We start from the raw sequence: 115,343 nt of genomic DNA, 5'->3' as shown, positions 1-115,343 counted from the left end.
TCTTAAAGAACCTGCGCAGGAATCCTGCATTTTCCACCTGGGCGGCCTCCTCAAGCTCCGTACTGATTTGGAGCATATTGGACGTTCCTGCCCTGGAGGCAAAGGGCATGTTCTTCACCACCGCAATCAGCACCAGCAGGGCAAAGGACCCGTACAAGGACGGCACCAGGGTGATGCGGTAGCCGAACATTTCTATTTTCTTGGCCGTTGCAAAGAGGGCCAGGTACATGGCGCCAAAGGCAATGGACGGAATCAGGTAAGGTATAAACACCAGCTGCTCCACCAGCTTTCCTGAGAACAGCTTGCGTCCCCTGGAATTGATATAGCCGATGAGCTGTCCGAACACGGTTGCGAACAGGGAGGTAAGCACCACCAGCTTAATGGTATTGACCACGTATTTCATAAACTGCGGATTCTTAAATATGCCCGGCTCACCCTGGTCGATGGTGGGAACCGAACCTCCGGTCCAGTAATGAAGGGTAAAATTGCTGAGGCTGTAGTTGCCCGGCTCCAGCATAAAGGACTGGTACAGCAGGATGACCACCGGGAACACCACGGCCACCGCAATAAAGGCAATGAGGATTCCAACAATGACCGGTCTCCACTTTCCCAGTCTGATGGGATTGCTCCTGCTTCCCTTGCCTCCGATGGTACTGAAGGATTTTCTGGAGCCAATGGCCTTCTGGTTCAGGAACACGCTGAAGGATGCAATGGCAATGAGAATCAGGGATATGGCAAACGCCACCCGGTTCTGGCCGTTCTGAATGGAGTTGTACATGGTGGTGGATACGGTGTAGTATCCAATCTTAAGGCCTAAAACCGATGGTACGCCGAAAGTACCCATGGCCTTTGAAAAGGTCATGATGACTGCCGACAGGATGGCCGGCATCACCAGGGGAAAGGTAATCTTTGTAAGTATCCTGGCCTTGCTGGCTCCCAGGATTTCCCCCATTTCCTCCAGTTCTGAGTTGATGGAGCTGAGGGCTGAGGACACCAGCAGGTAGGCGTAGGCGTAATAGTGGATGACCAGCACCACGATAATGGCAAATGGCCCGTAAGCCAGCCAGTCCGGCGTCTGGATTCCCAAAAATCCCAGAAGACCCTGGGCGCCGCCCACACGCTCATTCTTGAAAATGGTAAGCCATGCCATGGACTTGCACCAGGATGGTATCATATAGGGAATGATAAGGGCCAAAGAAAAGAATTTCTTATAGGGCAGGTCGCTGCGGACCATGAGCCATGCCAGCAGGGAGCCCAGGGTGATTCCAAAGGCAGCCGTGCACACGGATATCAATAAGGAATTCTTAAGGGGCGTCCACAGCATTTTCTGGGAAATGCTGCTGGTCAGGACCCGTTTCCAGTAATAGAGGGTAAACATCCCCTCCTGGCCCCCGTCCACTCTGGCTGCATCCGCGCCTGCCAGGGTAAGTGTCTGTATAATCATCTGTCCCAATGGAATCAGAATCAGATAAACCATGAATACCACGGAAATGACCACCATGATATTGTAAGGATTCTTTACAATGCTTCCTGCCTGGTTCATAAGCCGGCGTTTCCTGGAAAACTCCGGGACGCCGCCTTTTGTTCCGGCCTTTGTGTCTGTCTGCATACTGCCTGCTCCTTTCTGTTGCCTGCATACTCTTTCATATCAGCCCTTGGTTTAACCCTTGGTTCAGCCCTTGCAGGAACGCCGCTCCACCAGCCGCGGTTCCAGTTTTACGGAAGCCTTGCCCCCCACAGGCGCACCCTCCTCCACCATTCCCAGCAGCAGCTCCACGGCTGTTTCCATCTGTTCTTCGTGGGAAACCGCCACCGTGGTCAGCTCGATGTAGGGAAGCTCCTCTGTTATATTATCAAATCCAATGAGAGAAAAATCCTCAGGTATGCGGATTCCATTCTCCCGGCATGCCTTGACAATCCCGTTGGCCGTGGCATCGCTGGCAGCCACGATTCCGTCCGGCATGGCCAGTCCGCTCTGAAGGAAATGCTTGAAGTGGTTGTATCCCCTCTCAAAGCTGGTCCGAAAATCCAGATTGCACTCATATATCTGGGCGGGAATCCGCTTTGCCCTGGCTGTCTCCAGAAAACTGGTTGCCCTGTACCGGTGGGCCAGACGTTCCGGCTTAAATCCTACAAACAGCAGGTTACGGCATCCCCTGGATATGAGATACTCGGTAGCTATCCTGCCTGCCTGTTCCTCATCAGCGCAGACATAGGGAATCCCGCACTGGCCCGTAAGCTCATTGAGCGCCACCATGGGTACATTGTGTATGAATTCGGCCATGCTCTCCGTGCTCCTGGGACCAATGGGGAATATGAGGATTCCCTCCACCTGGTGTTCCGCCAGGAGCTTCAGATAATCCCGCTCCGCCTTCAGTTCCCGGAAGCTGTTGCACAGCAGCACCTGGTAGCCTCTCTTGTGGGCAGCGTCCGATGCCTTCACCATGAGTTCGGAATAAAAAGGGCTCATGATATCCGGCATGATAATGCCTATGGTCTGGGTCCTGCGCTTCACAAGACTCCGGGCCAGGCCGTTGGGCGTGTAGGAAAGCCGTTCGCATACCCGGAGTATCCGGTTCCGGTTTTCCTCACTGATACCGTCCATCCCGTTTAATGCCCTGGATACAGAGGCGATGGATACCCCTGCCTCCCTGGCAATATCTTTGATTGTTACTTGTTTCATAATAGGCCTTCTCCCCAATTCTCCTGTTAAAGAATGGTTTTCGTAAACGTTTACGTATGAAAATATTATACCATCAGCGGGATTTTCCCGCCATTTCCAGAACCAACAAAATGCACAGGTACCCCTATGCATTTTGCATAATAATTTAGACATTTTTTCGTAAATTTTACGGCCGTATACGTTTACGGCCAAAAGAAGAAAGTTTTTCTTTTGTATAAATTGCCCCCGCTCCCCTGATTCATGCATAAAACGGCATGGACAGGCATAAGATTGCTTTAGGACCCATATTTCCCGAAAGGGTGTCAGGAGGCGGTATATCATGAGATTCTTCCGAATGCTCCGGGAGCATTTACATATCAGTACAAAGACCGTGATTTACGGTGAAATGCTGGTGCTGAGCCTGCTGTGTCTCGGTATCTTCCTATTTAAGACAGACCCGGGCCAGGCAGTGATGAGCCAGGCCTCCAGGCTGGCCGGATACATGAATCCCCTGGAAAGCATGGACGGCCCAGGCCCGGACAAGGCAGGGGCAGATAAATACAAGGATAAAAGCAATACCCATAACGCAGACCAAAAGAAGGATTACATCAAATGGGTGGACTTCGGCGTCACTTCAGAAGCAATGAACCAGGCATTCCGCCTTGATGTGGACACCTGTCAGGCAGATATCCATCTGAACTGGGTGGATTTACTGGCCTATCTGGGAACCCGCTACGGCGGAGACTTTTCCAAATACAAAGCGGAACACATGACTGCGGTGGCTGAAAAGCTGAAAAACGGCGAAACCACCATGGAAGAACTGACAAAGGACATGAAATACTACTCCTACTACCGCCAGGCTTACGGGGCTGTATTGGACGGCATGGTAGGGCAGTTTGAGGCTGAAATTCCTGCGGGCGAGGCCCCGGCTGCCTATCTTCCCTCGGGCGTGGCCGGAGGCGCTCCCGGGGACCCTGCCACGGTGTGGGTGACAAAATACGGACTCAAGGCTTTTTCCCCCATTGCAAAAGGCTTTCCCTACAGTGATTTTGACGACTTCGGCGTGGCCCGCAGCTACGGCTTCAAGCGCCAGCACCTGGGCCATGACATGATGGGCCAGGTTGGAACACCGGTGGTTGCCGTGGAATCCGGCTATGTGGAAGCCCTGGGCTGGAACCAGTATGGCGGCTGGCGGCTGGGAATCCGGAGCTTTGACCACAAGCGCTACTATTATTACGCCCATCTGCGCAAAAATTACCCCTACCAGTCCGGGCTGGAGGTAGGCAGCGTGGTGCAGGCCGGGGACATTATCGGCTATCTGGGACGCACCGGATACAGCCATACGGAAAATACCAACAACATCGACGAACCCCATCTCCACTTTGGCCTGGAGCTGATTTTTGATGAATCCCAGAAGGACAGCAACAATGAAATCTGGGTCAGCTGCTATGAGCTGGTAAAATTCCTGAACCTGAACCGCTGCGAGGCAGTGAAGGTGGAGGGAACAAAGGAGTGGAAACGGGTATACGGCATCAGGGACCCGCTGGTTCCGGCGCAGCCGGCTACGCCGTCCCAGGCAGGGCCTTTGGCGGAATCAGCAGAAAAACCGCTTTAGCTCACTCCCGCCGGGCGGCGTCCCTTCCCATATCCTGTATTCCGCCAAAAAGGCGCATCCTCTTTTGCATGTCACATGCAAAAAAGCTGCGCCTTTTATTTACCTGCGGTGCCCATTACCCGCGGCCTGTCTCACACCCTGGTCCCATCGTCCCTTATACGGACCACCGTTTCATCCACGGCTTTCTTTCTCTCCCACCACAGCCACGCCGCCGTTCTTTAAAAACTCCGACGGCGTCACATTGGTGTATTTTTTAAACACGCTGCAGAAATGTTTATACTCGCTGAATCCCAGTTCGTCCGATATCTCATAAATCCGCATGGTGCCCTGGTTCAGCATGTTCAGGGCTTTTTTAATCCTGTACTGGTTTAACAGGTCCACAAATGTGGTGTTAAGCCCTGCCTTCAGCTTCCTGCTGAGATAGCTGGTGCTGACCCCCAGGCTTTCCGCCACCTGGTTGATGCTCACCTTTTCCTTATAATGCTGTTTGACGAACTCATAGGTCTTCTTTACGTAGGGGTCCATGCTGTTCTTTGCGCTGTCAAATATCTTCCACTCGTCATAAACAGTCAGAATCCTGTCCTGGGATATCTTCTCGATTTTCTCGTACTTGCTGGCATAGGCTATCTGCTGCCGGATTTTGTCCAGGGATTCCTTTAACTCATCCTCGTCCACAGGCTTTAGCAGATAGTCCGTAACCCCCATATGGATGGCCTGCCGTGCCAGTTCAAACTCCGAATAGCTGGTCAGCACCAGACTGTAAAAATGCTGTTCTTTTATGGCTGTCTCTATCATCTTAAGCCCGTTCATCTTAGGCATCTTGATGTCGGTCAGCACTATATCCGGCTGTTCCCTCCGAATGGTTTCCAGCCCCTCTGCCCCGTCCTTGGCCGTGCCCACAATGATGCAGCCCATATCCAGCCAGTTCAGGGCAAAAGTAAGCCCCTTTCTGATGATTTCCTCATCCTCCACAATCACTACTTTTAATAACATGACAGATTCCCCCATCTTTACGCCGGGAGTGTGCATCACTCCTCACATGGTACCCGGAGCGTCACCACTGTCCCCTCTTCCATTTTACTGTCAATCCCAACTCCATACCTGCTTCCATACACCAGGCGTATTCTCTTATGGACATTATAAATACCGATATGGTCTGTCTGGTTCTGCCCCTGTTCCAGATTGGCCCTCAGCTCCCCTAAGAGCTCAGGCCGTATTCCCACGCCGTTGTCCGCTATGATGACGGAAAGGACGCTGTTTTGTATTCTGGTCCGGATGCGAATCTCCAGACAGTCCCTGTCCTCTCCAAAACCGTACTTAATGGAATTCTCCACAATAGGCTGCAGGGTCATCCTTGGTATGGACGCACCCTTGCTGCCCTCCTCCAGGTCAATGCTGTATTTTAACCGGTCCCCGTACCGGTACAGCATAACCTGCAGATACCGGCTAATGAAATCCATCTCCTCCTTCACCGTCACCACATCCTTGCCGTTCTGGATGCTGTAGCGCAGCATCCTGGACAGGCTGACCAGCATTTTCTCCGCCTCCCCCGGCCCGAACTTTATCATATACCGGATGGATTCCAGGGTGTTGAAGAGAAAATGGGGGTTGAACTGGGACTCCAGAATCTGGACCGTTGCCAGCATATTTTCCTTTGCCAGCTCCTGATGCCTGGCCAGCAGATGGCGTATGCTTCCAATCATGGTGTTGAAGGAATGTCCGATGCGTTCAAACTCATCCCCGGAGGTGATTTCCAGGGACACATCCAAATCCCCCTTCTCCACCTGGTCCAGGGCGCCTATGAGGTCGTATATGATTTCCGTTTTCTTGTCCGCCACCTTGCCCGCGCTGCGGTAAATGGCCAGGGTCACTGCCAGTGCCAGGAACCCCACCAGCACCAGGGACATAAAGCACAGCTGTACAAAGGAAGTGCAGTCATATATGACCTGTACTGAGGCCTCCTTATCCAGCACGGACACGCTGTTGGTATAGTACCATCTGTTATCCAGGTGCACCAGGTTGCCGCCGTCCCGGAATTCCTCCACCAGCTTGCCCCGGTCATTCTGAAACCTGGACACTCCGTCTGTGAACAGCCGGTTGAACTTATTAATCAGCAGCACGGGCTGCTCCATGTTTCCCAGCCGTTCCTTAAAGGCATCGGCCTTCAGCACAAAACCGCTGTAGCCCTGAAGCCTGCCGTCCTTTACAACGGTCTGGAACATGAGCCACGCCGGAAGCGCCCTGCCGTCCACCACCGTGTTGTCGTAAATGAAGATACAGTCATTTTTACTGTCATTCCGGTCCGTTGTGTTCCAGGGCAGGTAATTGCCTATGTACTGTATGACGCTGGCCTGGCTGTTGGTGGAGAAAACCAGATTCCGTTCCTGGTCAAACAGGTAATAATCCCCCCTGTAGACCTGGCTGTTAAGGAACCGGTAAATGTCCGACACGGTCTCCGTCTTATAGGAGGGCTGTCCCTTAAAAAGCCCCACATCCAGGGTCCCGGCCACCTTCTTGTTCTCGTCCACATAGCTGTCAATAACGCCCTCAAACTCCCTGGAAAAATGGTCCAGCATGGTGCTGCTCTTGCGGATAATCTGCTGGGACCCCACTGCGGTAAACACCAGAAGAAGGACCACCAGCGATATAAAACAAGGTGCAAGCGCATGGAAAATCAAACTTTTCCGGATTTCGTCCCTGAAACATGTTTGTTTTCGCTTCTTCATACGCCTGCACCTTTTACCGTTAATTTTGTACAATACTGCACAGTTCAGTTTATCATATGACAGCTACATTGTCACGTCCTTATTGCCTGACACCTTGAAGAAGATGAGCAGGGATACCACGGTGGTAACTGTCAGTATGGTTGCCAGGGCAGCGGCGGTACCGTAGCTGGCCCGGATAACCTCATTGTAAATGGCCACTGACATTGTCCTTGTGTTGGCCGTATAGAGCATGACGGAAGAACTGAGTTCATTAATCAGCGTAATCCAGCTTAATATGGCGCCGGACGCAACGCCGGGAAGCATCATTTTCGCCGTCACCTTTACAAAGGACATGGAGGGCGAATCCCCCAGGCTGATGGCAGCCTCCTCCATGCTCGGGCTGATTTGATAGAGGATGGCGGAGCTGGAGCGCAGCGTATAGGCCTGTCTCCGGATGACCAGGGATATAACCATGATGATGGCAGAACCAGCCAGCATCATAGGAGGATGGTTAAATGCAATCAGCAGCGTGATACCAAGGACAGAACCCGGTACGATGTAAGGGAACATGGCGATGGTATCTATTGCGTTGGTGAGCCAGCTCTTGCGCCTCACTGCCAGGTAAGCAATGAGCATGCCCAGGACCACGATGATTACAATGGCTGCCAGGCAGTACAGATATGTATTCTTGATGGACTGGATGGCAGTGGAAAACACCTTGCGGTAGCTTTCCAGGGAAAAACCATCCACAAACACCTGCATCTTGGTAGCGCGGAAGGAGGTATACACAACCATGCACTGGGGTATGATGGAGGTGGCTGCCAGCAGATAGATAAACAGGTGGATGAAAAATCCCTTGATGCCATGGACTTCCTTGGGCTGGATGGGCCTCATGGAGCTCATGGTAAAGGACTTGGTGTTCACATACCATTTCTGCAGCAGGAACACTGTCGCAGTGACTACCACCATGATGGTTGCCATACATGCTGCAAAGTTGGCGGAGCCTCCTGTCTCTCCCACGAACTCGGAATATACCAGGGTAGGCATGACGCGGTATCCCTCGCCAATCAGGGCAGGCGTACCAAAGTCAGCCATACAGTTCATGAACACCAGCAGGGCTGCCGCTATCAGGGTCGGGGTTACCAGGGGCATGATGACGGTAAATACCTTTTTCAGTCCTCCGCATCCCAGGCTCTCCGCGGCTTCGGACAGGGCCACGTCTATCTTCTTAAGGGCCCCCGACACATACATATAGATAAACGGATACAGCTTAAGGGCAAACACCAGCAGCATTCCGCCAAAGCCGTAAATGGACGGCATATGGATACCCAGGCCCTTTAAGAACTGGGTCACGGTTCCGCTTCTACCCAGAAGCAGTATCCAGGAATAGGCGCCGATGAAGTTGGGGCTCATCATTGAAATGATGAACAGGATTTCCAGCACTCCTTTACCCTTAATCTTATAGAACGACATAAAGTAGGCCAGGGGTACCCCCAGTACAATGGCTACCACAGTCACGCTGAAGGTCAGCTTAAACGAGTTGAGCAGTGCGCTTTTATAGTATTTCTTTGAAAAGAACCTGGCATAGTTGTCAATGGTCCACACCCCTGTCTCCGTGTCCTTGAAACCGCTTAAGAAAAGGCTGATAAGCGGATAGAGAAGGAAGAGGGCAAACAGGGCAATGATGACCACTGTCACGATGGTCCAGAAGTCCCACCTGATTTTCTTATTCGTCATATCTCTTCACATCCTTTATCAGACTCTGTTCCATGTCCTCGGTGAACACGTTGATTTTATTGGGGTTCGGTCTAAGGCGTATCTTTTCTCCCACTCCGAAGATGCGGTCCACATGGCCCAAATCCTGGGAGTATTCAATGCTGGGCTGGTCATCCAGCACCATGCCGTCTTCAAAGCGCAGGAAGTAGTTGGTGTATTTGCCAAGGAAGGTCCTGCTGATGATTTCGCATTCCATGCCTTCCGGATTCAGGGAAAATTCCTCGGGACGGACAGACACCACCACCTTCTGCCCCTCTGCCACTGTATCCACCAGGTTGGGCATTTCCACATGGTACCCGTTTGCAAACACAACCGAAGGCACGCTTCCCTGTTTTTTTATGGTTCCGAAAAAGAGATTGGAATGGCCGATAAAGGTGGATACAAACGCATTGTAGGGCCTTGCATAGATGTCCTGGGGACTTCCAATCTGCTGGATAATGCCCAGCTTCATAACTGCAATCCTGTCTGAAATGGCAAGGGCTTCCTCCTGGTCATGGGTCACGTAAACCGTGGTAATACCCACCTGCTTCTGCACATCACGGATGGCGCTGCGCATCTCAATACGCAGTTTGGCATCCAGATTGGACAGCGGCTCATCCATAAGAAGCACCTGGGGATGGATAACAATGGCCCTTGCCAGGGCAACTCTCTGCTGCTGGCCGCCGGACAGACGCTCCGGCAGACGGTCCTGGTATTCATCAATTTTTACCACCTTCAGGATTTCATCCACTCGCTCCTTCATGTGGTCCTTTGGCACCTTGCGGATTTTCAGGCCATACTCCACATTCTGACGGACCGTCAGATGGGGAAAGATGGCATAGCTCTGGAACACCATGCCGATGTTCCTTTTCTGGGCCGGTATATCATTGATGACCTTGTCGTCAAACTGAATGGTTCCCCCTTCTATGCTGTTAAATCCGGCAATCATGCGCAGCAGGGTGGTTTTGCCGCATCCGGATGGTCCCAGCAGGGTAAAGAATTCACCATTCTTTATATAGGCGGACAGGTCCGGTATAATGGTCAGGTCCCCATATTTTTTCACTACATTGTCAATTCCAATTGAAACACTCATACGTTTCCCCTCAATTCCTCTAAAATGAAGGGGGCTGACATATTAAGCCACGCCCCCGATGTATGTACTGTTATGCAACACCTGATGTCCGGATTTGTTTACTCTGTAAACAGCTCCTTAAACGCATCCAGCCACTCAGACTTGTGTGCCGCGGTGTCTGTCTCGTCGTCCTGGATTACCTTAATCTGGTCCATGGGAACCATGGCGTCTCCTGCCTCCACATCCTTGCGGATGGTTCTTCTGTACTGGGTATTATTCATGAATTCCTGTACGTCCTTGCTGGTGAGCCAGTCCACAAACTTCTGGGCATTGGATTCATTGGGGCAGCCCTTGATGATGTATACGCCGTCGCCGCGGAAGATAACGCCTTCGCTCATATAAACGGTCTTGACCGGCGCGCCGGCGCCCACATACTGGGCAGAACCCTGCTCAAAGGTAAGTCCCACGGTGTATTCTCCGTCTGCAACGCCCTTATACACTGCGGAAGAACCGCCTAACAGCTTGCCGTCCAGCTGTGCACAGAACTGTTTTACATAGTCCCATCCATTGTCAGGATTGCCGCCGCCCATTGCGTAGAGCATGTTTACCAGATGCTCAAAGGAAGAGGAGGAGGCCGCAGGGTCTGCAAATGCAATCTTGCCCTTTAATTCAGGATTCAGCAGGTCCTCATATCCCTCAATCTTGATATCGCCAATCAGGTCCGTATTCACCATGATAACAGACGGAATGGTGTCAAAACGTGTCAGATTGCCCTCTGTGTTCTTATACTCATCATAGAACGCATCCTCGTTGGTTGTGACGTAATCCGCAAAGTATTCGCTCTTATTCTTCACGGTTCCAATGGTCCCTGACCAAAGGATGTCTGCCTGGGGGTTATCGGCTTCTGTCTGGATTCTCTTAAGCGCGTCGCCGGTGCCCATGGCCAGGCACTCAGCGTCAATCCCCGTGTCCTCCTCGAACATGGCCAGCATGGAATCAATCATGGACTCTGTAAGAGGGCTGTAGATAATCAGCTTCTCGTCGGCTGAACCAGAGCCTCCCTCTTCCTTCTTTGCCTCAGCAGACTCATCCTTCCCTGCCTCTGCACCGGCCTCTGCCTTGGGCGCCTGGGTGTCAGCGCCTTTCTCTGTTGCAGAACCTGAACCGCCTGAACAGCCTGCCAGGCTGACAGCCACTGCTGCTGCGCATAAAACCGGAATTATTCTTCTTTTTTTCATTACCTTTATCCTCCTTTAAACTTTGTTAATATGGTTTATGTTTGATATAAGAAATCAATAGGTTCCCGCTTCCTGTCCGCTTAAAAGCCTGAGGGCGGAGCTGGTGCCTATACGGTCGCATCCTTCCTCCAGGAACATTTCCAAATCCGCCCTGGTCTTCACGCCTCCCGCAGCCTTAATCTTCACGCCCTCGCCAATGTATTGCTTAAATAACCTGACATCCTCAATCCTGGCACCTGCTGTCCCGAATCCCGTGGAGGTCTTTATATAGTCGGCCCCACCGTCCGTTACGCATTTGCACAGTTCTCTTTTCTCATCCTCTGTCAGATAGCAGGTTTCGATGATTACCTTTACCACATGGTTCCCCGCTGCCTTTTTGACCGCCTCGATTTCACGTGTGACCCTGGCAAACCCGCCGTTTTTCACATCACCGATGTTTACCACCATGTCCACTTCCCCGGCTCCGTCCGCCAGGGCCTTCTGGGTTTCGTAAACCTTTGTCTCCGTGGTGTTGTATCCCAGCGGAAACCCGATGACCGTGCACACATTCAGCTTGTCCCCATAGGCTTCCGCCACCCGCTTTACATAGCTGGGAGGTATACAGACGGAAGCCGTATGGTTTTCAATGGCTTCCTCACAGAGTGTCCGTATTTCATCCCATGTGGAGACTGCCTTTAACAGCGTATGGTCCACATGGACCAGAATCTCTTCCCTTGTCATACCCATCCCCCTGTCTTTTCCGTGTTTGTTTGTAATCTCATTATATCCTCTCACTGCCGCCTAAACCATCCGTAATCCTGGCAAATTGTCCAATATTCTGAACTCATCCTGTGTTTTTGTATATATTGTAGATAATTCATAGTCTTAATTATCCATTGGATATTTTCTGATGGAATTTATTGTGAAATATGATAAGATATATACAGAACCTGATTTTATTACAGGCGGACGGCCGCCGGCAGACAGCCCTGTCCCGGTCCTCCGATGACAGAATAGGAGGCATCCATGTTCGGTAAAAAGAAAAAAGCAGAAGTGTTTATGACCAACAATCTGGAATTGTACGCCACCGTACAGCAGGCCCTGAAAGCCGGACAGATTCCTTATGAAGTAAAGGTTGTCAATACAGGCGCCCGGAGCAGGCGGACCGGCATGCTCATGGGCAGGCTGGGCGAACGGCCTGAGCTGGAAATCCAGTACTATATTTATACCCCCAGCGAATATGCTGAGAAGGCTAAGTACGTGATTGACGAGTATAGGAAAAAACAAAAAGGCTGAAACGTAATCAATCCGCCGATTACTGTTCCAGCCTTTTTATTTTTCAGCTGTACCTCCGCCTGTAGGAATTCTGAATATAATAATGCAGGAGGACCGGCCTTAACTGAAATGTTTCCAGAACCCTGCTCCGGTGTGGAAACGCCCAAAACCAAAATCCACGGTAAAGGCCAGCCATTCCCGGACCATGTAATGAGGCAACAGGATACCGGAGAAGGGGGCTGCAATCCCCGTCACATGCTCCCCGCCTGCGGCCCGGGCTGTCACCACGGCCCGGAACACATGGAAGTTGCTGGTTACAATGCCCACCCGTTTGTCTGTTCCACCTATGAGTTCATAGCTGTTCTTTATATTTTCCGCCGTTGTGGTGGAGTGTTCCTCCTTCACAAGCCGGTATGGGGCGATTCCCTCCGCCTCCATAAGACGGGCCATGCACTCTGCCTCAGTTATGGCCTCCCCAGGTCCCTGACCTCCGGAAAGCACTGCTTTGGCACCCGGGTTTTCCTCAAGATACCGGATGGCTGTCTCTGTCCTGGAGCGCAGGGCCGGACTGGGCTCCTCCCCATACACACCGGCTCCCAGCACAATCAGATAGTCTAACCCCGCTGTCCCCTTTGACATGACACCGGAAAAAACCAGCGCCTCCACTGCGCAAAAATACAGAACCGCCGCCAGAAACAAAGCGCCTGCAGCACGCCTGCTCCATCTGTGTCTGAACCAGGTCCGTCCCTGTCTCTTCATCCGCCAATCCAGAAAACCGGCTGCTGTGAGCAGAATTCCCACTGCCATCCAAATCCAAAACGCGGACAGGCGGTAACTCCTAAGGATTCCGCCCAGAATATAATAAACCATACAGAGACTTCCGGCAGCCATAAGGCATATGGATTTTATGTTGCGCTGCGTTCTTCCTTCTCTCTTCATTCATTCCTCCCCTGTTCAATATCACCTCTTTCGTACCACAAACCAGCGCTAAATACAATAGCTTTACGGAAATTGTAAGTTTTAACCGCCGCTTTACCTGTTCCGTATTATCATAAACCATGCCCCCATGCCAGAAGCAGCTCCACGTCCTCTGCGATTCCCCTGCAATCATCCGCTGTCTCCATGCCATATTCCACTACCAGGTCAGCCTCAGGCGTATATTCCCTGGCCCATGTCAGAAAGCTGCGGACATCCAGGGTTCCGTCACTGATTCGCCTGTGGCTGTCGTGTATCCCGTCATTGTTATGAACATGGTATGCCAGAATCTGCCCCCGGAGGCGCTCCATGACACGGCGCAGGTTCCAGCCATTGGCATGGGCGTGGCCGATGTCTATGAGTACCGGGTAATGTTCCCCCTGGCACAGGGAAACAAATTCCTCCTCGTCCAGCAGCATGTTGTTCCGGTCCATGACCCCTGCATTCTCCACGGCCACCGGTATTCCAAAGCTGAAAAACAGCTCATCCACCCTGCGGTAATTCATGCAGGAATCCCGAAGCATCCTCTCCTTATCCCCAACCGCACAGTTATTGTGATGGAATACCATATAGCGGCTGTTCAGTTTCCTGCAATAATAAAGGGTCTGTTTCACCAGTTCCATAGTATCCCCATACTCCGGGGTTCCCTGGGGAGCTGAATGCTCCGCCTTGTAATAGGGACCGTGAAAGCTGATGGGAACGCGGCTCAGAACACCCATGCTTTCCTCCAGAAGAGGAGCAAATGTCTCCCGGTGGAACATGGGAAATACCTCCACCCCCACCCTTCCCTTCCACGTTTCCACATAGGGCAGAATTCTCTTAAACTCCTCTGCCTTATACATATTGGTACTGATGAGCAAAGCCATTGGTGTTCTCTCCCTTCTTCCCTGCGCCTTTTTGGACAATATATGGCTCTTTGGCAGCCCTGAGCTGTTCAGGATAGCCCAAAGATACCTGGGTCGCCCTGTCAAAGAGATGAATTCTGTCAAAATCAGGCCGGATGAAGACCATCTCCCCCGGAGCCGGGATATCCCCCTCGCTCACAGCAATGAACTCCATATTATCCACCTGCACATATACGCCGTACCGGTTGCCGTAATCCTCCACGTACCTTACAATTCCCTCCAGGGTGTTGTCCTGGTGCCTGCGCATCAAAGCCATGTGCTCCGGCCGGATTCCAAGAAACAGGCGGCCGGACTCATTGCGGGAGGCCAGTCCTGACCACATGTCCGGCAGCCATACAACCTGTCTTCCAATCACCAGCGTTCCCTTTGTATAGGATGCCTCCACAATATTCATGGAAGGGGAACCAATAAACCTGGCGGTAAATACATTGGCGGGGCGGTTGTATACATTGGACGGGGTATCCAGCATCTGCATTTTCCCTTCATGCATCAGGGCAATACGCTGCCCCACGGTCATGGCCTCAATCTGGTCATGGGTTACATAAATCATGGTCTGACGGTACATCTCATGGATTTTCACCAGTTCCTTCCTGGCCCTCAGCCTCAGCTGGGCATCCAGATTGGAAAGGGGCTCATCCAGCAGGAAATAATCCGAACGCTTTACCACTGCCCTGGCCAGGGCAACCCTCTGGCGCTGGCCGCCGGAAAGGTCCTTTGGCCTGCGCTCCTCCAGTCCCTTCAAATCCAGCATATCCAGAACCTCCGAAAGCCTGGTCTTTATCTCCTGCGGATTCATCCTGTGGGCCTTTAAGCCGTAAATAATGTTATCCTTCACCGTCATGTGAGGAAACAGGGCGTAGTTCTGGAATACCATGGACACATTCCGCTCCCCGCAGGGCACATGGTTTACCAGGCGGCCGTCCATATACAGGTTTCCTCCGCTGAGCTTCTCCAGGCCCGCAATCATCCGCAGGGTGGTGGACTTGCCGCAGCCGGATGGTCCTAACAGTATCAGGCGCTCTCCTTCCCTGATTTCCATATTTAAATCCTTCACAATTACATTTTTATCATACGCCTTAACCACATGGTCGAATACTATGTTTTTCATTTCTTTCTCCTTATTTGATGCCCTTAACCTTTGATGCCCGACATGGCAAAGGTATTGATGATATACCGCTGGAACAGGATGTACAGACCCAGAGGTATAATCATGGTCATGACAGAAACAGCCATAGCTATGGTAAACTCCGTCCCTCCCTCTGCGCTTATATACATCTGCAGGGCCAGGGACAGGGTATAATTCTCCTTGCTTTTCAGTATGAGAACCGGCCACACATATTCATTCCAGGAATTGATGAAGAAAATAATTCCCGTGGAAATAATGGAAGGCCGTACCAATGGGATGATGATATCCCTCATGATTTTTAGATTCTTCACATTTTCCATCCTGGCCGCCTCAATAAGCGCCCTGGGGATTCCCCGCATGGACTGGCGCAAAAGGAAGATTCCCAGCACATCCGCCAGCTGGGGCAGGGCCACACCCCATATCTTATCACTGAGACCCATTCCGGAAATCATCAGATAGTTAGGAATCATGGTAACGGTAAAAGGAATAAACATGGTGGCCAGCATGATGAAGTACAGGATTCCCTTGCCCTTAAAATCAAAATACACAAAGGAATAGGCTGCAAACAGGCTGGTGACGGTCTTAAAAACAGTTACAGTGGCAGCAATCAAAAAGGTGTTCATTGTTATCCTTAAAAAAGGCAGCCTGCTGAATACATGGATGTAATTCTGCACCGTGGGCCTGGCCGGAATAATCTGGAACACTGTATTAAAGGCGTCCTGCATGGTCTTAAAGGAGTTGGACACGGCAAATACAATGGGCATCAGGAGAAGGAACACGGCGCACAGGAGAAGCAGGTGCCACCCTGGCTGCATTTCTTTAATTTTCATAATATACCCCCTTTTCCACAAACCGGAATTCCAGAAGCAGCAGTGCGATGAACAGCACCATGGTAATCACCGACACGGCTGACGAGGTGCCGGTGCGGTACAGGGTAAACGCCTCATGGTAGGACATGTATATCAGGTTGGAGCTGGCGTAGTTGGGACCGCCCTGGGTCACTACCTTGATGGGAGTGAACACATACTGAAGTCCCTGTACGATGGTGGTGATAAACACGTAGATTCCGGTGGCCGAGCTCATGGGAACCACCATGTCCCGGAATATTTTCCACAGAGGAATATTGTCCAGCCTGGCCGCCTCAATGACCTCTGAGGATACCCCCGACACACCGGCCAGGATGATAATAAAATTATAGCCGAATACCTTCCAGGAGGTGATTACGCTCAGCACCGCAATGACCCACCCCTCTGTCTTTGACCAGAAGGGAAGGGACAGGCCAACGTATTTGAGCACCAGGGCCGCCGGGCCTGAAATCGGATTCAGAATCCAGATATACAGAATGGACCCCACCACCAGAGATATGACGCTGGGCAGGAAAAACACTGCCTTATAAAAGCCCTGTCCCTTCCTAATCACCGCCGACAGGATAAAGGAAAGAATGTAGGGCAGAACAAAATTCAATACCAGCAGCACAAGGATATAGACAACCGTATTGCCTGCAATCTTCCAGGAATTCGGGTCCTTAAAAATAGCCGTATAGTTGGCCAGCCCCACAAACTTCTTCACCGGCTTCACCATATTCCACTCAAAAAAGCTGAGATAGATTGTATAAAACAATGGATAAAACATGAATACTGCAAACACTGCCAGGGATGGCACAAGGAAGAGGTATCCCAGTAATGTCTGCTTTTTTTCTTCCTGATTCAATCTGCTTTTACCTCCATAAAGAGACAGGTACCCCCATATGTATTCCGGGGATACCCGCTCCGATTTATTGTAAATGGCTGTATGCCGGCCCGTTACTGTACTGCCAGCAGCTGGTTGATGGCATCCTGTGCTGCCTTCATGCCCTGCTCTGCCGTCACCTGTCCGCCCAGAATCTGGTCCCTCATATCAAGGAGCATCTGCTCTGCCTGAAGGCCTGCATCTCCCGGAAACGCGGTCCAGGGTACCACTCCGTCCATCTGTTCAATGGCTGCGTTCATCATCTTGTTTTCAGCCAGAAATGTCTTAAGTCCGTTCTCAGCCTCAGCCACATCCTTTCTGGGCGGCACATAGCCGGTCCCCTCTGTCCAGGCTGCCATAGACTCCACGCTGTAGAGGAACTTTTCAAATTCCCACGCTGCCTTGACCTGGTCGTCGCCCTGGGCCGTGATGGCCAGGAAGCATCCGCCTGCCGGAACCATGCGCTCCCTGTCATTCCACAGAGGGGACTTTACGGTTGCAACGTCAAACTGCGCGCCCTTCTGCACGGAAGCCCTTCTGGCGATGGTGGTGTAGAGCATGGCGCAGTTGCCGTCAATAAAGCTCTGGCATCCCTCCTCCCAGGAGATATGTAAGGCTGTCTGGTCCTTCACCATGTCAGCCATCAGCTGCATGGCCGCAATTGCGTCCTCCGTGGCAAAGGCAGCCTCCTTTTTGCCCTCTGCATTGGCAATCAGCATCTTTGCGCCGCTGCTCTCAATCAGTCCCTGCTGCGCCCAGAAATCCGCAGGCTCCTGCATATAAAAGCCGTACTTTCCGGTCTTTTCCTTAATGGTCTTTGCAAACTCCCTGACCTCCTGCCAGGTAGCCGGGCCTTCTTCCGGAAGTCCTGCCTCCCTTAAAATATCCTTATTGATATAAAGCACCGGATTGCTTAAGGAATAAGGAATGCCCACCTGTGAGCCTTCGCTGTTTACGGCCAGCCCCAGTACATTGGGAAGGAATTTGTCCTTTAGGAAACCGGCATCCTCCTTATCGAACCTGTCGATGGCATCCTGAGGGGACACATAGGAAAAGTTATTGGAAAAGTAATCCAGAAACGCCCAGCCAATCTGCACCAGCGCCGGGGAACGGCCCGCGGCAGCCTCTGCCTGAAGGTTCTGCATCAGCCCCTTATACATGTCCGGATTGTACTTTGCCACTACCTGGATATGGTCGTTGCTTTCGTTAAACTGCTTAACCAGCTCGTCTACCACCAATCCTCCCTGGGTTTCTGCATTGCAGTGCCAGTATTCGATAACTGTCTTTCCATCGGATGAGCTGTTTCCATCCGCACCGGTTCCTGTTCCGTTCCCGGCCTGGTTTCCCGCCTCTGCTCCGGCCTGTGCCGGGGATGAGCCTGCGGCGTCCTGGGTGCTGCTTCCCGTTGCGGCCGCGCCGCAGCCGGATAATACAGCCATTGCAGCTGCCAGGACCAGTGCTGTCATTGATTTCACACTTCTTTTCATTTCTCCGTTTCCTCCTAATCATTCCGTGGTATGTCCTTAATCTTAAAGATTGAATGTAAATTCCGGAAGATGAATTCTGTAAAATCTTTGCAAGGATTTGGAAAACAGCTGGAAGCAACATAAATGCACAAATCAAAAGAGGGCTGCGTCACCACCCAAATCAGGTGCCGCAGCCCTCTTACTCTATTCATTGCATCAGTCCTCAGCCCAGCCTGTGTATAAACAGCCCGCTCCGAAGCTTTGGCTCAAACCAGGTGGACTTGGGAGGCATGAGAAGACCTGCGTCAGCCACTGATAACAGTTCTTCTATGGAAGTGGGATACATGGAAAAGGCCACTTCCATGTCCTCATGCACCCTGCGTTCCAATTCCTTAAGCCCTCTGATTCCTCCGATAAAATCAACCCGCTTATCAACCCTTGGGTCCCCGATTCCCAGAACCGGTCCCAGAAGCTGGTCCTGAAGGATGGACACATCCAGTCCCTTCACCGGGTCGCTGCTCTCAAACTCAGGCTTTATCCTGAGGCTGTACCATGTATCCCCAAGGAACATGCCGAACGTGCCTTTTTCACTTGGCCCGGACGCAGCCTCCCCGGATTCTTTGCATTCAGTAAGCTCAAAGCGCTCTGAGACAGCAGCCAGGAACGCATCCTGACCCAGACCGTTTAAATCCTTCACTACCCGGTTGTAGGGCAGAATCTTCAGCTCCTCGTCAGGAAACAATACGGACAGGAAGTAGTTGAAGGGTTCCCTTCCCGTATAATCCGGATTCTCTTCCCTCCGCTTAAGCCCCACCTTTACAGCCGACGCAGCCCTGTGGTGGCCGTCTGCAATGTAGGTGGCCGGTATAGCCGCAAATGCATCCTCCACAGCCTGCACCAGGTTCCTGGCGCCAATCATCCATACCCTGTGGCGGATTCCGTCCTCTGACACGAAGTCATACAGAGGCGCATCCTCCTTCACCCGGGCCACCAGGTCCTTCAGTTCCTGGTTCTGCCTGTAAGCCAGGAAAATGGGGCCTGTGTGGGCGTTGGTGGTATCCACATGGCGGATACGGTCCAGTTCCTTATCCTCCCTGGTATTCTCATGTTTCTTCACCACACCGCCCACATAATCATCAATGGAACAGCAGGCCACAATGCCGGTCTGGCTCCTGCCCTCCATGGTGAGTTCATAGAGATAGTAATTTTCCTCAGGATCCGTCACATAGACCCCTTCCTCAATCTGACAGTCCAGCAGTTCCCTGGCCTTGTCATAGACGCGGCTGTCATAGGTGTCCACATCATCCGCAAACTGAGTCTCGGCCCGGTCAATGTTCAGGAAGGAAAGGGGATTTCCCTTCACGGCCTCACAGGCCTCCTTCCGGTTATACACGTCATAAGGCAGGGCCGCTACCCTGGCAGCCTTATCCGCCGACGGCCTGATACAAATAAATGGTTTTACAACTGCCATCTTTTCTCTCCTGTCTGAAATCCGTTTGTCACAACCCATGCCCGTTCATATCCGGACCGCGGTTATTTCACCACACGCACCCTGAGTACGCCTTTGATGGTGTTCAGTTTCTGGATGGTGGAATCCTCTGCCTTGTGTTCCAAATCCAGAAGTGTGTACGCATACTTATCCCGGCTCTTATTGGTCATGTCGGAAATGTTCATGCCCTGTTCCGCCAGGATTGCCGTAATCTGTCCAATCATATTGGGAATATTCATATGAAGCACAGCCACCCGGCATTCTGCCTGGCACATGCCCATGTCACAGGAGGGAAAGTTGACGGAGTTCTTGATGTTGCCGTTTTCCAGGTAATCGGTCAGCTCCTTCACCGCCATAATGGCGCAGTTGTCCTCAGACTCCTTTGTGGAAGCGCCCAGATGGGGAAGCAGGATGACCCTTTCCATGTTGGCAACCTTTGGATTGGGGAAATCGCTGACATAATAGCGCACCTTACCTGCATCCAGGGCAGCCGCCATATCGTCGTCATTGACCAGGGTATCCCTGGAGAAGTTTAGGATTACAACCCCATCCTTCATGATAGCCAGTTTTTCCTTGTTAATCATTCCCCTGGTGGAATCCATAAGGGGCACATGGATAGTGATATAATCGCATTCCTGGAAAATGATGTCCGCATTGGTAATATGCTTTACATTTCTGGACAGTCTCCAGGCTGCATTAATCGAAATATACGGGTCATATCCGTATACCTCCATTCCCAGATGGGTGGCTGCATTGGCAACCTCTGCGCCGATGGCTCCCAGGCCGATGACGCCCAGCTTCTTGCCCTTAATCTCACAGCCCGCAAATGCCTTCTTGCTCTTCTCTGTATCCTTGGTGATGTTGTCATCCTCCGCATTGGCCTTGCACCACTCGATGCCGCCCACAATGTCACGGGATGCCATGAGCATACCTGCAATCACCAGCTCCTTTACGCCGTTGGCATTGGCTCCCGGTGTATTGAATACAACGATACCCTTCTGCGCGCAGGTATCCAGCGGAATATTGTTGACACCGGCGCCCGCGCGGCCCACTGCCAGCAGGTTTTCCGGAAGCTCCGTATCATGCATGGAAGCGCTGCGCACCAGAACAGCGTCAGCCTCCGCCATGTTGTCTGTCATCTCGTAGCTGGCCGGAAACAACTCCGTGCCGCACTTTGCAATCGGGTTCAAGCAATGAATTTTTTTCATAATCAACCAACTCTCCTCTATTTTCCCAAGACTTTTATTTCCTGTGCTTCTTCTCGAAGTCAGCCATGAATTCCACCAGCTTCTCCACGCCCTCCGCAGGCATTGCATTATAGATGCTGGCGCGCATGCCGCCCACGGTCCTGTGTCCCTTCAGATTTTCAAAGCCTGCTGCCTTTGACTCCTTCACGAACAGGGCATCCAGTTCCTCATCTCCTGTCACGAAGGGCACGTTCATCAGGGAACGGTCCTTCTTAACCACAGTCCCCTTAAACAACCGGCTTTCATCCAGGAAATCATAGAGGATTTTAGCTTTCTTTTCGTTGTATTCCTTCATGGCTTCAAGGCCGCCTCTGGCCTTCAGCCACTTGAATACCTTTCCGCACATATAAATACCGTATGTAGGCGGTGTATTGTACAGTGACTCCGCGTCCGCATGGGTCTTGTAGCGGAGCATGGTGGGGGTTTGGGGCAGCACATCCTCTGTCACCAGGTCCTCCCTCACAATCACGATAACGGTTCCCGCCGGTCCCACATTCTTCTGGGCGCCTGCGAAAATCAGGCCGTATTTTGTCACATCCACAGGCTCGGACAAGAAACATGAGGACTGGTCAGCCACCAGAAGCTTTCCCTTTGTGTTGGGAAGATTCCAGTACTTGGTGCCGTAAATAGTGTTGTTCTCACAGATATACACGTAGTCTGCATCCTCGGATACAGGCAGGTCGGAGCAGTCCGGAATATAGCTGAAGGTCTTGTCAGAACTGGATGCAATGGCATTGGCCTTTCCGTAAATGCCGCCCTCCTGGTAAGCCTTCTTAGCCCACTGTCCGGTAAGGATGTAATCCGCCACCTTATTCTTCATCAGGTTCATGGGCACCATGGCAAACTGCTGGGATGCGCCTCCCTGAAGGAACAGCACCTTATAATTATCCGGAATATGTAAAAGAACCCGCAGGTCTGATTCAGCTTCCTTTATGATGGTGTCATAGGCCTTTGACCGGTGACTCATCTCCATCACTGACATTCCTGTTCCCCTGTAATCCAGCATTTCTGCTGCGGCTTCCTTCAGAACGTCCTCCGGCAAAACAGCCGGTCCTGCTGAAAAATTGTAAACTCTGCTCATCTCGCTCTCCTCCTTAAATGGTTGTACTTGCTGCACATATCCTCTTTAATATATATACACAGAGGACTCCTCCATATGCGGAACCAGGCACAATATCACGCCATACCGCATACAGAGAAGTCACCTGACTGTATACTACATCGTATATCTGTCCCACCTGTCCAGGCACTTTATCAAGCTAATCTGATAACGCAGCCAAGATATTAAAGACTACTATACACTGTTTTTAATTAATTTTCAAGTCCGTATCGTCAAAAGCATCTGCAATCGGCGCACCCGGCGATACCATGGGGAATACCTTATCATCGCAGCTAATCTGACAGTCAATGACCACAGGTATGTTTAACGAGATAGCCTCCCTGAGCACAGGCTCCAGCTCCTCCTTCTGGGTCACGCGGTAAGCCCTGGCTCCCATAGCCTCTGCTATCTTCACAAAGTCCACTGAGTCATTCAGTATGGTCTGGGAATAGCGCTTGCCGTAAAACAGGGTCTGCCACTGGCGTACCATGCCCAGCACATGATTGTTTACAATGACCTCCACCACCGGGATATTGTACCGGGTGGCCGTTGCAATTTCATTCATGTTCATGCGGAAACACCCGTCTCCGGCAATATTGATAACCGTCTTGTCCCTGCATCCCATCTTTGCGCCGATGGCAGCGCCCAGGCCGTATCCCATGGTTCCCAGTCCTCCCGAAGTGAGGAGGGTGCGGGGCTGGCGGTACTGGTAGTACTGGGCCGCCCACATCTGATGCTGTCCCACCTCGGTGACAATGACTGCGTCCCCTCCGGTCACCTCATTGATGGTCTGTACAATGAACGGTCCTGTGAGCACATTCTTATCATAGCGCAGGGGATACATATCCTTCATTCGCTCAATGTGGGCAATCCACTCGTCGTGGTTCACCGGGTCCAGCCTGGCGTTGAGCTTGCGCAGGATAACCTTTACGTCGCCGATGATACTGGCGTCCACCTTAATATTCTTGTTAATCTCAGCCGGGTCAATATCCAGCTGGAGAATCTTTGCATTCTTTGCAAACTTGGAGGCATTGCCGGTCACACGGTCGCTGAACCTGGCACCCACCACAATCAGCAAGTCGGCCTCGGTTATGCCGAAGTTGGAGGTCTTGGTGCCGTGCATGCCCACCATGCCTGTGTACAGCTCATCGGCCCCGTCAAAAGCACCCTTTCCCATAAGGCTGTCTGCCACCGGCGCCTGAATCTTATGGGCAAATGCCCTCAGTTCGTCGGATGCATTGGACAGCACAGCGCCGCCGCCGACAAAGATAAAGGGCTTTGCTGCCTTTCGTATCATCTCCACAGCCCGGTCCATATCCTGCTCTGTGATGGTGTCGCTCTGACGCACGATTTCCTCCGGTACCTGCTTCTCATACTCACAGAGCGCAGCTGTCACATCCTTGGTGATATCCACCAGCACAGGACCCGGACGTCCTGTCTGGGCTATGGTAAAGGCCCTGCGGATTACCTTTGCCAGACGGTTCACATCCTTGACAATGAAATTATACTTTGTAATGGGCATGGTCACGCCCGTAATATCGATTTCCTGGAAACTGTCCTTGCCCAGCAGGCTGTTGGTCACGTTACAGGTAATGGCCACCACGGGCACGGAATCCATATAAGCGGTAGCGATACCTGTCACCAGGTTGGTCGCGCCGGGACCGGATGTGGCCAGGCACACGCCCACCTTGCCGGTGGCCCTTGCGTAGCCGTCAGCTGCATGGGAAGCCCCCTGCTCATGGGATGTCAGGATGTGGGTGATTTCATCCTGGTGCTGGTACAATGCATCATATATATTCAGGATAGCGCCGCCCGGATAACCGAAAACGGTGTCCACACCCTGTTCCTTCAAACATTCAACTACAATCTCTGCCCCCGTCAATTTGCTCATATATACTGCACTCCTTTTCTTCATGTTATTTCATGATGCGCGGCCCTGCCGGCACTGCCGGACAGCCCGGTACCACTGGCCGCGAAACCTATTTTACCTGCAGCACAGCTCCCTTGTCAGCGGAAGTAACCAGGGAAGCATATCTTGCCAGGTAGCCGGTGGTAACCTGCGGTGTGCGCGGCTGCCACCTGGCCTTCCTGGCTGCCATCTCCTGGTCGGATACCAGCACGTCCAGCTTATGATTGTCTATATCAATGGAGATGATATCCCCTTCTTCCACCAGGGCAATGGGTCCGCCCACCGCTGCCTCAGGTGAGGCGTGGCCGATGGAAGCGCCTCTGGAAGCGCCGGAGAAACGTCCGTCCGTAATCAGGGCAACCGAGGAACCCAGTCCCATACCTGCAATGGCTGAGGTTGGATTTAACATCTCCCTCATGCCCGGGCCTCCCTTAGGCCCTTCGTAGCGGATGACCACCACATCCCCTGCCACAATCCTGCCGCCCTTAATGGCGTCAATGGCGTCCTCCTCGCAGTCAAATACCCTGGCCGGTCCCTCATGCTTCAGCATCTCAGGCGCAACCGCAGAGCGTTTCACCACTGCGGAGTCCGGGGCCAGATTGCCCTTTAAGATGGCAATGCCGCCGGTCTGGCTGTATGGATTCTCCGCCGGACGGATGACCTCCGGGTTCTTGTTGACGCAGTCCTTTATATTCTCTCCCACGGTTCTTCCCGTGACAGTCATGCAGTCCAGGTTCAGAAGTCCCTTCTTGCTGATTTCCTTCATTACCGCATATATTCCCCCTGCCTCGTTTAAATCCTCTATGTAGGTGGGTCCTGCCGGCGCCAGATGGCACAGGTTGGGGGTTCTCGCGCTGATTTCATTGGCAATATCCACATTCAGCTCCACGCCTGCCTCATGGGCAATGGCCGGAAGATGAAGCATGCTGTTGGTGGAGCATCCCAATGCCATATCCATGGTCAGGGCATTCATAAATGCTTCCTTTGTCATGATATCCCTGGGGCGTATGTTTTTCTCATACATCTCCATCACCTTCATGCCTGCATGTTTAGCCAGCTTGATGCGCTCGGAATAAACAGCGGGAATCGTGCCATTTCCCTTAAGTCCCATGCCCAGGACCTCGGTAAGACAATTCATGCTGTTGGCCGTATACATACCGGAACAGGAACCGCAGGTAGGACATGCCTTTGCCTCAAACTCCTTCACGTCCTCCTCTGACATATTGCCAGCCGCATAGGCGCCCACTGCCTCAAACATACTGGAAAGACTGGTCTTGTGCCCCTTCACATGGCCGGCCAGCATGGGACCGCCGCTTACAAACACGGTCGGCACATTAATCCTGGCCGCAGCCATCAGCAGCCCAGGAACATTTTTATCACAGTTCGGAACCATGACCAGGGCGTCAAACTGATGGGCCAGGGCCATGCACTCCGTTGAATCCGCAATCAAATCCCTGGTTACAAGGGAATACTTCATACCAATGTGTCCCATGGCAATACCGTCGCAGACAGCAATGGCCGGAAACACCACCGGAGTACCGCCGGCCATGGCAACGCCCAGCTTCACTGCATCCACAATCTTATCCAGGTTCATGTGCCCCGGAACTATCTCATTATAGGAACTAACTATACCCACCAGAGGCTTCCTCATCTCTTCCTCTGTCATACCAAGCGCATTAAACAGGGACCTGTGGGGCGCCTGCTGCATACCTGTCTTAACTGCATCACTTTTCATGTCCTATCCCCTTTCATCTAAATCCAAATTATCCAATCTGTTCCGCAATCAAATCACCCATTTTACAGGTTCCCACCTTGGTGCATCCCTCCGACATGATGTCGCCGGTGCGGTATCCCTGGGTCAGCACTGCCTGCACTGCCTTCTCAACCGCATCCGCCTCACGGTCCAAATCAAAGGAATAGCGGAGCAGCATGGCGGCTGAAAGAATGGTGGCAATGGGATTTGCCATATCCTTGCCCGCAATATCAGGCGCAGAGCCATGGCTTGGCTCATAGAGGCCGAATTTGCTCTCATTCATGCTGGCGGAGGACAGCATTCCGATGGAGCCTGTAATCATGCTGGCCTCATCTGAAAGGATGTCCCCAAACATGTTCTCCGTGAGAATCACATCAAACTGTCCGGGATTCATAACCAGCTGCATGGCGCAGTTATCCACCAGCATATGCGACAGCTCCACCTCCGGATAATCCCCGGCCACTTCCTCCACTACCTTCCTCCATAACCTGGAAGAATCAAGGACATTCGCCTTATCCACGCTGGTCACCTTCTTCCTGCGCTTCATGGCTATGTCAAAGGCCTTAATGGCAATCCTTCTGATTTCATTTTCATTATATGTAAGGGTATCCACGGCTGTCATGACGCCGTCCACTTCCCTGGTATACCTGTCCCCAAAGTAAAGGCCGCCCGTAAGCTCCCTCATGATGACCATATCAAAGCCATCCCCTATAATCTCCTTCTTCAGGGGGCATGCCTGCGCCAGCTCCTTATAGAGATACGCCGGCCTGATATTGGCAAACAGCCCCAGCCCCTTGCGGATAGCCAGAAGCCCTGCCTCCGGCCTGAGATTAGGCGCCACATCGTACCACCGAGAGTTGCCCACATCTCCGCCAACCGCTCCCAGAAGCACTGCATCGCTCTTCCCGGCTGTCTCCAGTGCCTCCTCTGTCAGCGGAACCCCATAGGCGTCAATGGAGCATCCCCCCATCAGAATCTCCGTATAGCCGAACGAATGGCCGTACACCTTTCCCACCCGGTCCAGCACCTTCCTGGCCTCTCTCACAATCTCCGGTCCAATCCCATCACCTGGAATCACAGTCACATTATAATCCATGTTGCATATCTCCCCTATCTTCTATTCTTTATGGTTATATCTACCCATAGTAATATAATTTCTTTCAATCATATATCATTTGAAAAGGTATTTCAACCTTTCCAGCGGAATTTCGCCATAGTGGAATATACAAGTTTGGAATTATTATCATAAACAAAAGTTATGGGGCAACGGTTCCCCCTGCCCTTACACCTCCCGAATCAGACAATACTGTTTCAGCTCAAAGTGCTTCTCCAATACTCCGAAAACCTTAAACCCAAAGTGTTCATACAGCGGCACATTATCCGGATTATGAGTCTCCAGGGATATCATAAGCTTGTGCTGGTCAGCATACCGGATGACCTCATCCAGCAGCAGGGCGGCCAGGCCGTGGTGCTGCATATCCGGCCGGACAGCCAGATAGATAATGTGAATCCGTTCCGTTCGGTGGAGCTGGGCCGTCCATCTGGAGTTGAGATAATCCTTGCCCAGCATGAATTTCCACAGGGTCTTAAGGCTGGGGTCCTCCTTAATCAGGAACTCATCGGTCCGCAGGGAAGCCCATGCCTCTGCCAGGTAATAGGTCAGAGGGTTATAGGGCTCTGATTCATCGGAAACAACCAGCAGGGAATTCATCTCAGGGCTGTCCGAGTATATCTCGCAGGTTTCGTAGAATTCTGTCAGGTCACAGGCAAACAGCTCCGGCAGAAGCCGTCTGCGTATCTCCTCATCCGGAATCAGTTTACAGTATAATGGGTCGTGTTCAAAACACCCGGTCAGAAGTTCCTCCAATCTGGGCAAATCCTCCTCCTTGACCCGGTATAATTGTGGGCTTTCCATCTCTCAGTTACTCCTCCTGTATTTTAATCTCATTTGTATATAACTTTCCTGCCGCGTATTATGCCCCGGCTCCGCGCCCAGCCGTAATAAGACCTGCATCCGCCAGCTGTGCCGCCTGCCCTATGGCCTCCAGAAGCTTATAGGCGGATGCAGTCATATACCGTATGTCATCCTCATAACAGCCAAGCTGGTCCTGCCGCGCCCTGACAAGGGCTGCGTATTCTTCCTGTGTATCCGTCTTTCCATGCAGCGCCTTGGCCTTCAGGCTCTCAACCAGGCCAAACAGGTTCTGGTGATGGACAATCCTTCCCATCCCCCATTTCAGACGGCCCGGAGGCTGGTTCAGGACGTATTCCGTAAAATAGGTATAGACTTCCTCATCAAACAGAAATGCATAACGGTTGTTGTCTATGGTATACACAGCCTCCAGTGCGCCGCTCAAATCATGATTTTCAAGGCAGGCAATGGCCCTGTCCATGGCCCTTACATTTTCCTGGACAGCCTGCTGCGGAAAGAGCACGTCATCGTGCCAGCTCAGCCGCACAAAGTAATCCTGTTCCTTTTTAAAGATGCGAAGAAGCGCCCGGTTCAGGGGCGCGCACCCGGCTGCCAGTTTCAGGGCTGCTGCTTCCTCTCCCCGGTCCAGCAGACAGCCGTATGCGCGGTTGATTTCCCGTATTCTTCCATACAGCGCATTTCCTGCGGCCGACGCCTGCTCCAGCGCGGAAAACAGCCCGGTCCGGTCTGCTTCTGACCCAGGGCAGGCATTGCTGTCAACGCTGCGCCCGGCCCCCTCAAACAGCCCTGAGAAATTCATAGGCACCGCGGCTGTCCTGTCAAAAGCAAGGACAAGACCGGCATACATCTCATGATGGAACCGGTACACCGGTTCCTGATAAAAATTCTCATTGTCGTACTGGGAATGGTAATGCGTCTCCATGAATTCCCCTGAGCTGAAATCGTTGACCATGGAGGGTATCCCGCCAATGGCCATGGAGAAATCATCGGACCAGGTCTGTATGGGACTCAGCACTTCCACTCCTCCGGGGTATGGCTGGCAGGTCAGGGAACCTGCCGTTCCATCCTGTGCTTTTGTGCTCCCATTTATTCCCATACGCTTTAAAAAGTCCTCCAGAAAATCCGCATATTCATACACGCACCGCACAGCATCCTTCCTGCCATGGGCATGGGCCGGCAGTTCAAAGTTCAGGTCCGCAATAACCTTTCCCGCCCAGTCGGGCCTGGCTGTAAATACCTGCTCATAGGCGCCGGTGGACCAGTCGTATTTGGAATTCACCACGCCCCATTCCTCTGCCGCCATAGCGCAGAATATAAGGGTCTTCCTGGGCTTATAGCCTGATTGCAGCACGGCCCTGGCTATGCCCAGCATCATGGCCACCGCAGCGTTGTCGTCCTGAAATCCGCTGAAATAGGAGTCGTAATGGGCTGTCAGAAGAATCATTCCCTCCTCCGGCCCGGGTATGGTTCCTATAATGTTATACGTCTCCTGGTCCCTCAGCACCGTAGATGAGGCGTCCAGGCGCACCTGCACCTGGTTTTCCCTTCCCATGGCCGCCTTCAGCACAGCAGCGTCCGCACGGGACATGGAAAAGGCGGGCGCATCTGCAGGCCCCGCTATGTCCTGGGCGTTAAGGGCTGTGTCGTGTATCTCCCCATATCCCTGTTCCTGGACCGCAATCAGGGCGGCAGCCCCCTTCAGCCGGGCCTGGTACACGGGATAATTAATCCACCACTCATCCCTCTGGTTGATATCAATGAGAACCAGCTTTCCTGCCGCATCCACATTCCTGTAATCCGCCGCAGTACCCTTTCCCAGGTATACCAGGCTGAATTCCCGGAATCCGCCGGTATGAAAATCCGTCTGGTAAGCCCCTAACTGGAACTCATAGTCCCTGCCCTCACGGTCCGTAAACTGCATCACCGCCTTCTCAAACTCCCAGCTGTCCACAGTTATCCTGTCCTTGTGTACATCCGCAAGTCCCAGGGACTTCATCTCCCGGACCAGCATCTCCCCTGTCTCAAACTCTGCCCCGGACCCGGCGGTTCTGTATCCCAGCACCGGATTGGTCCGGTACTGCTCCATCCGCCTGGCCAGGCAGTAGGAGTACCCGGTGTCTGTCTCCCTGCGTATACGCTCTCTCCATTCTTCCTCATTCACCACGCATCACCTCAATCACCTCAAAAATAGCTGTAGGAGTACATTCCTATACTCCTACAGCGCCATATCTTCCATGTTCAGTTGTTTTACTGGTTAATCTTTGCCCCGTCTTCCCCTACCAGATAGGCATCCGGCGTCAGACAGTTGGTCAGCATCTCTCCGTTGTCAGCACAGTAGTACTCCTTACCGTCCCACTGTACCCATCCGGTCGCCATGTAGCCCTCAGCGTCAAAGAAATACCACTTATCGCCTATCTGCTGCCAGCTGCTGACCGGATAGCTGCCGTCTGCATTGCGGTACCACCATCTTCCGTTCTCAACGGCCTGTACCCATTCCCCGTTTCCTCCCGTGGGATTCTCCCTGAATTGAGCCGCCTTTTCCTCCGGTATGTAGGTGCTGGGAGATTCCGTCCAGTTTCCCTTTTCCTTGCTGTCAAATTTGCTGACAGGCCGCACCCTGACTGTGTAGGCTGTATTGCCCTTCTGCAGGCGCTCACGGCAGTTGCACGTATTTGTGTTCACCGTCATGACAGCTCCCACCGCCTTGTCGTCCCTGTACACGCGTACCTCATAGCTTCCCGCTGCCGGTATGGCATCCCAGGCGGCTATTCCCTCCTCTGTAAGGACCACATTGGCCAAATCATGAAGGGAGGTGTTCAGGGCCTGGAGCTCCACCTCCATCAGCAGGGTGGTGCTGGAATCCTCCCGCTTGGAGTTTTTAAACTCAGCTCCGCCCTTTATGGTCACCTTATCCTTTGGAAGGGACTGGAAATAATAATCATCGTTGGCTGTCAGGGTAATCTGAATTCTGGGAATGGTATCCTCCCGCCATTCCACATCGTCATTCAGAATGTCGTAGCCATCCACAGAGTACTTATTACTGCTGGTCTCAATCTCTATCTGCTCGTCTCCGAAATCCGTATCCGGCTTTATCTCAGCTTTTATGGTCAGGTTTATGGACTTAATGGGCTTACGGCTGGCGCCGTATGCAGGAAACACCATCAGGGCGGCCAATACTCCTGCTGCGGCCACCATTAAATTCCGCTTCATGTGCAGCATATTACATTTCCTCCTTTTCCGTTCCTATATAACCCTACTTTATCCAGTTTTACCTGCTGTGTCAATATACATTTCCTTAAGATTCCATGGAGACTTCCGGTCAATCCCAGCCCTTCATTTTACCTGCCAGGACCTGATACTGCTGCTGCATCTCATGGTATTTATCCAGGATAGGCCGTGAGCGCAGTCTGACCGCTTCCATGATGGAATCGTAATTCTCCACAAACATGGATACAATGACTGCATCTATCAGGCCCTTTCCCGCCATATCCTCCAGGACGGACACTGTCTTTTCCTTTGAAAATGCATCCTTATAGCTTCTGGTTCCTGTCAGGGCGCTTATGATATCAGCCACCGCCACAATCCTCTGGAGCGTATCCAGGGACTCAGCCGCCAAGCCCTGGGGGTAACCGGAACCATCCAGCTTCTCATGGTGGCGCAGGGCAATATTCTTTACCCTCTCAGACACACTGGCCCCCAGTATATGCCCGGTCAAATCCACATGGGTCCTCATGACCCTCATGGCCTGAGGGCTCAGCTTACCCGGATATTCCAGTATCTCCACCGGAATTCCTATTTTCCCCAGGTCATGGAGTATGGCGCCGCAGGTCACATCCCTGACCTCATCGTCGCTGTCCAGGATACGGACCGCCAGTTCCTTGCTGATGACCGTGGTGGTGATGGTATGGGTCACTGTATGGGGGCTTCTGAAGTCAATAACATAGGTCAGCATCCGCAGAAGCGCCTTGCGCTCATCCTCTGAAAAAGGCTCTTCTTCCATGGCGCGGTCAAACTGGGCAGACACTTCTTCGGGCAGGCAGTAATCCTGGCCCTGGACAGCCAGACGGTCCAGGACTTCCGGTCCCAGGCGCCTGAACAATTCAGCCGCCCTGGGGCTGTAGGACAGCCCTTCCTGCCTTCTCAAAAATTCCACGAACCGCTGGTACCCGCCTGTGTATCCCGATGACCCAAAGTAAATGTCCGCCCGGTCGGCCAGATTGATGATTTGGGCTGCCTCCCTGATTCTCTCAGGCACATCCTCCAGCTTTCTCAGCCGGTTCCAGGGCATATGGTGATACAGGATGACGGAAGCCCAATCCCCAAAGGGGGTAAAATAATGGAAAAACAGATATCCGTAAATGGAATGATTCCATACTTCCTTTGTCTCAAACTCCACCATCCTGTCGATTTCGTCGGTTTTATATGCGCCGATATCATGAAGAGCAGCGAGAATCAACAGGTTCCTTGCCTCCAGCGGCGTATAGGAGCCGTCCTCCTTCAGCATCTGGAACACCAGATAGGAAACACGCGCTCCATGTCCAATCAGTCTTGGGTCCACCAGATTAAAGGCCCTTCTTGCAATATTAATCAAATCCTTGTTGCCCACAGGCAGGGAATATTCCGGCATAATAACTCCTTTTCACACACTCCAGCTTATAATTCTCTGCCTTTTATTTTCACATAAAGCCTGCCATAAATCAAGTCCAAACCAGCTCCATTGCAAAAGGGAATGTTTACTCTCATTCCCACTTAAAATACCGGAGGGAAATCCCGCTGCACACCAGGAAGCACACTGCCATGTACAGACAGGATTTCCACACGTCCTCCGCCGGCTGCCCCAGGGAAACAGCCTTCAGCAGCTTGACGGCCTGGGTCAGGGGAAGGATATCTGCAACCCGCTGCAGGGCAGGCGGCATCACCTCATAGGGCAGGGTGGTGCCGGACAGGGCCAGCATGGGAAAATACAATAGGCTTGCCGCAATGCCTGCAGTCTTCACATCCCGCGCAACGCCCCCCACCATTATGCCTATGCTGAATACAGACAGCATGACAAACAGGAACACAGCCATGTATGCCGCCGCCGAGCCTGCAAAGTGCGCTCCGAAAAACAGGACTGAAGCCATATAAACCAGCACCAGGGCCGCCAGGGAGTAGACTGCATAGACCGCTGCCTGGACTGCCAGAAGCAGGGCCGGGCTGGCTGGCGTTACCTGATACCGCTTCAGTATCTTCTTCTGCCTGTATTCCGAAATCACCAGGGGCAGCCCCATAACGCCGCCTGCGCAGACCGCTATGGTGGTGACAGCCCCAAAGGATTGCTCCAGGAACGTATATCCTGCCCCCGGATAGGCAGGCTTACTGCCATAAATAATTCCCAAAAGCGAAATGATAACCAGGGGCATGCAGAGAGCAAATATAACCATATCCATACCCCTGACGGATAGTTTCAGCTCTGTTTTCAATATAGTATAAAACCGTTTCATCTGTTTTCCTCCTGTGTCCACCACAAATACGCATCTTCCAGGTTGCTATAAGGACTGTTGTCCACTGCCTCCTTAACGGTTCCCTCAAAGGCAAAATTTCCGTCCTTTAAGATACCGATTCGGTCACAGAGCATTTCCACCTCGTCCATGAAATGGGATACCAGGCATATGGTAAGGCCCTGTTCCTTCATTTCCAAAAGGCATTTCCAGACCTCCCTGCGGGATTTTGTGTCCAGCCCCGTTGTCAGCTCATCCAGGAACACCGCCCTGGGACCTGGTATAAGTGCCAGAATAATAAAAAGCTTCTGTTTCTGTCCGCCTGACAGCTGGCCAACCATGGCGCCGGCCTTATCCTCCAGATTAAACTGCCGCAGCAACTCCCGGTAATCCGCTGTTTTCTCATACAGGCAGGCAGTCTCCTCACAAAGCTCTCTTACCTTGATTCGGTCCGGATAATTTGCCTCCTGGAACTGCACCCCCACCTGTTCGAACAGCTGTCTGCGCTCCTTCACAGGGTCAAAACCCAGTATCCGGACCGTTCCCGCATCAGCCCTCCTGGTTCCCAGCATACATTCCACAGCCGTACTCTTTCCTGAGCCATTGGCCCCCAGCAGTCCATATACCTGGCCCGGCCTGATTGTAAGGCTCAGGTTCTCAATTACCTTTTTACCGGAATAGGACTTGCTCAGTCCTGAAACCGTCACCGCTTCTTCACAGCCAGCAGTATTCCCATCCTTCCATTGTTGTGCCTGATTCATCATTTTTCCGCCTCCTTGATTCATGTGTATCAGAATATTAGCATAATTCCAGGGTCTGGTGGATAAGTGTAGGCTTTTCCGGAATAGGTTCCCGCTGGTGCCTGCTTTCGGTTCTCACAGCTGATTACCATGTCCCATCTCCATCATCTTCCTTATCTGCGATTCCACATACCCTGCGTTCTCCCTGGCCTCCGCCAGGGAAGTGAGCAGCTTATCGCAGGCAGTGATGATATCGTCGTCCCCGCCGGGCGTATCAATGATTCTCCGGATATTGGCGGACGGATTCCCGGACAGGGCGTTTAACATCCGCAAAATAGACGAAAGGGAATAGCTGGCGCACCGGAGGGAGCGTATGATGGCCAGCCTCTTAATATCTTCCCCTGTATAAACCCGGTAACCGTTGGCTGTCCGCCTGACGGAAAACAGGCCGTTAAGCTCCCAGTTCCTCAGCGTGTCAATGGTAACTCCCAGCATATCCGCTGCTTCCTTTCTTGTGTACACAGCCTGGCCGCAGCCATTTTCAGGCCAGGGGCCTTTTATGCCTGCAAGCAGTGCCCGGCATGTCCGGACAGCCTCCTCTGCATGTTTCATCTCCCGGTCCAGCTGGGTGCTGTAACTTTTTGTCATCTCCAATGCCTTCCCATAATCCCCTGACGCTGATGTCTTAATGATGGCCACTGCCTGTTTCCTCAGTCCGTTTTGCAGGACCTCCACCCGCAGGGCCGCCCTTGCCAGCTTAAACTGCTCCACATGAAGCTCCGTAAATATCCGGTAACCGCTGCCTGTCCTCTCTGCCTTTGGAATCAGGCCGTATCTTTCATACAGACGCACGGTGTTAACATGAATTCCAAACATCCTTGCCAGGTCCACTGTCCTGTATGTCTTCATAAAAATGCACCTCCTCTCCCTTTATATCACAGTCTCCAACCCTGGTGTTATAATGTAGGGTTCTCTCTTTCAGCACAAAATCTGCAGTGCGAAATGAAAAAGCAGGTTCCGAAGAACCTGCAAAATACACCGCCATCAAATCCAGATGGCAAAATCATCATAGTGAAAAATTCCGCTCCCTTAAATCTCACTGATGTGATGATACACAATCCTCACATAATCCTCCGGCTTCTGGAAATCCAGTTTCAGGGCCAGGCTGCCATGATTCTCCCTGAATTGGTCCCATAACACCTTCTGGGCAGCGTATGACTTGTTGATATCCCGCCATTTTCCATCCGGACATACGGCGTTGACTGCGCCGCTGCACTGATTCACAATCTGCAGGAATCCATTCATGTTCAATATAGTAAGTTTTATCACAATCCAACACCTCCAGGAATATGCAGCCCCTTCCATGACCGTGGGAAGAAGGTGCCATACCCTCTTCCTACTATCATTATAGTGCATCACATTACCCAAAGATATCGAATTGCTGTCATCTTATATTACTATTCCGCCACTTTAGCCGGTACTCCTTGGGGCTGCATCCCATGCAGCTGCGGAATACCTTGCCGAAGTAACTGCTGCTTCCCAGGCCGCAGGCCTGGCATATGCCGGTGATGGGCTCATTTCCCTCGGCCAGCATCCAGCAAGCCCGCTGAAGGCGGTAGCTGGTCACATATTCTACCGGGGTCATATTCAGGCAGTCCTTAAACACTCTGAAACACTCCCGCTCACTGATGAAGGCGGACGCCGCAATCTCCTTTACCGACAGCTTATCCCCGCAGTGTTTGTGGATGAACGCCATCATAATTTTTATTTTCTGGCTGGACCGGCTGCTGTATCTGGTGCTTTTCTCCATGGTCCCTGCCAGTGAAAGGAGACTGCACCATATTTCGGACAGGGCTGCCCGCAAACGGATTTCATAGCCATACTCATCCTCCGATATCTGAAAGGACCGCCGCAGGGCTTCCAGGACAGGTCCGTGGGCCGGCTGGTCCGGGTACAGCCCGATTATCTCTATCTGGGACAAGGTCACAAGGGGCGATACATACTTCCGGTCAATGATGCTTCCGCTCTGACCGCTGATTAGCAGCGGGTTAAAGATGTGAAGAAGGGTAGCCACCTCCGCCCCATCCCTTGCCCTGGACATATGAAGCACGTTTGAATTCACAAAACCCCCTGAGCCGGCAGTGAAAACCGTCCTGCCCTGAGGCGTATCATATTCCAGGCTGCCCTGCTCCATGTAAAACAGCTCCACCTCTTTGTGCCAATGCCAGGGGGATTGTCTTCCCGCGCACTTATCCAACTCCACATAGGAAGCAATGTAGGGAAATTCCGCCGAGATTCCCGGCAGTTCCTCTTCATAGCTTCCCGGTTTAAGCTCAACTTTACGGATTACCTTCATAGCAGCCTCCTGTTCCGGAGCCTTATTGCGGGGCGCCCATATGTTCCAGGAACATCCGTACCTCCTGATATTCCCATCCCATCAGTTCTTTCACATCGTGGGAGAACGCCTCTGCGTTCCCCTCCTGCAGATGCCGGCCTGCCAGAGCCACAATGCCTTCATATTCCATGTGTATGTCCCTTTCCTTCAGGCGCAGCAGCACAATGGGATACCCCCATACAATCAGCTCCCTTAGCTTTTTGTAACACTCCTTTACCAGATTCAGCCCGCAGCTTTGTTCAATGAACCCAAGCACCACCTCAAAGGCCATATAGCTTTTCCGTTCTTCCCTGAGCTGGCAGACATCATGTTTCAGCTTCTCCACAACATACGCCGGCGCATGCTCCAGTGTATACAGCACCACCTGTTTTATGGTCAGCATCATCAGCTGCAGACTTTCAATATACAGCTTCATACCCTCCCTTATTTCCGGATTGGCCAAATCCACCCCCTCCGGCTCTGTCAGGACAAGGGTCCCCTTTCCGTGAAAGGACCTGGTCATGCCCATGCTGTCCAGAATGGACAGGGTACGCCTCACCGTATTCAGGGACACCTCATAATGCTCCGCCATCCGCGGAAGAGACGGCAGATAGGTTCCCGGCGGATAGATTCCCTTCTCAATTCCCCACAGGATGCGGGATGCAAGCGTATACCTCAGCTGGGGACGCTGCCTGTAAATATTCCAGTAAAAAGGAACCTGCTTCGCATCCTCCATGCCGTACTCCGACTGCGCCTGCTCTATGAAAGAAAACAAATCCGTCACAGCGCGGCCATAGGACGCCTCAAAGGACTGTCCCAGCAATGAAATGACATCATCCCTGGACAGTCCGTCCAACTCCTGGTCCGTGAACTTTTTCCGGGATTCCTGGTCAGACAGATAAGCGAACCTTATATAACGCACAGTCTCCCAATAGAGATTAAGAAACAGGCGGTTGTCCAGCGCCCTGAATGCCAATATATAAAACTCCACCGGCATGGATACGGCTCCTGCCTCCGGGTGCTTCATATTATATAAAAGGGATTCCCATTCCTCATCCTTCCACCGGTTCAGACCTTCCCGCCACAGCGGCTCAAACAGCAGCTTTCCTGACTGGGCCAAATCCACGATTCCCATTTTCCTCGGCACAAAATACCTGGCTGCATTCTCCCTGAATCCGGCTGGTCCTGCTTTATAAATCACCTTAGGTGTCTTTCTCGGTTCAACCCTTATATATCCTCTGTTCTCCAGGGAGGTCAGAGCAGCCCTTACGGTTGCCTGCGCCAGATGGAACATCTGGCATATTTTCTTTATGGACGGAAGACTTTCTCCATATTTATAATATCCATAAAGAATCCTGGCCTCAAAATATTCATATACCAGCCTGTTTAAACCACTGTCAGCTTTCATCCTTTCACCTCAAATACTTATATATCATCTGCTCCAGCACACCGGCGTCTATGGGTTTTGCAAAATGTGCTGTCATTCCGGCGCGAAGGGCGTTCTGAACATCCTCTGCAAATGCATTGGCAGTCATGGCTACGATGGGTATAGAGGCCGCATCCTCCCTGTCCAGACGGCGGATAGCCCTTGTGGATTCATATCCATCCATCTTTGGCATCTGCACATCCATCAGAATCATGTCGTAATAATGTTCAGGGACTTGTCGGAACCGTTCCAGGGCTTCCTCCCCGTCACAGGCTTCCTCCACCTCCACTCCCATCTCCTCTATCAGGGTTCTGGCAATCTCACGGTTCATTTCATTGTCTTCCACCAGAAGGATACGCCGGCCTGTAAAATCCGCCCGGCCTGTAAATCCGTTCCATTCCTGCCCTTCCTTTTCACCGCTCAGCTCGCTGAGAAGGTAGCATATCTTGGACCGGTAAAAGGGCTTTGCCAGAAATGCGGATACGCCGGCTTCCCTGGCCTCTGTCTCAATTTCCGCCCAGTCATAGGCAGTCAGCACAATGACGGGAACCTCTCTTCCCACCTTCTGCCGGATGCGGCGGGCCACTTCCACCCCATCCATATCCGGCATCTTCCAGTCCACAATAACCAGGCGGAACGGGTCCTCTGAATCCTTCAGCTCCAATACCCGCCTTACTGCCGCAGCACCTTCCGTGACAAACTGAGGACGCAGTCCCATATCCCCTAAAAGCTCCGCCGCATTCTCACAGGTCTGTTCATCATCATCCACAATCAGACAGTGGATGCCTATCCATTCCTCCGGCACCTCCTCAGGCACTGCATCCTGAATCAGCAGGGGAAGGGCCACTGTGAATACAGAGCCTTCGCCCGGCCTGCTTTCTACTATGATATCACCATTCATTAAATCTATCAAATTCTTAGTAATGGCCATTCCCAGACCGGTCCCGGTAATCCGGCTGCTGGTGGAGTCCTGGGCCCGTTCAAAGGGCTGGAACAGCTTGCCCACAAATTCCTCGCTCATACCGATTCCTGTGTCCGCACACCGGAACACATAACGCCCATATCCTCTTCCTACCCCCCGTTCCTGCTTCACCTCCACATGGATGCTTCCCCCTTTTGGGGTGTACTTGGCTGCATTGCTCAGGATATTAATATATATCTGACGGATTCGGAGGGCATCCCCCACCACATCCTCACTTTTCAGGGTTTCCAGATGCACATCCATTTTCAGGCAGTTGGCCTCGGCCTGGGGACGCACCAGTTCCACTGATTCCGCCACCAGCTCAGCCAGATTAAAGGGTTCCTCCCGTATGGATAGCTTCCCGCTCTCGATTTTTGACATGTCCAGCACATCGTTAATCAGACTCAGAAGATGCTTGCTGGACAGGCTGATTTTCTTAAGACATTCCATCACCCGTTCCCTGTCGCTGAGATGGGCGGTGGCAATGGCCGTCATGCCTACAATTGCATTCATGGGAGTCCGTATATCATGGCTCATATTGGACAGGAACCGGCTCTTGGCCTCGCTGGCCGCCCTGGCGCTGTCCAGCGCGCTCTGAAGGGCGCGGCGTTTCTGTTCCTCCTCATAGCGCTGTTCGTCAATACGGCGTGAAATCAGGATTGCCAGTTTATCCTCTGAATAGGGATTATCCACATGGATAATCTGTATGGATACCCAGTGATACCTGCCGTCCCCAAGCATCTGCCTTACATCCAGGAACACCTCGCTCTTCTCCCGGCCAAGGGTCCTGTTCAAATTCTCCGCCGAAAAACGCCGGCCAAATTCTTCCTGATGTTCCGGATGAATTGAGGACGCAGCGTCCTCAAAAAGCTGGCTGTAGGACTCCTGACAGCCCAGATTCAGCATCAGTCCCTCTTTTACATAGATAAAGTTTAATGTATCCTTAGTCAGGTTAAGACTGACAATCACCGGATATGCATTGGAAATGGCCCCTACCAGGGTAAGGCGTTCCTGCAGCTTCTCCCTCTCCGCCTCCTCCTCCGCCAGTTTTACGTCCGTGATGTCGTGGATAGCTGAAATCAATACAGGGCTTCCATTTTCATCCAGGGTCCTCTCCACGATTCCGGCTCCCCAGAAATACCCATTATCCGCAGTAATCACACGTATCTCAAAGATATTCTTTCTGCCGCTTTCTGCCGTATCCCTAAACAGTCCTGCCAGATTTTCATAGTCCTCCCGGTGTACCACATCGCGCAGGCTTTTTCCCTTCATGGCATCATTGGATGCCCCCTCAGGACACCGGAGCAGCCTCAGCCCTTCCTGATTCAGCTGGAGGAAATCATAGGGGGAATCCACAGACATCAGGGCAATTCCCTCGGGCACCGCATTGTACAGGCGGCTGATATAGTCAGCCTGGTTCCTTAATTTCCGGTTGGTCCTGTTGGCATAACGCAGATAAAAGGCCAGCAGCAGGGCAATCCCCAGCAGGATACAGCCAATCAGGGTAAAAGCACGCACAAGTATCTCATTTGTCTGGGCATTGACCACATCCCGGGGAATAATGGAAATCAGGTACCAGTCGGATTGGAGCTTCAAAGGCACATAGCAGAATACGGTATCCTCCCCCTGATAGCTGAAGGTTGCCCAGCCCGTATACGAATTCTGAAGGGACTGGGAAAACTGTTCCAGACTCTCACGGCTGTTCCGGGTCTCCGGCAGCATATCAAACAGGTTCTTGACTGTTTTGTTGCTGTTTGGATGGGGAGAACGAATCAGCACATCCCCTTTCAGGTTGACCACATAGGAAAATCCGGCATTATTATAGAAAGACAGGGTAAAGCTGTCCACAATACGTTCCACTTCATATTCCTTTACCAGGTATCCCTGCACCCCGTCCTGCAGCGTAACCCGGACAAACAAATCAAACACATTGACACCGGTGACACTGCTGATATGGGGGTCAATGATGCCGTTCTTCCGGTCCGTACCGTCAAGCGTTTCCCTTGCCCCTTCGTCAATCTTCCCATACGCGGGAATACAGGCCCCGTCCGGCAGATACAGGCTGATTCCACTTTCTATCTGGGAATAATAATCCAGCAGAAATCCCAGTTCCTCCTGCTGTCCGGAAGCAAATCCCTTGAGATTCTCCGCCACAGTCCCCATGGACTGGTAATCCTCCGTAAGCTGGATTTTCAGGGTGTTGCAGCCCTGCTGCGTGCTCTCTATGATGGTCTGGACAGACTGTTTCCACAGCTCCTCCTTGACCTCATGTATGAACAGGAACGTCAGGGCGCAAAGCACTGCCCCCACCAAAACAGCAGCCAGGGCAATCTTCTTTTTTATACCGGTTCGGTTCCTGTCCATTACCATCCTCCCATTCTCCCTGCTGCCTCCTGGTCCATCCATTCCATGGTATCATCCAGGGTTTCCCCTGCCATCAGACGTTTGGACGCCTCCGCTGTCAGGTCCCATATGGGCAGTTCCAGAAGCCCATCCGTCCCGATGACAGTCCTTCCTGACTGATAACAGGCGACCATGGGCTGCATCTCTTTTACGGACGACGGAATCCCTTCCTTTAAAGGACTAAAGGAGGACTGCTGGTCCGCGAACTTCTGTATGTTCTCAGGACGGGTAAAATATTCCACAAAAACCAGGGCTTCATCTATATGCTGGCTGTCCCCATTGACGCTCAGGCGCGTATCTGCATTGATGACCACTAGTCCGCCGTCCTCCAGCACAGGATAAGGGACCACCTCAAAGTCAAAATCCGGATTCATGCCCTCCACCCGGCCGGCCGCCCATGCCCCAGTCAGCATGAATGGGGACTCTCCTTTTACGAATTCTTCCAAATCATCCGAGGTCTTTTGGGTCTTCAATGCCTTTTGGGCATCCACATAACCATTGTCAAGGAACTCCTTGACCAGAGAAAAACCAGGAGTCATATAGAGGCTCAGCTTATCCTTCCCCTCATTCAGGCGGCCAAAAATATCCCTTTCCTGTTTTTCCTGATACGCCGGATAAAAACTCAGGCCAATGGCCAGGGTCTTCAGCGAGATATCATTGTTTGCTATAACCGGAGTAATGCCCTGTTCCTTAAAATAACCGCAGACCTGCCTCCATTCCTGAAGGTTCTCCGGTATTTTCTGCTTATGTTCCTTCAGCAGTTTTTTATTGCAGTAAAGCCCAAATCCCGATACCGTGGTGGGAATCCAGTAAATCTTTCCATGCTCATCCATCTGGCCGAGCATGGAGTCGCTGTAGCCCCGGATGGTGTCAAGACCGGATAAATCCACCAGCAGTCCCCTGGCCTGCATCTCTAACAGGACATCGTGGTTCACCATGAACACATCGTCGCCTTTGCCTGCATCCATCCTCTTTTCCAGGGCTTTGTAATAGTCGTTTCCCTTAAGGCTTTCATAGGATACCCTGATGCCTGGGTTCTCCTTCATGAAGTCCGACAGGATTTCCTCAATGACCGTTACATTTTCCGGCTCATATTTATTGCCGAAGAATGTGATTGTGGTGACATCCTCATCGGGCACCTGGATATTGACAACCTTATTCCCAGTACTGCATCCCCCCAGCATAAGGGTACATGCCAAAAATACCGTGCCAAGCCCTGCCATCCGTCTATTCATATCATATTCCTCTCTTTGATTCCCCTAAGCAGGAGTCCTGCTTCCGCCTAACTCTGCTCATATATATTCTAGCATGATACATCCCATGGCACAATCTCTTTTTTACTCTTATCCCTCTGTCACGGGCGGTTTGCGCTCCGCCCAAAAAAAAATGCCCCAAACCCGCATGAACACTACATTCTTGCGGGTTTTAGGGCATTTATCTTTCACTCCGGACAATTACTTGGCGTAATCCGTAACTCTTGATTCACGAATCACATTTACCTTAATCTGTCCCGGATATTCCAGCTCGTCCTCAATCCGTTTGGAAACATCTCTTGCGAGCAATATCATATCATCATCGCTGATTTGTTCCGGAACTACCATGATACGAACCTCACGGCCTGCCTGAATGGCAAAAGACTTGTCCACTCCCTTAAAGGAATTGGTAATATCTTCTAATTGTTTCAATCTGTTTGTATATGTCTCCAGCGTCTCACGTCTTGCACCAGGTCTTGCAGCAGATATGGTATCGGCTGCCTGTACAATACAGGAAATGAGGCTGGTAGGTTCAACATCGCCATGATGGGATTCCACCGCGTTCAGTACAGTGGCAGATTCCTTATACTTCTTACACAGGTCTGCGCCCAGCTGAACATGGGTACCTTCCATGTCATGGTCAACGGATTTACCAATGTCATGTAATAAACCGGCACGTTTTGCTAAACGTACATCCACTCCAAGTTCTGATGCCAAAAGTCCTGACAGCTGGGCCACCTCGATGGAATGCTTTAATGCATTCTGGCCATAGCTGGTCCTGAATTTCATCTTACCAAGTAACTTAACGAGTTCCGGATGAATTCCATGGATGCCAACTTCAAGACAGGCTGCTTCGCCCTCTTCTCTCATGTTGTTCTCCACTTCCTTCTGTGCCTTCTCTACCATCTCCTCGATTCTGGCCGGATGAATCCGTCCGTCCACAATCAAACGCTCCAATGCAATTCTAGCAACTTCTCTGCGTATTGGGTCAAATCCGGATAATACTACTGCTTCCGGGGTATCATCGATAATCAGTTCCACACCGGTAAGGGTCTCAAGGGTACGAATGTTACGGCCCTCTCGTCCAATGATGCGGCCTTTCATCTCGTCGTTAGGAAGCTGTACAACAGAAACCGTTGTCTCAGCCACATGGTCTGCAGCACACCGCTGGATGGCAGTCACCACTAAATCCCTGGCCTTCTTGTCAGCTTCTTCCTTTGCCTTGTTTTCAAGTTCCTTAATTAATTTAGCTGTGTCATGTTTTACATCATCTTCAACAGATTTTAAAAGATATTCTTTTGCCTGTTCGGAGGTTAGACCGGATATCCGTTCCAGTTCCTGTATCCCCTGCTCATACTGGGCTTCCACTTCTGCAGTACGTTTACTGAGAATGTTTTCCCTCCTGACCAGGTCCGCCTCCTTCTTTTCCAGGGCATCTGCCTTTTTTTCAACGTTTTCTTCCTTGCTTAATACACGTTTTTCATAACGTTGAAGTTCCGCTCTTCTTTCCTTGGTTTCCTTCTCTAACTCATTTTTCGTCTTTAAAGATTCTTCCTTGGCTTCCAGGAGAGCTTCTCGCTTCTTTGTCTCTGCGGTTTTTAATGCTTCATCTATTATTTCCCTTGATTTCTCTTCTGCACTTCCTACCTTGCTGTCATACTGCTTCCTCTCGTAATTGCGTGCAGCAAACCAAGTAATAATAGCCACAACTATCATAACGATAATCATCATCATAGGGACCATTATCTGTGACACAGGAGCACCTCCTTATTTAATTTTCATTGTACGAACTACAACATATTAATTTTATACTTTTTTCAGAATTATGTCAAGTATCTTCCCCTTATTTTCCCGCAGAGACAGACAATATAGACAAATTGCAATAGGCCCTATTCCTGGTTTTCAGCGGTTTTAATCTCCCTCATCACCCTGTTTATCACCTCAAAGGAGTATCCCTTCCGCCCTAAGAAGGCCGCCAGACGGCCTTTTTCCTGGTAGGAAGCCTCCTTTCTGCCCCCCAGGCGCTTGGCCAGAGCCTGTCTGGCTGATTCCTCCTCATCCACAGGCGATTGCTCCAGGGCCTCCTCTATATAAGAGGAATCCACGCCCTTTTGCTGCATCTCATACACCATCTGGCGGCGGCTCTTTTTCCCGGCATAGGAGCGCACATAGCTCTGGGCATAGGCACTGTCATCCAGAAAATGATATTCCTTCAGGAAATCCGCTGCATAGTCCACTGCCTCCCTGGGATATCCTGCCTTCCCAAGTTTTTCCTTCATCCACTTCTCGGTCTTTCCCGAATCCTTTAATAAATGCAGGGCATATTCCTTGGCCCTTGGACGCAGTACATCCCTGAGTATTTCCCCATAGACCCTGTCTTCCAGTTCCCTGCCTTCCTCTATCCTGTACCGTTCAACCTCACCCCTGTATAAAACAAAGGCAAAGCCTTCCTCCAGGAAGACTTTGCTCTTTCTCTTATCTACAGGAATGACGGCTGTGACCATCATACCAGCTCAGGGGCATCTGCTTCCCCTGCTTCCGTTTCCATTGGTTTGGCGGCTGTCCTCAGGACCTCGGCAGCCTCCATGGCCTCCTCTGCACCGGGCAGCTCATACTTTGACCTAACTTTGGCCTCCACCTCAGCGCAGATGGCCGGATTATCAGACAGGTACTGCTTGGAATTCTCACGTCCCTGGCCAATCTTAGCTCCGTTATAAGCAAACCAGGCGCCGCTCTTCTCAATGATGTTCTCCTTAACTGCCAAATCCAGGATATCGCCTTCCTTGGAAATGCCCCTGCCAAACATGATATCGAACTCAGCTTCCTTAAAAGGAGGCGCAATCTTATTCTTCACCACCTTTACCCTGACACGGTTGCCGGTGACCTCTCCGCCCTGTTTTAAAGTCTCTATCCTGCGGACGTCCAGACGCACGGATGCGTAGAACTTCAGGGCCCGTCCGCCGGTGGTTGTCTCCGGATTTCCAAACATAACGCCAACCTTCTCACGCAGCTGGTTGATGAAAATGACAATACAGTTGGACTTGCTGATAACAGCGGTAAGCTTCCTCAGGGCCTGCGACATAAGCCTGGCCTGAAGGCCCACATGGGAATCGCCCATCTCGCCGTCAATCTCGGCCTTGGGAACCAGGGCTGCCACGGAGTCCACAATCACGATATCCACGGCGCCGGAACGCACCATGGTTTCGGTAATCTCCAGGGCCTGCTCACCGTTATCCGGCTGGGAAATGTACAGGTTATCAATATCCACTCCTATGTTCCTGGCGTATACAGGGTCCAGGGCATGCTCTGCATCAATAAAGCCTGCAATGCCTCCGCGCTTCTGCACCTCTGCCACCATGTGAAGAGCCACCGTGGTCTTACCGGAAGACTCAGGTCCGTATACCTCCACAATCCTTCCCTTGGGAACTCCGCCCAGTCCCAGGGCAATATCCAGGCTGATGGAGCCTGTGGGAACCGTCTCAATATTCATATTGGCCCTGGAATCCCCCAGCTTCATGACAGAACCCTTTCCATACGCCTTCTCAATCTGGGTAAGGGCAGCATCCAGCGCCTTTAGCTTCTCATCTTTATTCATATCGCGGTTGATTACATTACTCTTTTCTTCTCTGGCCATAGTATCCTCCAATGCCTTCTATACGAACAAACGTTCTCTAATAGTTACAATAATAGTATAGTTCACCCAAAATGTCAACCTCTATTTTCCCGCCACGCCCCTTTTTCACGCTGGTTTCATACTACTCCCAAACCGTTTTCCTGTCTGCATTACTAATGTGAATTCCGGGCGAACCGCCCCTTACAGGTGCCTGTGCACGCACCCCAACGCCTGCTCAAAACATGCAGTGCCAAAGCTGTCACGGCAAGAAATGCCGCGGAAGTAGTATCAGAATACCATAGAATCACAGAGATTGCAAGAAGTTTTGCCGGATAATCCGGCGCGCTGTCCGGCCGGCCGCCCTGCATGGCAGGGAACCGCCCGGCCGGCCTACCTTCCTCCGGACAACACGTAATAGACCCCGGGCAGAAACCGCCTCATGGCGTTTCCAATCAGGGTGCTGACTGCCGCCATAAACGCAGGCATCAGGATAAATACGGTCAGGGCTATAACCTCACTTCCGGGGAATAAGACCGCTGCAGCCTTATTGATGAGCCTTACCCAGGCAAAATGGATGGCATACAGGAAAAAGTTATGCTTCATCCACTCCCTGGCAGCCGGAAGCTTCGCTGCCTTTACAGCCAGGACAGCTGCGCAGACTCCCCACAGCCTCCAGCACACAGTGAAAAGAGGCCGCGCCCACAGCAGGCCCTCAGGGCGGCCCAGGTACCGGAGCAGAACCATGGCCAGCAGCAGGAACGCTGCGGCCGCCATGTTTCCTCCGGCCCCGGCCTTTTCCTCTATTTTCCTTCCCCAGGTATCCCTGTGAAGGCTCACCCAGGCAGCGGTGCAGAAATAAAACAGGGCGTCCAGGTTAAGGACCGGCATGGCCCGGTTCATCCACAGGCCCCAGGCCATGATTCCCAGAGCAGCAGCTCCCGTGGCATTTCCCCGCATCACGGCGTAAATCAGGGGCGCCAGCGCCACCAGAAGTATCAGCTGGAACAGATACCAGAACACGGGATTATAGGCATAGCACACAAGAGCCTCAAAGAGCCCGGCCCCTGTAAATGGTACAGGGGACTTTCCCACCACCCCTGCCAGGCCGGGCAGGCGGGTGGCTGTCACATAGCCCATATAATACAGAAAATTCCACAGAAGATAGGGCAGCACCAGGCTCCTTACCCTGGAACGCCACTTGGGTATGAGTTTTTCCCAGCTGAAGCCGCGGTAGAACAGATAGGAAGACACCATGAAAAAGCCCGGCACTGCTATCTGTCCCAGACTCTCTCCCAGTATATGTTCTATCCGCGCCACCTCAAGGGCTGCCTCCGGGGTCCCCATAAACAGCTCCCCGTTAAAGGAATGCACCCATACCACCAGCAGGCTGAACAGGAATGTCAGCCAGTAAACCTTGTCGCGGAACTGCTTTTCTTCCATAATATAATATCTTCCCCCTGTCCATGGCATTGCCGGATATCCAAAAAGGCCGTCCCCGCAGCCTGCCGAAGCGCCGCGGCATACCCCGGCTGGCAGATACTAGGAAAACGGCCTTTTATCCTTTACATCATGTTCCTGTTAACTGCGGTACTGAGCCAGCAGCCTGTTGATACGCTTGGTAGGCGTCAGCAAATCGCTCAGGGATGCGTCATGATTCAGGTTGTCAATGATTAGGGCAATATACTTGCTCATATCCACATTAATATAGTAAGGTCTCTCAAGAAGGTCCGGGGTCTGGTATACCAGATTAGTGGTCAGTATCCGGTCAATGATTCCCTTATCATAATACTCGTCGAACTTTGTAAGTCCCCCTGTAAACAGACCAAAGGTGGCGCATACAAAGACCTTCCTGGCCTTTCTGCGTTTCAGCTCCTTGGCCACATCCATGACACTGTCCCCGGAGGAAATCATATCATCGATGATAAGCACATCCTTGCCTTCCACACTGGCTCCCAGGAACTCATGGGCCACAATGGGATTACGTCCGCCCACAATTTTCGTGTAGTCGCGGCGCTTATAGAACATGCCCATATCCAGTCCCAGCATGTTGGCAAAGTACACGGCCCTGCCTGTACCTCCCTCATCCGGGCTGATAACCATCATGTGGTCGCTGTCAATCTGCAGGTCCGTCTCATTCTTCAAAAGATATTTGAGGAACTGGTAGATGGGCTGCACTGTCTCAAATCCTCTTAAAGGAATGGCGTTCTGGACCCTGGGGTCATGGGCGTCAAAGGTAATGATATTCTCCACTCCCATATTTACCAGTTCCTTAAGAGCCAGGGCGCAGTCCAGGGATTCCCGGCCGGAACGCCTGTGCTGGCGGCTCTCGTATAAGAAAGGCATGATTACGTTAATCCTGTGGGCTTTGCCTGCTGCCGCTGCAATCACACGCTTCAGGTCCTGGAAATGGTCATCCGGCGACATGTGGTTGGTCATGCCGAACAGGGAATAGGTCAGACTGTAGTTGCATATATCTACCATGATATATAAGTCGTCGCCTCTTATGGACTCCGTCACCAGCCCCTTTCCCTCGCCTGTACCAAACCTGGGGGTAACGGCATTGATGATATAGGAATCCCTCTGATATCCGGAAAATGCTATGGTAGACTTGTGTTCGCTCTCCCGCTCCCGTCTCCAGTCCACCAGATAAGCATCCACCTTATTGCCCAATTCCGTACAGCTCTTTAACGGAATCAATCCCAACGGACCAACGGGAATGGTTTCAATGATTTTCTCCTCATACAACATGGTTAACATCCTCCTGTTTTTTGCCGCAGGCATCTTTGCCTGGACCGGCATATACTTTTATACCATCATTCTCCATGATTCGTCAAGGCCCTTCCGGCCCGGAAATGTCTTTCTTATACGTTACTTTTTTAACAGTCTGATATCTCCCCCATATAATGGAATGATTCTGTATCCGCTCATGATTCTGGATGTAACCCGGTCCGTATAGGAATCCCTGAGACGCGCCAGTGTCAGGTTGGTGGAAATGATGGTGGAACGGCTCATGTTCATCCGCTCATTGATACAGTAAAACAGCTGGGAGGATGTAAAGCTGTTGTTCAGCTCTGTTCCCAAATCATCAATGATGAGAAGGTCGCAGTCCAGGATGAACCGGTACATATCCCTCATTTCCTCTGCATTATCATAGTCGAACTTATTCCTGGAAAACACCTCGAAAAGGTCGCTGGCCGTCAGATAGATAACGGAGTGGAAACTGTCCATCAGCTCCCTGGCAATGCAGTTGGTCAGGAAGGTCTTTCCCACGCCGGTGCTTCCTGTAAACAGCAGGTTGTCATGTTTCTTATCAAACTCCCTCACAAACTCCCTGCACCCCTTTACCACCCGCCGCATGTATGCCGCGTTGGTAATGCCCAGCTGGGGAAGTATCTCCGTATCGTCATAGTATTCAAAGCTCAGGGACTTGAAATTCTCCCGTTCAAGCACATCCTCCAGATTGGACTGGGCATGCAGAAGCTTCATCTGGGCCTGAAGGAAACAGTGGCACTTATGGCCGTCTATAAGCCCTGTGTCCCTGCAGTCCGGACACCTGTAATGAAGCTCCAGATAATCGTCCGGATATCCGGCTGCCCTGATGATAAGGGACTTTTGCTCACGCAGGTCCTTAAGGTCCTCCTTCAGCCTGTCCAGGGCACTTTTATCCCCCTCCAGCAGCTTTTTAGCGCACGCCACGGAACGCTCTGCGATTTCCGCCTCCAGCTGCCTTACCACCGGCAGCCTGGCATAAATCTCTTTGCGCCGCTCCTCCAGTTTATGGTGGTTCTCAATCTGCTGCCTTCCATACTCCCTCATGATTGCATCGTACTGGGAATTGCTCAGTGCCATGGTTCACTCTCCTTATGTGTATTGGGACTTGTGACACACGCTCTAAGGCGTGTTTAAAAACGGCTGCCCGTCATCTGCCCTATGGCTGCTGTCCCACCCACTCCTTTACCTGCTTTAAGACCAGGGCATCATAATCCGTATCCCTCTGCTTGAAATTGTGGAACTGGTTGGATGTATTCTTCCTGGCGCCGGAGCCCTGTCTGGCCGATGAGACAGCGGAATCATACTTCTGAAGCCTTTTCTCCCTGGACTCGCCGCTCTCTTCCCTGGCAGCGGTACGCCTTGCATCCTGGTCCTTTACGTCGGCCAGCCCCCTGACTCCGGCCTTTTTCCAGTCCGACAATATCTTGTCCGCATACTGGAAACTGGGGTTGTGGATGGCTGTAATGGTCCTGTTGCAGGCCTCCAGCACCACGTCCCTGGTAAATCCGTAGTCCCGGAACCACTTGTCCATCAGCTTCTGTTCCGGCGCAGCCGGCTTCCTGCTGTTGATGCCGAACGCCTTCATGACAGCAAAGGAATCCCGGTTGTAGGAAGCGCAGTAATCCTTTGCCTCCTGGGCTGTCCTGATGCCCTTTTCATGCCAGCTCATGGCCACTGTCTCAATGTAGCGCACCGAAATATGACCGTTCTGCACACAGTATTCCACCAGGTACTCCAAAAGCTCGCTGCTCATGGACAATCCCTCATACAGATAAGCGAATACCTGACAGTCCCTGGGGGTAAAAACCTTATTCATATACTTCTGTGCGATGTAGAGAAGCTGGGAAAATTCCTCATCCTGGGCCAGGCGGTTCACCTGCTCCGCAGAGTAGACCGGAGCGCAGCTGTCCTCCTGATTCACGGAATCAGTCATTGTCTCCCGCTTAAACGGAGCGCCCTGCTGCTCGGGAACCTCTGCCTGGCCCCCTGACTGCGCCCGTTCCCGGATACATGCCTCAGGCTGCGGGCGGACCTGCTCCGCCAAAACCGGCTGCTCCCTTTCCGGGGCAGTGAGGACGCCGGCCTTTTCCCAATAGGAAAGAGCCCTGCGGACATCAGACTCCGTGTGGTTCAGGGCATCCGCAATCAGCTCTATGGTAATCTCCTTCCCCTGGTGGCGAAGCACATAGAGATACACCTTCACATATTCACCATTGGCAGCAGCCATATATGTATCAATGAATTCATTGGCCACAGCCGTGACCGGAACACTCCATTTATCCTTCATATTTCCACCCATCCCTACCACTCCTTGCTTCATTCTATCATAACACATCCACCTCCAAAAGAAAATAGGCGCAGTTTTGCACATATTTCGTTGTGGATAATGTGGATAATGTGGAAAAATGGTGGACATAATTGTCCCCGTTCTTCATAAAACCCCATTTTTACCGTATAAATCCAAGATTTTTTAAATCGTGCGACATTTTTTTATGTTAATCAAAAAATCCACATAGCTTCTTTACATAAAATGTTGAAAACTATGTGGATAATGTGGATAACTATTGTCCTAACAGCTTTTCTCCTACTTTTACAATATCTCCGGCCCCCATAGTTATCAACAAATCGCCGTTCATACAATTTTCCAAAATAAATGTTTCAATCTCATCAAAGGAAGGAATATAGTGCACACTGGTACCCAGCTTCTCAATCCGCTCCGCCACATCCCTGGAACTGACTCCCAGGGTATCTGTCTCACGTGCAGCATAGATATCCGCCAGTATCACCTCGTCCGCAGCAGACAGCGCCTCCGCAAACTGGTCCAGAAACGCCCTGGTCCTGGTATAGGTGTGGGGCTGGAACACACACCACAGCTTCCTGTGGGGATAATTCCTGGCAGCCGCCAGGGTGGCCCGTATCTCCTGGGGATGGTGTGCATAGTCGTCGATAACAGTGACTCCTCCGACCTCTCCCTTTTTCTCAAACCGTCTGTCCGTGCCTGTAAATCTTCCCAGCCCCGCCATGATGGCGTCAAAGCCGGCTCCCAGCTCCAGGGCAACGGCAATGGCAGCCAGGGAATTATATACATTGTGCTCTCCTGTGACGCCCAGGGTGATGCGGTTCACCACCTCTCCCTGAATCACCAGGTCATAAGAAGGCCTGGCATATCCGTCATATGTTATGTTCCGGGCAGTATAGGTACTGGAAGGGTCCTTCCCAAAGGTGACCACCCGGCACTTAAGGCCTCTGGTAATCTCCTCCGCCTTCTCGATGGAGCTGTTCACCACCAGAAGTCCCTTGGACGGAAGCTTCTCTGCAAACAGCCGGAAGGAATGGCGTATGTCCTCAATATCCTTGAAGAAGTCCAGATGGTCCTCCTCAATATTCAGTATAACCTCCATGGTGGGATAAAAGGACAGGAAACTGTTGGTATATTCACATGCCTCCGTGACAAACAAATCCGGCCCGCCCACTCGGATGTTGCCGCCTATGTCCTTAAGGATGCCTCCCACGGAAATAGTGGGATCCATGTTTCCCGCCAGAAGGATATCCGTAAGCATGGATGTGGTGGTGGTCTTGCCATGGGTGCCCGAGATGGCGACGGCCTCCTTGTAATTGCGCATCAGCTCACCTAAAAGCTCTGCCCGTGAAAGCATGGGAAGCCCTTTATCCCTGGCCGCCCTGAACTCCGGGTTATCCTCATGGATAGCCGCCGTATACACGACCACGTCAATTCCCGGCTCCTTCTCAATATTGGCGGCCCTCTGTCCGTAGTATACCCTGGCTCCCTTTTTTTCAAGGTGCTCTGTCAGTCCTGTCTCATGGGAATCAGAGCCTGATATGGAAAATCCCTCATCCAGAAGAATCTCCGCCAGGCCGCTCATGCTGATGCCTCCAATTCCAATGAAGTGTACGTGTTCCGGTTTATTAAAATCTATCTGATACATAATCAATAGTCCTTCCCTGTGCCTGTCATCCATTTTCCCGCACAAAAATATCTCTTCCTTATTATATCAAAAAAAATTTGAAAAGCTATATAAAAAATGGAGAAATACCGGCTCCCCGGCATTCCTCCATGACAGACCTGATATATGATATGCACTCAGGCTCCTGCCTGAGCCTGCATACCCCCAAAGTCCTTCTCTGATTTTTCCTTAACAGTTTATCCCGGTATTGTACCGGCAGGCCGGCTTACGCTGCCTGCTGCTTAAAAACCAGATTTTTATATCGCTCCAATGTAACCATCAGCACATTGCCCAGCACTCCCACGGCCAGCACTTCCCCGATGCCCACTGTGACCATTGCCACCGGAATCAAATCCGGGGAACCGTAGGCATAACGCAGCACCCACGGAATGATGATGGCATTGGACAGGATAGGCGGCAGGCATACACACCATTTATGCCTGCGCAGGTACCAGGAACCGGCTGCCCCAATCAGGGTTGCCAGGCTTCCGAACACCATGTCCCACGGACTTCCCAGCATCAGGTTGGACAGGAAGCACCCTGCAAACAGTCCCGGCACTGCTGCCGGCGTAAAATAGGGCAGGATGCACAGGGCCTCAGATACCCTGAACTGAATTGCCCCAAAGCTGATTGGCGCAAATGCCACGGTCAGGGCCACGTACACGGCAGCTATCATGGCGCCGTGTGCCAGATGGTACATTTTCTTGTTGCTCTCTCTCATATTCGGTTGTCTCCTTTAGTTTTGTTTTAGGTGTGGAAGGTCTCGAACACACCGGTCGTTTGTTGCAGATTGTCCCGGTAAATGCTGATGAATACTGGGAATCTGCGGCCTTATTGCAGGGGATAGTGTAGCATATTTTGGGCGGGAATGCAAGCCATACCCCATTTTTACCCCATCAGACGTCCCAGGATGGCCTTTAAGGTCTGCGGCCTGGAGGATTTTGACCTGATGGCGGCGGATTTTTACCAGTATAGAAAATGAATTAACCTTGAATTGCCCTCCCAAGACATGCTATGATTGAACCAGCAAACACAAGAGGTAAAATCATGAAACCAATATTCAAAAGCAGCCTGATTAAAGACGTGGTAATCAGTTATGTCTGCATGATTGTGTTCCCAGTCATGATTATCCTGGGCCTGGTGTTCCTGGCTGCAGGGAGATACATCTACCGGGCTGCCACGGAGTCCGTAACCGTGACCCAGCAGGCGGTTCTGGAATTATACCGGGAAGAGACCCGCAGTTCAGCCCTGGCCCTGTCCCGGGTGGTCAACATGAACGGAGGCACCACCATACGGGATGCGGCGGGACATGACGCACAAAAGCAGGAACAGGCCCTGGAACAGCTGGATACCATGTATCAGATGCTGGCCGCGCCTGAATATAAGATTCTGGACATCCATATTTACCGCAGGGATGGCTCGGCCATCATTCCCAAGGGCGAGATGCGCTACAGCGTGGACGAGCTGCGGCAAAAGGAATGGTATCAGGCCGCTGTCAGCAATCCGGGACTGGTACACACCGCCCTGGTGGACGAAGACTATTTTTACCGCATCCGTTCTGCCCGGGAGATTCTGGAGATATCCGCCTATGCTCCCGGGGAGGATACGCAGGCAGAATGCATTGTCCTCTACCGGATATCAAAAATACCGGATTCCATTAAAAACTACAACAAAAACGGAAAGCTGGGAACCATCTGTCTCATCAACAGCCAGGGAAACATCGTGGCAGCCCCCGGTCAGAAAAACCGGATTCCGTCTGCTGTCATGGAAAAAATCCGGCAAAACGCAGCAGACCCGGCTGGCTCAGCCCGCCCCGCAGCCAGCAGTCATCCTGCAAAAAATAACCATGTATCCGACGGCGGCCGGCAGCAGATTTCATACCGCGGCATACGGTATATGATTCTGCCAATGCCTGAGCCAGGATACTATCTGGTCAGCGCGGTCAACGAAACCTCACTGTTCGGACAGTTCACCCTGTTCTCACTTATCAGCATGGCTGTCATCCTGTGTGTGGTCCTGATGTTCATTTTCTATTTTAAATGGTACATGAACCGGCTGCTGATTCCGCTGGGCCATCTGACGGAAGGCATGAGGGAGGTGGAGCACCGCAACCTGGACACGCAGGTGGAAATGTGCAGACAGCAGGATATTGCCCGGATGATAGCCACCTTCAACAACATGGTGGAGCAGATTAAAAAGCTGATTCATGACAAGGAACAGATTGAAAAGGAAAAATACCAGGAAGAGCTCCATACCCTCCAGTCCCAGATGAATCCCCATTTTCTCATGAATACGCTGAATACATTAAAATTCATGGCCATCTCAGCCCATTATACCGGTATGCAGGACATGGTGGTGGCCCTGGAAAATATTCTTGCAGCAGTGCTGAACCGGGACGGAGGATTCTACCGGGTCCGCGATGAGCAGTCTGTGCTGGAGAGCTATATCTATATCATGCAGTTCCGCTACATGGACAGCTTTGAGGTGGACATGGACTTAAATCCCGCGGTTCTGGACTGCAAGGTGCCCAAGCTGATTCTGCAGCCTATTGTTGAGAACTGCATTACCCACGGTTTTGACAACCTGGGCGACCGTCTTGGCAGGATAACGGTTGCCGGGACCATACGGGAAGGAAACCTGATTTTTGAGATTACTGACAACGGCAAAGGCATGGACCAGGATACCATCCGTCAAATCCTAGGAGATACAGAATCCCAGGAACCTTCCGGTTCCCCGGAATCCCCCGGCCGGCCGGAACACCCCCGGCGCCGTACCATTGGCGTAAGCAACACGGACAGGCGTTTAAAGCTTAATTTCGGTCCCCGGTACGGAGTCTCTATCCAATCGGAACCAGGGGCATATACCAGGGTCACGCTGACCCTGCCTGTCATAACGAATACAACAGAGGATGAGGACCATGTACACAGTACTGATAGCTGATGATGAAGCAATTGTAAGGATGATGCTGAGTTCCATGATTGACTGGGATGAGATGGAGCTCAAACTGGCCGGCTGCGTATCCAACGGCCGGGAGGCCCTGGCTTATCTGGAACAGCATCCGGTGGACATCCTGATTACAGATATACAGATGCCGGTCATAGACGGTCTGGAGTTAATCCGCCGGGTGAAGGAATTTCATACACAGCCGGAAATCCTGGTTCTCAGCGCATACAATGATTTTCCCTATGTGCGCCAGGCCTTTAAGCTGGGCATCTATGATTACTGCCTGAAACGGGAAATCCATGAGGAGATGCTGAAACGGCATCTGTCCAATATGAAGCAGCTCCTGGCCCAAAAGGGCAGGACCCGGGCTGACGGCGGTGAAGGCATCCAGGACCGGAAACAGCTGTTGTCCCGGCTTCTCCGCGGGGAAATCCAGCCTGAAGCAGCCGGGCTCCCTGACTGTTATTACATGGTCTGTTTTTCAATCCAGAGATGTCAGGAAATCAGGAAGAACTTCGGCAGTGATTTTGACCGGAATTTCCATGTCTCGCTGCTTAATCTGGCCGGACAGATTTCACAGATTGCAAACCACGGCGTTATCGTGCCGGACCATGTGACCAATCTGGTCATGGTCTATGAAACAGGCACCTCTGACAGCCAGGGACAGGCCCTGGAAGGCCTTCTGCGGGTCTGCCGGCGCCTTCTCAATGCCTGGAAGAACTACATGAACGTGGAGGCATCCGCAGCCGTGAGCAGCCTGGCCCAGGGGCCCTCTTCCTTTGAGGAAAAACTGGCCGAAGCAACCATGAACCTGACCATGAAGTATATCATGAAATCCCAGAACCTGTTTTCTTCCCTTGATTATTCCCGCTTTCCCCTCCGGGAGGCAGTGGCCCGGGAGAGCGAATTCCAGGAGGTCATACAGGCCCTGAAATCCAATAACACGGCGCGCTTTGAGTCTGCCCGTTCCCTGCTTCTGGTGCGCATACAGGAATCTGCGGTGCGGCAGGCAGGCCTTCTGGCGCTCTATCTGGCCTACCATATCGCCGCCTCCCTGGTCCACCAGCTGGAGGACACGGACTATGTATACAGCACCAGCCTTCTGGAGGAGGTGACCAGGCTCAGGACCAGCCAGGAAGTGTGCATATGGACCGTGAATTTTCTCAGCGACATGAAGCGCTATGTCCAGTTCCACTACCAGTTTGATTTCCCGGACGAAATATCCAGGGCCATCAATTACATTGACAGCCACTATTATAAACCGGACCTGACCCTCTATGAAGTGGCCTCGGAAGCCGGTTTCAGCGAAAAGTATTTCAGCACGCTTTTCAGCCGCAAAATGGGAATGTCCTTTTCCAGCTACATGAAGCATCTGCGCATACACCACGCCAAAACCATGCTGAAAGAAACCAGCATGAAACTGAAGGAAATAAGCGAGGCCGTGGGCTACAACAGCGTGGAATACTTTGTGCGGGTATTTTCAGCCCAGGAGGGGGTGAGTCCCTCCGCCTACCGCAAACAGAGCCGTACCATTGTACAGTGAATCGAACCTTTTTTCATTGTTTTCATCCCCTGGAATTGTTACACTGAATCTGACAAAAGCAATCACATAGGAGGAAGCTATGAAAAAGAAAAGATATTTGTTAGGCGCAGTGGCCCTCACGGCAGCCCTGGCCGCAACAGGCTGCGGCGGCAGCGGTTCCCAGACAGCGGACAGCGCAAAGAATCAGGCAGACGCAGGTAAGGAACCAGGCAGTGCGGATTCCGGCAGCAAGGACTCCGGCAATAAGGACAACAGCGGCGCCGCAGAGGCGGACAGAAACATTTCCTGTACCCTGACCCTGGCCACCTGGGATGTGGCGGCTGCCAAGACCTTTGAGGAACTGGACATGGAAGGACGGTTCCAGGAACTCTATCCAAATGTGGAAATCGACATTGAAGAATTCAACGCAGAACCAGAGTACTTCAATTCCATGAAAATCCGTTCCTCTGCATCCGAGCTTCCCGACCTGATGTTCCACAAATCCGACAGCATGAACCAGTACTCCGAGTACCTGGCGGACCTGACGGATACAGAAGCCAACAGGAACAACCAGATTGCCTCCGAGTATGCGGTGGACGGCAAGGTCCTGGGCATACCGGACCGCAAGGCAAACGATTATGTATATTACTGGACCGACATGTTTGAGGAGGCAGGGGTAGAGGTGCCTGCTACCTGGGATGAATTCGTGGAGGTCAGCGAAAAGCTTCAGGAACATTTCGGCCCTCAGGACCCTGACTTCGGCGCAATCTGTATGGGCGCAAAGGATGCATGGCCCACCTATCCCCTGATGGAATATGGCCCCGCCGCACAGAGCGGAAACGGATATTACTGGGATGCCATGACAAAGGAGGATGCTCCCTTTGCAGAGGGCACCGACATCCACACGGTCTACGGAAAGATTTATGACCTGTTCCAGAAGGGCGTGCTTGGAAAAGACCCCTTAGGCATCACCTACGACCAGAGCCGCGCTCTCTTTGCAAAGAAAAAAGGGGCCATGACCTTAAACAGCCCCATGTTCCTCACTGCATATAAGGCAGACGGCTATGACACCGCAGGTATGTCCACCTTCTACCTTCCTTTCCGCGATAACAGCCAGGAAGATTTCAATCTGGTAACACAGGGAGACTGTTTCCTGACCGTAACCAACAACTCTGAAAACCCGGAAGTTGCAAAGGCATTCCTGGAGTTCTATTTCAGCGAGGCCTGGTACCCGGATTATATTGCCTCCATCAGCAGCGACAGCACCATGACTCCCTATGCAAAGGAGCTGGACCCTGTGCTTCAGACTGCATCCCAGCTTCAGCCCGAAGTGAAATTCGTGACCTATGGGGCCGGCGGCAGCGACTTTATCAACATGGTATCTGAGACCAAGTTTGACTGCAAGCAGCTGGGCGTGGAGATGCTGACAGACGGCTTTGATTATGCAAAGCGCTGTGAAGAGCTTAACCAGACCTGGGCGGAAGCCAGAACCAAACTGGGCCTTAAATAGGAGGACAGGTATGAACAGGCTCAACCGAAAAAGAATCACCTTTTTAAGCCTGTCCCTAGCAGTTCCGGTCATTCTGTTATGTGTATTTGTGGTTTATCCATTCTGGGAGCTCATTCATATGAGCTTCCTGGAATGGGACGGCGTTGCCTCCCTGCGCACCTTTACAGGGCTTGACAATTACACACAGCTCTTTTTCAAATCCCCGGAATTCTGGCAGGCCTTCCGCAACAATTTAACGTACCTTCTGATTCATGGAATCATGATGCCTGTGGAGCTGGTGCTGGCAGTCATGCTCTCCAGCCGCTTTAAGGGCTCAGGTTTTGTCAAGGCCATTATCTTCCTTCCTTTTATCATCAACGGCGTGGGTATCTCCTACTCCTTTTCCTACTTTTTTTCGCCTGTGGAAGGCGGCTTCAACTATATCCTGACCAAGCTGGGTTTGGGAGGCCTGATTCAAAGCTGGCTGTCCGACCCTAAAATCGTAAACTATGTGCTGGCCTCCGTATCCATCTGGCGTTATATGGGCTTTCACATTGTTCTGTTTATGGCAGGCCTTTCCTCGGTTCCAAAGGATATGATGGAGGCTGCCGTTGTAGACGGCGCCAATGCATGGCAGCGTCTGAGATACATCCAGCTTCCGGCTATCCGTACCGTTATTGATTTCATGCTCTTTGACGTCATCAACGGCAGCCTGCAGATGTTTGATATCCCTTATATCATGACCGCAGGAGGGCCCAACGGGGCATCCAACACATTTTCCATCTACACCATTGACACGGCCTTTAAATACAACAACTTCGGAATGGCCTCCTCCATGGCCGTAATCATGATATTTATGATTGTATGTGTACAGATTGCCCAGCGCTTTATCACAAACAGATTGAGAAGGAGGGACCGGCATGGCGCATAGAAAACTATCCCTGGCAGGAAAATATGCCGTATCGCTTATCCTGGTCCTTATGGTTTTCCTGCCCCTTCTGGTAACCATCATAAGCTCCCTGAAAATCCCCGGAAGCCTGGATGCCCAGTCTCCGCTGTGGATTTCAGCCAAGGACATGACCCTGAACAATTATCTGAGCGTATTCAAAGAACGGTATCTTGTCAGAGCCTTTACCAACACCATCAAGATTGTTGCTGTCAGCATTTTCTTCAATGTGCTGGTGGGCTCCATCACCGCCTATTGTCTGGAACGCTTTGAGTTCCGCTTTAAGAAAATCATCTACATCCTGTTTTACCTGGCCATGATGGTCCCCACCAATATTGTGGAGATTGCCAGATTCCAGGTTATCCGGGGCATGGGGCTTTACAATACCCTGGGTGCGCCCATTGTCATATACATTGCCGCCAACCTGATGCAGCTTTATATCTACCGGCAGTTCATTAGCGGCATATCCGTTTCACTGGACGAAAGCGCCATGCTGGACGGCTGCGGATACTTCAGGATATTTGCGCAGATTATCTTCCCGCTGCTGACACCGGCCACGGCCACTCTTGTCATCATCAAGACCGTGTCCATTGTAAACGACATGTACATACCCTATCTGTACATGCCCAAGAATCAGAATAAAACCCTGACCACCTTCCTGATGCGTTATGCAGGCGCACAGCAGAATTCCTGGCCCCTGCTTGCAGCCGGAATCATCGTGGTGGCCCTTCCCACTGTGCTCCTGTATATCTTCTTCCAGAAATACATCATAGAGGGAATCACGGCAGGCGCCGTAAAAGAATGATACAAGGAGATGAATTATGGACAGACCTGTTTTATGGAACCTGAACTGGAAATTTTACGACTATTTTGAGGAAAGCCTCCTGACAGAGGATTCCGGCTGTTTCGCAGATGTGAACCTGCCCCACACGGTAAAGGAACTGCCCCTGAGCTACTTCAGCCATCAGGAGACAGCCATGATAAGCACTTATGTGAAAACGCTCCCTGTTACCCCCCAAATGCTGGAAAAGCGAATCATTCTGGTTTTTGACGGTGTCATGACCTATTTCGAGCTCTTTGTCAATGGCCAAAAGGCAGGGGAGCACAAGGGCGGCTACTCAAAAAGCATGTTTGACATTACCGGCTCATGCACAGAGGGCGTTAACCGGATTGTACTGCGGGTGGACAGCCATGAACGCCCGGACATCCCTCCCTTTGGATATGCCATTGATTACATGACCTACGGCGGGGTTTACCGGGATGTGTGGCTCTACAGCTGCAGCCGCGTATTTGTGGAACGCGCCTTAATCCGCTATGACCTGGAGGACAAAACCGTTATCCTGAAACCCGAACTGTTCCTGGATAACAATGGCCCGGAATGCTCCTGCACGGCTGACATCTGTCTGAGGGACAGGGAGGGAGGTGTTGTCTCCTCCTACAAACGCCCCGTTAACGCCGCACCAGGCAGAACCAGCGTTACCCTGGAGCCCCAGTGTATCCCGTCCCCAATTCTCTGGGACCCGGACAACCCTTACCTCTACACGGTTGATATAACCCTGGAATCTGAGGGCCAGGTACTGGACAGCCACCATGTGAGAACAGGCTTCCGCACCGTTGCCTGCACACCGGACGGGCTTTTCATCAACAACAGGAAAATCAAGATAATGGGGCTGAACCGCCACCAGTCCTTCCCCTATGTGGGCTATGCCATGGGCAGGCGGGCCCAGGAAAAGGACGCCGACATCCTGAAGGATTACCTCAATGCCAACACGGTCCGCACCTCCCATTATATGCAGTCCGAGTATTTTCTGGACCGCTGCGATGAGATTGGTCTGCTGGTGTTTTCAGAGATACCCGGCTGGGGCCACATTGGCGGGGAGGAATTTAAAAGGGTCATGATGCAGGATGTGGAATCCATGATTCTGACCCAGTACAACCACCCCGGCATCTTCATCTGGAGCATACATATCAACGAATCCCTGGACGACGATGAACTGTATACCAGGGCCAATGCCCTGGCCCATAAGCTGGATTCCTCGCGCCCCACCACCGGCGTGCGCTATATCACCAACAGCCATCTTCTGGAGGATGTGTACTCATTAAATGATTTCACCTACTCGGACTGCGACCCGGACGGCACAAAGCTGTTCAAGGGCCGTCAGGAAGCCACCGGCCTGGAATACCCGGTTCCCTTCATGATTACCGAATTCTCCGGGACAGCGTTTCCCACCAAGCTCTGGGACAGCGCGGACAAACGCACCACCCATGCCAGGGCCTATGCCAGGGTATACAGCCATTCAAACCTGTCCAGGGACCTGATGGGCATCATTGGATGGTGCGCCTTTGACTATAATACGCATGCTGATTACGGTTCAGGCGACAAAATCTGCTACCACGGCGTCATGGACATGTTCCGCATCCCGAAATACGCTGCCTATGTGCTGCGCAGCCAGAAGGACCCGGAGCAGGAAATCGTGATGGAGCCCACCACGGAATTCTCCAGAGGTGATAACAAGGGCAACCGGCTGGTGTCCCCCTTCATGGTGCTTACCAACTGCGATTACATTGAGGTGGAGATGTACGGAAAGGCCCCTGTCCGCTATTATCCCGACAACCGTTATATGGGCCTGGACCATCCGCCCATTGAAATCCAGGAGGAAATCGGCGTATGGCAGGATTTGTGGCAGGATGGGAAAATCACCGGCTATTACAAGGGAAAGGCTGTCATCGAAAAGAAATTCCTGCGTGATTCCTGCTTAAGCACTCTGGAAGTCACTGCCGACGATACGCAGCTGTATGGAGATTATACAGATACCACCCGTGTGGTATGCAGGGTTGCGGACCAGGCTTCCACTACCCTGGTGTATTTCCCCGGCGTCATCCAGGTGCAGGCAAGAGGTCCCATCCAGATAATCGGACCTGCAGTGATTCCGGTAAGGGGCGGCTACGCTGCTTTCTGGGTTAAAACAAATCCCCAGCGTTTCTCCGGAAATGCAGAAACTGCAGAACTTGACATCCAGCTGTCAGAAACACCGCTGGAGAAGAAATGTGTGAAGATAGATGTGGTAAAGTCTGATATATCGGTAGGTTAAAAGGTTATTCCATATGTAAGGCCCGCATGGGCACGGCTTATCATACCGTGTCCATGCGGGCCCCTATAATACTATCATTAAATCCTGATTCAAATCCCTTTATCTAGTGCGGCATTCTTCCATATACCGCGGCATCCCCTGGCCACATACCAGCTGGGTTCCATTCCTGATAATACTTGGCGAACCGTCAACGCCGCATGCAAGGCCATATTCTCAAGACTTCTGCATTTAAGCACAAAAAAACCAGTATATGGTTTATTATAACAATCCATATACTGGCCTGTTCACTTCTATTAGTTATGCTCCCCGCAGCTATGCCCGTGACCATGGCAGTTATGTTCCCCGCCCTCATGGTGATGGTTGCACATGGTATTCGGGTCATAATCCAGGTTTCCGTTCAGCAGGGCTTCCACTGCCTGGTCCGCGTCCCCGGATGCGCCCGGATACAGTTCGATTCCGGCCTGAGCCAGAGCTGTCCTGGCGCCGCCGCCGATTCCTCCGCAAATCAGCACCTTTACCCCAAGGTTCTTTAAAAACACAGCCAGGGCTTCGTGGCCGCTTCCGCCGGTTCCCACTACCTGAGAGGACAGGATTTTCTTATCCTCTGTGTCGTACACCTTGAACTCCTCTGTATGGCCAAAATGCTGGAATACCTGTCCGTTTTCATATGTTACCGCAATCTTCATTACAATCTCCTCCTGGTTTGTTATTACAGCGGCGTCTCCGGCACCCGCGTTTCCCGCAGTTCTTCCCGCAGCAGTTCCCTCCGTCCGGGCACAGCCAGTAATTGCCGCCCCGGATTTCCAGCCTTCTTCCATTGACCAGGCAGTCAGCCAGCTTTTTCCTGGCTGAATTATACACGGCCTGGACCGTGGTCCTGGCCACCCCCATCTGGCCTGCGCACTCTTCCTGGGTGCAGTCCAGCCAGTCAATGAGCCGGATGGTTTCATACTCCTCCAACGTGAGCTCCACCACGCTGTCCAGCTCCCGGTCCAAAGGGCCGAATGTGTCTATGGTGGGCACGGAACAGATTCTTCTGGCTTTGTACGGTCGCGCCATATGCCTTCTCCTTATCCGCTGTTTCATTTTTGACTTATGTCAATAATTATAAGGCAGTTTGTGACATATGTCAATATTGATTTTCCATCTTATTTATCACAAGATACAGCTTCATGTATACGGCTCCTGTAAAACAAAACCATTTCCCCCATCCAATATAACAGGGCCGCCTTCTGACCATACAATGTATTCAGAAAACCGCCCTGTTATGATTCTTTCCTTGTCCGCGGGCTTTGACTTTGCAAAGCCCTCCTATGAGTACGACGGCAGGAAAACCTGTCCCAGGCTTCCCATCAGGTGTCCCAGCCCCAGGCTGGTCACCATGGCCTGCTCAATTCCCGCCATCTGCCCGGAATCCAGATGTCCTATGTACTCCTTCAAACGGTTCCGGTCAATGGTGCGAATCTGTTCTGCCAGTACAGTGGAATCCTGCTTTAAGCCGCCGCGCATCCTGCGTATACACACATGGGTGGGGATGGCTGCCTTGGTTGAACGGCTGGTGATGGCTGCCACGATTACGGTTGGGCTGTATTTATTCCCCACATCATTCTGGATAACCAGCACGGGCCGGATGCCTCCCTGCTCAGAACCCACTACCGGCGACAGGTCCGCGTAATATAAATCCCCTCTCAGGATGGTCTGGTGCACGGTCTGGTTCATGTTCTTATTCTCTCTATACATAATCATTACCTCACTGATTCATTCATGGTGTTTTCTAATGGAGAGTATCACCATCTCTGAGGTAATTAATCATATAAGGGACAACCTTTTTGATATTTAACAGCGTATGCCATCCAGACAGGCACTGGCGGTTCCCCTTCCTTCAACCGCAGGATTCCATATACACAATATCTCATAAAAACAGCACATACGCTGTCATCAGTATAAGCCCTGCTCCCAGCATCATGAATCCATATCCCATGCTGGAGTAAATCATGTGCAGAAGCCTTACATCCTGGGCCTGCCTGAAGAAGCGGCTGGACTCTCCCGGCACCACCACCTGGTTCCTTTCCGGCTTTTTCATAAACAATGGAAGCGGGCCCTCGCAGACCGCGTTGGCGCATCTGGCCGCCAGAGCTCCCAAAAACGGCAGGATGGTAAGGACCAGAGGACGGTATATCCTGTCCTCCAGGTTCAGCCATGAGGGCCATTTGTCCACATAGACCCTGGCGCCGTCCTCCCCTGTCTCCATGAGATACCTGCGGATAACCAGCACATACACCAGAATTCCGATTGAAATACTGATGCAGGCGCCCCTGAGATTGGCTGCTGAAAAATACTCCACCGGATGCGGGACCTCTGCTCCCCTTAAAAACGGGCGGCTGATGTCTGCCATCCTGTCCATAATCCGGTGGGGAGCCATTCCCATAAGCGGAAGGAGGAGCGCAGACCCTCCCAGTGCAAAGCAGGCAGCCGTGCCCGCGTACTTCCGGCCGGCTGCACGGTCCTCTCCGTCTCCATGCTCCCTGCCGTCTCCATGCCCCCTTTCCCGTCCATCCATCTCCAGGCCCGGCTGCGCCCTTTCCAGGAAAATGGCTGCAAACAGTTTTGCCATATAGGCAACCGTAAGACCGCCTGCCAGGAGAAAGGCCCATTCCAGCACCTGAAAAGGCCGGACACCGGCCCCCTGTCTGCCCAGCATCTCCATATACTCCACAATGCTCTCATGCAGCAGCGTCTTGCTCACATATCCGTTCCACAGCGGAATACCGCATAGGCCATAGGCACCCATGGCAAAAACCAACATCAGGAACGGTTTATTCCTGCCATATCCCCGTATCTCATTTAAATCCAGCTTGTGCAGGTTCATATAGATGCAGCCCGCTGCCATGAACAGCACCAGCTTAATCATGGAGTGGTTCACCATATGCAGCACGGTTCCGCTCACAGCCAGCCCGTTCTCCTCCCCCGTAAGGCACTGCATGGCGCAGCCCGTAAGGATAAATCCAATCTGGGACATGGAGGAACAGGCCAGGGTACGTTTTAAATCAATGGAAAACACGGCCAGTACGGCTCCCAGCACCATGGTCACTGCCCCCGGCAGTAAAAGGACCATTCCCCAGACCGGGTTATGCCGGAACATGGTCACGGTAACCACCAGAATTCCGAACACACCTGTTTTGGTCAGGATGCCCGACAGAAGCGCGCTGGCAGGCGCAGGCGCAGCCGGATGGGCATTGGGCAGCCATACATGCAGCGGATACATTCCCGCCTTTGCCCCGAATCCGGTAAGCAGCAGTCCTCCTGCCAGATACAGGGGCCATGTTCCGCCTGTCATGTTCCGGAACTGTTCCAGGCTATCCATGGAAAGCGTTCCTGTACCGGCCGCAATCATGAATATGCCAAACAGTGCGCACAGGCCCCCTATAACCGCTATGGCCAGATATGTCCTGGCAGCCCTTCCCGCTGCCTCCGTTTCCTCCTGTATGACCATGACGAAAGAGGTAAGGCCCATTATCTCAAAAAACAGGAACAGTGTGAACAGACTGTCGGACAGGAACACCCCCATGGCTGCCCCGCAGGTTAAGAGGGAAAAAAGGCAGTATCTCCCGCGGTTGCCGTGATGTGCAAAATATTCCATGGAAAACAGGGTGGTCATCATCCACATGAAGGCTGCGATGGTGCCGTACAGCCATCTGAATCCATCCGCTCTCAGCCATATCCCCATCTCACAAAATCCGGCCCATGAAAAAGCTGCCGCACGGTTCCCCGGATAAAGGCAGAGCATACCTGTAAACTCAATAACCATGGCAGCCGATGCAAAAACATCCCTGTGCCGTTCTTCTTTTCCTGCCAAAAGGCTTAAAAATGCTGCCAGAAAAGGCCAGGCCACAGCCCCAAACAGCCATACATTTCCTTCCATTCCCGCTACCTCCTCCGTTCTTCCTACAGTCCTCCTGCCGCAATCCGGTCAAACACATGAATCAGCGGACCTGACCACAGGCCCAGCACCATGCTCATGGCAGTGATGACAACCAGCGGAAGCTTCATGTTCCAGTTAGGGTCACATCGGTTGTTCCAATGGGGGTCCTCCTTCCCCTCTGCCGGAAACCAGGCCGCCCCTATGATGAGTACCATATAAAACAGGGTGAAAAAGGCGGATATAATCAGCGCTGCCACTCCCAGCACACCCATTCCCCCAGCGCCGGCCGCAGCCGACCCGAGCATAAACTTGCTCACAAAGCCTGCAAAGAGCGGAACCCCCACCAGCCCCAATCCGGCCAGGGTAAAGCAGGTCATGGTGACCGGCATAGCCCTTCCTGCGCCCCGCAGCTCATACACATACTCCCGTCCCCCCTTGTACAGGATGGCGCCTGCACAGAAGAACAGGGTAATCTTCATCAGGGCGTGGCATACCATGTGGGTCAGCCCTGCGGACAGCCCCGCCGGAGTCATGAGCATGACTCCCATAAGGATGTAGGACAGCTGGCTGACCGTGGAATAGGCCAGCCTGCGCTTCAAATGCTGTGTGCAAAGAGCCCTTAGGGAGCCATAGAGAATGGTAATGCAGCAGGTGCACAGAACCGCTGCCTGAACCTTTGTGCCTATGAGGAATCCGGCCCCGAAGCACCAGTACACCACCCGCATCAGCGCAAACACGCCTCCCTTTACCACCGCCACTGCATGCAGAAGGGCAGATACAGGAGTGGGGGCCACCGATGCAGCCGGAAGCCAGCTGTGGAACGGAACCACCGCCGCCTTTACCCCAAAACCAAAGAAGGCCAGGATAAATGCACCGTACAGGTGACGCCTTTCCTCATGGGACAGCCCCTGGGGAATCACGCCGCCCCAGGTAAAATCCAGGGTGGCTCCGTATTCATGAAGGCTGATAATGCTGACAAACACCATGGCGGCTCCTGCCATGGACAGAAGCAGGTATTTCTTGCCCGCATAAATGGCCCTGGTATCCATGGCGTGCATGACCAGTGGCAGGGTGGCCAGGGTCATGAGCTCATAGAAAAAGTACAGGGTAATGAGGCTGTGTGACAGCGCCACCCCTGCCACCACTCCATATGTAATGGAAAAATATCCGAAAAACTTATTTTCCTTTCCCTCATGCTTCATGTACTCAAAGGAGTAAAGGGTGGTCAGCGGCCACAGAACTGCAATGAGACAGGCAAATACCCCGGACAGGCCGTCCAGTCCCAATGATATGTTCATCCTGCTGCCAAAACGGTACAATACCAACGGCTGCACTGGCCCCTTTGCCACCAGCACCCCAATCAGCACCGAGGCAGAAAGGATTCCTCCCATAACCAGCACCTCCCGTTTCCAGCGCTCCTGGGGACGCAGTCCAAGTACAGCTGCGCCAGTCACTATGGGAAGAAGCACCGGCGCCAGCAGATAATACGGATTCACACCCATCCCTCCTTTCATACCATTGCAGAGGCAATGCCCCTGAGACATTCAAACACAGGATTCCCGACAGCGCCAAGCACCAGCAGAGATATCCCCAGCACACCCAGAGGCATCCCCATAAACAGGGATACCGTCACAGCACCGGCACCGCTCCATCCGCCCTCTCCCCATTTGCCTGCTTCTGGTTTATCTGCTTTCGGTTTGGCCGAATCCTGCCAATCCCTGCCCGGAAAAAATGCCTCCACAATGACCGGAAACAGATACCCGGCTGTCAGGAGGGCGCTGACCATAAGCACCACAGGACCCAGCCAGACGAACAGGCCCGCCCCTGCCCTCATGGCCCCCACAGCCAGATGCCATTTGGCCAGAAAGCCTCCTGCCGGCGGAATTCCCACCAGGGACAGGGACGCCAACGCGAAACATACCATTACAGACGGCATCCGCCTTCCCATTCCCTTCAGGTCCTTTATCCTGGTGCAGCCCGTCTTGCAGATGACAGCTCCGGCGCAGAGGAACAGGGCGTTCTTTGCCAGGGCGTGGAACACCATCTGGAGCAAAGAACCATACAATCCCTCCATGGACAGCAGGAATACGCCGAACAGCACATAGGACACCTGACTGAAGGAGGAACAGGCCAGACGCTTCTTCAGTTTCTTTTCTTTATAAGCCAGCATAGAACCGGTAAATATGGTAAGAACAGCCATGGACAGCAGGACATACTGCACCCACGTCCCCCGCAGGATTTCAGGTCCGGCCATATGGTACACCACCCGGATAACCGCCACCACCCCGGCCTTGGTAATCAGGCCCGACAACACGGCGCTGGCAGGCGCTGGCGCAACCGGATGAGCGATGGGCAGCCATGGATGAAGGGGCATAAGCCCGGCCTTGCAGGAAAATCCGGCTGCCATACAGAAAACAGCCGGCAAAACAGGCCCCGCCTCCCCCATCAAAATCCCGCCTGCCCTAAAGTCCGTTCCGAAGGCATACCGGCGGAAAAAAAAGTATCCTCCCAGTGCAATGGACGCGCCCAGCATGGAATAGGCCAGATATACCATTCCCGCCCGGAGGGCTTCCCGTTTCCTGGAATGGAACACCAGCGGAACACTGAAAAATGTCATCATTTCAAAAAACAGGTACAGGGTAACGAAATTCCCTGCATAGGCAACTCCGGTCAGGGCTCCCAGGGACATGATGAGACAGCCGAAAAAACGCGCCTCTTCTGTTTCGTGTTCCATGTATTCAAAGGCAAAGAAAACCACCAGAACCCATATAAGGGATGCCAGCCCGGAAAACAGCGCCCCGATTCCGTCCAGCTTAAAGCACAGCTCCATGCCCGGCCCGATGTTCCACAGGGGCAGGCGCATTTCCATGCAGTTCAGGATGGCAAGCCATGAACAGACCGCCTCCCCCAGGGACAGGACCGCTGCGGCTGCCCGCATCCTGGTCCGCCCCGGATTCCATATCCAAAGGGCAGCGCCGGAAATTACAGGAAACAGCACCGGCGCCAGCATCCACATTTCTCTCATGTCCTATGTCCTCTCCTTTTCCAATGGTTCCCCTGCTGCCGGGGTTACCCAAAATTGGCAAGCCCTGTCTCTATCATCCGTACCACAGGGCCGTAGCATGTTCCAATCAGCACATTTCCGGCCATGAAACATGCCATGGCCGCCGCAAAATGAAAATCCCTTACAGGCTCCCCCACCTCAGGCACAGCCGCATCCACCAGACCCGCCGCCTCATAGTCGGCTTTTTCCGGCCCGCGTTCTGAAAACACGATGATGATAAGCGGTATGTAATACATGGCATTAAGGACCGTACTGACAGCCAGGGCCCCCAGCACCACCACAGCCCGGTTCAGGTCGTGGAATGATGCCATTGCAAAGGAAATCTTGGAAATAAATCCTGAAAAAAACGGAATTCCTATCATGGCCATGCTCCCTACCACAAGTCCGATACCGGCTGCCGGATTCCGCCTTGCACTTCCCCTGAGGGCCGCTATCTCCCTTTGATGGCCGGAACAGTCCATAAGTCCCCCTGCAGCTGTAAACAGCATGGGTTTTGTCACTGCATGGACAATCATATGGAGTACTGCCGCCGCCAGACCAGCCATGGTTCCCATGCCGATTCCCATGAAGATATATCCAATCTGGGCAATGGAGGAGTAGGCAATGACCCGCTTGACCATGTGCTGCTGCAGCGCCTTCACGGAACCAATGACCATGGCCAGGATTCCAAACACAAAGAGCAGGTCGTTTACCCGCAGCCGGATAATCAGGTCCATTCCCATAATACGCATATACACCTTGAGAAGCAGAATAATGTACCCCTTTAAGACCAGACCCGACAAAACAGAACTGGATGCAGCCGTTGCATTGGCATGGGCTCCGGGAAGCCAGGAACTGAAAGGGTACAGGGCGCTTTTTACCGCCAGTCCCGAGGTCATCATCACCAGGGCCATTTTAAGGGGAAACAAATCCTTTCCTGACAGCGCCAGCTCCCTCACCGCCCCTGCCATGGGCTCCATAAGGAGATGGCCTGTCTGGCAGTATAAAAGGGCAATGGAAATAAGGATGAGCCCGCTTCCCACCAGGCTCATGATGAGATAGCGTATGGCTGCCGCCACTGTCTCGCCGCTTTCCTTTGCGCACACAATGGCGCAGGCTGAAATGGTATTGATTTCTATGAATACATAAGCAGTGAAAAGGTCATTGGTATAGATGAGTGCCAGAAGGGAGCTGAACAAGAGATTCATCATCACATAGTACAGACCGGCCCGCTCCGAAGGTATGTCATGTTCCAGTGACCGTTTATTGGCAGCCACTGTAAGGAACATTACAATGGAAAAAACCAGGCTCATAAGCGCTTCCAGAGCGCCTGCCCTGACCTCATTGCCCCAGGGCGCCGGAAAATGTCCCATCATGAAGCAGAAACGGGTTCCGTCAGACGTATATCCCAACAGCAGGCCGGACATCACAGCCACGGTCCCCACCAAAACCAGGTGGAGAATCCTGGCCCCTTTTTTGCCCCCCAGAAGGGGTGTCACAATTCCTCCTGCCATCATGATGAAGATACTGAAAAATGGAATGTTCTCAACCAGCCTCACCGTCTGTGTCCTCCTGTCCTTCATACAGCATGTCGTCCAAATCCAGGGTTTTATAATAGTGGTGGAATCTCTGAATCAGCGAAAAGAGAAAGGCCGACACACTGACCGACACCACGATTCCCGTCAGCACCAGGCCGCTGGGAAGGGGATTGATGAAGCCTTCCGCAGCTGTCCTCCCGTCTGCAATCGGCGCCCTGCCGCCGGTTATGTACCCCTTGGCCGCCAGAAACAGATACACGGACATATCCATGATGTTCAGCCCGATGGCCTTCTTAATCAGGTTTTTCTGGAGCAGCAGCATGGTAAATCCAATGGAAAACAGAATCATGGCCGCTGTCTCGTAGTAATTGGTCACAAGTGCCTGCATCGTCACACCTCCCCTTCCCGGAACAGGGAATAAAAGCAGTACATGGTCCCGGCCACCACCAGTCCCACGCAGATATCCAGGGGCAGTATCAGCCCTGCACTGAGTATATCCCCCGGTTTGCCCAAAGGAATGCCGGATTCCAGGTGGTTGGCCCCCATGAAAAAGGAATAGCCTTTGGAGAGGGCGTATACCATCAGAGCGCTGCTGCTCATCACAGTAAAGGTCCTGAAGCTGAACAAACGGTGAATCCGCTGGTATCCAAATGCATTGGCATACAGAATGAGTCCCGCCCCCATAACCGTTCCTCCCGAGAACCCGCCCCCCGGAGACAGATGGCCGTTGAGCACCACATAGACGCCGAACATGAGAATAAAGGGAACCAGCAGTCTGGCCACCTGTTCCAGTATGATATCCCGGTCTGTTTCCTGCTCCCCCTCCTTGCCTCCGCCGGTTTTCCCGGCGGGCCTGCCTGCAGGTCTGCGCCGCATAAGCGCTATAACGCTGGCAGCCGACAGGAATAACACAACTGATTCTCCAAATGTATCAAAGGCCCGGTAATCCAGTATGATGCCTGCAACCGTATTCACAGCCCCTGTCTCGGCCAGGCCGTTTTCCAGGTAACGTCCAACCACCTCATTATTGGCAGGATTGTCCGCTGCCCCAAAGGCAGGCAGATGGGAAACCATCATAAGGAGTACTGCCATTCCTGCCAGGCAGATTACCTGTGCCACGGCCCGGTAGACGCTGCCGAACACACGCAGGGCATGTTCCTCTGTAAATTCCGCCAACCTGCGCCCCATGGTCCGCTTTGCAGTCCGGACCGCCGCCTTCTCCGCAGTCTGTCCCCAGGCCATTTTGCGGCCGGACGGACTATATGCACCCGCTTCTTTATCATGGCCTGCCATACCGGACGCAACCGCTTCCTCATCACGGTCCGCTCCGTTCTCCACCCAGTCCACAAATGCGCGCAGCCCGCGCTTACCGCTGCTCTCACTCACTGTCTTCCCCCCTTAACCCGTTTACCTTATACAGTGTGATAAAAAGAAGGATTCCCGTGACCCCTGCGCCCACGGCAGCCTCTGTAATGGCCAGGTCCGGGGACTGCAGAATCACCCAGATGATGCTCATGATAAGGCTGTTGGCCATGAACAGGATGGCTGCCACCAGTAAGTTCCTGCACAGGAACACGCTTAGGGAACAGGCCATGAGAAACAGCAGGAGAATGATTTCAACCACCTTCATATTCAGACACCCCGCATTCCTTCCCAAGGTCCGGATTGCTCCTGGCCTCTGCCCTGGCCACCATGTGGGAGGCAGCGGGATTGCCAATCCAGATAAACAGGAGAATCAATCCGATTTTAGCTGATTCCATGCTCCACCCGTTGGAGAGCATTAAGCCGGCCAGTATAAGCATGCTTCCCAGGGTATCGCATTTGGCAGCCACATGAATCCGGTTCAGTGCATATTCAAACCGGAATATGCCAAAGGTCGCCACACACAGCACAAACACTCCCAATATAATGAAAACTCCGCCTGCAGCCAGACGTATCATGATTTTGCCCCCTTTCCTGCATATTCCCTTCCTGCATGTTTCTCTCCCGCATTCCCCTTTCCCCGGTTCATCCGCTGGTCCAGCAGCTTTGTCAGCACCACAAAGGACAGGAAGCTGATGAGGGCGTATATAAGGCAGATATCCACCAGGTAGTCTTCATGGAATACCTTTATCAGCAGGGCGATTATGAGAACGGTCTTGGTCCCTATCATATTGATGGCAATGAGCCGGTCAGAGAAGCGCGGCCCCAGCACGGCCCGCACAAGGCATAATACCATATTGACGCTGAGTATAATGACCGCCAGAATCAGGATGCCTGTAAACATCCCTTCTGCCGCCGCCATATATGCCCCCATATCCCTTCCTCCTTCACTTTATCTCCTCAATCCTGGCCAGCTGCCTTGCCACATGCCAGTCCTTAAGCCCTTCCGCCATTTGTTCCGTCAGGGCGTGGACCCACAGCACATCATCCTCCACATCCACCGTAATGGTACCCGGTGTCAGGGTAATGGCGTTGGCCAGGGCGGCCCTGGCTCCGGCACTCTTTAAGTCTGTTTTCACAGGTACCAGACAGGGCGTGATTTCCATATGGGGTGACAGCACGATACGGATGATTGCCACATTGGCTTTCACCACCTCCCAGGCCACAAGGACCAGAAATACCAGAACATGACCCAGCCGTTTCAGGAGAAGCAGGTCCCCTGCGGGCCGGCAGCCCAGAGCCAGATACCCGAATCCGTATATCAGTCCGGCCACCGGGATTCCCAATGCCAGAATCTCAGCCGTGACCCTGCCGTTCAGAAGAATCCACAGCAGATACAGCAGCAGATACATTTCCTTTCCCTCCCCCTTGGCTTATAAACCGGCAAAGGGCTGCCGCCTGTTATAGCAGCAGCCCATTCCTCTCATCCGGGAGTGCCGGTCAGCGTTTTACAAAATATCCCTCTTTCATGATTACGTCCATGTTTTCAACAGCAATTGCACGGATATTCTCTAATGGGTTGCCGTTAATAACTAACAGGTCCGCGCTCTTGCCCTCTGTCAGGGAGCCGGTCACATTGTCCACCTTCAGCATCTCGGCGCCCACCTTTGTGGCTGCCACAATGGTATCCATCTCACTGATGCCTGCCTTCTCCACAAAGGAGTACATCTCGCCGATGGCTGTTGTTCCATATGGTGTAAGGCTGGAGCAGAAGGAGTCGGAACCAATGGTAAGGCCGATGCCCTTTGCTTTTGCTTTCCTCAGGTTAGCGTATACGCGGTTCAGCTCCTTCTCCGCCACGGTTTCGCCGGGATACTGGTCATGTACTTCCGGGATGTATGGCGGAGCATAGGTCTTGAACCACTCATTTAAGAACTGGATGGTAGGACAGAAATAGATGCCTTTTTCTGCCATGATATCCAGACACTCGTCGTTTAAAGTCTGGCCGTGGATAATGAGATGCACGCCTGCCCTTGCGGAATCCAGGGCGCCGCCGTAGCCCTCTGCATGGGACCATACCGGGATGCCTACCATCTTGCATTCATCCACCACTGCCTGAATCTCTTCCAGTGTGTAATGCTGGTCTAATTTCTGGTCCCAGCGCCAGATGCCGCCGCCTGTTGACCAGATTTTGATTGCATCCGGACTCTGGCGCAGTCTTCTTCTCACCGCCTTGCGCAAATCCCATGGTCCGTCCACACGCTCAGCCCATGGATGGGATTCATCGTTATAGTAGCTGGGGAGCTTGTGGGAATCGCCGTGACCGCAGGTACGGCAGAAACCAAGTCCGGTTGCAACCACTCTGGGGCCCTTCATGACGCCGGCTTCCACCATATTGCGGATTTGGATACCGGAACGTGAAATCTCGCCAACGGTTGTAAGGCCGTTCTCCAGACACTCATGGGCCTGCTGTACGGCCACCACTGTTTTCTGTACCACATCCTCCAGCACCCAGTCGCTGTCATCATCTGTCAGGTTTCCTGAGAAATGCAGATGAGAGTCAATAAGACCCGGCATGATGGTCTTGCCTGTAATATCCTTTACCTCGTAGTCAGGTCCGATTTCCCTGTCTGCTCCGGCATATGCAATCTTGTCATCCTCTACCAGCACCAGACTGTTCACCACTGGCTCTGCGCCGGTACCGTCAATCAGTAAACCGCCTTTAAAAGCTACCTTTTTCATTAAAAAATCCTCCTTTATTTTATGTATATTGATGTTTGAACCGCTATTTTGCTGCGGCTGCCGCCTTACTGTTTCCCTTTGCCCTGGTAACAGCGCTCAGCCCCAGTCCAATGACCAGCCAGGCAACCACGATGGCCCACTCTACCGGCTTAAGAGCCGCAGGGCTGAAGGGAACCACCATAAGGCCAATGATAATGGTGCCGGCCAGACATGCCATGCAGATGCCCGCTTTTCCGCCGGGAACCTTGTAGGGTCTTGGAAGGTCAGGCTCTGTGTAGCGCATCTTAAGGCAGGCAAAGCTTACCATGGTGCAGGAGAAGATGAATGCCAGCGCCGACACATTGGTCAGGGATACCAGCATGTTCTTTCCCAGGAAAGGACCCATGATGGTCAGGACTGCCAGTACCGTGTTGGCCATCTTTGGCGCCCCGCTCTTTTCATCCAGGACCGCAAAGCTGTCCGGAAGCTGTCCCTTGCGTCCCATGGCCAGCATGATGCGGCTGGTAGCTCCATAGAAGGAGTTCATGGGGCCCATGGGGCCTAATGTTGCTATTATCAGCATTGCCACATACAGAACCATGTTGATATTCTTAAGACAGGCCAGGGCCGGAACCGTGCTCTTTATGAATTCAGTCCACGGTATAATGGTTCCGAAGGAATAGATGCATACCATGTAGAAACCGCCTGCTGCCAGAAGGGCCATGCTGATGACCTTGCCGAACTTATTCCAGTCCAGGCCTTCCGCTGCTTCCTCAGCCTGCTGGGGTATGGTGTCAAATCCGGCGTAAAAGAACGGCGTCATGACCAGGACTGAGATAATGCCTGCAAACATGTTATTTGCGCTTGTCACTGTGGATGGTCCTTCCACCTGTGTAAAGGAGGGAAGGATATTGGATGGTCCGCCTTTGACAAAGGAGATTCCCATTGCCAGAAGCATACCCGCCAAAAGGGCCTTTGTCAGGAACGCCTGCAGCTTTGCGGCTGCGCTGGCCCCCCGGAAGTTTAAGAGAATCACATAGACTGCAAATCCCAGCGCTATGACAGTGGGGAACAGGTACACATCCGCCCCCATGATGGTATAGAGCTTTACCGCCCTGAGAATGGGGAACAGGCCCCCGAACATATCGGATACTAACGTGGAGATGGCGATGGCCTCCCATGGACAGAGGATACCGTTTCCCAGTGCCAGAAACCATCCTGTTATGTATGAGACATTCCGCCCATAAGTCCTGTCCACGTATTCGATGATTCCTCCGGATATGGGGATGGCCGCCGTCAGCTCCCCGAACACGGCTCCAATGGGAAGTAAGAACACGGCTCCGATGGCAAATGCAATCATGGCCGCTATGGGTCCGCCTCCAATCACCATCCAGTCACCTACCAGAAGCACCCAGCCGGTACCGATGATGGCCCCGAATCCAATGGTAAAGAAATTCCATATGGACAGGGTCTTTTTCATTCCGCCTGCATCATTTCCATTTGGTCCAGACATAAAATCCGTTTCCCCCTTTTTCTTGTTTTTCATTTTGTTTTCCAACTCATATCCCCATTTTACACAAGGAAAAAAATAACACAATACTTTGTGCACAATCGATAATTTCACTGTAATAATTGGTCAAAAATGTATTTTTCGTCCAAAACTCCTATTTACAATACCACTGAAAGAATTGTATAATCGTTATGCATTTAACTAATTTTTGGGGGAGAATGGTCATGTTCAGAATTGTACTTTGCGACGACAGTCCCGCAGACCTGATGGTGCTGTGCGGACACCTGGAACAATTAAAAGAAAAACGGCCTGTGGATATTATATCCTATACAGACGGCCTGGACCTGCTTAAGGATTATAAACAAAAGGGATTCTGCGACATCCTGGTGCTGGACATGCGCATGGAGACCATGGGCGGCATCGAGGTGGCAAAGCACATACGCCAGCTGGACGACGAGGTTCCCATCCTTATTGTGACAGCCACCGTGGATTATGCGGTGGAGGGCTACAAGGTGGGTGCCTTCCGGTATATCGTAAAACCGGTGGACCGAAAAGACTTTCTGTCTGCTGTGGAAGAGCTTCTGGACCGGCAGCAGAAAAAACAGGCCTCCATCTTCTCCTTTCCCAGCATCAGCGGCACCACAAAGCTGATGACCGACCATATCTATTATCTGGAGTCGGATTTAAGGACCATCCGCGTGGTTGCAAAGGAAGGCACATTTACCTTTACAGGCACCATCAGCTCCCTTGAGGAACAGCTCCGCCCCGACGGCTTTATCCGGATTCACAAGAGCTTTCTGGTGAATGTAAGCCATATTTACAACATATTCAAAGATTCCGTCACCATGGACAACAAGGACGTGCTTCCCATGAGCAAACACAAACGCAAGGAAGTAAACCAGGAGTTCCTAAGCTATATGGAGGCCAACCTATGATAAACTTCTCAATCTGCATGGAGGGGAACCTATGATGAGCGTCCTCCAGCATGCCTGGGTCAGCTTCGTGCTGTCCGTGGCCGAAACCCTGATTCTTTACTGGCTGTGCAGCAACTTCCTGCACCGTAACCTGCGTCCCGCATCACAGTACACCGTGGGCATCCTGATTTATTTCGTATTCCAGTGGATGACCTACTGGTTCAATGCGCCTTTATTCAGCATGTGTATCTTTTACTGTGCCTTCACAATGCTGGTAAGCTGTATTTTTTTCACGGATTCCCTCAGAACCAAGGTGCTGGTGGCCTATCTGTTCGTGGTGCTCAACTACGCCTGTAAGCTGCTGTCCGCAGTTCTGGTGCGCTCCCTGCACGGCGAGCCCCTTCCCTCGGAGCCCAACTTCCTGATTCAGAGTCCGCTGGCCCAGATGACGGCCTGTGTCCTGTTTTTCTTCTTTACCCTGCTGTTCATCCTGTGCCGCAACATGAGGAAAAGCAATAAGGATACCCTTTACAATGCCATCTCCTTCCTGGTACCCTCTGTGATTCTGTTCATCACCATCCAGATTTTCCACATGAAGGACAGCGTATCCCACTTTTATCTGGAGATATCGGGAATCCTGTTCTGCTCCTCCATGTTCCTGTTCTATCTGGTGGACGACTATGCCATTATAAACGAGGAAAGCCAGAAAAACATGATTGCGGACAAGCTCCTGACCATGCAGTCCTCCTACTATCAGAAGGTGGAGGATTCCCAGCGGGAAATCACCTCCCTGCGCCATGATTTAAAAAAACACCTCCATTCCCTGGTGGTGTTTTTAAAAGCAGGCCAGTATGACCAGGCCCTGACGTATATTGAACAGATTTATGAGTCTGCCAACGGCATGAAGGTGCCCCTCACCGGCGGCAACAGTATGGTAAACATTCTGGTAAACAACGCAGAACAGCAGGCCGCGGCCTGTAACGTTCCGCTGACAGCCAATATCATGGTGCCTCCTGAACTTCCGGTTGAAAACGTGGACCTGTGCATCATCCTGGGCAATCTCCTGGACAATGCGCTGGAGGCCTGCAGCCGCATGGGCAAAGGAGCCCAACGGTTCATCCACACGGAAATCCGCTGCCGGAAGGCTTTCCTGATTATCAGCATCTCCAATTCCTACAACGGCCAGCTGCGCATGGAAGGCAACCGGTACGAGAGTATGAAGATTGGGGAGCAGTACTGCGGAATTGGGCTTTCCAACGTTTCCACGGTCATCCATAAATATAACGGCGACATGAAAATCAGCCACAACAACGATGTGTTTACGGTATCCGTCATGCTGCCGCTGGTACAGAGGTAAGGGCTGGTCCCTTTCGTTCCCTTACTGCAGTTCCCTGCATATCTCCCTGTAGGTATCCCCATATATACTTCCCTTATTCCATATAAAGGCAAAATCATGCTCCATCTGGAAGTCTCTTAAGTCCAGCTCCCTGAACGCCCCTTCCTTCAGCCCTTCCTCCACCGCTGTCCGGTACAGGAAGGTGATTCCCGCGTCCTTTTCCAGCAGCTGGAGAATCACATGCATGCTGCCGATTTCCGTAATATGGGAAAAGTCGGACAGGCGGATGTTCCTGATATCCAGATTCTTCTCCAGAATATCCCTGGTTCCCGACCCGGGCTCCCTTATGAGCAGATGCTCCTCCAAAAGGTCCCTTAACTGGACCGGCTCCCTGTTAAACACATGTCCGGCAGCGCATACAGGGATGAACGGCTCTGTCCTGAAAACCATGGAATCAAAATCCACATCATCATAATACCCCTCAACCAGGGCAAACTGAATCTCACCGGAAACCAGCTTGTGCAGAAGCTCGTCCGTGTTATTGATGACCACACTGATACGGTCGTCCGGGTGGCGGTGGATATAGCGGGCCAGGGGTGCTGATATCACTGACTCGCCAATGGTCCTGGTGGTGCCGAACCGAAGGCTCAGGCCTCTTCCCACTCCCTCCAGCATCTGTTTGCGCAGAAAGACTTCGTCGTTCTTAAGGGTGGTGGCTGCGTGGAGCAGCCTTTCTCCTGCCGGTGACAGGTGTATCTTCTTTCCCTCGGACAGAAACAGCTTGACCTGATACATATTTTCCAGATACCGTATATGCTGCGACACAGCCGGCTGCGTAATGTGCAGCGCCTCCGCGGCCCTTGTATAATTCATGTGCTCGCACACAGCCAGAAACGTATAAACCCTGAAATCCAGCACCTGATTCCCTCCTTTGTTTCCGCCGGCAGTGCAGCCTTCCCTATTGATTCTGCCGCCGGCCCCTCTTTTTTGTCTTTATTCATTTCTCCTAATCATAACACATTCTTATTAAAATATAAATATATATAATTTTACTTTATGCTTTCCATAAGTTACCATATAAACCGTGTGCTGCGCTCCATATACGGCACACATCCATGATTAAGTTATAGGGAATATGAGGAGGAAAAAGAAATGGCATCATTACAAAAGAAATGGAAAGGACTGGCATTCTGCATGCTGTTGGCTGTCCCTTCCTGGTTTTTAGGGAAAATGTTCCCCATCATAGGAGGCGCTGTCATTGCCATCATTGCAGGCATGGTCATAGCCGTATTCATGAAACAGAAAGACGGGCTGGAGGACGGCATCAAGTTTACCTCCAAAAAAATACTGCAGTGGGCTGTCATTCTTCTTGGCTTTGGCATGAACCTGAACGTGGTTCTGGAGACGGGAAAGCAGTCCCTGCCCATCATCGTGTGCACCATCACCACATCCCTGGCAATAGCCTTTGTGCTCCATAAGCTCATGCACATACCATCCAATATCTCCACCCTGGTGGGGGTGGGCTCTTCCATCTGCGGCGGCTCTGCCATCGCGGCCACGGCGCCTGTAATCAATGCGGATGACGAGGAGGTGGCCCAGGCCATATCCGTGATTTTCTTCTTCAATGTACTGGCGGCCATCCTGTTCCCCACCTTTGGTAAGTTCCTGGGCTTTGACACTGCATCCGGCAATGCCTTTGGCATCTTCGCCGGAACAGCCATCAATGATACATCCTCGGTCACTGCAGCCGCAGCTACCTGGGACAGCATGTGGAACCTTGGGGCGGCCACCCTGGATAAGGCGGTTACGGTAAAGCTGACCAGAACACTGGCCATAATCCCCATCACCCTGTGCCTGGCATTCATCCGGACCAGGAAGGAGGAAAAGACAGACCAGGCCCTCGGCCAGTCCGTAAGCTTTAAGGATATCTTCCCGTTTTTCATCCTCTACTTTATCGGCGCCTCCGTCATCACCACCCTGGCCATGGGCGCAGGGGTTCCCGCCTCGGTCTTTTCCCCTGTCAAGGAGCTGAGCAAGTTCTTCATCATCCTGGCCATGGCAGCCATCGGGCTGAACACGGACCTGGTGAAGCTCATCCGCACCGGCGGCAAACCCATCCTCATGGGAGCCTGCTGCTGGGTGGGAATCACTGCAGTGAGCCTGGGGCTTCAGAGTGCGCTGGGAATCTGGTAAAATACATAAAAGCATTGAAAGGGGCCTCCCGCCTGCTGGTATGAACCGCAGGCCGGGAGGCCCCTTTTATCACGCATGATATTTAAGTTTTGTCTCCACCAGGAAATCCACGCCCAGTTTATCAGGCTCTCTCCTCACCTCTGTATTTTCCCGTTCAAAGAGGTCCGGATACTTGGACAGCAGGGACCGCTCCTGGTTCACAAGGCGGTTCAGATGGAAATTCAGTATGGCGTGAAGCCGTTCCCAGTCCTTGGCCAGGATGGCGTCCGTTATCTCCTTATGCTGTTTAAGGGCCTCCCTGTCAATACCCTGGTCCGCCATGGCCAGCAGGCGGATCCGCATGTAATGGCCTGAGTTGGCGGATATGATATCATTGCAGTATCCCTTGTTGACCCCCACATAAAAAATGGAATGAAAGTACATATCCTCCGCCAGAAACGCCCGTATGTCCTCCTCCTCCACAATCCGCTCCTGACGGTCCAGGGACATCTCCAGCTCAGTGATGGCCTTTAAGTTACACACTGCCATAAACTCCAGTATCACCTTCTCCTCCACGCATGTCCTGAGAAAGCGTTCGTTGAGTACCTTGTCATAGTTAATCTTGGATATCATAGTTCCCCGCTGGGGGAGAAAGGTGATAAGTCCTTCCTTGGAAAGGCTTATGAGGGCGTCCCTCACCGGTGTCCTTCCCACCTGATATGACTCGCTGATGTCCTTAATGCTGAATATCATCCCGGGACGCAGCTTCAGGTTCAGAATGTCAGTGCGCAGTACGTCATATATGTTGTCTTCCGGATTCCTGCTGTCTGTGCTGCCCATAGAACTCCTCCTGTCAAATTTCTGCTACCTCCCTGTACATGTTCAGGGCTGTCTCTGAATTATAATTATAGTACAAAAGGATATCTAAGGCAAATGGGGAATAGGGAAAACCATTTAATTTTTTAGAAAAATACATTCCGGCTATTTCCGACAGGGCTCTGATGGTGGAACGGTTCTCAAATCCAAGGATTTTCCACAGCCGTATCTTCTCGGTCCTGGTATAAATGGCCTCATCCTCCTCTTCCAGATAGTGGAAAATCTCATGGCCCAGAATCAGGTCCTCCAGCTGCCCGCGGGTGGAAAACCCGTCCAGGGAACCGCCCTCCACTGCCTTATCCAGCGGTTCCCTCATAATCTGTATCAGGTCAGGAGGGGTGAAAAGGGCAAATAGCACCCTGTCCGCTATCTGCCCCTTTTCCAGGTATTCCACCCTAAGTCCCAGTCTTCCGGCAATCTCCCGGGGATTCGAAGTTCCCATCTGGTCCATGATTTTGTCCGCTGTCTCACAGCCGCAGCAAACAGCCTTTTCTATCATTTCCTTTTTCCGGGCGCAGTCCACCTTATCCCGGAGCACATCCCTGGAGAATGCGTACATTCCCCAGGTCATGTCGTCCACCGCAGACAGCCCCTTCATCATTTCCCGCAGGCTCATCGTTTCCATACATTCGACCTCCCGTCCGGGCCCATTGTCTGTTCAGCGGGTCCGCGCCTTAATTCTGCTTAATGTTGGCAGCCACCACCAGGATTTCCTCATCCGGTTCCAGGGAGGATACCTCCAGGTCCGTCAGCAGCTCCAGCTGTTCAAAGTCCTGGGCCGTAAAGTCCATAACCCTGGCGCCCATGCACAGGTAGTAATCCGGTCTGGCAATCAGTTCTGTCTGGTATACTGCCATATCGTCCCAGAGCTGCTTCAGTGCGTCCAGATAGGCTGCGGCCGTGGTCTTTAAGCACATGGCCCTTCCTCTCTGTACCTTTATGAATCCCTTCTTATCCACAATGCGGACAGCCCCTGGGGTTCCCGGCTCTGTTTTTTCACCGTACACATAGAAGTAGGGCGATGTTGCCAGAAGCTCCGTATCCCCATCCGCCAGCCTCATATCCTCTGCTGCCAGGTGCCTTGCCTCGGACTCATCGCATTCCTTTAACAGGTCCGCTGTCTTTACTTCTGTGGAGCCGGTGGCAATGGCTGTCACCTTGGATGTCTGAGGGTCTATTTCTATGTGAATCTCAACGGATTCTGCTGTTGCGCCTGACTCAATGGCTTTGTTAAGGGCCTCATTCTTAATGGCCCGTATATCGTCCTTGGATGGGGACGGCATAATACGCTCCACCACGTCCCGGACCATGGACAGGGCCACGCCGATGGATGAAATGACCTCTGCGTTCTCCGGTATGGAATACTTTACGCCCATCTTGTTGCTGAAATATACAATCAGGGAAGCTGCTCCGCCGCCGACGCCCACCAGGGATATCTGGTCCTTTTCCAGCTTATATTTCTCAGCCAGTTCCAGAATCACAGGTTCAATCTTGGCATAGGCCTTCTCCATGATTTGCTTTGCAATTTCCTCCACGGAGGTGCCGCAGTAGTCCGCCAGCGCCTTCATGGCCTTTCTGGCTGATTCCACGTTGCCGTAGGAGAAATGCTCCGGTTTTACCAGTCCCAGTACATTGGCGGCGCAGGAGTTGGTAATGGTCACAGCGGAACCGTCCTCCATCCGGATTCTCACATAGTCGTCCGGGTCCCCCTGCTTGGGTGAGAAGAATTCCACCTTTGGCCCCCTGATTTTATCCGTATCCGTGAACACGGCATAGTCCAGTCCCGCAATGTGGGCGGAACGCGGTCCCACGTCCACCACGCCCTGCTTATTGGCCCTGACCATGGAACCGCCTGCCACGCCCAGAACCCGCACATCCAGGGATGAGATATAGGTGGCGTGACCGCCTACAATGGAATAGTCAATGGCCGGACGCCCGTTCTTGATGACGCCGATGTTGGTGGTGGTTCCGCCCACCTCAAAGTACACTCCGTTGGAAGCCCTCAGATACATAAGGGAGCCCATGACAGAGGCAGCCGGGCCTGACAGCATGGTGAGCACGGGCCGCTTCTTCATTTCCGTAATCTCCATGACTCCGCCGTCGCCTCTCATAATCATCAGGGGCACATGGACGCCTGCTTCCCGGACAGAGCCTTCCGTGGAATTGGCTGTATCCAGCATCTTCGGAAGAATGGATGCATTGATGGCAGCGGTCCTGGTCCTTCTAGTAAGGCCGTAGAGCTTGGTGATGTCGCTGGCCATGGTGGTGGGGATTCCCTTTGCGCTGGCAGCCTCATACACCTCTGCCTCAGGGCCTCCGTCGTCCACGCCGAAGGCCATGGAGGACACCAAGACCTGGGCCCCTGCCTGCTGCATGTTATTTATGGTATCTTCAACAACGGCCTTGTTCATTTTTTTCACGTTGATGAAGTCATTTACAATTTTAATTTTCTTCTGGTTTCCCAGGTCGATATCATCCAGCTTTGTCTGTTTCTTTGCCAGGAAACCTTCCAGGCCTCCCTTTGCCATACCGATAACACCCACCGTTGCCACATCGCCCTCAATGAGGGCATTGGTTGCCTGGGTGGTGGAGTGGGCCACGAATACCACATCGTCCGGGCTGATTCCATTTTCATTCAGGCAGTTCTCAAAGGACCTGACCACGCCTGCAGCCACGCCTCTGGGGTCGTCGTGGGTGGTCTTGACGGAAGATTTTCCGATAATCTCATGGGTGGCATTGTCAATTGCCACTGCCTTTGTGTGGGTACCGCCCACGTCTATACCCATTCTAACTGATTTACCCATCCTAAAACCTCCTTATCTCAAATCATTAAACCGTTATTTAAGGGGAGCCGGCATAAAATCTGCCGGCTCCCGCTTACATCTACATCAGGCCGCCGTACAATACGAATACTGCCGCACAGCAGATAATGCCTACAATCCACCCGGTAGGAATGGACATCTTCATGTAGTCCTTGGTGGAAACCTTGGTATATCCAAATCCCCATGCAACCCAGGACTGGGTGATATCCAGATGCTGGGGAGCAATGGTAGTCACTGCAAACAGCGGGTACAGGAAAGCCACCGGTGCATTGGGAAGGGTTGCCACTACAACTGCCAGAATTGCGGTTCCGCATCCAACCAGGTTCATGGGGCCGCGGAAGAAGCCAAGAGGTGTCAGCACAGCAAACACAATGGCCAGGGTAATGGCTGTGGTAGGTACAAATCCGCCCAGGATTGCGGTAAAGTAAGGCGCTGCATAGGTTGCCGCGTTATTGAACATGGCCAGGGTAAGCAGGAAGCCCACCATGGGAGCCACATCAATGGAACCATCGGTAAACAGCTTTGCAAAGAGACGGCAGATTTCAGAATAGCTGCCCTTCATCTTCCCTGTTGTAATCAGTGCATAGATACCGGAGAGGCAGAATCCCAAAATAATAGGAATCTTGAAAAGCACCACGCCCAGTACAGGAAGGATAACGGAAATCCAGGAAATGGCCGGAGCATTGTCGCCTGCTGAGGAAGCAGTTGCCGCCCAGGCATGGGCTGCCTTTTTGTTCATGGAAAGGTTAGCCACCACCAGCACTACCACAATGGCAACCACCATGCAGGTAACGCCAATCTTAAAATAATCATTGTAAGTGTAATCCGCCGCTGCCGCATTAAAGCCCGCATATATGGTCTGATACTGCTGGAAATTGACGATATTTCCAAAGATGCCTGCCATAATGGAGCCCATAAAGCTGAACATGGCCACAGGAGCAGGGATGCCCAGTGAAAGCAGGATGGGCAGTACAATGACCGCGATGGAAATAACAGGTCCGATACCGGTCATGGACATAAAGATAATGGCTGTAACGATACACAGAAGCGCCATGGTGATTCTAGGCTTATCGCCTCCCAGCTCAACCACCTTGCGAATCAGGGTAGCCGCTATGCCGGTGTCCACCAGTACCCTTCCGAAGAACGCGCCAAAGAATACATTAACCAGAATGGACTTTGCATATCCGGCAGGACCTTCCGCATATACATACTCCAGCACCTGGATGAATGTTTTGCCTTCCATGGCCGATGTGGGTGAAAATACATTACCGATGACTGCCAGGGCAGTCCAGAACGTTGCCATGACCGCAAATCCCACCATCAGGTTGAACCCCTTCACACAGTACCAGACCATGCCTAAGAAGGACAGAATCATGATAATACCGATAATTACATTGATGTTCATACGAACCCTCCTTTGATGAAAATAGTTAAACGCTCCCCTGCAGAAACTCCCTTATGCCTCTGCTTTTTCTGTACCGGAGCGCGGGGATAACTGCAATGAAGCTTCGGACACTCCCCTGACTGCATAACGTCCGTGCCACCCAGCCCTCCGGTTACATCCGCACCTCAAATTCATTATCTCTCCCTTGTTTTTGATACTAATATATTAGTACTGATATATTAGTTTGTATAGAGTCATTTTCCACTGTTTTTTCTTTAATTTTTATACATTCTACACAAAAATATCAGTTTTTACACATGTTTTTTACACCTTTTTAGCATTCTCTTAACACATCACCCTACCAAATAATTCAAACTAATATATCAGCTCGTCCAACAAAGTAAGTGAACATAAAAAACGCCCTATAAAATCCCTCCATAATATCACCGACAAAAACCAAAAAAAACAGCATGCCAGGACAGATGGCATACCGTTAGTTACGGAGGACTCCATTATCTGATTATCGTTAACATAAGCCAGAGCTATTATTTCCCTTCCCCGGATGTAAATATCCAGTGTATGTCCGGGATATGCAGTGGGTGAGAGCCGGGAATGCAGGGCGGGAGGTGGCTTTGGAGCAGTTCGGAGAGACTTAGGCGCAAGGGGCGGGAAAAGCCGGGGTTGCGCAGGGCGCTCCACGCCCGGAGCAAAGCAAACATGGAGCCGAACTCATCAGGAGTTCGGCGTAATTTTTGCGGTCCCCGGGTTTTCCCGCCCCTTGCGCCTTAGTCTCTCCCACTGCGGAAACGGTCACCTCCCGCCCTGCATTCCCGGCTCTCACGAACGCGACCCCCCAGCCATTCACAGCCCCTTCATTCACAGCCCCATCTCCCTCCTCCCCTTCTCCAAAGCCCTCAGCGTGCTGTCATGAAGCACCTCCTTCTTATACTGGTCCTGGGACAGATAGTAGGAATAGAGGATATCCGTCATAAGGAGAATAGGGAACTGGGGAGAAATCACATTGCCATGATTCAGGTGGAGCAGGGAGGGAAGAAGCACCACCTCGTCGCAGAAAGCATCAAAATCAGGCTTGTTCCTGGCTGTGAGCAGCACGGTCCTGGCCCCCCGCTTGTGGGCCTCCTCCAGAAGGTATAATACCTCCTCCTTCTCGCCGCTGATGCTGACGCCGAATACAAGGCAGTTTTCGTCCTGGAACACGCCCCTCATGCGCATCATATCGCTGTGGTCCATGGAGGTGATGTCCAGGCCAATCCGCATAAAGCGCAGCTCCATCTCCCTGGCAGCCAGGCCTGAGCTTCCTGTTCCGCAGACAAACACGCGGCCGGCCTTGGCCATGTACCGGCACACCCGTTCTATCTGCTTTTCATTTACCAGGTTATAGGTCTTATTGAGAAGCTCCTGGTAAGCATTGAGCACAGTCCTGGTGTTGCCTGTCATGGAATCCTGCCTGACCACAAAGTTTTCCTCGTACTGGTAGATGAATTCCCTGTAGCCTCTGAATCCGCACTTCTTGGCAAACCGTGACAGGGACGCCTCCGACACAAACAGACGGCCGGCCACTGACTTGGCCGAGAAATCCATCTGCTCCCTGTTATAGATGAAAAAATCCGCAATGCTGCGCTCCACCGTAGTAAAATTCACATAATTGGATTCTATAACCGGTATCACTGATTTCAGATATTCCATAATACCTCCTCCTGGCTCAGCCGAAAGCCTGTCTGAAATAAATGCAGGTCAGCTCCGGTTCTTTCCCTGTCTCTCCAGGAAATGATAGTAGGCCCCCCGCATCCCTGCGTCGTTCTGGTGCTTTGCAAAGGCCAGCTCCGTCTTCTCATATATGCTGGCAACCAGATACCGTGCAAGGGCCTTTTCCAGTCTGGGCCGCAGATATTCCTCCTGGGCCATGATTCCTCCTCCCAGCACCACAATCTGGGGGTTCAGCACATAGCATATATTGGAAATGCCTCTGCCCAGCACATCGCACATCTGGTCAATGGCTTCCCCGCATACCGTGTCCCCTTCCCCGGCCAGCTGGAAGATGCGGTAGCCGTTCCACTGTGACTCAGGCTCTCCCTTGGCGGCAGCCACCCGCTTTACCAGTATGCTGGCAGCTCCCAGTGTCTGGAAATCGCTTCCGTCCATGTGCATGTAGCCCACCTCGCAGGCGCTGTTGCTCCACCCGTGGTATACCCTGCCGCCGAGGATAATGCAGCCGCCGATTCCGGTTCCAACCGTTAGACACAGGGCTGACCGGGCCCCTGCCGCTGCCCCGGACACAGCCTCGGCCAGACCTGCGCAGTTCACATCATTTTCCACCTCGCAGGGAATACCGAATTCCGCCTCCATACCGGCCTTGATTTTCGTTCCCGCATATCCGGGAATCAGGGGAGCTGCATAGAATATCTCTCCCTTCTCCACATCCACCATACCGGCAGTGGACACACAGATTCCCTCTGCCTTCCAATACTTCAGGTAATCCGCCGCAATCCCCAGGACCTTCTCCAAAAGGGCCGGTCCGCCCTTCCATGCCTCGGTTGGCGTCTTATCCTTTGCAAGAAATGTTTCATTTTCATCCAGCACTCCGTGCTTGATTTCCGTTCCTCCGATATCAATGCAAATATACTGTTTCATTCCGGCACCGCTCCTTTTAACCTTCTTTTTGTCCTGTCACTATCCTGCCGCAAAAGGCAAACCTGCCCCGGGGCACAGTTGGATGGTCCGCTGCGCTCAGGGTCTTTGGTTTGCCTCTGTCTCCGGTTCTATATGTTTTTAATTGTCAATCCGCACCTTAAATATGGCCTTCTTGATTTTTTCAGATTCATTTACAGCCACGGCTGTGCGGTGCCCGTCCTCCGGGTAGCAAATCAGGAAATCCCCTGCCCGCAGCACCACATGGCTGTTGGGCTCACCGTCCATGGGAAGAAAGTCATCCTTCTCCACAAATCTTTTCTGCTCCATGTTCTCTATAAAGTTTAAATCAATCTGCTCCTGCCCGTCAAGCATTAAATGCACATCCAGGTAATTCCTGTGGGCTTCCCAGAAACGGTTCTCCGGCCGGGTCGTCTCATATTCCACCACATTGACAAACAGCCGTCCGCCGTCAATGGGATGGCTGCCCTTTTCATAGGACGCCAAATCATGCTCCTTAGCATAGGCAAAGCATTCCTTTAAATTTTCAGGAAGAAAGGCATAGGTCTTTTCCTGGGTGATGTTTCCAAATATCATGATTACCTCCTGTTACTGAATCATTAATTGTGGTAAATCGTTGCGTCTTTTACTGGTTTGGATGTATCCCCGTCCATCTTTCTTGTAATCATGCTCACCGGAATTCCCACTACCAGGGAGATGGCGATGGAGATGATGGAATAGGACCAGATGGATACGGAACCTGCAGGAGCCATGTACTTGATGCAGACCATGGTGACGGCTGCCACAAAGAATGCCACGTAAGCGCCCTTTGCATTGGCCACCTTTGTGAATGTGCCCAGGGCAAATGTACCGCCCAGCACACCCAGTACCAGTCCCATGAAACCGTTGAACCACTCATATGCTGACTTGATTTCACCGTTAGCCAGTACCATGGACACCAGGATAGCCACAATGCCCACTCCCAGGGATACGTACTGTGCAATCTTTGTCTGAAGGGCAAAGCTCATTTCCTTCTTGGAAAGACGCTCCTGGATATCCAGGGTCCAGCTGGTTGCCACGGAGTTAAGTCCTGTGGACAGAGTGGACTGGGATGCTGCATAGATGGCTGCCAAAAGCAGTCCTGTGATGCCTACCGGAAGCTCATATGCAATATAGGAAGCGAAAATCTGGTCCTGCTGTGCTGCAGGCGGAAGCGCGTTCTGGCTGTAGAACACATACAGGCCTGTGCCGATGAGGTAAAATACGGTTGCAATGAAAATGGACAGCGCGCCGTTGGTCAGCATCATCTTGTTCAGTTTCTTCATGTCTGTGGTGGTGGTAAAACGCTGTACAATGTCCTGGCTGGATACATAGGAGGAACAGGTGTTAAGACCCGCTCCCACAATCAGCAGGAATACACTGTCCTTCAGTATATTCGCATTGAAAATAGGCTGGTCGGCTGCCAGGAACTTGCCTCCGGCCATGGACTGGAAAATGGCTCCGAATCCGCCGTTAATTCCATTGGCCAGATAGAACAGGGCAAAGGTAACGCCTACCAGAAGAACGCTGCCCTGGATGAAGTCGGTCCAGAGAACGGATTTAAGTCCGCCTGTGTAGGAGTAAATAATGGCAATCACACCCATGGCAATAATCAGAATATTTACATTGATGCCGGTAAGCTTGGAAAGTACCATGGACGGAAGATACATGATGATGGACATACGGCCCACCTGGTATACGATGAACATGACAGCGCCCAGGACACGCAGGCCCTTGCTTCCGAAACGGATTTCAAGATAATGGTAGGCAGTGTCAATGTCCAGCTTGCTGTAGATTGGCAGGAAGAATTTAATGGTAATGGGGATGGCCACAATCATGCCCAGCTGTGCGAACCACATAATCCATGTTCCTGCATAGGAATTTCCTGCCAGGGACAGGAAGGAAATGGGACTTAACAATGTTGCGAATATGGAAACGGAGGTAACCCACCACGGAATGGTGCCGTCTCCCTTAAAGAACTCTTTCCCCTTCATCTCCTTTTTGGAGAAGAAGAGTCCGGCAAATAATACAGCCGCAAGATAAACAACCAGGATAATCAAATCAATTGTAGTAAAACCCTGCATAAATTAATCTCCCTTCTTTACTATACGGAAAACCCCGGGAAATATCCTCCTTATCCCAATGGTTTCCGGTCCGGCGCCGGTCCTTTCTCCCTCCAGAAAGGACCGCGGACCATTTACTTTTATCTCCGGCGCCCCACTGGGCCAGCAGCTGTGAACCGTGGGTCCGGCGTCTGCCCCAGGAGCATGCCCGGTCTTAGCAGTATGCTGCAACTGCTTCCTTCACCATGCGGGCTGCCTCCTTGGCAATGGCAAGGTCAGACTCAATGAGCTGCGGAAGCGGCTCCCTGACTCCGCCCAGGTCCAGGGACTCATTGATGCGCAGCATCTCTTTAATCATGCCGTACATGTTGCCGTGTCCGGAACACATCTTATAGATGATGTCGTTGGCAGCGTACTGCACCTTCATGGCCTCTTCCATCTCTCCTGCCTTTACCAGCTCATCCATCTTAAGGAACAGCTCAGGCATGGCGCCGTAGGTTCCGCCGATTCCGGCCTCTGCGCCGATGACACGGCCGCTGATGAACTGCTCGTCCGGACCGTTGAAAATAATGTAGTCATCCCCGCCTGCCAGCTTGAACATCTGGATATCCTGCACAGGCATGGAAGAATTCTTGACGCCGATGACCCTTGGGTTCTTCCTCATCTCGGCAAACAGGCTCTGTGTCAGGGCCACGCCTGCCAGCTGCGGTATGTTGTAGATAATAAAATCCGTGTTGGGAGCTGCCTCGCTCATGGCATTCCAGTAAGCGGCAATGGCATACTCCGGCAGGTGGAAGTAAATGGGCGGGATGGATGCAATGGCATCAACGCCAAGGCTTTCAGCATGCTTTGCCAGCTCCACGCTGTCCTTTGTATTATTGCAGCCCACATGAGCAATCACGGTCAGCCTGCCCTTGGCGGCTGCCATCACATTCTCCAGCGTAATCTTGCGGTCTTCCAGACTCTGGTAGATGCACTCTCCTGAAGAACCATTGACATAAACACCCTTTACGCCTTTTCTGATGTGGTACTCGGTCAGTGCCCTTACCCTCTCCGGGCTTACATTCCCCTCCTCGTCGTAGCATGCGTAGAATGCAGGAATAACACCTTTGTACTTTTCTAAGTTTGCCATAATCTTACTTCTCCTTTCAATGACCCGTTCGGTCCCCTTTATATAAAATGGTTAACATGTTTGTACTAATCCAGCGCCTGTGCAAAGGACTTTGTAATCAGCTGCGGCCTGGTGATGATGGAACCTACCACCACGCTGAAGGCCCCCAGCTCAATGACCCTCTTTGCCTTTTCCGGCGTATTGATGTTCCCCTCCGCAATGACGCGGTGTTTTACCTTTGCCACAATCTCACGGATAATTTCAAAATCATTGGATTCTATTTTCAGGTTTCTGCTCTGGTCCGTATATCCCACCAGTGTGGTTCCGATAAAATCAAATCCCAGCTGGTCGGCATGAAGGGCTTCCTCCACCGTGGAACAGTCCGCCATCAGCAGCTGGTCCGGATAGGTTTTCCGGATTTCACTGTAAAATTCATCCAGGGACCTGCCGCCCGGCCGCAGGTCCGCCGTGGCGTCCAGGGCAATGATTTCCGGTTTGACTTCCATCAGCTCGTTGATTTCCTTCATGGTAGGCGTGATATATACCTTGCTGTCCTCGTAGTCCCGTTTTACGATGCCGATGACAGGCAGGTCAACCTGGGTCCGGATTTCAGCGATGTCCTCCTTGGTGTTGGCACGGATGCCGAATGCTCCGCCCTCCTTTGCTGCCAGGGCCATCCGGCCCATGATAAAGGACGAATGAAGCGGCTCATGGGGCAGGGCCTGGCAGGATACAATCAGTTTCCCCTTCAGGCTCTCTACTTTTTCGTTCATATGCGTTCCTCCTTGTTATGAGCACTTAGCTTATTATCAGTACTGAGCGGCTCTGTTAGTTCCGGCCGCTTATCTCTTGTAGCCTTAGTATAGCAGGTTTGATTTTATTTTCAATAGACTTGGATTGTTCAGAAAGTTCTTTCATTATTTTTAAATCAGGGTGCCATATTATACAAGTTTTCAGCAGTTGATTTGGATATTATGCACAATAAAACGTTCCTTGTTTCTTCATAAATACAAAAAGGAAGCCTACAAGGCTTCCTGACAGCGCTCCCGGTACTGGGCCGGCGTTTCCTGGGTATGCTTTTTAAAAAACTTGGAAAAATAGTTGGGGTCCTCAATGCCCACACTGCGGGCCACCTCGTATATCCTCTGGTCCGTGCCCTCCAGAAGCTTTTTGGCAGCCTCTATGCGGATGGACACCAGATAATCCATGAAATTAATTCCCATGACAGACTTAAACGTCCTGCTGAGATAGGAGTTATTAATATAGTTAATCTTGGAAATCTTGGCCAGTGATAAGGTGGAATCATCCATATGCTCGTTCATGTACTGGACAATCCGGTGGACCAGCATGGTGTTCTTCTTATTCATGTATTCTTCTATCTGGCAGACCGTAAAGTCCGTAAACTGCCTTATATACGTTTCAATCTCCCCTGCCCCGGTCAGTCGGAGTATCTTCTCATAGGGAAGGTGGTCCGTACTGTATATCTCTATATAAGGGATTCCATTGTCGCTAAGAGTGGACAGGGTCACGTTGACAATGGAATAGGATATGACAAGATAGTCTGAAAGACTGCTCTCAGGCAAACCCTTAAGTGTCCCATAGGCCGTATCCACCAACTGCCGCACCTTATCCCCGGCAGGTATCCCCAGATACAGGGGAAGTTCCTCTGTCAGGGTCTGAATCAGCTCCTGCAGACCTCCCATGTCGGATTCACTGCCTGATGAGAGAAAGGCCTGGTTGTGGCTGTAGCTGGCAATCATAGCGTTTTTGTAGGCCTGCTTATAGCTGCATCGTATTTCCTCCAGGGCATCCACGGGATTCCCGCAGCCGGCATAGATTCCCATGGACAGTTTTTCCTTAATAAGGACAGTGAAATGGGCTCCGTAGGACATAAGGCTGATTTTTTTATTCTGGCTCAGGAGAATCAGGTTCTGGTGTATGTCCTTTAGCAGCACCACATCCGTTAGGCGGCTTACTGCTGCGGACAGGATTTCCATGCACTGCTGCCTTCTCAGCTCGTCCTCCTCCGGGTCATTGTGCTTCTCCGGCATCAGTACCATCACATTGTAGTATCCTGCCTCCCGGCTCAGAGGGATGTCATAGTACCGGATAGTTTCCCACAGATTTTCCTGGTCCGCCTTGTTTAGAAGCAGATTGTTCAGGAAATTCTGGACAATCAGCATCCTGGACTCCGCAATCCTCCTCTTAAGCCCTTCAAACTCAAAGACAGCCCTGCGCTCCTCCATGATATCCGCCCGTACGTCCTTCATGACCTCAATCAGCTCCGCCCTCCGTATGGGCTTTAGCAGGAAGCTCTTAATCCCAAGCTCCACGGACTTCTGCGCATACTGGAACAGGTCATGGGCAGTCAGCACAATGACCACTATCTGGGGATATTCCTCGGACAGCATCTGCGCAAACTCCAGACCATTGATATAAGGCATCTCAATGTCGGTGATAACCACATCGGGATGTTCCTCCCCTATGAGCTCCATGGCCTGGTTGGCGCTGGCCGCGTCCCCCACGGGCTGGTATCCGATGGACTGCCAGTCCACAAACACCCTGAGAAGTTTCCTGGTCTTCTCCTCGTCATCCACAAACATTACTTTTAAAAGCTGGTCATATTCTGTCTCCATGGTCCTCTTCTCCCCCGTAAGTCACCGGCAGAAGGAATGTGACTTCCGTCCCGCCCTCCGGCACGCTTCTAATCTGGTAGGATGCCTGCTCACCGTATATCAGTACGATTCTCTGTATGGTGCCAATCAGGCCAATCCCGGTTCCCGACACGTCAATGTCAATATTCCATATTTTATGATAGTCCTGAAGTTTTGACAAGGTAAGCCCATCTATGCCCACTCCGTTGTCCTGAACCTGTATTTTCATCCGGCTCCCCTCCTCCGGCCCAATCCGGATACGGATACGCCCGTTTCCGCCCATTGGTTTGATTCCGTGATACACGGCATTTTCCACCAGGGGCTGGAGAATCAGGTGGGGCACCAGTACCCTGAGGCAGCTTTCATCCACCTGGTATTCCACGTCAAACAAATCCCCGTACCTGAGCCTCAAAAGCGTTACATAATCACTTACAATAGCGGTCTCCTTTTCAACAGAAATCATCTGCTCTCCCTGGCTCAGGCTCTGCCGGTAAAAGCTGCCCAGGGTTTCTATGGCCTCATAGGTCTGGGATGGCTCCTCAGTCAGGGCCATATAACCGATGGCATCCAGTGTATTATAAAGGAAATGGGGCTTTACCTGTTCAAACAATGCATGGAGCTCTGCCTTTTCCTTGATTTTCTGCTCCTCCACCAGCCTGGAGAGCAGGGAGGATATCTCATCCACCATGTTGTTATAATTTGTCTGTAAAATCCCAATCTCGCTTTTTGGATATTTTACGGGTATCTTCTTGAAATTCCGGTCCTTCACCGTGTTCATCACGCCAATCAGCGCATAGATAGGATTGGATACGGACTTGGATATATAAAGGGACCCAAAAAGCATCAGCACCACATTCACCAGGAAAATAAGGGTGGCAATCAGAAACAGGTCCCCAAAGGCGCTCCGGTTTACCTGATAAGGTATCCTGGCAATCAGGCGCCATCCATAATCCGGCAGGTAAAGGGCGGTGGTATACTCCCCATCCCCCTTCCGGCTCACCAGAAGGTTCTCCCTATTGCAGGTTCCGGCCAGCTGCTTGAGGGAATCATGGTATTCGAAACCGGACGTGCCTGCAATCAGGTTTCCATCCTGGTCCATCAGTCCTATCATAGCCTGGCTGCCATAAGCTGCCGCGCCGCAGATGTCCGCTATGGCGTCCGTGGGAATATTCATGATGATGAATCCCTGGGGCTTCTGGGTCTCCAGGCTGTTTATGGCCCGGATGACGGATACAAATCTGGAATTATATCTTTTATAGAAAATGCCGCCCGCCTCATACTCCAGTATATAGCTTCCCCCTGCTTCCAGGGCCCGTTTGTACCACGGACACTTTAATGTGGAATCCACGCTGAGCCTCTTCATGTCATGCTTATCAACGCCATACAGGTGGGCCGAAAAATCCAGAAGATAAATGGACTCCAGATAGTGGTTGCTGTCAAGGGCGGTAAACAGCATATTGTCATATGTCTTTCTGTCCTCAGGTCTTGGAAGATGATTTACCACATCCAGGGTGCCTCCCTTTAACAGCATGTTAAAATCATCATTCACATTGAGGACCATCTCGTCCAGATTGTTCCTGACCGCGGTCACCATCTGCACCGAGGACTGCTCCATCATGGAATCCTCCTGTTTGCCGGCTGCCCATGAATACAGGGAATAGGTCAGAAAAAAACTGATTAGGAAAAAAAACACGAATACAGCCATGATTCTTCGTGAAATATGCTCATGGAACAACCAGTCACTGGCCCCTTTTATGTTCTCACATAATCCTTTCATATACGTCCCCATAACCGGCTAATGCCGGACGCTAAAACCGGTTTCACCCAGCCCTACGTCCAGCACAGTCTCAGTCTCTCAAGTATATTGTTTACCTGTTCCCCGCAGGTCCCCATGTTCAGTCTGAAATACCCTCTGCCGGCCTCCTTAAAATGAGTGCCCATCAGCGGTATCAAGCGGCCCTTTTCTTCCAGCAGACCCTGCATATCCTCCTCGGATAAGCCGGTGCGTCCGTATCCAATCCACATGAGATAGGTGCCGTCAGGCACATAGGCGTCCAGCCAGGGCAGTTCCCGGCTGATGAATGACTGGGCCGTCTTAATGTTTTCATAAATCTGCGCCCGCATCCCGCTCATCCACTCCCCGCATTCCCTGTAAGCCGGTTTAAGGATGTCGGCCGCAAACACATTGGGGTTGTGAAGCCCCCACCGGTCTATGGTTTTTGCCATGGCGCGGCGCATTTCCGGATTCGGCAAAATGATGTTGGAAAAAATCAGTCCCGGGACATTGAAGGTTTTTGTCAGGGAATTGAACACAATGGCCTTTTCCTGTTCCGGATTGTCATACATCTTCAAGAGGGGCGTATACACATGGCCCGGCCACGCAAAATCCCCGTGTATATCGTCTGACAGCAGAAGCAGGTCATGGCGTCTGCAAAAGGAAATAATGCCTGACAGCTCCTCTTCCTCCCACACTCTGCCCGTGGGGTTATGGGGATTGCAGAGGATGTATGCCCTGGTTCCCTGGTCCGCCAGACGCTCCAGACCGTCAAAATCAATGGTAAACCGCCCGCCTTCGAAAATCAGAGGACTTTCCTTTAAAATCCGGCCCCATTTTTCCACCGCCCCTGTCAGGGCGGGATAGGCCGGCGTGTTCACAATAATGGAATCCCCTGGCTCCGTAAAGGTATCTACCGCCATGTTAAGGGCCATGTTGATTCTGGGGGAAAACAGCACCCACTCCGGCTCTGCCTCACAATGGTACTGCTCTTTCATCCAGCCTGCAATCAGCTTCTCATATTCGTCCGGCAGTTCGGTATAGCCAAAGACGCCATGGTCCAGTCTTCTTTTCATGGCATCCAGAATCTGCTTTGGCGGCGCCAGGTCCATGTCCGCCACCCCGCAGTACAGATACGCCGGATTGTCTTTATAATCCTGTCTGTATTTAGCACAAAGAGTGTCATACCGGTCCGTTACATATCTTACTTCCATCCTGTTTCCCTCCTGTCATCTGCTCACTCTTCCTTTAACCCGTTCATCCTGTCTATGAATTCCCCGGGTGTAATATCCCCCCTGAAGAGAAGCTCCAGGCTGTCCAGGTATCTGGCCGCATCGGTTCCCTCCAGAAGATTATCCCACCATATGGTATAGCTGCGGGCGTGGTCCGTATACTCATGAATCTCCTGCATAAGCGGGTTCAGTCCGGCGTCCCCGGTGTCCACATTGATATAGGGAAGGTCGTTTGACTTGCATTTGTAAAGCTCCACAGCCAGTCCCATGGCCAGATACTCCGCCAGGTCCACGGTGAGCTCCGGGTCCTCTGTCCGGCTGCTCACTGCGAAAGCGCTGTCCGGCCCTCCGGTGAAATCATATATGGTGGATTTCCCGGACCCGGTTTCAGGAAAGGGGGCGGCCTTCACCTTGCCGGCCACCCTGGATGTCTCCCGGTAGACACGGGATGAGGTCCAGCTGCCGTTGAGATACATGGGGGTCTGTCCCTGCATGAACAGGGCCTCCGCCTCCTCCCGGAGCGCAGTGGCGGAATCAGCTGTAAATGCCCCCATATCCACCAGTTGCCGCAGTTTTCTGGCAGCCTCCAGAAATCCCGGGTCGCTGTAATCCGTCCGCTTTGCAGCTGCATCCGCAACCTTTTCAGGACCCACTTCCCTCAGTGCCAGAAGGTCATAGTACATGGCAATGGTCCATGGCTCATTGCCCCCCACGGGCATAGGCGTTATGCCGTTATCCACAAATGTCTGGCATACCTGGACAAATTCGCCCCAGGTCACAGGTATTTCCAAACCAAAACAATCCATCATCTCCATGTTGTAATACATCATGGCCACGGAACTGTCCAGCGGCAGCGCATATGTCCCGCCGTCAAACTGAATTCCCTTCATCATGGCATCGTTCAGATGACTCTGGAAATCATCGCTGTAATACCGGCTTACCTCCAGCACCTTGCCCGCGTCCACCATGGGTTTCAGAAACTCATGGCTCCAGGTATAAAAGATATCCGGAAGCTCATTGGCAGCAGCCGCTGCCTTAATCTTCGTCTTATACCCTTCATTTTCAGCTGTATCCACCTGTATAACAACATTGAATTTTTCCTCTGCCTCCCTGGTCAGCTGCTCCATGATACGCGCTGCCTGGTCGTCATCGCTTCCATAGATATGCCACAGCCGTATAACTGGTCTGTCCCCCGGCACGCCCTCTGCAGCAGCCGGAACTCCCGGCGGAATCTCCGCCCGGACATCCCAGTCCTTTTCCGACCTGCTGCACGCCCCTATTCCAAAGACAGCGGCCAAAACCAAAATCCATATTGCTGAATATCTCAAACCCCTCATACCTTCCCTCACAGCCTTCTCAGACACGCTCTACCCCTTCACTGCCCCGGCAGTAGCTCCTTCCAGTATTCGCCTGGAACAGAGGACGAACATGATAAGAATAGGAATAACCGACAGTGCAACTCCTATGTATACGGTTCCATAATCATTCTTATATACGCCCTGCATCTGCTGCACCAGAATGGGCAGCGTGAATTTGTCCTGTGAGAACAAAAGGATGGACGGCTTCACAAAGGCATTCCAGGATTCCACAAAGGTGAAAATGGCCTGGGTTGCCACCCCCGGCATGATAATTGGAAAAATGATTTCATTGAAGATACGGAACTCCCCGCACCCGTCTATGCGTGCGCTCTCAATCAGCTCGTCCGGTACATAGGAATCAATGTACTGCCTGTTCCAAAATACCATGGCTGGCGGTGCAAAACAGGTGATAAGAAGGGCTGCGTAATTGTCCAGCAGATGTATGTTGTTCATAAGCTGGAAATACCCGATGATGCCCAGCTGGCCCGGAAGCATCATGGTGGCCAGCACCAGCCAGAATAACTGCTTGTTGTACTTAAATTTATATTTAGCAAAGCCGTAGGCGGTCAGCGCGCCTACGTAAACCGTAATTATTGTGCTGGCAAGGGAAATGAAAAGACTGTTAAGAAGCCCCTTCCATATGTTTACATTGGCAGCCAGGTGCTGGTAATTGGTCTTTAGAGATTTTCCCGGCAGCATCTGAAAGGAGGTGGCCAGTGCAGCGTTGTCATGGGTACAGTTGATAATCATGTTGTAAAAGGGCACAATGCAGATTACTGCCAGCAGGACCAGAACCCCATAGGTCAATGCCCGGAAACATTTCGTTTTTACACTGTACGTCTTAAGTTTCTTTTCTTCCATCTAAAAATTCCTCTCCTTCCCTGCCGTATATTTCATAAATATAAGCGAAAATACAATGATGATGACAAACAGGCCGTACGAAATAGCGGAGCCATATCCATAATCATAATTCTGGAATGCAATGTTGTACATATACATGACCATGGTCAGCACGGATTTGCTTGGTCCGCCTGTTGCCCCCGCAAAGGTGAAGGGCAGGTCGAAAAGCTGGAGTCCTCCAATAATGGATGTGACAAAGGCGTAGGTCATAATATTTCGCAGCTGAGGCAGCACAATATGGAAAAAGGTCTGAAACTTATTGGCCCCATCCACCTCGGCCGCCTCCATAATATCATACGGTATGCCCTTGATTCCGGCTGTAAATATGATGGTGTAATAGCCGAAATACTGCCAGAACAGCACAAAAGCAACTATCAGCTGGGTAAACAGCCCGTTCATCTTCCAGTTGACAGGCTCTCCTATGATATGCAGGGCCATCAGAAGCTTGTTTACGCTTCCCGCCTTAAAGTCAAACAGCAGGCTGAACAGGACGCCCAGGGACACAGCGGTCACCAGGTTCGGAAAATAAAAGATGGTCTTAAACATGTTCCCGCCCCTGAACCGGTGCTGATTCAGCAGGAAGGCCAGAATCAGGCCGAATATCATCTGGGGCGCCATGGCCAGCAGGGCGATGAATACTGTATTGAAAATGGATTTAAAAAACACTGTATCATTTAAAAGGCGCCTGTAATTCGCAAGGCCGGTAAAGACAGGTGCCCCCAGGCCGTCCCAGCTGTGAAAGCTGAGTTTGAACGTGTACAGTATGGGATACAGTGTAAAGCATAAAAATATAATAAAATACGGCAGGATAAAAAGCAATCCCCGATTGCTCTTATCCAGGCTTCTCTTTTTAGAGGGTTGTATACTCTTACCCTTCTCCGTCATGAAATCCTCCCATCCAAAGGCAGGTCAAAGGTCTTTTGCAGGCCCCGTCCCATCTTTTCGTGAAACAGATGCAGGATATGAATCAGCTCACACCCTGCATCTTCTGGTTATTTACAAATTAGTCAGTCGCAATCCGGTATGCCATTATCCGGCACGCTAGTCAATTACAATCTCAGGATAAATACGCTGCATGTCTTCCTTGAATCCCTGGCACGCCTCCTCCGGGGTTGCGCCGCCGCCTGCCAGTAAATCCATCTGGGCAGTCATGCTGGTCCATGCCTGGCGGTCATATTTGGTCATAGGGTCTGCCTTCACATTCATGGCCGTGTCATAGAAGCTCTGGAAATACTGCTGGTCGCCTGTGACAATGTCCGTATGTCCTTCTTCAATACACTGCTCAATTGCCGGTATGTAAGCCGGGAAATCGCCTAACTGTCCTGCCAGGCCATTGACCAGGTAATCCTTGTCAGCGGTCATTGTCTTCACCCACGCATAGGCTGCTTCCTTGTTTTTGGAACCGGAGTATATACCGTACCAGGTACCTCCGTTCTGGTAAGGCGCAGGAGCTTCCATATAGCCCCATGTATCTGCTGCCTTCTCCATCTCTCCCTCAGGGATGCCCGGTTTGATACAGAAATTAAGAGCCCAGCTCGGCAGACCAATGAGGATGAACATATCCTGTGAATACATGCCTGAGGTCCAGCCTGCCGACCACTGGTCTGCCCTGGCATCCACATTGTTGTCAACCACGCGCTGCATCAGGTTGAGCTGTTCCATCAGGAAATCGTCGGAAATAATATGGTTGTTCTCATCCACCCACGGAGCGCCTTTGTAGGAGCAGTAAATCTGCTCAACCGTCTCAATATCATCCAACAGCCCTATCTTGCCGCCGGATTTCTCATACACCTGCTTTCCCGCTTCGATGATGGAATCCCAGTCCTTTAACATCTCATGTAATTCTTCTGGATTATCTGTTCCCAGATATTCTCTTGCCAGAGCCTTCTTGTACCAGAAGCCGCCTGGTGTGGCCTGGTAGGACAGTCCCCTCAAATTTCCGCCCGCATCCCTGGACAGCTCGTCCACATAGGGAATCATGTCTTTGGACAATGCCTCTGCGTCGTAATTTTCCGTACTCAGGTTCTCCAGAAGGTCGGTATTCTTGTACATGCCAAAATCCGAAATCTCAAAGGTAGCTACATCCGGTGCATTGGTGCCTGTGCGGAATGCATTCTGAAGCTTTGTGCGGTACTCGTTGCCCGGCATGACAGTGACAGTCACCTTTACGCCCGGAACACGCTTATTGAATTCCTCCACGTAGAAGTTCATCTCGCTCTGGCTCAGGTTGGTCCACACATTGATTTCCCCGGTGGCTCCGGACACATCCACGTCAGCCGCGCCCTGGTCCGAAGCCCCTGTCTTTCCCTCCGCTGACTGTGAGGATTCTTTGGCAGGCGCCTCTGTCTTCGAAGCTGCCTCTGTCGGCGCAGGCGCTGAAGAACCGCATCCTGCCAGCGTACCTGCCAGCAGTGCCGCTGTTGTCAATAAAGCTAATGGTCTTTTTTTCATGATAATTCCCCTTTCTATTCTGCATTCCGTGGATTTTCCCGGAATGTTGCTGCCTTTCTCCTGATACATCTAAAATGGGCGTAAATCTGTGTGTCTGTCCACCATACACACAAACTCGCTGATTAACTCAATACAGTCCTCCACATCGTTCAGGGAGCACACCTCAGCCGGCGTATGCATATACCGCAGCGGCAGGTTCACCAGAGTTGCAGGCACGCCATGCCCGCTGATATGTATGGCGTCCGTATCTGTAAGAGTCCTTCCCGGCGTAATGACCGGCTGTGTACGGATACCCAACCGGCCGGCCGCCTGTTCCAGCATCCGGTTCATCACCAGATGGCCCATAGTCCCCACACAGATTCCGGGGCCGCCTCCCAGGGCCACTCTTCCGCGTACAGCATCATTTCCACCCGGCCCGTCGCTGGCAAAGGTCACATCCACCGCAATGGCCATGTCCGGCCTGATACTGGCCCCGGCCCAGGCGCCGCCGCCAAATCCAGTCTCCTCACCCACGGTTGTGACGGCATAGACTCCATTCCTGCATCCCTTTTCCTTTGCACGCCTCAATGCCTCCATAACAATGAAAGCGCCGGAACGGTCATCCAGAGCCCTGGAGGTGATGCAGTTCCCCAGAAGGGGCCTCCAGTCCGTATCAAACACAATGCCGGAACCCACAGGTGCATATGTCCCGGCCTCCTCCCGGTCCCTGGCCCCGATGTCGATAAAAAGGTCCGTATCCAGCAGTTCTTCCTTTTTCTGCAATTCAGCCGTGCTTGCCACAGAGCCGTATATCAGTTCCTTTCCCGTATCAATCCGCACCTTCTGTCCCAGATACATCCGCGGAGTGATTCCTCCCACCTTGGCTGCCCGCAGGAAGCCTTCCTCTGTATGGGCCGTAACCATGAGCCCAATTTCATCCATGTGGCCTGCCAGCAGAATCTTAAATCCGCTGTCCGGGTTCAGTATGCCGGTCACATTGCCGTTTACCTCACACCTAACCGTATCCGCAAAGCCTTCCATATAATCCGCTGCTATTTTCTGGATTTCTGTCTCTCTGCCCGACACTCCCTGTGAGGAGAGCAGCCGGTACAAAAACTCCTGTTCCATTTCATCCCCCCATCTGAATACGCTTTTGATTATATCTTTTTTCAGGTCGCGGATGAATAAAATAAATTGATGGAAAACTGTATGATTTTGACTGAATTACACCCGGATTTTTGTTCCGGATGTCGGAGATAGGGTAGAAATGGTTTTTAGAATGGATATCTTTGACTTTTTATAGTAATCTTTTTACCACTGTATGTTTTAGGCCGCCTTTAATCATCAAAAAAGGGTTAGCGGAAATCAGAATCTTCTTCTGAATTCCGCTAACCCCCTCATAACACACTGTCCAGCCGTTTCTTCATTGTGTCAGGATTTTATATGCTGCAGTACACCGCTTTCCGTCATGGGCAATTCCAATGCACACCACCTCACCGGACAACCCGGCAAAATATTTCTGGTCTTCTATCTGCTTCAGAGCTTCATTCTGCAGCTTTTCAATATTATTTCCTTGTTTAAACTCAATAATCACATGGGGCAGAGATACTTTCAATGATTTTAAAATGATATCGCTTCTTCCTGTTCCGGATTCCAGATTACTGCTGACCTGATACACCCCCCTTAGCGTCATGCACATTCCCAGGAAAAGCATATGATACGCATTCTCTCTGGCATCCATAAAGCTCGTACAGGTAATAACCAGGTTCCTGTATATATCCAAAAAACGATTTATGTCTTTATGTGTCAGTGCCTGAAACATTTCCTGCAATCCCTGGCCTTCGATACCTGCGATTTCCGTTACCAACACCAAAAATTCCGACATCACCTCTTCATTGGGAATACGGATAACTGCTGAATTTGCGTCGATGCGCTTCTCCACTGTCACATACCCGGCATTGACAAGAAGTCCCCACAAACTATAATTACTCTCACGTTCCGTATACGAAGTATCCAGATTGAGCCAAACAGACGAAGAACCTCCTGCAGCCAATACATCAAAATCCTCCCAAAAGCTTCTGCTGGCTTTTTCAAGTGCCTGCCGTACAAGATAATTAGAGGATGTATTGACCCAATAGTGGTCTAAAAATCCACTGTCCGCATAATTAAGTATGGACCATGGATTATATATCTCATCCTCTCCAAACCGGTATCCATCATACATCCGTTTAACACCGTCATCCAAACTTCTGCCATAATACCTTAAAAGTGTGTCTGCCTCCCCGCTGGTAAGCCCAAAATATCTTGAATACCGTCCGTTCATAACTGTATATATTTTAGGATTATTCAGCTGCGAAAATATACTTTCTTTGGCAACTCTTTGTATGCCCGTCAAAATAGCCTGCCCCAAATCAGGGTTGCCTTTTAATCCTGCCCCATAAAATGCAGAGAAAAAGTCCCCCATATCATCATGATATCCATGTTCATAGCTGCTGATTATTGGCTGGTCGTACTCGTCGATAATCAATAATGGTGGAATTCCATAAAATTCATGAATCATCCGGGTTAAATCCGCAAGCGCAGTTGTCATGTACATGGCTGACAAATCACGGTTCTCCAGCATTCCTAACATCTGCTCAAACTGGCGGACCGAATAGGGCTTTTTCTGCGCTGTATCATCCAAATCAAACAGCTCTGCAAAACGGTTAAATTCACGGGCCAATTCCGCGCGAATCTGATAGGTCAGGAAATCCATGTTCTTTCCCTTGCAATTTCTGAGCGATAAAAAAATGACCGGACAGCTGTTAAGCTTTGACGCATAATCGGTATCCATGATATCAAGTCCCTGAAAAATAGCCCTGCTGTCTGCGTTTACATCAAAAAATTCCCGCATCATTGTCATATTCAATGTTTTGCCAAATCTGCGCGGCCTTGCAATTAATGTAACTTTATCACCGCTGTCAAGAAAATCCTTAATTATCATGGTCTTATCCACATAATAATAGCCGTTCTCACGCAATTCCCTGAATTCATCATTTCCAATAGGCAGTTTTTTCATTATGACTTCCAGCCTTTCCTGCTTTCTTATATAAAATTATAGCCGTTCTGAAGATGATTTACAACAAAAATTCCTCCCGCATCCGTTTCCAGACAATGAATCAAAAAACTGCCTCCCGGCCGGAAAACCCATTATTTCCCGCCAGGAGTCAGCTCTCTTTCTAAAATCTCTTAATTTTCTTAGACGGCGTCTTCTCAAACTCCGTTTCCCTGACAATCAGGCTGTAGATTCTCTTATAAACCGGCATATCCTTATTAAACCCGTCAATCAATTCCTGAAGCTTTCCCCGTATATCCTTAATATGCTTTTTCTTCGCATACTCGTAATCCGGGAATATCTCCGCCTCGATTATCTTATCCTTTTCCCGTACCAGAATTTCCTTCACCAGTTCCGAACGGCTCAGCTCATTTTCCAGCTCCTCCGGAGACACATTCTCACCGTTGGCCAGGATAATCAGGTTTTTGCGGCGGCCTGTGATATAGACAAAATTATCCTCGTCCACATACCCTAAGTCCCCTGTCTTAAGCCATCCGTCCTCCAATGTCTCGGCTGTCTGTTCAGGCATCTTGTAATAGCCCTGCATGACGCTGGAGCCCCTTACCCAGATTTCCTCGTCCACAACCCTGGCCTGGCAGTTGGGAAGAAGTTTTCCCACTGAGCCCGTTTTATTCTCCCATTCCAGGTTGGTGCTGATGACAGGAGAACACTCAGTCATTCCGTAGCCCTGAAGGATGGTAATGCCGTATTCCTTAAAACGGTCTATATAGTCCGGGTCCAGATAGGCCCCGCCGCTGCAAATGATTCTCAGATTGCCTCCAAAGGCAGCCTTTGCCACCATCTTTTTGGGTATCAGGTTTCCGGCATCCTTAAGCTTACCGTAAATGGACTCAATGACAAGGGGGACCAGCAGCACAATTTCCGGCTTAAACAGTTTCATGTTGCGCTGTACATGCATGATGGAATCATTGATGCAGATAATCATTCCTATGTAAAGTCCCTTTATGATGTCCATGGTCAGGCAGTACACATGGTTGATAGGCAGCAGGGTCATGGACACGGTACCTGCAGGTATCTTCATGTCCAGGCAGACCGCATTGTCAGTCAGATTCCTGTGGCTCAGCATGACTCCCTTGCTCTTCCCGGTGGTGCCTGAGGTAAAGAGTATGGTGCAGAGCTGGTCCGGGACAGGCTCTGTCTCGTATGCACCGGCATTTTCCGCTATGAGGCAGGACAGCGACAGCACATCTCCCGTCTGCTCACAGGCCTGCATGGAAACCACATGCCTGATACCCGGGCATTTTTCCTGAACAGCCTCTGCCACGTCGGCCCGCAGTTCATCGTACACCAGCATTTCCACATCCGCCCTGTTTAAGAGCTCATAAATGGCTTCCGCCGGAAGCTGGGCGTCGATTGGCACTGCCACGCTGCCGCTGTTCACGATTCCAAAATAGGTGACAATCCACTGGTAGGTGGTTGCGCCTATGACGGCAACGTGCCTGCCCTTCATTCCAAGGGCTTCCAGAGCGCGGCTTACGGCCATGGAATCCAGGTTCACCTCATTGTATGACTTATCAATGATTTCCTTCTTTACCTTGTACCGGAATGCTGTCTGCTCTCCATAAGCCTCTGCGCCGTGCCGGATTACATCCCTTAATGTCTCTGCTGCCATATCTTCCTCCTGCCCTTACGGCCTACTCTGCCTGCAGGGACTGGATATAATCCGCTGCATCCTTTACGGTCTTTACGTTGACCACTTCCCGTTCCTCTACTTCCACGTCGAATTTCTCCTCAATCTCTCCCACCATGCTCATGAAATCATAGGAGTTGAAACCCAGGTCCTCGATGAACCTGGAGTCCTCCCCAATGGTCTCCGGCGCCACATCCACATATTCACAGATGATTTCCTTTAATTCTTCAAACATATCCTTGTATCCTCCTTATTGTTATTTTCCGTTTTCTGTTCCAAATATATACCGGCTTACACCATCTCCAGGATTTCCCCCACCGTGCGCTCCGGGTCTTCCACGCCCCGGAAGATAATCCTGCAAAGGTAGTAATAGATGTACTCCAGCTTCTCCGGCGTCACCACGCCGGTCTGGTACTCAAAACCAAAGTCCAGTCCGTTGTCCTCCGCCCTGTGGCTCACCGTAAGATACAGGGTGTGGGCAGCCACGCCGTTGGAATAGCGGGCGGTCTTGTACTTGATGTCCCCCAGCTTGTCCAGGCCGGGCCCGTCGTACTTCATGGCCAGCGGCTGATAGGTAAGGCTCAGCGGCTCATAGGTCTGCCCGTCCTTAAGGTTATAATAATCATGCCTGTAGTTGAAATACTCCGACGGACTGTAATTGGCATGGCGGAAGTACTGGTTCTGGGCATCCCTTATCTTAAGCAGACCCTCCATGAAGGTGTCCTCCCTGGGCACAATGGTCCTGAAGGGGAAACAGTGAATCCTGCTTCCGCCGCAGCGCTTCTCCGACAGGGTTGCCCGTCTGGAAATGGTGGTTGTGATGGAGACATCATCCTGGTCATTTTCCTTCTGGAGATAGGTCCGAAGGCCCATTAGCAGAAGACAGGTCATGGAAATACCGTATTTCTCGCAGAAATCCAGCAGATGGCCGGAGGGTTCCCCTTCCAGGTGGAAGTTAGTGATATTGGCCTCCACATTATCCGAGGTGTTGGTAGCTGCCCGCAGCCCGGGGTTGCGGACGGCCTTTCTCTCATCCAGCAGCTTCCCCGGACCGTATATATCCGTGAAAATGGGTTCGGAGGAAGCAATCAGCTCCTGGAAAAACTCCCTGTCCTTTTCGCTGGCCCTGCTTCCGGCCTCATAGGCCAGGTCCTTTTCCAGCTGCCTGATATAGGAAGACATCTCCTTTGGATGGTCCACTTCCTCATAGAACCTGCTGGCATACAGCTCAATCACATCCCGGAAGAACAGAATCAGGGACTGGGCATCCATGGTCATGTGGTCCACGCAGATGTATAAGCCCTGATACCCATCCGGCATTTTAATCATCACAATGTGGTGCATGGGGGAATCGTAGCGCTCAAAGGGAATCTCAGTCCACTCCCTGAGCTTTTGCTCCGCGTCCTCCTCCCTCCAGCCGGTGAAGTCAAAGTGCTCGATTTCCTTTGTCTCCTCCTTCACCACATACTGGTAGATATTACCCTCCTTGTCATGGGTAAAGCGCAGACGCATGGTATCGCAGCGGGCAATGGCCTCTTTAATGCAGCTTTTAAGCACCTCCCAGTCCAGGTCCACCTGGATGGTCAGGCTGGACCCGATGTTCAGCACCTGTTTTTTAGGACAGTATTTCAGGCAGTAAAAGTGAAGCTTCTGCGCTGATGTCAGCGGGTATACCTTGTAGCCTTTCCTTGTCTTCATACTTCGTTCTCCTCTTTTCCAAAAGCACGGGCAATCAGTTTCTCAACTGCAGCTTCATAGCGGTCCGTATCCTTATAGTAAGCCTCTGCATGGCTGGCTCCCGGTATAACCAGCAGCTCCTTGGGCGACCCGCAGGCCCCGTACAGCTCATACACCATGGAACATGGCACAAAGGTATCCCCATCCCCGTGTATGAACAGGATAGGAATGCGCGCCTTCTTTACCTCTTCCCTGGCATTGCATTCATCCAGCCCGTATCCTGCCTCACTTCTGGCCATGCGGTCCGCAATCTGCATCACGGGAAAGGCCGGCATGTGGTACATGCTCCTCAGCACATGGCTGAACACTTCCCAGGCAGATGTGAAGGCGCAGTCGGACACAGCCCCCCTGACCTGCCTTGGAAGGTTTAATCCCGTGGACATCAGCACGGTTGCTGCTCCCATGGAAATGCCGTGCAGCATCAGCTCGCAGTCCTCACCCAAACGCCCCACCACGTATTCCATCCATTGCCTGGCGTCATGGCGGTCCAGACATCCAAAGCCAATATAGGTGCCCTCGCTTTTGCCGTGGGCCCGCTCATCCACCACCAGCAGATTAAAGCCGTGATTCAGATAAAATCTTGCAATGGACGTGTAGTCATTGAGTCCTTCGCTGGTATAGCCGTGGAAACACACCGCCGCCTTCCTGGAACCTTCACAGCCAAAAAAGGTGCCATGGAGCCTGAGCCCGTCCCCGGATGTTATGTACACCTCTTCCTGAGGCTGTCCTGCCAGCCATTCCCTGCTGGCGCGGATACCCGGTATATAGGCGTCCCAGTCCGTACCCGCCATTTTCCGGGTCCTGTCGCGCTTTGCATTTCCCCGGACCACGGTCCGATGGAAGAAATATCGGGCAATGCCGTATTCCCCCGCCGCTCCTGCTGCTGCCAGTCCCAGTATCCATCCTTTGATTCCCATATGCTTCACTCCTTAATGCTTCCGCCTATACAAACTTCTGTAACATCAATGCCTTTTCCAGACTTCCCTCAACCTTCAGCTTTCCTGTTGTAAATGCAAAGACCGGGTCCAGCTTTCCCGATGCCAGTCTGATAAGTGTATCTGCGGAACAGATAAACGTTGCGTCCCTGTCGTAATACTCATATGGCTCCACACTGAGACTGCCGTCCTTTACCTCTGCATAAAACGCGCCCGCGCCCTCGCCTGTAATATTAAACTGAAACGCCAGATGCTCCTCCACCCTGCTCACATCCGCTTTCATGAAAATTTCCTTTACCTTTACAAATACTTCTTCGTAGCTCATACTGCCTCTCCTTTTTCATCCGCCGCACAGACGGATATGATATATGACTGGTACACCCTGGACTGGTAAAACCTCCAGCCAGGAATACTCCCTTTTACGCCGCCCTTTTCCAGGGAAAATGTGATATCCCCCAGAGGGAAGGCCAGCCCCCGGCCAATGGCCTTGGCAAAGCTCTCCTTAAGCGTCCACAGGCGGAAGAACCGTTCCTGCCGCTCTGTCTCAGAGGCTGCCGACATTACAAAGCTGCGCTCAGCTTCGGAACACATGCGCCGCATCAGACTCCCTTTAAACGGACGAATCCGTTCCGTATCCACGCCCAGCACGCTGTCCCCAATGGCACAGACTACCAGCCCCTCTGTATGGCTGATATTAAATTCCACGCCCCCGGCCCCTTCAAGATACGGCTTTGTACCTGCCTGGGCCATTACCTCCCAGGTCCGTCCGTACTCCTTCAAAAGACCGAAGTTCAGCAGACTCCTGCCCAGTAAATGTTCCCGCTCCCGGTTATAAAGAGTGCCGCCGGGCTCGTATGAAGCCAGATAAATCATGAGGTTTCCTCCTGAGGTTCCATTCAGCGCATTTCCGGCGGGGTCCTGCCCCATGCCATTGAATTCCTTGTTTTCCAATATTTCGACCAGTGGTCGAACCGGAATTGAATTAAACATAACATGTTTTCGACCGCCAGTCAAGTCTAGCGTTTTCATTTATATTCTGCTATACTTGGATGTATTCTAAAGAAAATACCGAGGATTTTTTATGCAAAACCATAATAAAAAGGAGATGATACTGGATGCCATGCAGGAACTTATGGGTTCCTCCAATGTCCAGGCCATTTCCGTCAGTGATATTGCCCAAAAAGCCGGTATCGGGAAAGGAAGTATCTATTACTATTTTTCTTCCAAGAACGATATCATAGATGCAGTGATTGAGAGGAACTACTCCCGCGTCCTGGACAAAGGCAGGGAGCTGGCTGCATCCTCCCGCCTGGATGCCTTCCAGAAACTGGAAATCATATATCACGCCTGTCTGGATTCCTCTATGGAATTAAGGCGCCGCGAGGAGATACGCACCTTTAACGAGCAGCAGGAAAGCGCCTTCATACACCAGAAGTTTTCCCGCATCATCATTACCAAGCTGAAGCCCATACTGGCGGACATCATCCGGCAGGGCGTACGGGAGGGCAGCATCCAGTGCAGCTTTCCGGAGGAAACAGCCCAAATCGTACTGACCGTGCTGACCATCACCCTGGACAATCATCTGATACCCTCGGACGAGGCGGAAATCGGCCGGATTCTGGCTGCCTTTACAGAGATGCAGGAAAAGGGCATGGGAATCCCTTGCCACACCCTGCAGTTCCTGATGCGCAAAATCTGACTCTTATCTCCAATAAAAGGGCTTTTCTCCCACTTTGGGCGGAAAAAGTCCTTATTTTTCTACTTTTCCCTATCCTTTTTTCCCATTCTGTCTTATAATATCAATGGTTTAACGGGCTGCCAGATGTTTCCAGCCCTATTGAGATATCAGCGCCCATTTTTATATTCATCCACAGGTTCCGGGCGCAGAGAGGATAGAGAGGACTATGAAAGATACACTGAAACAGGCTGCACGAAAAATCCTGCTGGTGGTCCGCGACATTGCGGTCAGCCTCCTGGGCATCACAGGCTGGCTGTTCCACGCCCTTCTGGCCGTGATTACAACCGGGTTCATATTGGGAGCCATCCTGTGCCTGCTTATCTATGCCAAGGTCAGGCCAGACCTGGACCAATGCCGCGAACTGGCGTATGACAAGCTGGCCCAGATGGAACGCACGGATTTCTCACAGCTGTCCGACACGGTAATCTACGACAAGGACGGCAGGCAGATAGGACTTATCAATGCCGGCCACTACCAGTATGTGGGCATAAACGGCATCAGCATGAACATTCAGAATGCATACATTGCCCAGGAGGACCGGCGCTTTAAAAGCCATACAGGCGTGGACTGGATTGCCACCTTCCGTGCCGGTCTGGCTCTGGTGAAGCACAGGGGCCAGGTTACCCAGGGAGGGAGCACCATCACCCAGCAGGTTATTAAAAATACATACCTGACCCAGGAACAGACCTTCACCCGTAAGATTGTGGAAATGCTGCTGGCCCCTGAGATTGAGAAAAAATACTCCAAGGCAGATATCATGGAGTTTTACTGCAATACCAATTTCTATGGCCACCAGTGCTATGGCGTGGAAGCTGCCAGCCGCTATTATTTCGGCAAGCATGCAGCTGACCTGACCGTGGAGGAAGCAGCTGTCCTGGTAGGCATCAGCAACAGTCCCTCGGCCTACGACCCGGTAGCCCATCCAAAAGCTTCCCTTGAAAAGCGCAACGACGTGTTAAAGAGCATGAATGAAATAGGCGAACTGTCCGATGAGGATTACGAAAAAGCCCTGTCAAAGCCTCTAACTGTGGTCAAACAGGAATCCGAAGGCACGGATGAGAACTATCAGAGCAGCTACGCCATTCACTGCGCTGCCCTGGAGCTGTTAAAAAAGGACGGCTTCGAGTTCCGCTACACCTTTGAGGACAAGGATGACTACAATTCCTACATGGAACGGTATACCACTGCCTATACGGAAAAGTCGGACCTGATCCGCGCAGGCGGCTTCAAGATATATACTTCCCTGGACAGCAGTCTTCAGGACATGCTTCAGGCAGACATTGACCAGGGTCTGGCCTCCTACACAGAACTGCAGGACAACGGCAAGTACGCCCTCCAGGGCGCAGGCGTCATTGTGGACAACCAGTCCAACTATGTGGTGGCCATTGTGGGCGGCCGGGGAAATGAGGACCAGTTCAACCGGGCCTACCTAAGCGCCAGACAGCCGGGCAGCACCATTAAACCCCTGATTGATTACGGCCCTGCTTTCGACACCGGGGAGTATTATCCCACCCGCATGGTTGACGACCACAAATGGGAGGACGGGCCCTCCAACAGCGGCGGCAATTACCATGGAAACGTTACGGTCCGGGAAGCCCTGAACCGCAGCCTCAACACAGTGGCCTGGCAGATTCTGGAGGACATCGGTGTAAATTACGGACTCAGCTATCTGGGTGAAATGGAGTTCCAGAAGCTTACATATGTTGACAACGGCGTACCCTCCCTCAGTATCGGAGGCTTTACCAACGGCGTCCGTGTAGTGGATATGGCAAAGGGCTACAGCGCCCTGGCCAATTACGGGGTTTACAACGACCGCACCTGCATCACCCAAATCATCCATGAGCACGACGGCGACCTGACCAAGGATTTGACGCCTGCCGCCAGACAGGTTTACCGGGATGATTCCGCCTTCATGCTCACCGATATCCTGAAAGGCACCATGACCTCCCCCTACGGCACCGGACGGGGACTGGAACTGGATAACGGCATGCCGGCAGCCGGCAAAACAGGAACCACCAACAGCAGTAAGGACACCTGGTTCTGCGGCTACACCCGCTACTACACCACGGCTGTGTGGGTGGGCTACGACATTCCCCGCAGGATGCCCGGTATCTACGGCAGCACCTACGCCGGGAAGATATGGAAAAATATCATGAACCAGATTCATGAGGGATTAGAGCCCTGGGATTGGGAGCAGCCTGAAAGCGTGGAACGGAAGGCTGACCCCAGGACAGGAATCGAAGATTATTTCAGTACCACGGCTGAGTTCCGCGCCCAGCAAAGCCTCCACCAAAAGGAGCAGGAACAGCTGACCAGGCAGCTGGAGCAGGATATCCTGGAATTCACCACAAGGGAAATCAGTTCTGTGGAGGATACCTATGCGGTTAAGAGCCAATACCAGGACATTACCTCCCGCCTGCCCCTTCTGGACGACGGGGAGCTGAGGGCCGGTATGCTGGAGCAGGTGGAAGACCGATACGACTATTTTGCAGGAATCATCAGCCAGATGGGAGACACCATTGCCCTGTACGAGAAACAGAAGGCCATTGACGATGCCAGAGCCAGGGAAGAGGCTGAAAAGCAGGCTGAGGAAAACCGGAAACAGGCTGAGAAGGATACAAGGAAAAACGAATTCCTACAGGCCCTTCAGGCTGTGGAGGAACTGGAATACCAGAAACGGGACGCCCAGGACCTGGTACAGGATGCCATCGGCAAGCTTTCCCTGGTGGCCGGGGACCCGGAACAGCAGGCGCTTTCCGACCGGCTCCAGGCAGCCATCACACGGATTTCCACCCTGCCCACAGAGGACCAGTGGAATGCATCCCAGGCAGAGAGCAGGGCTGCCGAGGAGGCAGCCATGAAGCAGGCTGAACAGCAGGTACAGGTGCAGCAGAACCAGCTGCGCTCCTCCTTAAACAGCGAGAAATTCAAGTGGAACAACATGGAATACTACGGACCAGGAGGCAGACCAGATGATGAAAACTGATTCACACAAAAAAACAGGACAGGCTGATACCAATCCCTACCGCATGCCGCCCAGGCGCTGGTTCCTCACATTCATGTGCATGAACATCCCCATCGCCGGGTGGATTTACCTGCTCTGCCTGGCCTTTGGTAAAAAGGAAAACCAGCTGCGTGACTTTGCCAAGGCTTATCTGGTTTATAAGCTGGTATTCCTGGCGGCAGCTCTGGTTATCCTGGGAATTCTGGTATACGTGGGGCTGGACCTGGCCGACAAGCTTCTGGCTTATATGGAAATGCTGTAGTACCGGGTTTACATCCCGTATCCATTAAAACAAAAAAAGGTTCTTTCTGAATCTTTGGATATTCCAAAGAGCAGAAAGGACCTTTTTCTATCCTCGAGTGTGTGAAGAAAAGTCTGTAAAAGCTGATCTTCTATGATAATAACTGGGCTGAAAGTTCTTTCTTGGACCTTCAGTCCTTGTATTATATATAACAGCAACTACT

At 51.9% G+C, this 115,343-nt stretch carries 96 protein-coding genes (1 of these 96 running past the window's edge); 14 read left to right on the top strand and 82 right to left on the bottom strand.

Annotation, left to right across the window (positions count from 1 at the left end):
* Together I2H39_RS27335 and I2H39_RS27330 are read right to left on the bottom strand one after the other, a co-directional pair.
* Positions 1-1,609 carry the 5' portion of an iron ABC transporter permease gene (locus I2H39_RS27335; protein WP_138306903.1) on the bottom strand. 257 nt of this gene lie to the left of the window's left edge, so the window shows 1,609 of its 1,866 coding nt (coding positions 1-1,609); it begins with the start codon at positions 1,607-1,609; the stop codon falls past the left edge of the window.
* Between the two features lie 63 nt (positions 1,610-1,672).
* The gene (locus I2H39_RS27330; protein ID WP_138306902.1) at positions 1,673-2,683 is read right to left on the bottom strand and encodes a LacI family DNA-binding transcriptional regulator; all 1,011 of its coding nucleotides are present in this window, start codon (positions 2,681-2,683) and stop codon (positions 1,673-1,675) included.
* A gap of 319 nt (positions 2,684-3,002) precedes the next feature.
* On the opposite strand from I2H39_RS27330, the gene I2H39_RS27325 reads away from it, so the two are divergent.
* Positions 3,003-4,277 (top strand): M23 family metallopeptidase, encoded by a 1,275-nt coding sequence (locus I2H39_RS27325; protein ID WP_195628002.1) that lies wholly within the window; start codon positions 3,003-3,005, stop codon positions 4,275-4,277.
* 171 nt (positions 4,278-4,448) lie between these two features.
* Here the strand turns inward: I2H39_RS27325 and I2H39_RS27320 are convergent, their stop codons facing one another.
* From I2H39_RS27320 to deoC, 6 genes are all read right to left on the bottom strand, one after another.
* Positions 4,449-5,270: a response regulator gene (locus I2H39_RS27320; RefSeq protein WP_138306900.1), complete on the bottom strand. Its 822-nt coding sequence runs from the start codon at positions 5,268-5,270 to the stop codon at positions 4,449-4,451.
* Positions 5,271-5,305: 35 nt separating this feature from the next.
* A complete protein-coding gene (locus I2H39_RS27315; protein ID WP_195628001.1) occupies positions 5,306-7,003 on the bottom strand; it encodes a sensor histidine kinase in 1,698 nt (565 codons plus the stop codon).
* A gap of 63 nt (positions 7,004-7,066) precedes the next feature.
* Entirely contained in the window at positions 7,067-8,719 is a 1,653-nt protein-coding gene (locus I2H39_RS27310) for an iron ABC transporter permease (protein WP_138306898.1), read from the bottom strand.
* Positions 8,709-9,830 carry an ABC transporter ATP-binding protein gene (locus tag I2H39_RS27305; RefSeq protein WP_138306897.1) on the bottom strand — a complete coding sequence of 374 codons (1,122 nt, stop codon included), beginning with the start codon at positions 9,828-9,830 and terminating at the stop codon, positions 8,709-8,711. Before I2H39_RS27305 ends, I2H39_RS27310 begins: the two co-directional genes overlap by 11 nt.
* 98 nt (positions 9,831-9,928) lie before the next feature.
* Complete coding sequence (locus I2H39_RS27300) at positions 9,929-11,047, bottom strand: ABC transporter substrate-binding protein (protein WP_138306896.1); 1,119 nt, start codon at positions 11,045-11,047, stop codon at positions 9,929-9,931.
* A 54-nt stretch (positions 11,048-11,101) separates the two neighbouring features.
* A complete protein-coding gene (gene deoC, locus I2H39_RS27295) occupies positions 11,102-11,767 on the bottom strand; it encodes a deoxyribose-phosphate aldolase (protein ID WP_138306895.1) in 666 nt (221 codons plus the stop codon).
* A 285-nt stretch (positions 11,768-12,052) separates the two neighbouring features.
* On the opposite strand from deoC, the gene I2H39_RS27290 reads away from it, so the two are divergent.
* Positions 12,053-12,322 (top strand): hypothetical protein, encoded by a 270-nt coding sequence (locus I2H39_RS27290; protein WP_195628000.1) that lies wholly within the window; start codon positions 12,053-12,055, stop codon positions 12,320-12,322.
* 99 nt (positions 12,323-12,421) lie between these two features.
* On the opposite strand, the gene I2H39_RS27285 is transcribed toward I2H39_RS27290, so the two are convergent.
* From I2H39_RS27285 to I2H39_RS27125, 33 genes are all read right to left on the bottom strand, one after another.
* Positions 12,422-13,240, bottom strand: a complete 819-nt coding sequence (locus tag I2H39_RS27285) for a YdcF family protein (RefSeq protein WP_195627999.1) — start codon at positions 13,238-13,240, stop codon at positions 12,422-12,424.
* 110 nt (positions 13,241-13,350) lie between these two features.
* Positions 13,351-14,142: a TIM barrel protein gene (locus I2H39_RS27280; RefSeq protein ID WP_138306892.1), complete on the bottom strand. Its 792-nt coding sequence runs from the start codon at positions 14,140-14,142 to the stop codon at positions 13,351-13,353.
* Positions 14,111-15,289, bottom strand: coding sequence for an ABC transporter ATP-binding protein (locus I2H39_RS27275; protein WP_138306891.1), 1,179 nt, complete (start codon positions 15,287-15,289; stop codon positions 14,111-14,113). The genes I2H39_RS27280 and I2H39_RS27275 overlap by 32 nt, the downstream gene beginning before the upstream one ends.
* A gap of 23 nt (positions 15,290-15,312) precedes the next feature.
* A complete protein-coding gene (locus tag I2H39_RS27270) occupies positions 15,313-16,137 on the bottom strand; it encodes a carbohydrate ABC transporter permease (protein ID WP_138306890.1) in 825 nt (274 codons plus the stop codon).
* Positions 16,127-17,017, bottom strand: coding sequence for a sugar ABC transporter permease (locus tag I2H39_RS27265; RefSeq protein WP_178332272.1), 891 nt, complete (start codon positions 17,015-17,017; stop codon positions 16,127-16,129). The genes I2H39_RS27270 and I2H39_RS27265 overlap by 11 nt, the downstream gene beginning before the upstream one ends.
* A 92-nt stretch (positions 17,018-17,109) precedes the next feature.
* Positions 17,110-18,522, bottom strand: a complete 1,413-nt coding sequence (locus I2H39_RS27260; RefSeq protein WP_138306888.1) for an ABC transporter substrate-binding protein — start codon at positions 18,520-18,522, stop codon at positions 17,110-17,112.
* A 202-nt stretch (positions 18,523-18,724) separates the two neighbouring features.
* A complete protein-coding gene (locus tag I2H39_RS27255; RefSeq protein WP_195627998.1) occupies positions 18,725-19,972 on the bottom strand; it encodes a DUF1015 family protein in 1,248 nt (415 codons plus the stop codon).
* A gap of 62 nt (positions 19,973-20,034) precedes the next feature.
* Positions 20,035-21,198, bottom strand: coding sequence for a phosphoglycerate dehydrogenase (locus tag I2H39_RS27250; RefSeq protein ID WP_195627997.1), 1,164 nt, complete (start codon positions 21,196-21,198; stop codon positions 20,035-20,037).
* A gap of 34 nt (positions 21,199-21,232) precedes the next feature.
* Positions 21,233-22,318 (bottom strand): 3-phosphoserine/phosphohydroxythreonine transaminase, encoded by a 1,086-nt coding sequence (gene serC / locus I2H39_RS27245; protein ID WP_195627996.1) that lies wholly within the window; start codon positions 22,316-22,318, stop codon positions 21,233-21,235.
* 226 nt (positions 22,319-22,544) lie between these two features.
* The gene (gene ilvB, locus I2H39_RS27240; RefSeq protein ID WP_138306884.1) at positions 22,545-24,227 is read right to left on the bottom strand and encodes a biosynthetic-type acetolactate synthase large subunit; all 1,683 of its coding nucleotides are present in this window, start codon (positions 24,225-24,227) and stop codon (positions 22,545-22,547) included.
* Between the two features lie 88 nt (positions 24,228-24,315).
* Positions 24,316-25,980: a dihydroxy-acid dehydratase gene (gene ilvD, locus I2H39_RS27235; protein WP_138306883.1), complete on the bottom strand. Its 1,665-nt coding sequence runs from the start codon at positions 25,978-25,980 to the stop codon at positions 24,316-24,318.
* A 28-nt stretch (positions 25,981-26,008) separates the two neighbouring features.
* Entirely contained in the window at positions 26,009-27,094 is a 1,086-nt protein-coding gene (gene leuB, locus I2H39_RS27230) for a 3-isopropylmalate dehydrogenase (protein ID WP_138306882.1), read from the bottom strand.
* A gap of 186 nt (positions 27,095-27,280) precedes the next feature.
* Positions 27,281-27,913: a GNAT family N-acetyltransferase gene (locus I2H39_RS27225; protein ID WP_138306881.1), complete on the bottom strand. Its 633-nt coding sequence runs from the start codon at positions 27,911-27,913 to the stop codon at positions 27,281-27,283.
* Positions 27,914-27,971: 58 nt separating this feature from the next.
* Positions 27,972-30,092 (bottom strand): M28 family peptidase, encoded by a 2,121-nt coding sequence (locus tag I2H39_RS27220; protein ID WP_195627995.1) that lies wholly within the window; start codon positions 30,090-30,092, stop codon positions 27,972-27,974.
* Positions 30,093-30,178: 86 nt separating this feature from the next.
* Entirely contained in the window at positions 30,179-31,150 is a 972-nt protein-coding gene (locus I2H39_RS27215) for a hypothetical protein (protein ID WP_138306879.1), read from the bottom strand.
* 100 nt (positions 31,151-31,250) lie between these two features.
* Positions 31,251-32,558 carry an HD domain-containing phosphohydrolase gene (locus tag I2H39_RS27210; protein WP_138306878.1) on the bottom strand — a complete coding sequence of 436 codons (1,308 nt, stop codon included), beginning with the start codon at positions 32,556-32,558 and terminating at the stop codon, positions 31,251-31,253.
* Between the two features lie 112 nt (positions 32,559-32,670).
* Positions 32,671-33,414 (bottom strand): ABC transporter permease, encoded by a 744-nt coding sequence (locus I2H39_RS27205; RefSeq protein WP_138306877.1) that lies wholly within the window; start codon positions 33,412-33,414, stop codon positions 32,671-32,673.
* Positions 33,411-34,172: an ABC transporter ATP-binding protein gene (locus I2H39_RS27200; RefSeq protein WP_347708612.1), complete on the bottom strand. Its 762-nt coding sequence runs from the start codon at positions 34,170-34,172 to the stop codon at positions 33,411-33,413. Before I2H39_RS27200 ends, I2H39_RS27205 begins: the two co-directional genes overlap by 4 nt.
* 114 nt (positions 34,173-34,286) lie before the next feature.
* On the bottom strand, positions 34,287-35,060 hold the full coding sequence (locus I2H39_RS27195) for a MerR family transcriptional regulator (protein ID WP_138306876.1): 774 nt from the start codon (positions 35,058-35,060) through the stop codon (positions 34,287-34,289).
* A gap of 180 nt (positions 35,061-35,240) precedes the next feature.
* On the bottom strand, positions 35,241-35,480 hold the full coding sequence (locus I2H39_RS27190; protein ID WP_138306875.1) for a hypothetical protein: 240 nt from the start codon (positions 35,478-35,480) through the stop codon (positions 35,241-35,243).
* A gap of 115 nt (positions 35,481-35,595) precedes the next feature.
* The gene (locus I2H39_RS27185; protein WP_138306874.1) at positions 35,596-36,507 is read right to left on the bottom strand and encodes an AraC family transcriptional regulator; all 912 of its coding nucleotides are present in this window, start codon (positions 36,505-36,507) and stop codon (positions 35,596-35,598) included.
* Positions 36,508-36,529: 22 nt separating this feature from the next.
* Positions 36,530-37,933: a GntR family transcriptional regulator gene (locus I2H39_RS27180; protein ID WP_138306873.1), complete on the bottom strand. Its 1,404-nt coding sequence runs from the start codon at positions 37,931-37,933 to the stop codon at positions 36,530-36,532.
* A gap of 4 nt (positions 37,934-37,937) precedes the next feature.
* On the bottom strand, positions 37,938-41,318 hold the full coding sequence (locus tag I2H39_RS27175) for a response regulator (protein WP_330640733.1): 3,381 nt from the start codon (positions 41,316-41,318) through the stop codon (positions 37,938-37,940).
* A complete protein-coding gene (locus tag I2H39_RS27170; RefSeq protein ID WP_138306871.1) occupies positions 41,276-42,550 on the bottom strand; it encodes an ABC transporter substrate-binding protein in 1,275 nt (424 codons plus the stop codon). The genes I2H39_RS27175 and I2H39_RS27170 overlap by 43 nt, the downstream gene beginning before the upstream one ends.
* Before the next feature lie 219 nt (positions 42,551-42,769).
* On the bottom strand, positions 42,770-44,311 hold the full coding sequence (rny, locus tag I2H39_RS27165) for a ribonuclease Y (protein WP_207739863.1): 1,542 nt from the start codon (positions 44,309-44,311) through the stop codon (positions 42,770-42,772).
* Between the two features lie 146 nt (positions 44,312-44,457).
* Positions 44,458-45,075, bottom strand: a complete 618-nt coding sequence (locus tag I2H39_RS27160; protein ID WP_195627993.1) for a regulatory protein RecX — start codon at positions 45,073-45,075, stop codon at positions 44,458-44,460.
* The gene (gene recA / locus I2H39_RS27155; protein ID WP_240305767.1) at positions 45,072-46,163 is read right to left on the bottom strand and encodes a recombinase RecA; all 1,092 of its coding nucleotides are present in this window, start codon (positions 46,161-46,163) and stop codon (positions 45,072-45,074) included. Before recA ends, I2H39_RS27160 begins: the two co-directional genes overlap by 4 nt.
* Before the next feature lie 408 nt (positions 46,164-46,571).
* Positions 46,572-47,621: an acyltransferase gene (locus tag I2H39_RS27150; protein ID WP_138306867.1), complete on the bottom strand. Its 1,050-nt coding sequence runs from the start codon at positions 47,619-47,621 to the stop codon at positions 46,572-46,574.
* 138 nt (positions 47,622-47,759) lie between these two features.
* Positions 47,760-48,929: a ribose-phosphate pyrophosphokinase gene (locus tag I2H39_RS27145; protein ID WP_138306866.1), complete on the bottom strand. Its 1,170-nt coding sequence runs from the start codon at positions 48,927-48,929 to the stop codon at positions 47,760-47,762.
* 120 nt (positions 48,930-49,049) lie between these two features.
* A complete protein-coding gene (locus I2H39_RS27140; RefSeq protein WP_138306865.1) occupies positions 49,050-50,030 on the bottom strand; it encodes an ATP-binding protein in 981 nt (326 codons plus the stop codon).
* Between the two features lie 79 nt (positions 50,031-50,109).
* On the bottom strand, positions 50,110-51,252 hold the full coding sequence (locus I2H39_RS27135) for a DnaD domain protein (RefSeq protein ID WP_195627992.1): 1,143 nt from the start codon (positions 51,250-51,252) through the stop codon (positions 50,110-50,112).
* 262 nt (positions 51,253-51,514) lie between these two features.
* The gene (murC, locus tag I2H39_RS27130; RefSeq protein ID WP_138306863.1) at positions 51,515-52,900 is read right to left on the bottom strand and encodes a UDP-N-acetylmuramate--L-alanine ligase; all 1,386 of its coding nucleotides are present in this window, start codon (positions 52,898-52,900) and stop codon (positions 51,515-51,517) included.
* A 244-nt stretch (positions 52,901-53,144) separates the two neighbouring features.
* Positions 53,145-53,639, bottom strand: a complete 495-nt coding sequence (locus I2H39_RS27125) for a QueT transporter family protein (RefSeq protein ID WP_138306862.1) — start codon at positions 53,637-53,639, stop codon at positions 53,145-53,147.
* A gap of 326 nt (positions 53,640-53,965) precedes the next feature.
* Between I2H39_RS27125 and I2H39_RS27120 the strand changes: the two genes are divergently transcribed.
* The 6 genes from I2H39_RS27120 to I2H39_RS27095 all read left to right on the top strand — a co-directional run bounded on the left by I2H39_RS27120 (position 53,966) and on the right by I2H39_RS27095 (position 62,910).
* Positions 53,966-55,858, top strand: coding sequence for a histidine kinase (locus tag I2H39_RS27120; protein WP_138306861.1), 1,893 nt, complete (start codon positions 53,966-53,968; stop codon positions 55,856-55,858).
* Positions 55,836-57,404 (top strand): response regulator, encoded by a 1,569-nt coding sequence (locus tag I2H39_RS27115; protein ID WP_195627991.1) that lies wholly within the window; start codon positions 55,836-55,838, stop codon positions 57,402-57,404. Before I2H39_RS27120 ends, I2H39_RS27115 begins: the two co-directional genes overlap by 23 nt.
* 79 nt (positions 57,405-57,483) lie before the next feature.
* Positions 57,484-58,893: an ABC transporter substrate-binding protein gene (locus I2H39_RS27110; RefSeq protein ID WP_138306859.1), complete on the top strand. Its 1,410-nt coding sequence runs from the start codon at positions 57,484-57,486 to the stop codon at positions 58,891-58,893.
* A 10-nt stretch (positions 58,894-58,903) separates the two neighbouring features.
* Entirely contained in the window at positions 58,904-59,803 is a 900-nt protein-coding gene (locus I2H39_RS27105; RefSeq protein WP_138306858.1) for a sugar ABC transporter permease, read from the top strand.
* Entirely contained in the window at positions 59,793-60,623 is an 831-nt protein-coding gene (locus I2H39_RS27100) for a carbohydrate ABC transporter permease (protein WP_138306857.1), read from the top strand. The genes I2H39_RS27105 and I2H39_RS27100 overlap by 11 nt, the downstream gene beginning before the upstream one ends.
* Positions 60,624-60,639: 16 nt before the next feature.
* Positions 60,640-62,910: a glycoside hydrolase family 2 protein gene (locus I2H39_RS27095; protein ID WP_195627990.1), complete on the top strand. Its 2,271-nt coding sequence runs from the start codon at positions 60,640-60,642 to the stop codon at positions 62,908-62,910.
* 293 nt (positions 62,911-63,203) lie between these two features.
* Here the strand turns inward: I2H39_RS27095 and I2H39_RS27090 are convergent, their stop codons facing one another.
* The 15 genes from I2H39_RS27090 to I2H39_RS27020 all read right to left on the bottom strand — a co-directional run bounded on the left by I2H39_RS27090 (position 63,204) and on the right by I2H39_RS27020 (position 77,009).
* Entirely contained in the window at positions 63,204-63,596 is a 393-nt protein-coding gene (locus I2H39_RS27090; RefSeq protein WP_138306855.1) for a NifB/NifX family molybdenum-iron cluster-binding protein, read from the bottom strand.
* Complete coding sequence (locus I2H39_RS27085; protein ID WP_138306854.1) at positions 63,574-63,969, bottom strand: DUF134 domain-containing protein; 396 nt, start codon at positions 63,967-63,969, stop codon at positions 63,574-63,576. Before I2H39_RS27085 ends, I2H39_RS27090 begins: the two co-directional genes overlap by 23 nt.
* Before the next feature lie 252 nt (positions 63,970-64,221).
* Positions 64,222-64,650 (bottom strand): type II toxin-antitoxin system PemK/MazF family toxin, encoded by a 429-nt coding sequence (locus tag I2H39_RS27080; RefSeq protein WP_138306853.1) that lies wholly within the window; start codon positions 64,648-64,650, stop codon positions 64,222-64,224.
* A gap of 172 nt (positions 64,651-64,822) precedes the next feature.
* Positions 64,823-66,832 (bottom strand): proton-conducting transporter membrane subunit, encoded by a 2,010-nt coding sequence (locus I2H39_RS27075; RefSeq protein ID WP_195627989.1) that lies wholly within the window; start codon positions 66,830-66,832, stop codon positions 64,823-64,825.
* Positions 66,833-66,855: 23 nt separating this feature from the next.
* Positions 66,856-68,328, bottom strand: coding sequence for a proton-conducting transporter membrane subunit (locus tag I2H39_RS27070; RefSeq protein ID WP_195627988.1), 1,473 nt, complete (start codon positions 68,326-68,328; stop codon positions 66,856-66,858).
* 14 nt (positions 68,329-68,342) lie between these two features.
* Positions 68,343-69,857, bottom strand: a complete 1,515-nt coding sequence (locus tag I2H39_RS27065; protein ID WP_195627987.1) for a proton-conducting transporter membrane subunit — start codon at positions 69,855-69,857, stop codon at positions 68,343-68,345.
* A gap of 44 nt (positions 69,858-69,901) precedes the next feature.
* On the bottom strand, positions 69,902-71,434 hold the full coding sequence (locus I2H39_RS27060; RefSeq protein WP_195627986.1) for a proton-conducting transporter membrane subunit: 1,533 nt from the start codon (positions 71,432-71,434) through the stop codon (positions 69,902-69,904).
* Entirely contained in the window at positions 71,421-71,801 is a 381-nt protein-coding gene (locus tag I2H39_RS27055) for a cation:proton antiporter subunit C (RefSeq protein WP_138306848.1), read from the bottom strand. Before I2H39_RS27055 ends, I2H39_RS27060 begins: the two co-directional genes overlap by 14 nt.
* Before the next feature lie 2 nt (positions 71,802-71,803).
* Positions 71,804-72,799, bottom strand: a complete 996-nt coding sequence (gene mbhE, locus I2H39_RS27050) for a hydrogen gas-evolving membrane-bound hydrogenase subunit E (protein ID WP_195627985.1) — start codon at positions 72,797-72,799, stop codon at positions 71,804-71,806.
* Positions 72,792-73,043 (bottom strand): hydrogenase subunit MbhD domain-containing protein, encoded by a 252-nt coding sequence (locus tag I2H39_RS27045; RefSeq protein WP_138306846.1) that lies wholly within the window; start codon positions 73,041-73,043, stop codon positions 72,792-72,794. Before I2H39_RS27045 ends, mbhE begins: the two co-directional genes overlap by 8 nt.
* Complete coding sequence (locus I2H39_RS27040) at positions 73,030-73,353, bottom strand: monovalent cation/H(+) antiporter subunit G (protein WP_207739854.1); 324 nt, start codon at positions 73,351-73,353, stop codon at positions 73,030-73,032. The genes I2H39_RS27045 and I2H39_RS27040 overlap by 14 nt, the downstream gene beginning before the upstream one ends.
* Entirely contained in the window at positions 73,350-73,709 is a 360-nt protein-coding gene (locus I2H39_RS27035; protein ID WP_138306845.1) for a monovalent cation/H+ antiporter complex subunit F, read from the bottom strand. Before I2H39_RS27035 ends, I2H39_RS27040 begins: the two co-directional genes overlap by 4 nt.
* A 13-nt stretch (positions 73,710-73,722) precedes the next feature.
* A complete protein-coding gene (locus I2H39_RS27030) occupies positions 73,723-74,187 on the bottom strand; it encodes a Na+/H+ antiporter subunit E (RefSeq protein ID WP_195627984.1) in 465 nt (154 codons plus the stop codon).
* An 88-nt stretch (positions 74,188-74,275) separates the two neighbouring features.
* Complete coding sequence (locus I2H39_RS27025) at positions 74,276-75,517, bottom strand: amidohydrolase family protein (protein WP_138306843.1); 1,242 nt, start codon at positions 75,515-75,517, stop codon at positions 74,276-74,278.
* A gap of 43 nt (positions 75,518-75,560) precedes the next feature.
* The gene (locus I2H39_RS27020; protein ID WP_138306842.1) at positions 75,561-77,009 is read right to left on the bottom strand and encodes an APC family permease; all 1,449 of its coding nucleotides are present in this window, start codon (positions 77,007-77,009) and stop codon (positions 75,561-75,563) included.
* 221 nt (positions 77,010-77,230) lie between these two features.
* Between I2H39_RS27020 and I2H39_RS27015 the strand changes: the two genes are divergently transcribed.
* The gene (locus I2H39_RS27015) at positions 77,231-77,941 is read left to right on the top strand and encodes a LytTR family DNA-binding domain-containing protein (protein WP_138306841.1); all 711 of its coding nucleotides are present in this window, start codon (positions 77,231-77,233) and stop codon (positions 77,939-77,941) included.
* 31 nt (positions 77,942-77,972) lie between these two features.
* Positions 77,973-79,277 (top strand): sensor histidine kinase, encoded by a 1,305-nt coding sequence (locus I2H39_RS27010; protein ID WP_138306840.1) that lies wholly within the window; start codon positions 77,973-77,975, stop codon positions 79,275-79,277.
* A gap of 21 nt (positions 79,278-79,298) precedes the next feature.
* Here the strand turns inward: I2H39_RS27010 and I2H39_RS27005 are convergent, their stop codons facing one another.
* Positions 79,299-80,174, bottom strand: coding sequence for a LysR family transcriptional regulator (locus I2H39_RS27005; RefSeq protein WP_138306839.1), 876 nt, complete (start codon positions 80,172-80,174; stop codon positions 79,299-79,301).
* Positions 80,175-80,408: 234 nt separating this feature from the next.
* On the opposite strand from I2H39_RS27005, the gene I2H39_RS27000 reads away from it, so the two are divergent.
* A complete protein-coding gene (locus I2H39_RS27000) occupies positions 80,409-81,449 on the top strand; it encodes a YeiH family protein (protein ID WP_138306838.1) in 1,041 nt (346 codons plus the stop codon).
* A 69-nt stretch (positions 81,450-81,518) separates the two neighbouring features.
* On the opposite strand, the gene I2H39_RS26995 is transcribed toward I2H39_RS27000, so the two are convergent.
* From I2H39_RS26995 to I2H39_RS26875, 25 genes are all read right to left on the bottom strand, one after another.
* Positions 81,519-82,268 carry a GntR family transcriptional regulator gene (locus tag I2H39_RS26995; RefSeq protein WP_195627983.1) on the bottom strand — a complete coding sequence of 250 codons (750 nt, stop codon included), beginning with the start codon at positions 82,266-82,268 and terminating at the stop codon, positions 81,519-81,521.
* A gap of 13 nt (positions 82,269-82,281) precedes the next feature.
* Positions 82,282-82,929: a hypothetical protein gene (locus tag I2H39_RS26990; RefSeq protein ID WP_195627982.1), complete on the bottom strand. Its 648-nt coding sequence runs from the start codon at positions 82,927-82,929 to the stop codon at positions 82,282-82,284.
* Positions 82,930-82,978: 49 nt separating this feature from the next.
* A complete protein-coding gene (locus tag I2H39_RS26985) occupies positions 82,979-85,108 on the bottom strand; it encodes a hydantoinase/oxoprolinase family protein (RefSeq protein WP_138306835.1) in 2,130 nt (709 codons plus the stop codon).
* Positions 85,109-85,187: 79 nt separating this feature from the next.
* Positions 85,188-86,531 carry a citrate transporter gene (locus I2H39_RS26980; protein WP_138306834.1) on the bottom strand — a complete coding sequence of 448 codons (1,344 nt, stop codon included), beginning with the start codon at positions 86,529-86,531 and terminating at the stop codon, positions 85,188-85,190.
* 855 nt (positions 86,532-87,386) lie between these two features.
* Positions 87,387-88,217, bottom strand: coding sequence for a MurR/RpiR family transcriptional regulator (locus I2H39_RS26975; protein WP_138306833.1), 831 nt, complete (start codon positions 88,215-88,217; stop codon positions 87,387-87,389).
* Positions 88,218-88,265: 48 nt separating this feature from the next.
* Entirely contained in the window at positions 88,266-89,162 is an 897-nt protein-coding gene (locus I2H39_RS26970) for an ROK family protein (RefSeq protein WP_195627981.1), read from the bottom strand.
* Between the two features lie 138 nt (positions 89,163-89,300).
* Entirely contained in the window at positions 89,301-89,756 is a 456-nt protein-coding gene (locus I2H39_RS26965) for a YhcH/YjgK/YiaL family protein (RefSeq protein WP_195627980.1), read from the bottom strand.
* Between the two features lie 23 nt (positions 89,757-89,779).
* On the bottom strand, positions 89,780-91,282 hold the full coding sequence (locus I2H39_RS26960) for a sodium:solute symporter (protein WP_138306830.1): 1,503 nt from the start codon (positions 91,280-91,282) through the stop codon (positions 89,780-89,782).
* 193 nt (positions 91,283-91,475) lie between these two features.
* Positions 91,476-92,393 (bottom strand): dihydrodipicolinate synthase family protein, encoded by a 918-nt coding sequence (locus tag I2H39_RS26955; RefSeq protein WP_195627979.1) that lies wholly within the window; start codon positions 92,391-92,393, stop codon positions 91,476-91,478.
* A gap of 65 nt (positions 92,394-92,458) precedes the next feature.
* Complete coding sequence (locus I2H39_RS26950; RefSeq protein ID WP_195627978.1) at positions 92,459-93,145, bottom strand: N-acetylmannosamine-6-phosphate 2-epimerase; 687 nt, start codon at positions 93,143-93,145, stop codon at positions 92,459-92,461.
* A 249-nt stretch (positions 93,146-93,394) separates the two neighbouring features.
* The gene (locus I2H39_RS26945) at positions 93,395-95,008 is read right to left on the bottom strand and encodes a response regulator (protein WP_195627977.1); all 1,614 of its coding nucleotides are present in this window, start codon (positions 95,006-95,008) and stop codon (positions 93,395-93,397) included.
* On the bottom strand, positions 94,992-96,803 hold the full coding sequence (locus tag I2H39_RS26940; RefSeq protein ID WP_227146435.1) for a histidine kinase: 1,812 nt from the start codon (positions 96,801-96,803) through the stop codon (positions 94,992-94,994). The genes I2H39_RS26945 and I2H39_RS26940 overlap by 17 nt, the downstream gene beginning before the upstream one ends.
* A 53-nt stretch (positions 96,804-96,856) precedes the next feature.
* Complete coding sequence (locus I2H39_RS26935) at positions 96,857-98,014, bottom strand: aminotransferase class I/II-fold pyridoxal phosphate-dependent enzyme (RefSeq protein ID WP_195627975.1); 1,158 nt, start codon at positions 98,012-98,014, stop codon at positions 96,857-96,859.
* 23 nt (positions 98,015-98,037) lie between these two features.
* The gene (locus I2H39_RS26930) at positions 98,038-99,360 is read right to left on the bottom strand and encodes an extracellular solute-binding protein (RefSeq protein ID WP_330640731.1); all 1,323 of its coding nucleotides are present in this window, start codon (positions 99,358-99,360) and stop codon (positions 98,038-98,040) included.
* Between the two features lie 39 nt (positions 99,361-99,399).
* On the bottom strand, positions 99,400-100,251 hold the full coding sequence (locus I2H39_RS26925; protein WP_138306823.1) for a carbohydrate ABC transporter permease: 852 nt from the start codon (positions 100,249-100,251) through the stop codon (positions 99,400-99,402).
* Positions 100,252-101,175 (bottom strand): sugar ABC transporter permease, encoded by a 924-nt coding sequence (locus I2H39_RS26920; RefSeq protein WP_195627973.1) that lies wholly within the window; start codon positions 101,173-101,175, stop codon positions 100,252-100,254. It lies immediately after the preceding gene.
* A 156-nt stretch (positions 101,176-101,331) separates the two neighbouring features.
* Positions 101,332-102,741 (bottom strand): extracellular solute-binding protein, encoded by a 1,410-nt coding sequence (locus tag I2H39_RS26915; RefSeq protein ID WP_195627972.1) that lies wholly within the window; start codon positions 102,739-102,741, stop codon positions 101,332-101,334.
* 69 nt (positions 102,742-102,810) lie between these two features.
* The gene (locus tag I2H39_RS26910) at positions 102,811-103,848 is read right to left on the bottom strand and encodes a M20/M25/M40 family metallo-hydrolase (protein ID WP_195627971.1); all 1,038 of its coding nucleotides are present in this window, start codon (positions 103,846-103,848) and stop codon (positions 102,811-102,813) included.
* Between the two features lie 295 nt (positions 103,849-104,143).
* On the bottom strand, positions 104,144-105,778 hold the full coding sequence (locus I2H39_RS26905) for an AAA family ATPase (protein WP_195627970.1): 1,635 nt from the start codon (positions 105,776-105,778) through the stop codon (positions 104,144-104,146).
* Between the two features lie 160 nt (positions 105,779-105,938).
* Positions 105,939-107,447, bottom strand: coding sequence for an AMP-binding protein (locus I2H39_RS26900; protein WP_195627969.1), 1,509 nt, complete (start codon positions 107,445-107,447; stop codon positions 105,939-105,941).
* Positions 107,448-107,469: 22 nt separating this feature from the next.
* Entirely contained in the window at positions 107,470-107,700 is a 231-nt protein-coding gene (locus I2H39_RS26895; RefSeq protein ID WP_138306817.1) for an acyl carrier protein, read from the bottom strand.
* Between the two features lie 56 nt (positions 107,701-107,756).
* Positions 107,757-109,163 carry a condensation domain-containing protein gene (locus tag I2H39_RS26890; protein WP_195627968.1) on the bottom strand — a complete coding sequence of 469 codons (1,407 nt, stop codon included), beginning with the start codon at positions 109,161-109,163 and terminating at the stop codon, positions 107,757-107,759.
* Positions 109,160-110,119 carry an alpha/beta hydrolase gene (locus tag I2H39_RS26885; protein WP_195627967.1) on the bottom strand — a complete coding sequence of 320 codons (960 nt, stop codon included), beginning with the start codon at positions 110,117-110,119 and terminating at the stop codon, positions 109,160-109,162. The genes I2H39_RS26890 and I2H39_RS26885 overlap by 4 nt, the downstream gene beginning before the upstream one ends.
* A 25-nt stretch (positions 110,120-110,144) precedes the next feature.
* On the bottom strand, positions 110,145-110,462 hold the full coding sequence (locus tag I2H39_RS26880) for an SCP2 sterol-binding domain-containing protein (RefSeq protein WP_138306814.1): 318 nt from the start codon (positions 110,460-110,462) through the stop codon (positions 110,145-110,147).
* Complete coding sequence (locus I2H39_RS26875; RefSeq protein WP_195627966.1) at positions 110,459-111,010, bottom strand: 4'-phosphopantetheinyl transferase superfamily protein; 552 nt, start codon at positions 111,008-111,010, stop codon at positions 110,459-110,461. The genes I2H39_RS26880 and I2H39_RS26875 overlap by 4 nt, the downstream gene beginning before the upstream one ends.
* A gap of 208 nt (positions 111,011-111,218) precedes the next feature.
* Between I2H39_RS26875 and I2H39_RS26870 the strand changes: the two genes are divergently transcribed.
* The 3 genes from I2H39_RS26870 to I2H39_RS26860 all read left to right on the top strand — a co-directional run bounded on the left by I2H39_RS26870 (position 111,219) and on the right by I2H39_RS26860 (position 115,141).
* Complete coding sequence (locus I2H39_RS26870; protein WP_138306812.1) at positions 111,219-111,836, top strand: TetR/AcrR family transcriptional regulator; 618 nt, start codon at positions 111,219-111,221, stop codon at positions 111,834-111,836.
* A gap of 205 nt (positions 111,837-112,041) precedes the next feature.
* Entirely contained in the window at positions 112,042-114,861 is a 2,820-nt protein-coding gene (locus tag I2H39_RS26865; RefSeq protein WP_195627965.1) for a transglycosylase domain-containing protein, read from the top strand.
* Positions 114,848-115,141, top strand: a complete 294-nt coding sequence (locus I2H39_RS26860; RefSeq protein ID WP_138306810.1) for a hypothetical protein — start codon at positions 114,848-114,850, stop codon at positions 115,139-115,141. Before I2H39_RS26865 ends, I2H39_RS26860 begins: the two co-directional genes overlap by 14 nt.
* Positions 115,142-115,343 lie beyond the last annotated feature (202 nt).

The organism is Clostridium sp. 1001283B150225_161107_B6, from assembly GCF_015556325.1.
In the GTDB taxonomy this organism is placed as follows: Bacteria; Bacillota; Clostridia; order Lachnospirales; family Lachnospiraceae; genus Enterocloster.
Note: the sequence above shows the minus strand (reverse complement) of the source record. Positions and strands in the feature narration are given on the sequence as shown.

Excerpts from the sequence above, each read along its gene's own strand:
- I2H39_RS27330 (WP_138306902.1), bottom strand. The coding sequence starts at position 2,683 with ATGAAACAAGTAACAATCAAAGATATTGCCAGGGAGGCAGGGGTATCC.
- I2H39_RS27325 (WP_195628002.1), top strand. The coding sequence starts at position 3,003 with ATGAGATTCTTCCGAATGCTCCGGGAGCATTTACATATCAGTACAAAG.
- I2H39_RS27320 (WP_138306900.1), bottom strand. The coding sequence starts at position 5,270 with ATGTTATTAAAAGTAGTGATTGTGGAGGATGAGGAAATCATCAGAAAG.
- I2H39_RS27315 (WP_195628001.1), bottom strand. The coding sequence starts at position 7,003 with ATGAAGAAGCGAAAACAAACATGTTTCAGGGACGAAATCCGGAAAAGT.
- I2H39_RS27310 (WP_138306898.1), bottom strand. The coding sequence starts at position 8,719 with ATGACGAATAAGAAAATCAGGTGGGACTTCTGGACCATCGTGACAGTG.
- I2H39_RS27305 (WP_138306897.1), bottom strand. The coding sequence starts at position 9,830 with ATGAGTGTTTCAATTGGAATTGACAATGTAGTGAAAAAATATGGGGAC.
- I2H39_RS27300 (WP_138306896.1), bottom strand. The coding sequence starts at position 11,047 with ATGAAAAAAAGAAGAATAATTCCGGTTTTATGCGCAGCAGCAGTGGCT.
- deoC (WP_138306895.1), bottom strand. The coding sequence starts at position 11,767 with ATGACAAGGGAAGAGATTCTGGTCCATGTGGACCATACGCTGTTAAAG.
- I2H39_RS27290 (WP_195628000.1), top strand. The coding sequence starts at position 12,053 with ATGTTCGGTAAAAAGAAAAAAGCAGAAGTGTTTATGACCAACAATCTG.
- I2H39_RS27285 (WP_195627999.1), bottom strand. The coding sequence starts at position 13,240 with ATGAAGAGAGAAGGAAGAACGCAGCGCAACATAAAATCCATATGCCTT.
- I2H39_RS27280 (WP_138306892.1), bottom strand. The coding sequence starts at position 14,142 with ATGGCTTTGCTCATCAGTACCAATATGTATAAGGCAGAGGAGTTTAAG.
- I2H39_RS27275 (WP_138306891.1), bottom strand. The coding sequence starts at position 15,289 with ATGAAAAACATAGTATTCGACCATGTGGTTAAGGCGTATGATAAAAAT.
- I2H39_RS27270 (WP_138306890.1), bottom strand. The coding sequence starts at position 16,137 with ATGAAAATTAAAGAAATGCAGCCAGGGTGGCACCTGCTTCTCCTGTGC.
- I2H39_RS27260 (WP_138306888.1), bottom strand. The coding sequence starts at position 18,522 with ATGAAAAGAAGTGTGAAATCAATGACAGCACTGGTCCTGGCAGCTGCA.
- I2H39_RS27255 (WP_195627998.1), bottom strand. The coding sequence starts at position 19,972 with ATGGCAGTTGTAAAACCATTTATTTGTATCAGGCCGTCGGCGGATAAG.
- I2H39_RS27250 (WP_195627997.1), bottom strand. The coding sequence starts at position 21,198 with ATGAAAAAAATTCATTGCTTGAACCCGATTGCAAAGTGCGGCACGGAG.
- serC (WP_195627996.1), bottom strand. The coding sequence starts at position 22,318 with ATGAGCAGAGTTTACAATTTTTCAGCAGGACCGGCTGTTTTGCCGGAG.
- ilvB (WP_138306884.1), bottom strand. The coding sequence starts at position 24,227 with ATGAGCAAATTGACGGGGGCAGAGATTGTAGTTGAATGTTTGAAGGAA.
- ilvD (WP_138306883.1), bottom strand. The coding sequence starts at position 25,980 with ATGAAAAGTGATGCAGTTAAGACAGGTATGCAGCAGGCGCCCCACAGG.
- leuB (WP_138306882.1), bottom strand. The coding sequence starts at position 27,094 with ATGGATTATAATGTGACTGTGATTCCAGGTGATGGGATTGGACCGGAG.
- I2H39_RS27225 (WP_138306881.1), bottom strand. The coding sequence starts at position 27,913 with ATGGAAAGCCCACAATTATACCGGGTCAAGGAGGAGGATTTGCCCAGA.
- I2H39_RS27215 (WP_138306879.1), bottom strand. The coding sequence starts at position 31,150 with ATGCTGCACATGAAGCGGAATTTAATGGTGGCCGCAGCAGGAGTATTG.
- I2H39_RS27210 (WP_138306878.1), bottom strand. The coding sequence starts at position 32,558 with ATGCCGGAATATTCCCTGCCTGTGGGCAACAAGGATTTGATTAATATT.
- I2H39_RS27205 (WP_138306877.1), bottom strand. The coding sequence starts at position 33,414 with ATGAAACGGTTTTATACTATATTGAAAACAGAGCTGAAACTATCCGTC.
- I2H39_RS27200 (WP_347708612.1), bottom strand. The coding sequence starts at position 34,172 with ATGAATCAGGCACAACAATGGAAGGATGGGAATACTGCTGGCTGTGAA.
- I2H39_RS27195 (WP_138306876.1), bottom strand. The coding sequence starts at position 35,060 with ATGAAGACATACAGGACAGTGGACCTGGCAAGGATGTTTGGAATTCAT.
- I2H39_RS27185 (WP_138306874.1), bottom strand. The coding sequence starts at position 36,507 with ATGAAGGTAATCCGTAAAGTTGAGCTTAAACCGGGAAGCTATGAAGAG.
- I2H39_RS27180 (WP_138306873.1), bottom strand. The coding sequence starts at position 37,933 with ATGAAAGCTGACAGTGGTTTAAACAGGCTGGTATATGAATATTTTGAG.
- I2H39_RS27175 (WP_330640733.1), bottom strand. The coding sequence starts at position 41,318 with ATGGATGGACCAGGAGGCAGCAGGGAGAATGGGAGGATGGTAATGGAC.
- I2H39_RS27170 (WP_138306871.1), bottom strand. The coding sequence starts at position 42,550 with ATGAATAGACGGATGGCAGGGCTTGGCACGGTATTTTTGGCATGTACC.
- rny (WP_207739863.1), bottom strand. The coding sequence starts at position 44,311 with ATGGTCCCTATGATGATGATTATCGTTATGATAGTTGTGGCTATTATT.
- I2H39_RS27160 (WP_195627993.1), bottom strand. The coding sequence starts at position 45,075 with ATGATGGTCACAGCCGTCATTCCTGTAGATAAGAGAAAGAGCAAAGTC.
- recA (WP_240305767.1), bottom strand. The coding sequence starts at position 46,163 with ATGAATAAAGATGAGAAGCTAAAGGCGCTGGATGCTGCCCTTACCCAG.
- I2H39_RS27150 (WP_138306867.1), bottom strand. The coding sequence starts at position 47,621 with ATGGAAGAAAAGCAGTTCCGCGACAAGGTTTACTGGCTGACATTCCTG.
- I2H39_RS27145 (WP_138306866.1), bottom strand. The coding sequence starts at position 48,929 with ATGTTGTATGAGGAGAAAATCATTGAAACCATTCCCGTTGGTCCGTTG.
- I2H39_RS27140 (WP_138306865.1), bottom strand. The coding sequence starts at position 50,030 with ATGGCACTGAGCAATTCCCAGTACGATGCAATCATGAGGGAGTATGGA.
- I2H39_RS27135 (WP_195627992.1), bottom strand. The coding sequence starts at position 51,252 with ATGGGTGGAAATATGAAGGATAAATGGAGTGTTCCGGTCACGGCTGTG.
- murC (WP_138306863.1), bottom strand. The coding sequence starts at position 52,900 with ATGTATCAGATAGATTTTAATAAACCGGAACACGTACACTTCATTGGA.
- I2H39_RS27125 (WP_138306862.1), bottom strand. The coding sequence starts at position 53,639 with ATGAGAGAGAGCAACAAGAAAATGTACCATCTGGCACACGGCGCCATG.
- I2H39_RS27120 (WP_138306861.1), top strand. The coding sequence starts at position 53,966 with ATGAAACCAATATTCAAAAGCAGCCTGATTAAAGACGTGGTAATCAGT.
- I2H39_RS27115 (WP_195627991.1), top strand. The coding sequence starts at position 55,836 with ATGTACACAGTACTGATAGCTGATGATGAAGCAATTGTAAGGATGATG.
- I2H39_RS27110 (WP_138306859.1), top strand. The coding sequence starts at position 57,484 with ATGAAAAAGAAAAGATATTTGTTAGGCGCAGTGGCCCTCACGGCAGCC.
- I2H39_RS27105 (WP_138306858.1), top strand. The coding sequence starts at position 58,904 with ATGAACAGGCTCAACCGAAAAAGAATCACCTTTTTAAGCCTGTCCCTA.
- I2H39_RS27100 (WP_138306857.1), top strand. The coding sequence starts at position 59,793 with ATGGCGCATAGAAAACTATCCCTGGCAGGAAAATATGCCGTATCGCTT.
- I2H39_RS27095 (WP_195627990.1), top strand. The coding sequence starts at position 60,640 with ATGGACAGACCTGTTTTATGGAACCTGAACTGGAAATTTTACGACTAT.
- I2H39_RS27090 (WP_138306855.1), bottom strand. The coding sequence starts at position 63,596 with ATGAAGATTGCGGTAACATATGAAAACGGACAGGTATTCCAGCATTTT.
- I2H39_RS27085 (WP_138306854.1), bottom strand. The coding sequence starts at position 63,969 with ATGGCGCGACCGTACAAAGCCAGAAGAATCTGTTCCGTGCCCACCATA.
- I2H39_RS27080 (WP_138306853.1), bottom strand. The coding sequence starts at position 64,650 with ATGTATAGAGAGAATAAGAACATGAACCAGACCGTGCACCAGACCATC.
- I2H39_RS27075 (WP_195627989.1), bottom strand. The coding sequence starts at position 66,832 with ATGGAAGGAAATGTATGGCTGTTTGGGGCTGTGGCCTGGCCTTTTCTG.
- I2H39_RS27065 (WP_195627987.1), bottom strand. The coding sequence starts at position 69,857 with ATGAGAGAAATGTGGATGCTGGCGCCGGTGCTGTTTCCTGTAATTTCC.
- I2H39_RS27055 (WP_138306848.1), bottom strand. The coding sequence starts at position 71,801 with ATGCAGGCACTTGTGACCAATTACTACGAGACAGCGGCCATGATTCTG.
- I2H39_RS27045 (WP_138306846.1), bottom strand. The coding sequence starts at position 73,043 with ATGAAGGTGGTTGAAATCATTCTCCTGCTGTTTCTCATGGCCTGTTCC.
- I2H39_RS27040 (WP_207739854.1), bottom strand. The coding sequence starts at position 73,353 with ATGATACGTCTGGCTGCAGGCGGAGTTTTCATTATATTGGGAGTGTTT.
- I2H39_RS27035 (WP_138306845.1), bottom strand. The coding sequence starts at position 73,709 with ATGGGGGCATATATGGCGGCGGCAGAAGGGATGTTTACAGGCATCCTG.
- I2H39_RS27030 (WP_195627984.1), bottom strand. The coding sequence starts at position 74,187 with ATGTATCTGCTGCTGTATCTGCTGTGGATTCTTCTGAACGGCAGGGTC.
- I2H39_RS27025 (WP_138306843.1), bottom strand. The coding sequence starts at position 75,517 with ATGAAAAAGGTAGCTTTTAAAGGCGGTTTACTGATTGACGGTACCGGC.
- I2H39_RS27020 (WP_138306842.1), bottom strand. The coding sequence starts at position 77,009 with ATGTCTGGACCAAATGGAAATGATGCAGGCGGAATGAAAAAGACCCTG.
- I2H39_RS27015 (WP_138306841.1), top strand. The coding sequence starts at position 77,231 with ATGTTCAGAATTGTACTTTGCGACGACAGTCCCGCAGACCTGATGGTG.
- I2H39_RS27010 (WP_138306840.1), top strand. The coding sequence starts at position 77,973 with ATGATGAGCGTCCTCCAGCATGCCTGGGTCAGCTTCGTGCTGTCCGTG.
- I2H39_RS27000 (WP_138306838.1), top strand. The coding sequence starts at position 80,409 with ATGGCATCATTACAAAAGAAATGGAAAGGACTGGCATTCTGCATGCTG.
- I2H39_RS26995 (WP_195627983.1), bottom strand. The coding sequence starts at position 82,268 with ATGGGCAGCACAGACAGCAGGAATCCGGAAGACAACATATATGACGTA.
- I2H39_RS26990 (WP_195627982.1), bottom strand. The coding sequence starts at position 82,929 with ATGGAAACGATGAGCCTGCGGGAAATGATGAAGGGGCTGTCTGCGGTG.
- I2H39_RS26985 (WP_138306835.1), bottom strand. The coding sequence starts at position 85,108 with ATGGGTAAATCAGTTAGAATGGGTATAGACGTGGGCGGTACCCACACA.
- I2H39_RS26980 (WP_138306834.1), bottom strand. The coding sequence starts at position 86,531 with ATGAACATCAATGTAATTATCGGTATTATCATGATTCTGTCCTTCTTA.
- I2H39_RS26975 (WP_138306833.1), bottom strand. The coding sequence starts at position 88,217 with ATGGAATATCTGAAATCAGTGATACCGGTTATAGAATCCAATTATGTG.
- I2H39_RS26970 (WP_195627981.1), bottom strand. The coding sequence starts at position 89,162 with ATGAAACAGTATATTTGCATTGATATCGGAGGAACGGAAATCAAGCAC.
- I2H39_RS26965 (WP_195627980.1), bottom strand. The coding sequence starts at position 89,756 with ATGATATTTGGAAACATCACCCAGGAAAAGACCTATGCCTTTCTTCCT.
- I2H39_RS26960 (WP_138306830.1), bottom strand. The coding sequence starts at position 91,282 with ATGCAGGGTTTTACTACAATTGATTTGATTATCCTGGTTGTTTATCTT.
- I2H39_RS26955 (WP_195627979.1), bottom strand. The coding sequence starts at position 92,393 with ATGGCAAACTTAGAAAAGTACAAAGGTGTTATTCCTGCATTCTACGCA.
- I2H39_RS26950 (WP_195627978.1), bottom strand. The coding sequence starts at position 93,145 with ATGAACGAAAAAGTAGAGAGCCTGAAGGGGAAACTGATTGTATCCTGC.
- I2H39_RS26945 (WP_195627977.1), bottom strand. The coding sequence starts at position 95,008 with ATGGAGACAGAATATGACCAGCTTTTAAAAGTAATGTTTGTGGATGAC.
- I2H39_RS26940 (WP_227146435.1), bottom strand. The coding sequence starts at position 96,803 with ATGAAAGGATTATGTGAGAACATAAAAGGGGCCAGTGACTGGTTGTTC.
- I2H39_RS26935 (WP_195627975.1), bottom strand. The coding sequence starts at position 98,014 with ATGGAAGTAAGATATGTAACGGACCGGTATGACACTCTTTGTGCTAAA.
- I2H39_RS26925 (WP_138306823.1), bottom strand. The coding sequence starts at position 100,251 with ATGGAAGAAAAGAAACTTAAGACGTACAGTGTAAAAACGAAATGTTTC.
- I2H39_RS26920 (WP_195627973.1), bottom strand. The coding sequence starts at position 101,175 with ATGACGGAGAAGGGTAAGAGTATACAACCCTCTAAAAAGAGAAGCCTG.
- I2H39_RS26915 (WP_195627972.1), bottom strand. The coding sequence starts at position 102,741 with ATGAAAAAAAGACCATTAGCTTTATTGACAACAGCGGCACTGCTGGCA.
- I2H39_RS26910 (WP_195627971.1), bottom strand. The coding sequence starts at position 103,848 with ATGGAACAGGAGTTTTTGTACCGGCTGCTCTCCTCACAGGGAGTGTCG.
- I2H39_RS26905 (WP_195627970.1), bottom strand. The coding sequence starts at position 105,778 with ATGAAAAAACTGCCTATTGGAAATGATGAATTCAGGGAATTGCGTGAG.
- I2H39_RS26900 (WP_195627969.1), bottom strand. The coding sequence starts at position 107,447 with ATGGCAGCAGAGACATTAAGGGATGTAATCCGGCACGGCGCAGAGGCT.
- I2H39_RS26895 (WP_138306817.1), bottom strand. The coding sequence starts at position 107,700 with ATGTTTGAAGAATTAAAGGAAATCATCTGTGAATATGTGGATGTGGCG.
- I2H39_RS26890 (WP_195627968.1), bottom strand. The coding sequence starts at position 109,163 with ATGAAGACAAGGAAAGGCTACAAGGTATACCCGCTGACATCAGCGCAG.
- I2H39_RS26885 (WP_195627967.1), bottom strand. The coding sequence starts at position 110,119 with ATGGGAATCAAAGGATGGATACTGGGACTGGCAGCAGCAGGAGCGGCG.
- I2H39_RS26880 (WP_138306814.1), bottom strand. The coding sequence starts at position 110,462 with ATGAGCTACGAAGAAGTATTTGTAAAGGTAAAGGAAATTTTCATGAAA.
- I2H39_RS26875 (WP_195627966.1), bottom strand. The coding sequence starts at position 111,010 with ATGATTTATCTGGCTTCATACGAGCCCGGCGGCACTCTTTATAACCGG.
- I2H39_RS26870 (WP_138306812.1), top strand. The coding sequence starts at position 111,219 with ATGCAAAACCATAATAAAAAGGAGATGATACTGGATGCCATGCAGGAA.
- I2H39_RS26865 (WP_195627965.1), top strand. The coding sequence starts at position 112,042 with ATGAAAGATACACTGAAACAGGCTGCACGAAAAATCCTGCTGGTGGTC.
- I2H39_RS26860 (WP_138306810.1), top strand. The coding sequence starts at position 114,848 with ATGATGAAAACTGATTCACACAAAAAAACAGGACAGGCTGATACCAAT.